This is a genomic window from Galbibacter sp. (assembly GCF_048266365.1).
Classification (GTDB): Bacteria; Bacteroidota; Bacteroidia; order Flavobacteriales; family Flavobacteriaceae; genus Galbibacter.
Map to the genome: position 1 here is coordinate 1 of NZ_JBLWZP010000004.1, position 115,343 is coordinate 115,343.

Genomic DNA, 115,343 nt, shown 5'->3' on the forward strand with positions numbered 1-115,343 from the left:
TCAATTTCATAGTACAAAGTTCATAAAAGTTGCTACATGATTACCAGTCAATAAAAAATAGTTATTAACAAAAAGGGATTACTGCTTTGTTCCCATCCACTAAAGATCAATGGGTTTGCGCAGTAAGTTTATGAACTTTTAAAACCATTAAAATAGAAAAGAAGTCCTGTTTCAGTATTTTTTATATGAATGACTCTATTGGTTTCTTAATCCATATTGCTGCGCATGTAAAACACTTCTTTTCAGAGGACTTCAATCTTCTCACGTTTCCCTCAAAATGCGTGTGACAGGCTTCCTCGCTTCTGAATTCGGCCGTAAAATTAATGATTTTAAAACCTTTTTTTTGTGTCTAAGACACGCTGAATTTAAGATTTGAAGTGGTCGGAGATATGCCATAAGTATCTTTAGATTTTCTTATAGAGAAATATTCCTTTCTTCTATTTCATTAGAAAAAGTTTGTATAAAAACGAAATTTGCAGTATTATTTCACTCAAAATCAAAACCCTACAAAATTTATTTTATGAAATTAGAGCAAGCTGCGTCATCCCTCCTTATCTTTTGTTTTTGTTTTTTTTCTGTAGCCAGACTTCAAGCACAGGATACAAAAACAGATAGCCTCACAACGATTCAACTGCGCGTTGGGGTTGCTGGAAATGAGCCCTTTGTGTTTCCTGAAAACTCATCCACCAAAGGTATTGCTTTAGATGTATGGGAAGACTTAGCGCTTATGAAATCCTTGGACTACACTTATACATATTTCACTACTGTTGAAGATGCTTTATACGCGTTAAACAGAGGCAAATTGGACATCGTCGTTGGCCCTATAAGTATAACCTCACAGCGACTTGAGAATATGCGGTTTTCACAACCGTTTTACAATTCAAGTTTGGCCATCGTCTCACGAGTTGATGACCCTACGCTGTGGCAGAAAGTCAAACCTCTTTTTAGTATGAAATTACTGCTTGCAGTTGGAGTTTTTCTTGTTATTTTGGCTGTTGTTGGTACATTATTATGGTTAGCGGAACGAAAAAAATCACCAGAGCAGTTTTCTTCTAACATTGTTAGTGGGATTGGTACGGGGATGTGGCTAGCCATAGTAACTATGAGTACTACGGGGTATGGAGATAAGGCGCCCATTACCTTAATGGGACGGATAATTGCTGGGAGCTGGATGATTATTTCGATCATCTTTGCGACATCCATGGTGGCAGGTATTGCTAGTACCCTTACTTTATCTTATTTAGAAACTTCTACATTTTCCAATATTGAGCAATTGTCCGGCCGTAAAGTGGCCACTATTTCTGCCTCGCCAGCCGAAGACTTTCTTAATGAGCATCAAGCTAAAATTACGGGGGTGGACAATCTTTTAGATGCCATGACAAAATTGAATAATAAAGAGGTGGATGCTGTAGTCTATGACCGACCCCAACTATTATATTACATGAAAAATCACAAGGACGAAGACTTGTATTTAGCCAAGGCCGAATACTTTAGACAAGGCTACGGTTATGCGTTTCCTGTTAATTCGTCATTTACCTCTGTTGTAAATAGAGGATTATTGGAACTGGCAGAAGAAAGTGAAACCGTAAATATTGTTGAGCATTATTTGGAAAAGGACCAATAAAACCAGCGGTGTCAGGTTAAAAAAAGAAATGTCCGCCACCTAACCAAAATAACATCCAATATTATCATGATTCTCAAGACCGTTGTGCACTTCAATATCTAGTATTTGATTTTCAGAATGCCCTTAATTACTTGAATACTAAAATAATTGGTAATTTACTTGACAACGCCTATCTCGGGGTCGTATATTTGCAGTTCGTAAAAATCTATTTGGTGAGTAAGGTTTTTACAACCAAACAAAAACACAGAATATTTAACGGATTTGAATCTATAATCATTTAGAACGATTGCCGATTTTTCTATCCTCTTTTAGAGAGTGATAGTGTGTCGGTTTTTTTTTTGTGGTGAAGATAGGTTCTTTGAAAAAAACAAATAAATGAAATTATCTAATTTTAGTTTTGAACTTCCTAAAGAATTATTAGCTGAATATCCGTCAGAGGATAGAGATGAGGCTCGTTTGATGGTCCTGAACCGCAAAGAGCAAACAATCGAGCATAAACTCTTTAAGGATGTGATTGATTATTTTGATGAAGGAGATGTTATGGTGTTAAATAACACCAAGGTTTTTCCAGCTAGATTATTTGGTAATAAAGAAAAAACTGGTGCTCGTATTGAGGTGTTCTTACTTCGAGAACTTAACGAAGAGCAACGTCTTTGGGATGTGTTAGTTGATCCGGCAAGAAAAATTAGAATTGGAAATAAATTATATTTTGGAAGCGACGAGAGTCTTGTGGCTGAGGTTATAGATAACACCACTTCAAGAGGGCGTACACTTCGATTCCTGTATGATGGATCTTATGAAGAGTTTAGAGGGAAATTAAATGAGTTAGGAGAAACACCATTGCCAAAATACATCAAAAGAGATGTTGAGCCAGAGGATGAGGAACGCTACCAAACTATATATGCAAAATCCGAAGGTGCTGTAGCGGCTCCTACTGCAGGGCTTCACTTTTCAAGACACTTATTAAAACGCTTGGAGATTAAAGGGATTGATTTTGCAGAGTTAACTCTACACGTTGGTTTGGGTACTTTTAACCCTGTTGAGGTTGAAGACTTATCTAAACACAAGATGGATAGTGAAGAGTTGTTTATTGATGCAAAAGCAGCTTCAATTGTAAACAACGCTAAAAAGGAAAAAAGAAGAATTTGTGCCATTGGTACCACTGCGATGAGGGGGTTGGAGAGCTCAGTATCTTCAAACCATATGCTGAACCCTTATGAAGGTTGGACCAATAAATTTATCTTCCCTCCATATGACTTTAGTATTGCTAACTGTATGATTACAAACTTCCATACACCAAAATCTACTCTGTTGATGATGATTTCTGCTTTTGCAGGTCATGACTTTGTTATGAAGGCTTATAAAGAGGCGATCAAAGAAGAGTATAAGTTCTACTCATACGGAGATGCTATGTTGATAATATAAGGCATCATTGGAAGTTTAAAAATAACATTGAATACAAAGAGTCCCGCTTGATTCAAGTGGGACTTTTTAAAATAAAACAACAGTTTAAGATTCAAGGACATCAAGAGAAACTTGACTTAACCCAAGAATCCTAATTGATACCGTATCTTTGTAGCATGCAAAATTCGAAAAAAGACATACGCGCACTGACCAAGGAACAACTCCGAGAATTCTTTGTATCAAAAGGAGATAAAGCATTTCGTGGGAATCAAGTGTATGAATGGTTGTGGGGGAAGGCCTGTTATTCGTTTGAGGATATGACCAATCTTTCGAAACAAACCAGGCAGCTCTTAGATGAGAATTTTGTCATTAACCACATTCGAGTGGATCAAATGCAACGAAGTTCAGACGGGACCATTAAAAATGCCGTTCAACTTCACGATGGGTTAGTCGTGGAGTCCGTACTTATTCCTACCTCAAGTAGAACTACAGCTTGTGTTTCGAGTCAAGTAGGTTGTAGTTTAGACTGTAAGTTTTGCGCCACTGCAAAGCTTAAAAGAATGCGAAATTTAAACCCAGATGAGATCTATGATCAGGTGGTGGCCATTGATAATGAAAGCCGTTTGTATTTTGATCGTCCACTTTCCAATATTGTTTTTATGGGAATGGGAGAGCCACTAATGAACTTCAACAATGTGTTATTGGCTATTGATAAAATAACAGATCCAGAAGGTTTAGGAATGTCTCCTAAGCGAATTACGGTTTCGACTTCAGGAGTTCCGAAGATGATCAAAAAACTGGCAGACGATCAGGTGAAATTTAAATTAGCAGTCTCATTACACTCTGCTATTGATGAAGTGAGAACCAGTATTATGCCGTTTAACGCTACCTTTCCTTTAAAAGACTTAAGAGAAGCTCTTGAATATTGGTATCAGCAAACCAAGAGTAGAATTACCTACGAATACGTGGTATGGAAAGGAATTAACGATCGACAAAAAGACGTAGATGCACTTGTGCAGTTTTGCAAATTCGCACCTTCTAAAGTCAATTTAATCGAATACAATCCCATTGGGGATGATATGTTTGAACAAGCTGAAGAAAGTGCTATAAAGATGTATCAAGACACTTTGGAACGCAATAATATCACGGTCACAGTGAGAAGATCCAGAGGAAAGGATATCGATGCAGCATGTGGTCAATTAGCTAATAAAATAGCATAAGTAAAGTGCTTAACAAATAATTAGTTTAAAAAGCACCTAAGTTTTTAATCCACTTAATATAATATTACCTTTACACTTTCTATGAAAGTAGTAGAACAAATTAAAGACCCGATCCGCCAAGAGATGGAACTTTTTGAAAAGAAGTTCCACGATGCTATGTCTTCTAAAGTGGCGTTGCTCAATCGCATTACTTATTATATTGTTAACCGAAAAGGGAAGCAAATGCGACCCATGTTCGTTTTTCTGGTTGCCAAAATGATTTCAAAAGGGAGTGTGAATGAACGTACTTACAGAGGAGCTGCGGTTATAGAACTTATTCACACCGCTACATTGGTTCACGATGATGTGGTTGATGATAGTAACCGACGCCGTGGATTTTTCTCAATTAATGCCTTGTGGAAAAATAAAATTGCGGTTTTGGTAGGTGATTATTTATTGTCCAAAGGCTTATTGCTTTCCATCGACAACGGGGATTTCGATCTGTTAAGAATTATCTCAGTAGCTGTTAGAGAGATGAGTGAAGGCGAGCTGTTGCAGATTGAAAAAGCTAGAAGACTTGACATTACCGAAGAGGTGTATTACGAAATCATACGACAGAAAACTGCTACGCTGATTGCGGCTTGCTGTAGTCTAGGAGCTTGTTCCGTCGCTCCAGAATCCGATCAGGTTGAGAAGATGCGGAAATTTGGTGAGTTGATTGGAATGGCCTTTCAGGTCAAGGACGATTTATTCGATTATACCGATGGTCCAATTGGAAAACCTACCGGGATTGATATTAAAGAACAGAAAATGACCCTACCTCTTATTTATGCTTTAAACCAAAGTGATAAAAAGGAGCGGAAATGGCTTATTAACTCTGTTAAAAGATATAATAAGGACAAGAAAAGAGTCCGTGAGGTCATACAGTTTGTAAAGCAAAAGGGTGGTATGGAGTACGCAGAGGGCAAGATGGTGAATTTCCAAAAACAAGCACTCGACATCCTTGAAGAATTTGAAGACTCCTCATACAAAGCCTCGTTAAAACAGATGGTGAATTACGTGATTCAGCGAAAAAAATAGTATTTTTCACTGATGATGATTCATCAACTTACCGTATTTTTAAAGTTTAAAACCATTTTAAATTGATATCCAAAAGCACCATAGATAAAGTTTTTGAAATCTCCCGAGTTGAGGAGGTTATTGGTGATTTTGTACAATTAAAAAAATCAGGATCCAATTACAAAGGGCTCAGTCCATTTACCGATGAGCGTACACCGAGTTTTATGGTGTCTCCTGTAAAGCAGATTTGGAAAGACTTTAGTAGTGGAAAAGGAGGAAACGTAGTGGCTTTTGTGATGGAACACGAACATTACACCTATCCTGAAGCTATTAGATATCTAGCTCGAAAATACAATATCGAAATTGAAGAAACCGAGCAAAGTGAAGAGTCTAAGGAAAAGACCAACGAGCGCGAGAGTATGTATCTTGTTTCTGAATTTGCTCAGGATTACTTTCAAGATATTTTGAAAAACACAGAGCCCGGAAAGGCTATTGGTGGCACCTATTTTATAGAACGTGGATTTACAGAGAAAACCATAGAAACTTTTAAGCTCGGTTATTGTCTGGATCAATGGGACGGTTTTACAAAGGCAGCAATACTGAAGGGCTATAAACTGGAGTTTTTAGAGAAGACAGGACTTACCATTGTTAAAGAAAAGCAGGGCGGCGAACAGAAACGAATGTTTGATCGTTTTAAAGGACGTGTAATGTTCCCGATACACTCTTTGAGTGGTCGTGTATTGGGTTTTGGTGGACGTATTTTAACTTCAGATAAGAGAGCAGCCAAGTATCTGAATTCTCCTGAGAGTGATATCTACCATAAGAGCAAAGTATTATACGGAATTTATCAAGCCAAGCAGACTATTGCTAAAGAGGATAATTGTTATTTGGTTGAAGGGTACACTGATGTGATTCAATTCCATCAAACTGGAGTTGAAAATGTGGTCTCTTCCAGTGGTACAGCCTTGACTTCTGAACAAATTAGGTTGATCAGTAGGTTGACTAAAAATATTACGGTCTTATTCGATGGTGATCAAGCAGGAATACGCGCATCTATACGTGGAATTGACCTGATTTTAGAACAAGGAATGAACGTTAAGATTTGCACCTTCCCAGAGGGTGAAGATCCTGATAGTTTTGCCAAGAGCCACAGCGAATCAGAATTGAAGGAATTTCTTGAAGAAAACGCTACTGATTTTATACAGTTTAAAGCCTCACTTCTAGCCAAGGATTCTCAGAATGATCCCATTAAAAAGGCGGAAACGATTCGTGATATTATCAATAGTATTTTTAAGATTCCAGACCGCATTCAACAAGAAGTTTATATTCAGGAATGTGCCAGAATCATGGATATTTCTGAAGCTGTGCTTTACAGTACCCTAGCCCAAATGGGAAGAAAGGAGGTTGCAGATGCGGATAGAGACTATCGAAAACAGCGGCAGCAAGAGACCATGAATGTGGTGAAGACACCTCAGGATGGGGTCGGTCGAAAAATCAATCTTCTCGATGAATTAGAGAAAAACATAATTGCAATCTTACTTTTTTACGGCTCATTAGAAGAGAAGTTCAGCGATACGGTATTGCAGGAAAATGAAGAAGGAGAAGTTATTGAACAAGATGTCCATATGGACTTAAAGGTATATGAGAAAGTCTTTCTTGAATTACAGGCCGATGAAATTGAATTCACAAATACGGCATTTCATGAGATCTATACCAGTCTTATTGAAATTTATAATAGGGAAGGAGATATCCAAGTTGATAAATTCCAGCAATTACTGACTCAAGAACAGAGTAAGCTTGTGGTGGATATATTGATGAATGAGGAAAAATACAGCCTGTCCAATTGGGAAAGCAAAGACATTCTAGTTAAGACCAAAGAGATGTCAGTAGGATTATTGGTCTTTCAGACTATCGCTATGTTACGCCTTAAATTACTCAATAATCTAGTTGATCAAGTACATACTGAAATTGGGGCAAATAACAATGCTACTGCCCAACAACTAGAGGACATCAAAAATTACTGGGAGCTACGTAAAATGCTCTCGTATAAATTTGGGTTGGTCACCAATACGACATTCTACAGTTAGGTTTCCAATGTTTCAATTGGATGTCTACATTTATCTCAATTTATTTAAGTATTCTCTTTGCGAAAACTTCGTAGTTTCTAGATACATACAAAGCCTTTATACCTTTTAAAGACAGTCTCTCGGAGTTGAAGATTCCTATGCGAATTGGTCCTTAAGAATCAATCATTCTTGGATAGTTCCAGTCAATACTACAGCTTTATTGGTTCAGCCATATAATCCTTAATTCCTTTTTCTAATTCAAATAGAATTAAAATTGTTGGTGCAACTCCAGTGGTGTACAATTGTTCTTTAGAGGTGATTTCTCCTAATGGTTTAACTCCTTTACCAAATGCTATAAACCAAACTTCTCTTGCATTTTCTATATCGCTTCCGTGGCTTTTCCACTCTTCCAAAGGCTCAGTTCCTCTACCATGATCTGTAGTAATTAGAACAGTCGTTTGCCCTTTATAAAAAGGGTTCCCTTCTATGAATTCCCACAAATCTTCTATAAAAAAGTCTGTGGTTTGAGCTGAATTTAAATAAGCAGAATAATCACCGTCATGAGCAAAGTCATCAGTTTCCCCATAGGCGATGTGTATCAAGTTTGGATGATGCTTCTTCATGGTTTCTATAGCGTAATGATGGGTGAATGCATCCAATCGCACACTTGACCATGGGCTTGGTATTTGAGATTGTAACTCGTTAAGGAATTTTTCCTTATCCGTTAGGTTTTCTCCTTTCGCTGTTTCAAAACCAGCATTTACAGGGATTCCACTTCGCTCTTCGTTAATGATGAAAGGGAATACATCCCAACTACCAAACGCAAACACCTTATTTTTAAATTCAGGGATAGTATTGATTATTTCCAAAACAGTGGTGTTAGGATTGTTTTTTTTGGAGTTACTATTAATTCGCTTGTCGTCTGCTTTCCCAGTTAAAATTTCATTGTAGCCTGGGTATGAGAATAACATATTGTTGGTCAAGTCTACCTCACTCCCTAAGGTTCTATTGCCGTGAATTTGTCCTTCTTGTGCTATATGACTCCAAACAAAAGGCATTAGGACTTTACGTCTTTCCTCTGGAGTATTGCGCCAGAATTTCTCTTTTAAAGCTTCACTGCCATGGTAGTCTTTGTTGGTTATTAATTTTTTGTCGGCACCAGTGAAAAGCTCCTGCCAACGCAGTCCATCCAGGGTAATTAATATTACTTTTTGATCTGTGTTTTGAGCCTTTAATAGAGGGCCAAGGCAAACGAGTATTATTAAAAGGATACGCTTCATAACGTTGGTTTTTTACTTAAAAATATTAAATTATAAGTTAATGTTCTATGGTAAAGTCACATTTCTTGATTCTAAATATGGCAAATGCCTTGTTTTTAAAGGATTCGCAAATAATCAACTTATGCTTTCGAAAAATTAAGCTGCATACTCTTGACATAAATTAAAAAATAACCTACATTGGAGAATATTAATTCATAAATAATCTATTGATTGTGAGTGATAAGTGCAGGTTTGAATCGGTTTGTTAATACTTCAGACCAATGAGAACCCAAGAGTCAGCCCCCAATAATTATACTTTAGAAGATGTAAAGCTTTAATAATATGAATAATAAGACCCCCTTCTACAAATCCCTAAGGTGAAATAATCAAGTCCTTGGGAACCAAAAGTCTATTTCTTTCGAAATATTTCAATTTACAGTAACTTAATTTACGGTTAACACCGATTTAATGAGAGTCTATGGAATCAACTGTTATTTTGCAATCTATTATAATAAGGGAATCCTCAATTCCGTCGCGTATGTAATAATCAATTTGTAAACCATAATAAATCAAAACCGCAATTGCTACGAACAATTGCGGATGATAAAATTAAGCATTGTGCAATCAATTACTTAAAATTTATGTATTTTAAAATTAATCAAAAAAAGTCTAAAAATGTAATTTTTGGACTATCTGCACTGTTTCTTTGTCAAACAGGCTTTGCAATGACATCCGAGTCTGTCGGAAATGGAGCTGTAATAGCTTATCGAACTAGTATTCAAGAGACTATTACAGGAACGGTTACCGATGATGCAGGAATTCCACTTCTGGGTGCGTCTGTTGCCATAAAAGGAACAACTACTGGTGTAACTACAGATTTCGATGGTAATTTTACTATTGAGGCTACTCGTGGTGATGTGCTACAAGTTACCTATGTTGGGTTTGAAACCAAGGAGGTCACTATTGAAGATCAAATGACCCTAAACATTCAGATGACTGAGAACACCTCTATACTGGATGAGGTTGTTGTAGTTGGGTATGGTACCCAACGAAAAGGGAATCTTACCGGTGCTGTCGGGAGTATTGATGCTGAGGACATTGCGCTTCGACCTTCACCAGACGTAACAAGCGCACTTCAAGGTTTAATTCCCGGATTAAATATTCAAATGAATTCCGGAGATCCTACAGCGACTCCTGATATAAATATACGTGGATTTAACTCCATCAACGGAGGTTCTCCACTTGTTCTTATCGATGGAATCGAAGGAGATATTACTAACCTTAACCCTCAAGATATTGAGAGTATTTCTGTGCTTAAGGATGCGGCTTCTGCTGCTATTTACGGCGCTAGAGGTGCATTTGGAGTTATTATTATAACCACCAAAACTGGTAAGGAAGGTGATTTGGTAATTAACTATACCAATAATTTCAGTTATACCACTCCTGCAACTCGTAAGGATTTCATTTCTGATCCTTACCTATACGGTAAAACAATAGACGCAGCGATTAACGGATATAATGGAACTTCTTATACGGGTTATAACGATGAGGATTGGAATACCATCAAAGGTGTTGCCAACGGAAGCATAGCGCCACACCATGAATTGCAGGCTGATGGAAGCTATAAGTTTTTCTACAAGACTGATTGGTACGACTATTTGTTTAAAAAATGGCAACCTTCAACTATGCATAGTATTTCAGTTTCAGGTGGAACTGAAAAACTTAAAGCCTATTTATCTGGAAGAATTTATGAGCGTGAAACAATCAATAACATTCAAGATTCAGAAACCACTAGAGACAATTTAAAGTCTACTATTACCTTTCAGGCAAACGATTGGTTGGAATTGTCGAATAACATACTTTTCAGCCACGATATAAATAAGGAATACGGAGGTTACAGAACTGGATACGGTGGTGTATTTAGTACCACTACCTGGTATGATCAAATGGCCTTCTATCCTAATTTCATCGATGGAATTCCAACCGAAGTTGGTCGAGGTGGTACAGGAGGACAAGGTGGCGCTGCGGCGATGGAAGCTGGAGGAAACTGGCGTAACTTCGATACCGAAGAGTTCACCAACACCTTTGGTGCAAAATTAACTCCTGTTGATAATTTGGTTATTAACTTAAATTACAGCAACAGATTCACCAATACCTCTACGACATACCGATTAAATGAATTTGAATACCTGAGTACTGATAAATTAACACCTACTACAGCCGGACTTAACCGATTAACGGAATACCGCTGGAAAGATAAATACAAGGTGTTTAACCTTTACGGAACTTACAACCTAGACATCGCTGATGATCATAACTTCAAATTGATGATAGGTTATAACCAAGAAGAATTTGACAGAGACAGAATAGTCGCTGAACAAGGTGGATTACTCGTTCCTGATCTTGCCAATCTTTCTTTAGGGACAGAAGTTATGGCAGCAGACGGCTCTGCATTATTATGGTCTGTTCAAGGGTACTACGGACGTTTTAACTATGACTACAAGAACAAATATCTTCTAGAGATCAATGCTCGTTATGATGGGTCTTCTCGATTCCCGGATGATAGCCGTTGGGGATTTTTCCCTTCTGTTTCTGCAGGATGGCAAGTGAACAGAGAGAGTTTCTGGGAGCCAATTAAAAACGCCGTTAGTTCATTAAAATTAAGAGCTTCTTACGGTCAGCTTGGGAACCAAAGTGTTGGAGTGAATACCTTCCAGCAAATTATGAACGCAGGTCGTTCTTCTTGGTTGGACAATGGAGAGCGTATCAATTATGTAAGTGCTCCAGGATCGCTTCCAAGAATTGTGAGTTGGGAAACCACCTCTACGCTTGATTTTGGTGCAGATATAGGCTTTTTAAATAATAAACTTACCGCCTCTTTTGACTGGTATGAAAAAAACACTGAGGATATGTACCTTCCAGGAGAACCTTTGCCAGCAGTCTTTGGTGCATCGGAGCCTAGAGAAAACTTAGCTTCTTTAAGAACTAGAGGTTTTGAACTTGGCATTGGATACCAAGATTCTTTTGATGTCGGTGGCCATCCATTAAGAATTAGCGCAAGTGCGAGTGTGACCAATTTTAAAGGTGTAATTACCAAATACAAAAACCCGGAAGGCTTGATGAGCACCTATTGGGAAGGTCAAGAATTGGGTCAGATTTGGGGTTATCACGTAGATGGGCAATTTCAGTCTGACGAAGAAGCATTGGCCTATCAAAACTCTTTTGAAAACCCTAGCAACAGCCTAGGTAACGTCTACAACTTCATCTTGAATATAGCACAAAATAACGAGTGGAATAAATTAAGAGCAGGGGATATCAAATATGTGGACGCCGATGGTGATGGTAGAATCGACAAAGGAAACTATACCTTGGAAGATCACGGCGATTTGCGTCCTATAGGAAATGCGATGCCCAAGTTTCCATTTGGATTTAACATTAGTGCCAATTGGAACCGTCTAGACTTTTCGATCTCAGGGGCAGGTGTGGGTAAACAAAATTGGTATCCTACAGGAGACATCTATTGGGGTACTTACCAAAGACCTTATCTCTCTTTACTTAGAAAAGATTTGGTGAACGATGCATGGACCCCTGAGGGTCGTGGCAAATTCCCACAAATTGACAGGGGATATGCTTCTCTTGGAACTGGTCGTTCCCTATATGAGATGAATGATTATTACCTAGAGAATGTTGGCTTTTTGAGAATCAAAAACATCACTTTTGGATATACCTTACCACAAGAAGTTACCCGTAAATTCCATGTGGAGCGTTTAAGACTTTACTTCAGTGGAGAAAACCTAATTACATGGCGTTTTGGAAATCTATCTAAATACATAGATCCAGAGGCCGCAGGTTCAGCCATTGATTATTCAAATCCAGGTGATGCAGTAGGTAGAGCTGATCTACGCTCATACCCCATAGGAAAAACTTTTTCACTAGGTCTTAATATTACACTTTAAAACGATAAAAAAATCCATATGAATACTAAGATTTTATTCAGTTTTTTAATAGTGTCAAGCTTATTAATCAGCTGTGACGACGACATTCTTGACCTTCCGCCGGAAGATCAATTGGTAGCTGACCAATTCTTTAACACTGCCAAGGACTTAGAGGTAGCTACAAACGATTTTTATACCATGTTTCCTACTACAGGAACCTATACAGATGATTCGTCATCAGACAACATCATGTCCTTAACACCCGCCGCACGAATTAGAGGGGGTAGAATAGTCCCGACCAAACGCGGAAGTGGTGGTTGGAATTGGTCACGTTTAAGAGATATTAACTTTTTCCTAGAGCATTATAAACAAGTGGACAACCCAGATGCGCAAAAACATTATGGGGGAATCGCAAGATTTTTCAGAGCGTACTTTTACTTTGATAAAGTAGCTCAGTTCGGTGATGTTCCATGGTATGGCGAAGTTTTAGAGGCTGGTGATGAAAGACTATACAAAGCTAGAGATCCTAGACAGCTGGTAATGGATTCCATAATGGCTGATATCGATTATGCAATTGCAAATATTCCTGCTGAAGTAGAGTTAAACAGAGTGACCAAATATACTGCATTACTTCTTAAAGCACGAATTGCACTCTTTGAAGGAACCTTTAGAAAGTATCACGGGATTAGTGGTGGTGAAGAGTTTTTAACAAAGGCAGCAAACACTGCCGAAGACTTGATGAGCTCAGGAGCCTACACCTTATATACAGCTGGTGGTCCACAGGAAGCTTATAGAGGATTATTCTCTCGTAATAGTCAGGATGCCGTTGAAACCATTCTTGCCAGAGATTTTGATCAAGAATTGGAAACACACAATTTAGGATACCTAATGACTGCACCCACTATGGGAGGTTGGGGAATGATGAAAGATGCTGTGAACAGTTATTTGATGGCTGATGGTACACGTTTTACAGAAATTCCAGGTTATCATACTATGGGATTCTATGATGAAATGCAAAATAGGGATCCAAGATTAACGCAGACCACAGCAGGTCCTGAATTTACAGTTCTTGGGGAATCTGAACAGGAGCCTGTTTCACTAGAATCTTCTACCACCGGATACAGAATTATAAAAGCATTACCGGACAAAAGTCAATGGAGTTCTTCCTATTTTGATGTCATCATTTTCCGTTATGCTGAAGCCTTGCTTATTTATGCAGAGGCAAAAGCAGAATTAGGAACCCTTACTCAAAGTGATTTAGATATCAGTATAAATTTACTTCGTGATCGCGTTGGTATGCCTCATTTAGATATGGCGCAGGCCAATGCTAATCCTGATCCTTATCAAGCGTCTTTCTATCAAAGTGTAGAGCAAGGTGCCAACAAAGGTGTTGTCTTGGAGATACGGAGAGAGCGAAGAATTGAATTGTTTAATGAAGGCCTAAGATGGCAGGACCTCATGCGATGGAAAGAAGGGAAGAAACTTGAGCAACCAATGCTTGGTATATATTTTCCAAGTCTGGGTGCACACGACTTCAATAATGATGGTAAGGCTGATGTCTATCTTCACCAAGGAGACCCATCTGGAGCTCCACAAAGCATTACTACCTTTATAAATGTGCTTCAACGTCCACTGACCGAGGGTACATCTGGTTATATGAATTCTTTTAGTGAAGGTGGTGTATTTGATGAGCAGAGAGATTATTATTATCCAATTCCTATTGAAGACCTACAGTTAAATGAAAATTTAGTACAGAATCCTAAATGGGAACATTAAGAATTATACACCTACTTTTAGGGGTAGGATTAGGGTGTGTGTTATTCCTGCAAAGTTGCAGGAATAACAACCGCTCTACCACAAAAGAAGATCAAACAGAGGAAGTTCAATCAAATACAGCAGTTTCAGATGATGCGCCTTTAGAGGTGGGCTTCGCACTTAGCCTAGGCCGTGTAAGTCTGGATACCTTAAGTCAGGCAAAAGCTGTGGGCATAGATCACATTGAGGTTTCCGGTTTGAGTATGTTTGTTAGTTCGGATCGAAGCTTTAAAGCGACAGATCAAGAAATAACTGAAAAATTAACCGCTGTCAAAAAAGCGGCTGATAGTGCAGGAATTAATATCTGGTCGATTCACATGCCTTTTGGTGCTCAAATTGACCTTTCTCTTATTGATGAGACCCAGCGTAATGAGGTTGTGGCCATGCATCAAAAGCTACTAGGTTTCCTAAGTATTTTAGAGCCTGAGGTAGTTTTATTTCATCCGAGTTATTATCTAGGTTTACAAGAAAGAGAAGTGCGTAAAACCCAACTTATTAAATCAGCAACCACATTGAATAAGGATGTTCAAAACATTGGAGCCACATTGGTTATTGAAAATATGTTAGGGCCAAAACTATTAGTGGATGAGAATAGGGAGCGACCACTGATGCGTACTGTGGAGGAATCCTTGGAGCTATTTTCTAAATTACCGAAGTCCATAGGACTGGCGGTGGATACCAATCATATACTTCACGCCGAGCAGCTTATTCTAGCTTTAGGAGGCCGTTTAACCACCCTTCACATTGCCGATGGTACCGGTGAGGCAGAAAACCATTGGTTTCCTTGTGACTTTAAAGGTAAAAATGACTGGGATAAAGTACTAGCAGCCTTGGAACAGGTGAAATACAAAGGCCCATTTATGTATGAGAGTTCAGCAAAAGAACTGGAGCAGTATAAGCAATGCTATCAAGAGTTGTATACGAATTATATCAAGCAACTGGACAAGGCAAATTAAAATCAATACGAATTCCAATGAAAGTTATAACCACCAGACGACTACTTTTACTACTGCTGTTCATAAACCTTATATCATACGGGCAGGAAAAAGGAGTAAAGTATTACCCTGCCACTGAATTTGGGATACAAGGCCTTGCGAAAGAAGTAAGTTCCGACAACTATAACCGAATCGATTCACTAAACAGTGTGCACATTTCTAAGCGTCTACAAAAGCTCTCTAGAAACGCTGCTGGTCTGTATGTGGAATTTCAGACGAATTCAAGTTTTATTGATTTAAAATGGGAGTTAGAATCTTATACTATCTTGCGCAATATGACGCCTTTGGCCGTAAATGGATTTGATCTGTACGGATTAAAGGGCTCAACATGGCAATATGTAGATTCAGGTATCGCTAAAGGGGAGCAGAATGAAGTTCGAATTATTAAAAATATGGAAACTTCAATGACCAGCTTTAGATTGTACTTTCCACTCTACAGTACCGTAAAATCCCTAGCTATTGGAGTTGACCCGAAGGCCGCTATGGTAATGACACCTTATAAGGATAAACCTCGGATAGTCATTTATGGCTCTAGCATTACCCAAGGAGCTTCAGCTTCGCGTCCGGGGATGGCGTTTACTTCCATTATGGCAAGAGCGCTCGATGTAGAGGTTATCAATCTCGGTTTTAGTGGATCTGGTAAGATGGAAGCGGAAATGGCTGCCATTATAAAAAAAATAAAAGCTGATGTTTTTATTTTAGACTGTGTTCCCAACCCTTCCCCAGAACAAATCACGGAGCGTACCATTCCTTTTGTAAAGCAGCTTCGCGAGGCTCAACCCAATGTACCGATTGTGATGGTGGAAAGCCTTTTTCGGGAAGCTGGGAATTGGAACCAAGTACTTGGAAAGAACGTGAAAGCGCAAAATGAGGCTTTTTATGCCAGTTACAGGCAGTTACTCAAAAACGGTTATACACAATTACACTACATCTATAGCCAAGAGCTTATAGGAGATGATCATGAAGCCACTACAGATGGGGTTCACTTTTCTGATTTGGGTCACTATCGAATGGCCATTACCCTGGAAAAGAAATTAAGCACACTACTTAACTACAACTAAATAGCAAGTAAAAAATAAAAAATAAAAATGACAACTTTTAATAGTACTCTTAAAACACTACTGTGTTCTCTCCTATGCATAAGTAGTATGCTTGGGCAGGAGGTTAAAGAACGGAATACCAAGATTCAACTTCCCGATATTCCCGGATATATGACCCTAAAAGCCGATTTTCATTTGCATACCGTTTTCTCTGATGGTCATGTATGGCCAAGTTTCAGAGTACGAGAAGCACAACGTGATGGACTTGATGTAATATCCCTAACCGAGCATATCGATTATGAGGGCTTTCCAGGGCTATTGGACTACAATAGAGAAGCAGGATATAAGATTGCACAGGATCGAGCCGAAAAAACTGATGTACTTGTCATAAGAGGCGTAGAGATCTCACCCAGAGTTCCTCCGTACCACAACAATGCGTTATTTCTTCAAAATGTAGATAAGCTACCTTATGATTATATGAAGGATACACAATCCACCTTTGTGATGAAGGATAATATCGAGAGGGAAGAGCTTATGGCACCATTTTTAGAGGTAGAACAACAGGGAGGCTTTGTGTTCTACAATCACCCGTCCTACAATTGGTGGGACAAAAAAGATAAGGAACTTTTTACCGATATTCACCATGAGTTACTTTCTAAAGGGATTTTAGGAGGGGTAGAAGTGGTGAATTCTGGTCGCTATAATCTCATTGCGCATCGTATGGCAGAGAAATACAATCTCACACTTATCGGAAACTCTGATGCTCATTATGAGATTGAAGGTGCTTACAAAACACATCGTCCTATGACACTGGTTTTTGCTAAAGAAAAGACTGAGGCTGCCATTAAAGAAGCATTGCTAGATAGGCGAACTATGGTATATTTCGATGATTATCTAGTAGGAAGAAAAGGTGAAGCAGAACCATTTTTTCAACAGGCTGTTTCGGTTACCGCCAAGAAAATAACTACGGCTAAAGCACCAAAGTTGGAGGTGAGTATTACCAATAATTCTGATATTCCTTTTGATTTAACATGTGTTACTGATTATATTGCTACTAATATGCCATTAGGAAAAATCAAAGTTCCTGAGCAGCAGACAGTATCTTTTGTTCTTTTTCCAGTTTGGGAATATCCACAAAAACTGCAGATCAAAACCACTGTGGAGAATATCTTGATCGCTCCGGATGCGGTGCTGGAAACAGTTCTTGTTGCGGAGATCAAATAATTTTATGCACGCAATTCATTACCTTTAGAACAGGTGAATAAAAGATAAAAGCAGAAAGATTTAAAATAAAGTTTAGATGATTAGATATATTGTATTAGGATTTTTACTAACCGTTGGAAGCTTCACTGCTGTACAAGGACAAACAACCGAATCAGCCTCAGCTAAAATTGCGAATGCACAGTGGGAACGTCAAGCGGTTTCTCCTGAGATTGTTTGGAAACACCACCAATTTGATGATCTATTTGATTCCAAACAAAGCATTACGGTATTTGAAATAGATCTTTCCAAGGGAACTATTGAATTAGCTCTACCACATGTTGAATCCGGATTTGTGACCACCAGTGAATTTGCGGAGCAAACAGATGCTATTGTAGCAATTAACGGTTCTTTTTTTAATACTAAAACAGGTGGATCCACGGTATTTCTAAAACAAGATGGTAAAGTCTATTCTAGAACGGGAGAGAAATTTACCTCATATAGAGAGAATGCTGGTTTTGCAGTCAATAAAAAAGGAGACATATCCATAATTGAGCGTCCGGAAGAAGGATGGAAATCTTTGGTGTCGTATCCGACCTTACTGGCTTCAGGGCCACTTCTGATCAATCAAGAAGAGATCGTGAGCCAAAAAGACCAAAAGTTCAATACCAATCGTCATCCACGAACGGCTATTGGTATTACAAAAGACAACCGTCTCATCGCTGTGGTAGTTGATGGTAGAAATGCCAATGCGCATGGGGCTAGTATACAGGAACTCTCCATAATTATGGAAGCCTTAGGGTGTACTGACGCAATGAATCTCGATGGAGGAGGATCCTCTGCAGCATGGGTAAAAGGTCAAGGTATAGTAAACTATCCGAGTGATAACAAAAAATGGGATCACCTGGGTGAGCGTGCTGTAGCCAATGCACTTTGCTTTAAGCTAATAAAATAGACTTTAACAGGCCTAAGTTTAGTAAAGCCTATGAGTGGTAATACTATAATCACAGAACCAATAATGGTTTTTACAACAAATTATCGCTTCTGTGATTTTTATTAAATCGTTTGAAATTATTCGAATTGCTGGGAAAGCTTGTTGACCCTAATTTGATATTCCCCTATGGCTTCGCGAACCATATCTACATTATCCGAGGCTTTTTGATGGGCCTCTTCCATTACTTTTTCCAATTTAGCATCAGGTTGAGCAAACAAATCTGTAATGACATGATTGATCTTATCAATACTACTTTCCTGGGTGTTTTTAATATCTTCTAGCTTGTTTAAAATTTTTTGCATGTGCGCTAATTTCTCCTCACTCATAATATTAAAGTTTTGATTTGTAACAAAATACGAAAAAATATTCACTTTTGTGGAGACCTACATTAAAGTCAGCTATTTGAAATTTCTTAACTTTGACCGATTTCCCGTAACTTCACGGGAATTTTTATACATAATTTACCCATGCAAACACCTAAGAAAGTAGGGATAACTGGAAGTGGACTCGTTGGTAGTTTATTAGCAATCTATTTAAAACGACAAGGTCACGATGTAGATGTTTATGATAGAAGACCTGATATCCGAAATATGGAATTCTCCGGAAGATCCATCAACTTAGCTGTATCGACAAGAGGGTGGAAGGCCTTAGATCATGTCGGAATCAGGGAAGAGATACAAGCCTTAGCCATACCGATGGATAAACGCGCAATACATGTGCAAAGCAAGCCGGTTTATTATCAGTACTACGGTAAAGAAGGCGAGGCCATATATTCCATTTCAAGGGGAGTACTCAATAAGAAAATGATTGATTTGGCTGAGAAAGAGGGTGCTAATTTTATTTTTGAATCCAAAGTTTGGGATGTCTCACTTTCGGAAGCAATCCTTTATACCGGTGATAGCGAAAAGAAGGACTTAGAGCCACAACCTTATGATTTAATTTTTGGAGCAGACGGAGCTTTCTCTAGGATTCGTCACAAGATGCAACGCAGTAGCATGTTTAATTATAGCCAAAGTTTTTTGAAAACCGGCTATAAGGAATTGTCCATTCCAGCCAATGCCGGCAATACCCATAGAATGGATAAGAATTCACTTCACATTTGGCCGAGAGGGGAGTTTATGTTAATCGCCTTACCCAATTTAGATGGAAGTTTTACTTGTACCTTGTTTATGCCTTATCATGGAGAGAACTCTTTTGAGCAGTTGGATACGGAATCAAAGGTCCAGGCATTTTTTAAAAAGTACTTTGATGATGTTGTCAAGGATATGCCTGATTTGATTACAGAATTTTTTAAAAACCCAACAAGTTCCTTGGTGACTATTAAATGTGAGCCTTGGACAAGCTTTGATAAGGTGGCTTTAATCGGAGATGCAGCTCATGCTATAGTTCCTTTTTACGGACAGGGGATGAACATAGGCTTTGAAGACATCACGGTACTCAATCAGCTTATAGAGCAGCATGGCGATGATTGGAAATCCATCTTCGAAGATTACCAAACCGAGCGCAAGCCAAACGCAGATGCTGTCGCAGAACTCAGTTATAGGAACTTTATGGAAATGAGTTCCAAAACAGCGGATGAAATGTTTTTACTCAGAAAGAAAATTGAAAAGCGTTTTTCCGAAAAACATCCTGATAAATGGATGCCGCTATACAGTAGGGTTACCTTTACAACAGATCCTTACAGCGAAGCCCTAAAACAAGGAGATCTTCAAAAAGCAATCATGGATGATATCATGAAGATGGATTCTATAGAAAAACTATGGGATAGTGAACGGGTAGAACAGAGGATCCTTCAGGAGCTCAACCAGAGCTGACCGGATAATACTTTTAGATAAAATATCGCATTGGTTTTAGGAAATTGAGATTATTTCGTCCTTAATTTGTCTCGACAGTAAATTTATTTTAATAAATATAAGATCTATTTATGTGGCTAAGTAACAGTGCTTTAAGTGTCATATTGGTGGAATATAAAAAAAATATTTGTTTTCCTAAAACGTTTTAGTATATTGCATAGATTATTTCATTAATCTTAATTAAACTAAACTGCTGTTAAAACAAAATGAAACTTATTCTAAAATTTTTTTCATTATCTCATGTTAAACTTAGAAGTTGTGGGGCAAAGCTAAGACTTAAAAATTATGTGTTCTTAGCACTGCTGCTTTTAGGAATTCATACACCAGGTGTATACGGTAATGAGTTACAACAACAACCAATTGTTGTAAAAGGAACGATTACAGACTCTAGCGCAATGCCGCTTCCGGGAGTCGCTATTGTAGAGAAGGGGACTTCTAATGGAGTCCAGACAGACTTTGACGGGAATTATTCCATTGAGGTCTCGTCTAAAGAGGCAACACTTGTATTTTCTTATGTCGGGATGAAGACCATTGAAAAATCTGTCGATGGACAATCTATTGTGGATGTGGTACTCTTAGAAGATTTGCAAACATTAGATGAAGTCGTAGTTGTCGGCTACGGAACTCAGAAAAGAGCTAATGTAGTAACTGCTGTTGACCAGATTAGTGATGAAGCCTTTAAAGGAAGAGCTTCCACTAATACAACTCAGGCCTTACAAGGTAAATCACCGAGTTTAATCATTCAACAACGGAATTCTGAGCCTGGTGCCGTACTTAACATCAACGTTCGTGGGGTGAGTACCCTAGGTAATAATAGCCCATTGGTGGTTATCGATGGTATAGTGGGTGGTGATATTAACTCACTCAATCCTGCTGACATCTCCAGTGTTTCTGTGTTGAAAGATGCAGGTAGTGCTGCTATTTATGGATCTAGGGCTGCCAACGGTGTAGTTCTGATAACCACAAAGTCTGGTCGCAAAAACCAAGCGATGAAAGTTTCTTATAGCGGACTAGTCGGTTTTAATATCCCTTATTACTTTACCAAACCTGTACATGGTTATGAAAATGCTATGCTCAGAAATGAAGCTGCATATAATTCTAATGAAAATACTGCGGTGTTTACTTCCGCTGAAATTGAAGCGTATAAAGCCCAAGGTGACCAAGAGTGGTTTGCAGACGAAATTGTACAAGCGGCACTTCAACAAAATCAAACCATTTCGGTATCCGGAGGGAATGAAAATTCTACTTATATGGTTTCTCTAGGATATTTGAATCAGCGTAGTAATTTAGTTGGTCCATCTAAAGGAATGGAGCGTTACAACTACAGAATCAATTTAACCAATGAGTATGGGAAATTGAAGTTGACGTCAAACCTTGCCTATTCAAAACAAAAGATAACAGATCACTCTTCGAATACAAGCACGCTAATGGTAGATGCTTTCCGTGTTCCGTTATATTATAGTCAAAAAGACGAAGAAGGGCGTTTAGTTACCAATGATGTCTTACAGCAGTTTAATTCCCTAGGAATCCTAGAAGAAGGAGGATTTAGAAAATATGATAACGACGATGTTTTCGGGAATATATCTGCAGAACTTAGCCTTACGGATAATTTTAAATTAAGAGGTGTGTTTGGAGGAAGATTGTATTCCAATTCCATGTTTAGCAGAACTAAAAGAGTAGATTTTTTCCCGCAGGGAGTTTATGGCGCTGATAACAACACTAGAGACGAGCACCGAAAAAGCTTGGATTTAAATACTCAGTTTATGGCGGAATACTCCAAAACATTCGCAGAGGATCACAACGTCAACCTTCTGGTAGGTGTATCTAATGAGAGTCATAGCGATAGAGGAACTGGGATTTTTAAAAAGTATACCGATCCAGACCTAGGGACTCCTATAACAGATACTGAAATTGAGGAGGGCTCCTATAACTCTAACCAAAGTTCATCCAAGAGTAGTTTAAACTCTTTATTTGGGAGAGCCTCTTATGATTATAAAGGAAAATATTTTGCCGAGTTTAGCTTTAGATATGATGGTTCATCAAAATTTAGAGACGACATTCGTTGGGGTTTCTTCCCTTCTTTATCCTTGGGGTATAAAGTAACTGATGAAGACTTCATGCAAGGCTATAAAGAGAATTTCGGAAATATAAAACTAAGAGCCTCCTATGGTATACTTGGAAATCAAAACGTTGGTAATTACCAGTATCAAACAACGTACTTTACTTTCCAGAATGCTTATGGATTCAACAATAGTGGGGTCAGTGGTACTGGATACGACTTTGCGAACCCGGACATTCAATGGGAGAAATCAGCCACCTTTAACGTAGGGGCTGATCTAGACTTCTTAGATGGTGCGTTCACCCTTTCTTTTGATTACTTTGATAAAGTCACCAAAGACATATTAATTCCACCTGCAGTTCCTGGCGTTTACGGAACTGACTTGCCGGATTTCAATGCAGGAGAAGTTGGTAACAGAGGTTGGGAATTGAGTGCAACCTATAGACATTATGGTAAATTATTTAATCACACCTTATCTGTTAATGTAGGAGATTCTAGAAATGAGGTATTGGATTTTCAAGGTGATGAACGACTAAGACAACTAGAAGAATTACAAGTTATACTAAGAGAGGGGCTACCTTTTAACTCCTACGTTGGACTTAAAAGAGATGGTTATTTCCAAAGTATGGAAGAAATTCAAAATGCAGCAGTCCCTGAAGGTTTAACTGTTGTTCCAGGAGATAACCGCTATGTAGATTTAAATAAAGATGGCGTTATCAACGATGACGATAAGTTTGTTTTTGGCAATCCATTCCCTCGCTACACCTTCGGTATAACTTATGCGATGGAAGTTAAAAACTTTGACCTAAGTATCTTCCTTCAAGGTGTTGGTAAAAGAACCATGATGATCAGGGGAGAGCAAGTTGAGCCATTCCATTTCAATTATGGAATGACCATGTACACACATCAACTAGATTATTGGACTCCTCAAAATCCAGATGCGAGATATCCTCGTTTGGCTAATAACGGAACACAATCTAATACAAATAATTTTAGAAGAGGATCAGATATGTATTTGTACGATGGCGCTTATGTACGACTCAAAAATATCCAAATTGGATATTCTTTGCCAGCTGATGTTGCTAAAAAAATCGGATTGGATAGTTATAGATTTTATGTCTCCGGACAGAACTTATTAACCCTGTCAAAGGTTGATTTTGTCGATCCTGAGCTATCAGAATTTAATAGTAGTCTACAATCTTCTGGTGCAAATAGTGGTAGGGCATATCCAACATTGGCTTACTACGGATTGGGAATTGATATTACTTTTTAAACCGAGAAATGATGAAAAAACGAATGATATATAAAATTAAGCTTCTTTCCATATTAGCAATTTCGATTGCGATTTATGGATGTGAAGATCTAGATCAATATCCTGAAAATAAATTTACAGACGAAACCTATTGGACAAGTGTCAGTAAGGCTCAGACCGTACTCAATACAGCTTATTCGCAAATGTTCAGCAGTCAATACTTCTTTTACAACGAGGCCATGTCTGATAATGCGTACAACGGAAGAGGTGATATTGCCGGTTCAGCTTCCATTGCTGCCGGTACCTATGATGCTTCTTTAGGACGTTTCAAGGAAGAATGGAATAATAGATATGCAGGTATAAAATCGTGTAATATTCTACTAGAAAACATTGATAGAGTAGAGGACTTAGATCCAACTGTAAAAGAACAAATGAAAGCTGAGGCTCGTTTCTTGAGGGCTTGGCAGCATTTTCAATTGATGACTTGGTTTGGAGATATTCCTTTAGTGACTGCTGATATTTCTTTAGAGGAAGCAACATCGGTTACGAGAAGCCCAAGGGCAGAAGTTCTAAATTACATCTTAAGCGAGTTAGATGCTGTAGCTGAAATCCTTCCAACAAAAGCTCAGTACAGCGAGGATGAAAGAGGGAAAATTACAGCCGGTGCGGCAGTAGCCTTAAAAGCGAGAGTTCAGTTGTATGAAGGAAATTGGGAAGAAGTAATTCTAGCCTGTGAAAAACTGATGAACGGTTCATCTTATGGATCGTATTCACTTTTCCCTTCCTATGAAGGTTTATTCCTTCCAGAAAACGAGTATAACAGTGAAGATATTTTAAGTCTTCAATTTGTACCGGAATTTAGAATGTGGGGAGAATATTTTGACATGGCGCCACTTTCCGCTGGCGCGAGATTAAATGCCATGGCTCCTACACAGGAACTCGTTGATTCTTATGTGATGTTGAATGGGTCAGCTATAGATGAGACAGGTTCTAGCTACGACGAAGAAAACCCTTATTCCAACAGAGATCCACGTCTTACTAATACCATTGTTTATCACAACTACCAATGGAAAGAACAAGACGGAAGCACACATACCATTTACATCGAGCCAGGTTCTTCACCTGATAGCGCTGCAGATGAATATGTATCTGGTTCTTCAGCCACTTCTACAGGGTACTATTTGAGAAAATATTATGACCCTAGCCATCTTTCTTCATTGAATTCTGGTTTGAATTTGATGTTAATCCGTTATGCGGATGTGCTACTGATGTATGCTGAGGCTAAAAATGAATTGGGACAACTCGATGCAAATGGTTGGAATCAAACTATAGGAGCGCTTCGAAAAAGAGCAGGATTTACCGATGCGGCAGCCTTGAATTTCGATTCTAGCTTATCCGAAGAGAATTTAAGAACGGTAGTTAGAAACGAGCGTAGGGTTGAATTGGCCTTTGAAGGATTGCGAATCTTCGATATTCGAAGATGGAAAACTGCAGAGGATGTATTAAATGGCTGGGCTCATGGCGCTAAATTTAGTGCAACTTCCGAAGACGGAGGGTATTTAAGAGTGAATCAAAGAAATTTTGATCCAGGCAAACATTATTTGTGGCCAATCCCACGTGATGAACGACTCATTAACCCCAATCTATCTCAAAACCCTGGCTGGTAATTTAGTAACCATAAAGTAAACGTAATGAAAAATATATATTTAAAAATCATAGTAATGCTTACCGTAGTTTTTGCGGCGAGCTGTAGTGACGACGATTCTTTGTCTCACACAAATGTTAGTGCAGTCAATACTTTATACGCACCTGTAGACGGTCAATTCTTTAATCTAGGCGCTCAAAGTTCTGCCTTATTTGAATGGGAGGCCTCTAAAGCTGAAGACAATGGAGTAGTCCTCTATGATGTCGCATTTGACACAGAGGAAGGTGATTTTTCAAATCCGGTTTATGTAATACCTTCTGACGGAAAGGGATTCCAAAGAAGATTGAATTTGCCATTTACTGAGTTAAACAGAATTGCCGGAATGGCAGGTATTGCTTCAGAGACCATAGGAAAACTCAAGTGGACCGTCTTTGCTTCAAAAGGAATTAATGTACAAAAAACGGATGTTTTTGGAACCATCGAAGTGGAGCGCCCTGGAGGGTTTCCAATACCTGACGAGGTATTTATTACCGGAACAGCTACCGAAACCGGTGATGATTTGGCAGCTGCTTATGGTATGAAGAAAGTAGGAGCAACTTCCTTTGAAATCTACACCTCCCTTTCCGCAGGTGAGTATCAATTTGCAACTAGAAAAAGTGGTACACCGGAATTGTATCATATCGAGGGTACAAAGCTTGTTGAAGATGGAACTACTACCTATAGTGGAGAAGATGGTGTGCATAGAATCCGATTGGATTTCAGTGATGGTTCAGTGGAGGTTTCCAAAGTCTCTAAAATCGAATTGTGGTTTGCACCAGATGGCGCTTTCCTATTTGAGTTTGACTATGCCGGAAACGGTACTTGGGAAGCTTTAAACAAATTGATCACCTTTAAAGAACAGTCTTGGGGTAAAGATGAACGTTATAAATTCAAATTTACCTTAAACGACGGTAGCCAAGATTTCGAAGAATGGTACGGAAGTACAAATCCTGATAATCAAAGACCTACTACTGACTCACCAGAAGCTTATTGGTTTATGGTACCTGCACCAAACGATGATTGGACCAATACATATAAGTTTGCCACAGAGGTTGACGGAAGTAATGTAGATATTCAGATCATATACAATAGTACTGTTAGCGATTATACGCATAAAATAACAATACTCTAAATTTTATAAACAGTCCTTCCTTTAAAAAGTTTAAAGGAAGGGCTTAATAATATAACTATGAGAAATAAAATTGGTTATACCTATTTAATTTTAGCAACTTTTGGTCTTTCCTTGGTGGTGTCATGTTCCGATGATGATCCCGTGCCATTAAGAGATCCTTCAAAGTCTTCTGTCGAAAATCAAGTAATCAATTGGGATGCTGTTGCCGACTCTATTCAAACTGCTACCTATGATTCTTATATTGGATCTGAAGGTACTTTTAATGCCAGTATTGGTACCGGGGTTTATGGTAACTACTGGCCAAATGCACATGGTTTACATATTTTGGTCGATGCTTATATCCGTACTGGAGATGCAACCTACCTGAGTAAAATGAAGAATCTTTTGGTAGGCATTGAAACGAAAAACGGAGGTACATACTCTAATGTATTTAACGATGATATGTTATGGCTTGGTAACGCATGTGTTCGTGCTTATAATGCCACAGATGATATAAAATACAAAGAGGTTGCAGAATTTCTTTGGAATGATATCTTGTTGAGCTATAGTGAGGTATTAGGCGGAGGAATTACTTGGAAAAAAGACACGCCTAACCTGAAAAATGCGGTATCTAATGGTCCTGCTATTATTTTGGCGATGCGCCTCTATGAGCTCGATGCGAATCCCGAGTATTTAGACTGGGCCAAAAAATTGTATGCCTGGGAAAAAGAACATTTGGTGGATCCACAAACAGAATTGGTGTGGGATAACATAAAACTAGAAGATAATGGCGATATCGTAATTCAAAAGGATTGGATCTTTACCTACAATTTAGGAACCTGGATTGGTGCTGGATTACGACTTTACAATGCCACTGGAGAACAAAATTATCTGGATAATTCACTACGTGCCGGGCGATCTTTACTAAAGAGTCCTGAACTAACGACTAACGGCATTTTAAAAGACGAAGGTCAAGGTGATGGGGGCTTGTTCAAAGGGGTCTTAATACGGTATTTTACAGAGTTAATCATGCAAGACAATATCAGTGAGGCGGATAGAGGAGAATTTTTAAAATTCTTCGAATTCAACGCTGCAACCTTTTATAAACATGGATTAAGTCATCCTGGTATGCTCTCGAGCCCTGATTGGAGAAATGCACCAAAAGGTGCTACCGATCTCACAACACAATTAAGCGGTGTGATGCTGGTTGAAGCCGCTGCAAAACTAGAATTAGAAGGTTACTTCGAAGATTAAATTAGATTTAATTATAGTGTGTTAGCACTAAAATTGGTTTGCTATCCTTCTGGGATGACCCAGAAGGAATGGCGACCAAAACTACTCAAATGGCCATAATTCATTGGCATATAAGCTAATCTTCTTTTAGTTTGGTTGTTATTGTTCCTTAAATTACTTCATTCGAACCGAAGTATACGTAGTACTATTGAAATTCTATATATTGCCATCGCCTAATTTTAATATTTTGGCTACCTTTAATGATAACCAAAAATGATATTGCGATAGATTTATGGAAATTTTAATCATTGGTGCAACAGGACGAACCGGTCGTTTGATTATGAGACTAGCTCTGGAGGATGGGTATCACGTCACAGCATTTGTACGATCTCCAGAGAAACTCAACAGACCCGTAACAGGAGTTCGCATTATCCAAGGTGATGCTGAAGATGCTATGCAGATCCATAATGTGATCTCCCAATATAAATTTGATGCTGTTGTTATAGCCGTAGGTGCTGAAACCTTTAAATGTTCCAAGGTTAGAACTCAGACGACAAGAAATGTAGTGGACGCGCTTGAAAATAAAAGTCCATCAACTCGACTATGGGTGATCAGTTCTGCTGGAAGTAATGAAAGCATGGAGCAATTGGGGTTTTTTAGCAGGACCTTTATAAAAAACATCTTAAAAGGACACATTTCGGATCATTCCAAACAGGAGAATATTACCCAAAACAGCATTCTTCCTTATACGATTGTTCGCCCCACGGGACTCCGAGGCATAGGAGTGGTTGCCGATCATAATTATATCGTTGTCACTAAAGAAATGATTCCTACCGACTCTATAAAAAGGGGAGAATTAGCCCATTTTATAGTGTGTAATATGTTCAATGAAGAGTATGTCGGAAAAGCCGTGGTGGTCACTTCAAAACCTTAATAGCAACGAACGAAATCTACAGATAAATAGCTTAAGAATCTAGCTCTAGCCAATACTGTGGAAGATATTTAGCAAGGAGGTCAGGATAATGACTAAACTCACCACTATCATAAGTACCCTCTTGTTTATTCTTGAAGCGACCAGTGCGCCTAGTGGTGCTGCTAACATACCACCTAGGATGAGCCCAAGAACGACTTGCCAGCTATCCACGCCCACATAGAATAGAAAGATCCCAGTAGCAAAAAAAGTAACAAAAAATTCCGCAGTATTAACGGTGCCTATAGTTAATCTTGGATCTTTTCCTTGGTTGAGAATGTTTGAGGTTACAATGGGTCCCCATCCACCGCCACCGATGGCATCTAATAAACCACCGAACAAGGCTAAAAGCCCCGCTCTTTTGACTCTTTTACGTTTCTTGAAATTATTTCGGATTCCTTTTATAAGAATAAGAACCCCTAGAATCAGTAAGTATGCCGATATATAAGGTTTGATAAATCCGCTATCCAAGACAGCCGATAAAAGGTAAGCTCCGATGACTGCTCCAATAACCCCTGGAACAACCAATCTTATCAATAATTTTTTATCGATGTTCTTAAACTTCAAATGAGATAAGCCGGATACACCAGTGGTAAAAACCTCAGCCATATGAACACTCGCCGAGGCAATTTTCGGAGAAACTCCAAATTGTAATAACAGGGAAGTACTACTGGCTCCATAGGCCATTCCTAGTGCACCGTCTATTAACTGCGCACAAAATCCAATCGCAATAAAGGTATAAAAGGTGCTATCAAATGAAAAAAGGAACTCCTCACTTTGAAAAATGATATAAACGAAATATCCGATCATAACCAGGTTTAAACATAAAATAGACCAACCTATTTGTTTAAAACTTATACTGTCGACGGAATTTCTAAGGAGTTGAATTATACTCATTTGATTTCTGGTTCATTAAAAATTTCGGCTAAGGTATAAAAATAATTAATCCTATCGAATAAGTAGAGTATTAAAAAAACCCAAATAAACAAAGTGTTGTGCGACGCAATGCTCCAACAACAATGTATTTGGGCTTAATTACTAGTAGTAGTTAGTAATAGGTATTGTATTATTCTCCAAAAAGGAAATCGTGTATTTTAATGATATCACCTCTTCCAATTTGAACTAGGTCACTACTGTGTTTTAGAAAAATCCCCAATGATCTTTCGTTGTATAGAAGTTTCATCTCTGGTGAATAATCAGTAACCACATACATATCTCCGGTGAGTTTAAAGAAAGGGATTTCGAGTTTACCTCTAACACGTACGCCATTATTAACGATCTTTCCTTGTTCTAGGATGTCTTCTAAGTTAGATTCATCTTTTATCGTAGAAGAGACCTTGGCGTAAGCCACCATCATATTCATCCACTCCTGTCTGTCGATGAGGTACCATTTCACCTTATTATAGTCAATGCCGTATTGGTTAATCCAGCCGTGACTGGTAAAACCAAAGAGCACTTGTTTTTTGCCATCAAGCTCTGGTTTGTCGTTTGGAACGAATTCTTGAATCTTAAAGGTGATCACTGTGGCCGCAGACATGTCCTTTAATTTCTTACCATCAAAATCAAGGGTTTTTAACGAAAAGTTTTCCAATTCAGGCCTGTTGGTAAGCACCCATTGGGTGGCGGTAAGTTCTGCATTCTCTTTCATTTGTTCAATTGCAGCAACACCAACGCCAATGGCGACGAGTCCACCAATAATACCGGCAGCAGCTGCACCTTCTTGGGCGTTTGCAGTTTTAGGGGATAGATACATCACTAGAATGAACACTAAAAGTAGTTTTTTCATAGGTTTAGTTTTTGGTTTTTTGAATAGGTATAAAATTAAATTTTGTGAATTAAACTATGTTACGGGTTTCCATAAGGCTTAAAAAGATCATGGAATGAAAAGGAACAAATCCTCGATTTCCACTACTATACTGGGATTAACCAATATTTAAACCCCGTTAATATTATGTATTTAATACTGACTAACAGTCCGTGATATCATTTTGGTCATTTTTCACCCCATATTACATTTTGGTCATTTTTGAAAAAATTATGGTTAGCCTATAGGAGTATTACTGCCTTAATTTTGACCCTATTAAAAAACCGTAGAAGAACCATAGAAAATGAAAAAGAAATCAAACACAAGGAAAATTGGCATCATTGCCATCATAGGGGTCTTAGTCACCCTATTGGTCTTGGCCTTCACTCCAGATAGAGTAAGTGCGCAAGAGGAAGGTCAACAAGCAGCAGTTCCCGCTCTTGAAGTAGAAACTTCCCTGCCGTTGTATGAGACCATTACAGAATGGGATCAATACACAGGGAGATTTGAAGCAAGCAATCACGTGGATGTAAGAGCTAGGGTCAGTGGATTTTTAGAAAAAGTAAATTTCATTGACGGTCAACATGTCGAAAAAGGACAGGTATTGTTTGTGATTGATCAACGTCCTTATCGGATAGCACTGGATCAGGCCAAAGCGAATTACGCACAAACCCTAACCACTGTTAATATTGCAGAGGATAATTACAGTAGGGTAGAGTCTTTGAGAGCAACAGGCGCAGTTTCAATAGAGGAATATGATCAAAGAAAACAAGCACTTGCTCACGCGAAAGCCAGCCTACAATTGGCGGCAGCCAAAGTAGATCAAGCTGAACTCGATTTAGAATTCACCAGGGTTAAAGCTCCAATCTCAGGGCTTGTCAGTAGAGATCGTGTGAATGAAGGAAACCTTATCGATGGGGGTAGTGCCAATTCAACATTATTGACCACTATAGTGTCCACCAGTCCTATTCACTTTTACTTTACCGCTAGTGAGTCAAGTTATTTAAAATATGTTCGTTTGGCTAAAGATGGAAAACGAGAAGATCCACGAGAACAAGGGATTCCTGTAGAGATTCAATTGTTGGATGAAGAAAATTTCGTTCATAAAGGCAAACTAGACTTTATAGATAACCAGATCGACAAGTTATCAGGGACCATGGAAAGTCGTGCTGTACTAGAGAATAAGAATCACCTATTGGAACCAGGGATGTTTGGAAAAGCTAGAATCATTGGTAGTGGAGAGCACAAAGCCATCATGATTCCTGACCAGATTATCGGAACCAATCAGTCCTTGAGATTTGTCTATGTACTAAATGATAGTAGTGAAGTAGTGAGCAAGCAAGTTGAGTTAGGACCACTACACTCCAATGGACTGAGAATTGTAAGAGAAGGTTTGAGCAAAGATGATAAGCTCATCACCAACAACCTTCAAAAAATTAGACCGGGAATGCTAGTGCATACCTCACAAACTGATGTCGTATCTGGAGAATCGGAACTTGCTTCTTTGGAATAGTAAAATCTTGAAGGAATTTTATAGACTGTCATAGGAGGAGATAACCTCTTCAAAAAGAAACACATAGTGGTTCATTTTCCTTAGCTTCTCATAGGCTTAAAATTAAGTCTTTAACAGAAGAATACTAGTATGAAACATGCTCCTTTTTAAATGGATAAAAAAGGAGCAAGGGATCGCTAATTTAAAAATCCTAAATAAAAGATATAATGAAATTTAGTCACATATTTATTAATAGACCCATTTTTGCAGCAGTATTGAGCGTGCTCATACTGATTGTCGGTGGATTAGCGTATGTTTCGCTACCGACTTCGCAATTCCCGGATGTGGCACCACCAACCATACAGGTGGTCGCAAACTATCCTGGTGCGGATTCAAAGACACTTTCAGAGACCGTTGCCGGTCCTATTGAAAAAGAAGTCAACGGGGTAGAAAACATGATCTATATGACTTCCCAATCTACAGCCGATGGGAGGGTAACCCTCCAAATTGCATTTGAATTGGGTACTGATTTAGACAAGGCTCAGGTGCAGGTTCAAAATAGGGTTGCTATTGCAGAACCACGTTTACCGGAAACCGTTAGAAGATTAGGAATCACCACCAAAAAGGTATCTCCGGATATTCTAATGGTCGTAAACCTCTTTTCACCCAACCAAACTTATGACCCTACCTTTATTGGAAACTATGCTGTTTTACAAATAAAGGATCAATTGGCCCGTATTAAGGGTATTGGAGATATACAGCTTTTTGGAGCAGCAGAATATGCCATGCGTATTTGGTTGGATCCTGATAAAATATCAAGTTTAGATCTTACGGCAGCAGAAGTTGTAGCCTCTTTAAGGGCGCAAAACGTACAGATCGCCGGTGGTACGCTTAATGCATTACCTTCTGGAAAGCAAACAGCTTTTGAGATTAATATACAGACCCAAGGGAAACTCAATACCATTGAGGAATTTGAAAATGTCATTATTAAGGCAGACGGTAACGGTCGTATTGTTCAATTAAAAGATGTCGGTAGAGCAGAGTTAGGGGCCCAAAATTATGCCACTAGAGGTTATTTGGGTAAAATGCCAGCCATTGCCATGCCAATTTTCCAACAACCAGGTGGTAATGCCTTGGAAACAGCTGCATCTATTCAGGATGCGATGAAGGAAATTTCAAAGAATTTCCCGGAAGATTTTGAGTATAAGATAGCGTATAACCCAACGAAATTTATTCAAAAATCCATCGATGAGGTGTATCGTACGATTTTTGAGGCAGTGATTCTGGTGGTATTGGTGATCTTACTGTTCCTACAATCTTGGAGAGCAGCGATCATTCCTATTTTAGCCATACCAGTATCGCTGATCGGAACTTTTGCAGTGATGCAGGCCATTGGATTCTCCCTAAATACACTTACGCTATTTGGACTGGTGCTTGCCATTGGAATCGTGGTTGATGATGCCATTGTGGTGGTAGAAAACATGGAACGATACCTTAAAAAGGGGTTTTCTCCTAAGGAGGCCGCCATGAAAACCATGGATGAGGTTGGAGGTGCATTAGTTGCCATTGGTCTAGTGCTTATCGCAGTATTCATCCCTACCGCATTTTTGGACGGTATTTCAGGACAGTTTTACAAACAATTTGGGATTACCATTGCAGTGGCGACATCCATCTCTGTTTTCGTGTCCTTAACCTTGAGCCCAGCCATGGCAGGATTACTGATGAGACATGAAGAACCAAAAGAGGTTAAAGACACCTTTATACTTCTTAGACCCTTTGTATTTATAGGAGCAAAATTCAACACCTTTATGAATTTCCTTTCGGATAGTTATGGAAAAGGAGTTCAAAAACTAGTTAGGACTTCCATCATGGTCATGGTGATCTATTTGGGATTAATACTCATTACAGGTTATGAGTTTAATAAGGTGCCTAAAGGATTTATTCCTTCAATGGACCAGCAGTACTTTATCACTGTAATACAATTACCATCAGGATCATCCTTATCTAGAACTGATGAGGTTGTTCAGGATGTTTTAGATCGTTCCTTGGGAATTGACGGTGTAGAAACAGCCATTTCTTTTACAGGTATTGATCCAATATCCTTTACCAATGCCTCAAATGCAGCGGTGGTATTCTTGACCTTAGAAGACTTTGACCTCCGTGTAGATAAAGGATTAGCCTACAATGATCTGTTGGCTAACATAAGGGGGGAATTAGGTGCAGTTGACGATGCCGTAGTGCTTGTTATTCCACCTCCTTCAGTAAGTGGTATTGGTAATGCAGGTGGATTTAAGATGATGGTTCAGGATAGAGCTAATTTGGGTACCGAGGAACTTTTGGAAGCTACAAATGCCCTAGCAATGGCGGCAAATCAAGACCCTATGCTTAGCAACGTTTTTACCTTTTTCAATAACCAAAGTCCACAATTGTACTTGGATATCAATAGGGTAAAAGCTGAGAAGTTAGGCGTAAATGTGCAAAGCGTTTTTGAATCTTTAGAAATCTTTATGGGCTCTGTTTTTGTCAATGAGTTTAATTATTTAGGCAGGACATTTCAGGTAACCGCACAGGCCGATGCGCCTAACCGATTAACACCTGAGGATCTCACCAAAATAAAAGTTCGTAACAGAGAAGGAGCGATGGTTCCTCTTGGTTCTATAGCGACCCAAAGGGATATTTCAGGTGCAGCCAGGATCCCAAGATTTAATATGTATCCTTCCGCTGGAATTAATGGTGACATTGCACCAGGATTTAGCTCAGGTCAGGCTATGGAACGTATGGAACGTTTGGCTGAAGAGGTCTTACCGGAAGGTATTTCATATCAGTGGACAGAGCTGGCCTATCAGGAGAAACAAGCAGGAAATACTGCTGGGATTGCTTTCTTTATGGCTGTAGTGTTTGTTTTCTTACTCTTAGCAGCACAATTTGAGAGTTTGATATTACCACTATCCGTAATTCTTATTGTGCCCATGGTATTGTTGTTTGCGATGATAGGAGTAGACTTAGCAGGATTGGATAACAACATCATGGTGCAAATCGGCCTGGTGGTCCTTGTAGGACTGGCCAGTAAAAATGCCATCCTAATTGTAGAGTTCGCCAAACAATTAGAAGAACAGGGCATGGAACTTAAAGCCGCAATTATAGAGGCTTCGAAACTCCGATTGCGACCAATTTTAATGACCGCTATGGCATTTATATTAGGGGTATTACCGTTAGCTCTGGCAACGGGTGCCGGTGCGGAACTCCGCGTTTCTCTAGGGATAGCAGTATTTAGCGGAATGTTAGGGGTAACCATTTTCGGAGTATTCCTCACCCCTGTGTTTTATTACTTGGGAAGAAAATGGAGTAGATCGTCAGTTAAAGAGACATCAAAAAATGAATTAAACATATTAAAAACCACAACATAATGAACGTTATAATTAGAGTACTTGTGTTATTGCTACTATGGTTAGTTGTTTCCTGTGGTGTGCAAAAAAGGGATTACGAAGTAGTCCTTCCACTTACTGTAAATGATGATTTGTTGAAATCAGAAGTTTCTGATTCTCTATTCAATCAAGCAGACATTGCCATCAGTTGGTGGTCCGCTTTTCAGGATCCTGTTTTGGATAGTCTTATAAAAAAAGCGCAGCGCCACAATTTGGATATCAACACTGCAGTTGCTAACTATCAAGCCGCAAAAGCTTTGGTCAAAGAGCGTAAATTTGACCGTTGGCCAACGATAACAGCCAATGGAGAATATGCCAGAACCCGTACGGGAGAAAGTGTATTTACTCCAGGGAGCAATCCCACCTATAGCACCTATAGCGCAAGCTTGGATGCAAGTTGGGAAGCCGATCTTTTTGGAAGAGTCACCAATAAAATCAAAGGGGCCTATGCCACTAAACAACAGGCCATAGCAGACATGCACGGTGTATACCTCAGTATTTATGCTGAGGTAGCTACCAACTATTTAGCCTTGAGAGGTACGCAATACTTACTTGATATCGCTAAAAGGAACCTTGAAGGGCAACAAGAAACCTATGATTTGACTAAGCAACTAGCCGAGGCAGGTACTAGCAACCAGTTGGATGTATCCAGAGCGCTTGCACAATTGGAGTCCACAAGAGCCAGCATCCCTCAATTAAATGCGCAATTGGAGACCCTTAAAAACAGTTTGAGTGTACTAGTTGGAGAAGTGCCAGGGAGTTTAGATGCTGAGGTTGTATCTCCACAACCCCTACCAAGTTTACCCAAAACGGTATCCTTGGGTAATATTGAAGAATTACTACGAAGGAGACCCGATGTAAGAAGGGCGGAGGCAGCCTTGCAAATAAGAATATCCGAGTATAATATTTCCGTAGCTGATTTATACCCTAAAATTAGCTTCAACGGATCCATTGGATTTTCTGCGGTAGATTTTTCTAATTTCGGTAGTAACTCTTCCTTTACCTGGAGTGTGCTACCAAGAATAAGCTGGGCTGCCTTTAACCTTGGTAGGGTTAAACAACAAATCAATCAAAACGATGCCAAAACACTTGCTGCGCTGAGTCAATATGAGAAAGCCGTCTTAGAAGGATTAGAGGATATTAAGACCGCAATGAGTGATTATGGTTATGAGTTAAAGCGCAGAGAAATTTTAAGAACCTCTTCTCAGGCTAGTGCAGAAGCTGCACAGATTGCAGAGCAACGTTACAATGCCGGGCTGGATAATTTTATTGACTACCTAAGTGCAGAGAACACTTTGTTAGTCTCGGAAAATGCCTTGGCGCTTAGTGAAATTACCTCGGCTACTTCTCTTGTTTCTATCTACAGAGCACTCGGCGGCGGATGGGAATTACTGAGCCCAGAGGATCTGGATGGCAAATTTAAGACTATGAAAATTACTGAAAATGAATTGAATGACAATTAATAATGTAAGTGTTGGAATATAAATAAGACCAAGAAAGAAGATTATTTGAATGTAAGTGTGCAAGTCACAGGAATAAATAGGGAACTAATAATAAGATGTAAGCATTTTTAATGATTCAGACCAAAATTCCAATTTTTGAAACCTTTAATGATTTTTACCAAGGTATTGGCTTAGAACATCAAAGCCAAATACCGGACTTCGATATTGTAACTATCGAAAGTTTAGAACCTTCTGCAAGGAGGTGTATGCCTCCTTACAGACAAGGGTTCTACCAAATAGCGCTCATGAGTAATTATGGGAATACTGAGTTTAATCTCAATACAGATTTACTTAACTTAGAAGGTTTTCCTATGGTGTTTGTCGTACCCGGACAGGTGTTTTCCTGGGTGCGTGACAAACGTTTGACTGGGTACTTTATGATGTTTAAGAAAGAATTTCTAGGAAATTCTTTCTCGGATTTGATCAGTGATTTTCCATTTTTGAAAATCTCAGAGAAAAACATGCTCCTGCTCACAGAAGAGGAACACAAATCGTTGATATTTGATATGGAACGGATGTATTCTGTTTCCAAGAACCCACACCCTTACCAAGGGAAGATGTTGGAAGGAATGCTAGCTTCTTTATTGTATTATTGCAAGGCAATTTTTGAACGAAGTAAAAGCGAGGAATATCAAATGTCCAGATCACAGATCATAGCTAATAAGTTTGAGGTACTGGTAGATAAGATGTATGTAGACACCAAGAATGTCAGTACTTATGCTGAGGCATTGAATATCACGCCAAATTACTTGACAACCACGGTGAAGAACCTGACAGGTAAGAGCGCGAAGGATATCATAAATGAGCGCTTATTTACAGAAAGTAAAAGTTTGTTGAAGTACTCGGATCTAGATATCGCAGAGATATCACACCGATTAAATTTTGATGAACCTACGCACTTTGCGAGGTTCTTTAAAAAACAATCGGGTTCAACACCTAATCAATTTAGAAAATCATAACTTGTAATACAGTACACTATGAGCAAAAAAGGAACCATTAAACAAACCAACCATTAAGACTAAGAATGTATATCGTTATGGACAAGCATTTGATAAATTTGTAAATTAAAACATGGGGAGTGTTATGGAAGAAAAGAGAATAGCTCTGGTGACAGAGGCGGGAAATGGTCTCGGTAAAATGATTGCCGACATTCTGCTCAATCATAACTATAAGGTTATTCTTGCAGCAGCGGGAAAGAGTTATGAGTTACTTACAGAACTGTATATGGGTGGAGAGGATTGTAAAGTTGTAGAGGTGGATTTCACCTCTGATAAAAGTTTATGTCAATTAAAACACCTATTATATTCCTATTACGGAAAGTTAGATTTGTTGATCAACAACGCTGAGGTCGTGAATGGTTTTGGACAGAAAATTAATCAAATCGAACTGGAGGATGTAAAATACCTCTATGAGGTTAACTTTTTCGCGGTGCTACGGTTAATTCAACTTACAAAACCCTTGTTGGAGAAAAGTGAAAATCCAAAAATTATTAATGTCACAAGCGCCTTAGGTGATGTCAACAAAATGAAAGACAAGAGCTTTTGCTACTCAGATTACAGCCTTACCGCTTATGCGACTTCCAAAGCGGCCTTAAACATGTATACCCTATTACAAGCCAAAGAATTTAAACCTTCTAAAATCGCCATTCATGCATTTGATCCTGTTGTCCGCAAATACTGCACTTATAATTCTGTAGTGATAGGAGAGGATGTACGAAATGAGTTTATCGACTTGATTTCCTAATCCAAATGCCATCGAATACCAATAAATCCTCGAATTCCTTGATTTGGGCCATATACGTAGGAGGGGTCAAAGGTTAATCCATATGGATTTTCAGCAGTTGGAAGCGCATTTCCATTGGAATCAAACACCACATTTTTATCGAATGGATCATGCGCTCTGGCAATGATAAAGGGATTGCCTTTAACTGGCGTCCAGTTCAATAAATTTTTCACCCCACCGTATATTTCCACGCCATCTCCTAAACCTTTGGTGAGTTGAATGTTTTGGATACTCCACCAGGGTGATTGGGATTTTCGAGGATCTGTTGCACTCAAGAGTGGTAATCGCATGGGGCCGTAAAGATTTCCAGTGTAATCAACTTTTAGATTCAAGTTATCTAAAGAATAACTAGCGTTCCACACTGCTGTAAATTGTTCTGTAAACAATTGACGACTGCGCTTTGATTGTTCTACACTGTGTACATCCATGAGCGTTGCCCCTGCTAAGATTTTTAGTCCATTGGCCAATACCAAATTTGTATTTACGGATATTCCCTGTGATACGGCGTAACCATCCAGATTATCGTATATTATTTTATTGGGATCACTATCGTAATCTGCGATAATCTTGTTGTCAAAATAGGTGTAAAATAATGTGGCGTCCAATTGCATAAACGTTCCTTGATCCATGTAGAATTTTTTTACAAAATTAATATTGGTATTCCAGGATTTTTCAGGCTGTAAATCACTTAAAAACACTACAGATCGTGCTCCGGTTAAGGCAGCATGATCTTCAGTAAATACATTGGCCACGCGATATCCATTACCAATACCTATTCTGAGAATGTTATTCTTGTTTTCAGAGTTCCACTTGTAGTTTAATCTTGGCGTTAAGATACTACCGTGAATAGAATTGTAATCATACCGCAACCCTATTAGTAGTTTGTGATTCGGGTGCATGGTGATTTCATCTTGTACAAACAATCCTGGTAGATGGGTATGGTTGGGATTATTAATCTCCAGATCACCTGCGGAAGCTGTTGCCGGTGTGTTGTCATCATAATAGGTATATCGATAGGTTAATCCAGTTAGTACATCATGCCTACCCATGCTCTTATTCCATGTTAACTGGGCAAATCCAATTTTTTGATCTGCTAGGTATGGAACATCTCCATAGACGCTATTTTGGTTGTGCCCGTTAAAGCTAAATTGAACGAGTAAATTTTCACGAAAGGGGAGCTGATAATTTCCAAAAAGCTCCCAGCGACTAGTGTATATACTTTCGCCATAAATTTGATCGCCACCTCTATAGGCTTTGGACCAGTTCATCTCACCTCCCCATCTATCCTCATACACATAACGAGCAGCAAAAGAAAATTGACGATTATCTTTTCTGTAAATATGCCATTTATTGAATACCGAAATACGGTCTTGTAAGGTGACATCGGTAAAGTTGTCGCCGTTTTTGTCTTCGGGATTTTGATACCTAAAGTAATTGACCCCTAGCAGCGATGCAACCTTGCTGTTTAATTTAATCTTGGAAGCAATATCTAAATTGAACTCGCCCCAACTGCTTCCGAAACTGTCGACCGTTAATAGCGGGGTGCCGGAGGGTCTCTTGGTGATAATATTGATAAGTCCGCCCACCGCTTCACTGCCGTAAAGTGTAGAAGCCGGACCTTTTACAATTTCTACTCTGTCAATTAATGCTTGTGGAATACCACTTAGACCGTAAACTGTTGCCAATCCACTGACAACTGGCATACCATCTATAAGAACCATGGTATAAGGACCTTCTAGACCATTGATGTGAATATCTCCGGTATTACACACATTACAATTAATTTGTGGACGCACACCGTTTACATTCTGTAAAGCATCAAAAATAGAAGCCGACGGATTGCTCTTAAAAAATTTTGCAGCATATACTTCCACTGGGACGGGACTTTCTAATTTAGATACCTCTTTCATAGTAGCCGTAATAACGACTTCATTCAATGCTGCATCTTCTTCTTCTAATTGTACTACTAAGGGGAGGTGCTCATTCACGCTGAGTTTAACCGTTCGAGCATTGGTTTTATAGCCAATCGAGGATATAATAATCCTATATTCCCCTGGAGGAATGTTCGCTATGGTAAATGAACCCGCACCATCAGTCGCACTCCCGAATCCCGTGCCTTTAACACTGATATTTGCGAACTCTAAGGGAGTTTTCTGGGAGCTTACCGTTCCAGATACCGTTGCCATTTGAGCAGATAGTGTATGGGAAAAGCACATACTCATGAACAAATAGGCTAGTTTCTTAGTGAAATAAATTTTCATACAAGTTTATATTAGATGTACAAAAGTAATAAGTTAGATCAATCTAACAAATAAATTTGATGCTTTTAATTATTAGTAACAATTCATCTTGTCACAATTCTTATATTTGTTATATGAATTCATTAGTTGAAGAGAACTATCTCAAAGCCTTATTCTTATTATCCAATGCTGACGGAGAGGTTAGTGTAAATGAACTGTCTAAACATTTGGATATTAAAATGCCAACAGTCAGTAGCATGATGAAGAAGCTTTCCGATAAAGCACTCGTTGATTACGAAAAATACAAACCTGTTAAGTTAACAATCCAGGGCAGGGTCGAAGCAGCTCAAATTATCAGAAAGCATCGCTTAACAGAAATGTTTTTAGTTGAGGTTATGGGCTTTGGATGGGAAGAAGTGCACGAAATAGCCGAACAAATCGAACATGTTAATTCGCCACTTTTTTTTTCAAAAATGGATGAGATCCTTGAACATCCAACATACGATCCTCATGGTTCTCCTATCCCTGATTCGGAAGGTAATATTCCTGGAAAAGAATATCGCCAACTCAGTCTATACAATGCTGGCGATACTGTAAGATTTATGGCGGTTGCAAAATCGTCGGACGACTTTTTAAAGTATCTTAACACCAAGGAACTAACCTTAGATACGAAGCTTACAATAGTAGAGGTTGAACCTTTTGATGGTTCAATGAGCGTATCCTATAAGGACAGGTCCGCAGAGATCCTCAGTAAAGTGGTTTGTGATAAACTTCTGGTTTTCCGGACAGATTAGCTGACTGGTAGATTAAATTGTTTTAGAATCAACATACAGTGTGTGCGGTTTTAAGCAATTGACCTAAAACTACCTCATATATTCAATATTACGCTCAGAAAAGCATTTTCCAGAAGCATGTGAGAGTTCAAGTTAGTGTGTTGATTAAATTCTTGAATTCAAACAACTTATCTTCGATTCTAATTAGTTAATCTTTTGGTTCGCCACGCAGTTATCTCAAATGTGACAGACACTGTCTGTCGTTTTAGAAAGCTGTTGTAATAACATTCACATATTCCGCTATGTCTAAGCCTGTTAAAGGCGTAATTTATCGGATTTAATGGAGTTCCACAGATCGCAATGGTAGGACCATTTTCTCGGTGATATCTATAGTGTAACCCATATCAATTTTTCTGTCGTTAAAGCATGAACTACTTGTCACGATTCTATAAATCTTACGGTATCATCAGCTAAAGCTAATAGAAAGCCGAGGATACCGTAAGATGAATTATAGTTGTTAATCCTTAAAAACTTAAAGAAATGGTTTGGATATAAACTATGTTATTTAGAGGTAGATTAATTGATTTGTAAATTTATACCAGTCATTTTTTCAGATAGATTCCACAATTGTTTCGCTTTGTCCCGCTCAAGAGAATAGGCCCTTACCCCAGTAGTGAAACCTTGTTCAGTTGCTAATTCTGCAATATCATTATCTTCGAGATAGACACCTCCCGTGTTTGTCAATAAGGGACTTGTTGCCGCCCATATCGTAGTAGCGGCTCCTTGAGGGATAGTTTTTAATGAATCTATTACCTCGCTAATGGGTTCACCGTCTTTATCATAAAATCCGATTTGCTGTAATGTTTCAACGGATGCCTCTCGAGCAAGTTCTGTCCCCCATATATTACCGGGGTGTATTACAAACGCCCTTACTCCAAAGTCTTTAGAACGGTTATCCAATTCGACTGTGAGTAAATTCAGAGCAGTTTTTGATTGCCCATAAGCGGAAAGTGATTCGTATTCTCTTGTTTCAAAATTTGGATCCTCAAAATCGAATGGAGCAAATTGGTGACCTTGAGATGAAATATTAAGCACTCTCGCATGATCTGCAGCCTTTAAGGCATCCCATAAGTTTGCCGTCAACTGAAACACTGCTAAGTAATTTGTAGCCAATTGAGATTCTATACCTCGATCATTTCTACGCAGTGGGACGAACATAATCCCTGCATTATTGATGAGTAAATCCAATGGACGATTGGTCGCTAAAAATCGTTTTGTAAAGCTATTGATGGAATCGGAGTTCATTAAATCTAATTCTTCTAACTCTACATTGGGGACGTACTGAAGATTATGTTTAGCTTTTTCGATATCTCGAGCAGGTACAATTACGGTTGCCCCAGCATTAGCTAATGTTTTTACCGTTTCCAATCCTATGCCAGTGCTTCCTCCAGTTACTATAGCCACCTTTCCCTTTAAGTCAATTCCGCTAATCACCTCAGTTGCAGTTGAGGTGGCGTTAAAGCCAGAACCAAGAGGCTTCTGTAATTTCCCGTTATAATTGTTTTGTATCATTTTATTGTTTTTTAAATGCATGGTTATTTTTAAATATTATTTCATCAGACTAATATTGGTCATGCCTCCGTCAGCAAGTAACTCAGTTCCGACTATAAATTTTGAATCTTCAGAAGCTAAAAAAACTGCGGCGTTACCTATATCAGATGGATGACCCGGTCTTCCAACAGGTATGAGATCTACCCAGGTTTGAAGGACTTCATCCAAAGATTCTGCTGGGATCATTTTATCAAATGCCGGCGTTTTAATGGTACCAGGAGATAGAACATTTACCCTTATGTTTCTATAAAGTAAATCAAGAGAAAGACCTTTCGCCATGGAAATCACTGCCGCTTTAGCTGCCCCGTACACCGTCATTCCGGGAGCAGCTCGGTGTGCAGCACTAGAACCGATAAGGATTATGGAAGCACCATCTTTTAGATACGGTAGTGATTCTTTGACCGTAAAATATGCACTTTTCAGATTTAAGTCCATATAGCGGTCAAAGTGGTCTTCGGTAATATCGGTAATGGATTCCATTGGAACTCCATCTACCACACCGCCAGCATTAACTACCAGTATATCGATTTCTCCGAATTTATCAGAAGTTGTTTTGAAAATATGTTCTAATTCTTCACCTCTATTAATATCGCCTGACAAAGCTAAAAAACCCGAATTCAATGACTTCAAAGCCTTATTTAATGTGTCCTTGTTTCTACCTGTGATAGCACCTATTGCACCTTCTTTACTGAAAGCTTCTGCAATACCGTACCCAATACCGCTATTGCCTCCTGTGATGACGGCTACTTTATTCCTAAGTTTGTTCATGTTTTGCTGTTTAATGTTATTAACTCTAATTTGTTTATGGTACAAAAGTATACCCTATAAGTTATTTTTAGTAACTTAGTGCCTATTAATAACCGTAACATCGGTGTAACCTAGTAACATTATGGAGTGCGAAAGAGATGATTTCGAGAAGGAATATAAACGAGAAATGATGGCTGTTCAAGATTCTATGGACGTTTTAAACGGTAAGTGGAAAATCTCCATTATTTCATCGATTTGCTTTTACAATAAGAGGAGATTCTCTGATATCTCCAAAGACGTTGTAGGGATTTCTAATAGGATGTTGAGTAAAGAATTAAAGGAATTGGAGTTTAATCAACTGATAAATCGGACTGTCCTTGATACCCAACCCGTAACGGTACAATATGAACTCACTGAGCACGGCAGATCATTACAGACGATTATAAATAACCTTACCGCCTGGGGAATTGAGCACCGTAAGAAAATTATTGGTAATTGATATAAGGTTCATGGAACATCTCAGAAAACACATCGAAGAAATTCTTCCACTAAGTGAAGAAGATTTTTCTTTTATTGCGTCTCATTTTACTGCCCAACCTTTTAAAAAAAGCGATTATTTAATCCGCGCTGGAGAAGTGGTTCCACAAATATTTTTTGTAGTCTCTGGACTGTTGAAACTCTATTATACGGATGAGTTTGGCAAGGATCACATCCTATCCTTTCCGAGAGAAGATTGGTGGGAAACAGATTATCTCGCATTTAATACTAGTACTAGGGCAAAAATCAATTTACAATGTCTCGAGGATTCTGTTATTCTCGGTATAACTTTAAAAAACTATCAGAAGCTTTGTGCACAACTTCCTAAAATAGAGCATTTCTTTCTTGAAAAAGCAACCTCAGGCCATATCGCTTCACAACAGCGTATTTTATCCCTTCTAAGCTCCACTGCGGAAGCAAGATATGAACAACTACTAAAGCGATATCCATCATTGTTACAGCGGGTTTCAAAAACTTTACTAGCGTCTTACCTTGGAGTTTCCCGAGAAACATTAAGTAGACTATCCTCTTGAACCTCCTTGCCCTGTGATTTTGTGATCTACATCACAGGTTCCAGCATTCTCTTTTCCGGAAATTTGTGATTCAAAATAAATTAAAAAAACAAATGGAAAAGAGAATAATAAACCCATGGAAGTGGCAGGATGAGCGTAGTTATAATCAAGCTGTAGAAGTTAAAAATGCAGAAGGCACTTTATACGTATCGGGACAAACAGCCATAGATGACAATGGACAATCCAGCGATGCGGACATGAAAACACAATTGGAGCTGGCCATTAACAACTTAGAAAAAGTAATCGAAAGTGCAGGTTATGATTGTAAAAACATCGTACGATTGAATATCTACACCACGGCTACAACTGAACTGTGGCCACACTTTAACATTCTTCAGGATTGGATTCAAGGACATCAAATCAAACAAGCCCTTACACTTTTAGAAGTCGTAAGCCTTTTTGAAACTTTAAAAGTAGAGTTGGAGGCAACGGTAGTTAAATAATAAGCGGAGTAAGGGAATTTTTTAATAGACAGGGGGTTACCAACGCGGCCCCTTTTTTAGAGCTTAGAGTAGCTAAATCGTATTTGAGAATGTCTTTACCGATCGTTTGGTAAATAATAAAATATTTTATATATTTGCCTTATGAGACCACAAAAAGCATTAGATAAGGAAGTTATTTCGGGGTTAACTAAAGTGTTTTCGTCTAAGGGATATGAAGGGGCAAGTCTTCAGGATCTTGCAAATGCTTCGGGCCTTAAAAAGGCAAGTTTATATCATCGCTTTCCTGAAGGAAAAAGGGAAATGGCTGATGCTGTTTTAGGTCATCTTCATACGTGGGTTCAAGAGAACGTCTTCGATATTTTAAATGATACCCAAACAAAGCCTGAGCTGCGTTTACGAACTGCCATCGAAAATATCGGTGTTTTATATGATGGCGGAAGTCGAACTTGCATTTTTAGAGCACTTTCAATGGAAGCGGGAATTGAGTTATTTGGTGAGCAAATAGAAAGTGGTATGAAAGCTTGGGTTACAGGATTCGAAAAAATAGGACTGGAATTAAAACGCTCTCCGGAACAGGCCAAGGAATACGCATTGCAGACCCTAATTGATATTCAAGGAAGTCTTATTTTAGTTAGAGGATTGGGTAATACCGGGATTTTTGAAAAAACCCTCATGAACATATTGAATAGATATTTAAAGTAAAAAAATTTGCACAATAATATTACCGAACGTTCGGTAATTCTTAATATTTTAAAATTTTAATTCATGAAAAACACTAAGTTTAAACAAGAAAATGTAGATGGCGTAACCATCGCTTATCGTGAAGCTGGAAACGTAGAAAATCCAACAATTGTACTTTTCCATGGGTATCCTTCTTCTTCTCATCAGTATAGGAAAGTATTAGATCAATTATCCGACAAGTATCATTTAATCGCACCGGATTATCCTGGCTTTGGTCTAAGCGATTTCCCTGATCCAAAAAGTTATGATTATACTTTTGATAATATAGCAAAGACAATGGATGCATTTTTGGAAACTAGGGGTATAAGTTCCTATGCTATTATGATGCAAGATTATGGTGCTCCCGTTGGGTTTAGAATTGCAACTGCCCATCCCGATCGTGTCACTGGAATTATCACCCAAAACGGAAACGCATATCTCGAAGGAATTGGAGAAATTTGGAAAGGTATAAAAGCTATGTGGGCTGATCGTAATGAGAAAACAGAAGGCGCCTTATTATCGGCCTTTACACTGGATGGATTAAAATGGGACTATACTCATGGGACTAAAGATCATGAGAAAATCAATCCTGACTCCTGGCATCTAGATTTTCTAAGAATGCAGCGACCCAATGCCCATAATGTAAATTTGGACTTATGGTATGATTACCAAAACAATTTGAAATTGTATCCAAAATGGCAACAGTTTCTAAGAGACTACCAACCTGCAGTACTGGTTGTATGGGGTAAAAATGATGAGTACTTCCCTGAAAGTGGTGCGGAAGCATTTAAGAAAGACGTTAAAAATCTTGATTACAATGTTTATGATACCGGACACTTTGCCTTAGAGGATTATGGAGATGAAATTATTGAAAAAATCAGAGTATTTATGGGTAGACTTATTACGTAATCTATGAATTTTGTTCATATACCAACTGAAATTTCTTTTGAATTAAAGCAAGTCTAAATCCATCGTTTTTGGATCCATTTATTGATCCCGGTTCTTGTATACAATATGTTAACCAAATTCGTATAGAATTATTGACAGGACCATGTTTGTTTATGGATCCATATCAAAATTATCACAACGATCTCAATTCGCAGATATTGTTAAATTCATTATTCAAAATGTGAAGTCCATCAAATTATGTGTCCAGATGAAATGAGGATGTTCTATTTTTGACCCATGAGCAGTCCAAAACAATTTAGTTTAAAATACCTACTAATTTTTTTCTTCTCGACCCTGACCTATGCCGTGTGTCAAATGCTATTCAGTAATATCTTGTTGAAGGAAAATCTGTGGAATAATTTTCACATCCAATTACTGGCACATTATGTTGTGGTCATAACGATGTGTCTTGCGGATTATAGACTGGTTTTGTTGCTGAACAAACATTTGCCATATGCCAAAAATATATTCTTACGTGTATTGGCAGAGCTCTTAGGTCTTGTTGTAATTTGTATTGGGCTTTTATGGATTTTTAATTTTATGATATACGAAGTACTTCATATTTCTGAAGCGGGTTTACCATCATTTCTTATAAAATTTGCACTTGTTATGACCACTAACATTCCAATACTACTAGTGTTTGAATTGATTTACTATTTTCAGTCAGAACAAAAAGCAATTGCAGATTCAGAAAAAGCCAAACGTGAAGTTTTGTCTTTTCAGCATGAGACCCTTAGAGCACAGATGAATCCGCATTTTTTATTTAATTCTTTAAATGTACTTTCATCTTTGATTTACATGAATCCAGAAAACGCTAACAAATTTACCAAAGCACTTTCCAAAACATATCGCTATGTGTTGTCTCTTAATCGACAACCACTGGTAACTGTGGAGGAGGAGCTGGATGCCTTGGACTCCTATATCTTTATGATGAAAATGCGATTTGAAAACTCATTTTCCTTGGATATACATAAAACCCCGGGATCGGAGCAAAATAAGATTATACCACTGACCATACAACTGCTCATTGAAAATGTTTTCAAACACAATAGCGCAACGCAAGAGCAACCTATTCTTATTAGCATCCATTGTTGTGAAGACCACCTTATTGTTGAAAACAATATTCAACTATCCACCAGCGTTGAAAAAGGGGGAATAGGCTTAAAATACCTGAGCAAGCAATACGAGTTGTATTCCAAAATAATTAGGGTAGAGCAAACAGCTGAATCCTTCACAGTACGAATCGCATATATTTAGAATATGGAATATTTAATAGTGGAAGATGAACGGTTTGCCTATGCGGAGCTCAATCGAATGATGACAAATTTGCGACCTGAATATGTGTTGGTTAAGCGAACCATAACCGTTACAGAAACGATAGAATTCTTAAAATCAAATACTATTGATTTCATACTTATGGATATTCGCCTGGCCGACGGCAGTTGTTTTGATATATTCAACCATGTTGAGGTTTTAACTCCCGTTATATTTACCACGGCCTATGATGAACACGCCATCAAAGCCTTTAAACTCAATAGCGTGGATTACCTCTTAAAACCATTTGATGAAAAAGAACTCGAGGGAGCGTTAATTAAATTCGAAAACCTCTATCAAAACTCCCGTAAAGCTACTTTGGATCCCAAACTGCTGGAACAGTTAGTTTCCAATAAAACCAAAAACCGATTTTTAATCTCCAAGGGTGACTATTACCATTATGTTGAAACCAACGCTATTGCTCATTTCTATAGCGAACAAGGCGTGGTGTTTTTACATACCTTCCAAAACAAACGCTACATAGTCAATTATACCCTGGACCAACTCGAACCACAATTAGATCCACAACTATTTTTAAGGGTATCCCGTAATTGTATAGCACAGTTAAAAGCCATTGAAAACGTGGCCAAACATTTCAACAGCAGATTAAAGCTAAGCTTTTCCCCTGAATGTCCGCACGAAGTACTAGTGAGTCGCGTACGAGTTCCTGTTTTTTTAAAATGGATGGACGGTGTTGTTGACTAAATACAGTACAGGGGTAATGGACAGGTTTCTAAGTCAGTAAACATCCATGGCTCAAGAATTTCATTGGCCCATGTCTAAAATCCATCTAGAGAATTCTCAACTCCATGGTTAATCACTTTTCATTGCCTTGCATTGGTTGTTTTTTTGTTTTTTGAATTCGTATCACACACAAAACAAATTACAAAGCAATGAGGATTATAGCAATAATTATAGTGACACTTTTTACTTTAATATTAAGCGAAAATACAGAAGCACAAGAGCTCTCTGTTCGCACTGAATACATCGGAAATTCTGGGTACTATTATCTGCCACCGGGAGAGAAACCAAAAGAGAAAATTGGAGATGCAGAAGGATCTGCCATGATTTATCGCGGATCAGTGAAAATCCCACTATCGGTGAGACAAGACGCGTATAATCGTCCACAGCTCTGGGGAATGGGAATCAGTGGTGCCTATGCGAAATTCAATAATGATCATTTCACCCAAGAGATGGTTTCAGAGATTATGAATCTGGAACTAGGCTTTTATCACGCTCGATCACTTAGTGAGGAATGGTCACTTAAAGCCAGTTTGGGAATGGGAGTTTTTATGCCTTCCACCGACCTTTCAGGACTCAATTTCAGAAATGTGCTCTTTAGCGGTGGCGTTGTTTTTATCAGGCACTTAAATCCCAATTTGGATATTGGGGGTGGCGTTGCCATAAACAGCTCTTTAGGATACCCGATGATTTTTCCTGCCATCTTTGTCCGGTGGGAACTTCAAGGAAAATACGATGTGAACATTGAATTGGTTGAAGGTTTAGACGCTTCTATTAGTTATGATTTTAATGAGAAGTTCACTTTGGCCTACGCCGTTGAAATGAATGGACAGGTTGCTTTATTAAAGCGCAACTGTGAAGATATGATATTTTCACACCAGTATATCGTAACCGGATTCCGTCCTGAATTTAAAATTGGAGATTCTGGTTTTTCTGTAATGGGTATGGCGGGACTAAACCTATATCGACCTGCATCTTTTAGTGAGCGGAGCCTAAAGGGAGTATTCTCCTCCGATAATGATTATTACTTCTCAATCTCACCTTATGTTTCTATTGGCTTAAAAATGAAATTTTAAAACACTTATAATGAATTAGATAAAATAAATATGGAAAACAAATTTATTAAAATGTCACACTTTTGAGAAATTATTTTACCTTTGTCTTCTGTTATGAAAGACACAAAAGCAAGAATATTGGACTCAGCCATCGAGATCTTCGGTGAGGATTTGTCTGCCCCTTTGCAAAAAGTAGCGGATAATGCCGAGGTCACCAGAAGAACATTACACCGCTATTTTTCGGATCGTAATGAGCTTGTTGCAGTATGTAGACAGGAGATAGAATCTAGCTGTAAAAAAGCAATGCTGACAGCCATTCAAAGTAGTAATGATCCTCTTGTTCAATTGGAATCGATGCTTTATGCCGGAATTCATTGTGGAGCAAAATATGCGTTGTTCAAAAGGCTTCATCAATCAGAGGATCATCAGCATACCCCCGAGAACAGAAATTGCGCGGACTATGATTCAATTTTCAAGGCATTTCACAACATCATTACCAAGTTACAGCAACAAGGTAAGATCAACCCTGAAATGTCTTCACAGTGGATTCAAGTGCTCCACTTAGGTATTGTGGAGAGCTCGGTCAATGCAAAAGCGCATACAGCAAAAAGTGAAGAAGAAATAAAGAAGCTTGCCTGGATGTCTTATTTAAAAGCGATAAGCCCATAAAAAAATTTACATTAACATGTCTCATATTTGAGACAAAACAACAAAAAGCAATGAAATTAAGTTATGAAGTAATTATTGTTGGCGGAAGTTACGCTGGCCTTTCGGCGGCCATGGCTTTAGGCCGATCTTTAAGAGAAGTATTAATTATCGATAGTGGCTCAGCCTGTAATCGGCAAACCCCGCATTCTCATAATTTTATTACCCAAGATGGTGTTGCTCCGGCTGAGATTACTGCTTTGGCTAAAGAACAAGTGCTTCAGTACAAAACGGTGGATTTTGTCAACGACCTCGCTATAGCCTCCAAGGAATCGGATGATGGTTTTATTGTAACCACCCAGTCCAATATCAAGTTTTCAGCCAAGAAACTCATTTTTGCAACAGGACTCAAGGACCTTATCCCTGATACAAAAGGTTTCCAGGATTGCTGGGGAATTTCAATAATTCATTGTCCATATTGCCATGGTTATGAGTTCCGAAACAATAAAACAGGGATCATGGCTAATGGTGATCGTGCCTTTCATTTGGCATCTCTAGTAAATAACCTTACAGATCAGTTGTATATCCTTACCACCGGTAAATCAGATTTCACCCCAGAGCAACGTCAAAAATTGAATAAAAACAGCATCTCAATTATAGAGTCCGAAATATCAGAAGTAATACATCATAAAGGCTACATTCAAAAGGTGGTTTTTGGCAACGGAGAATTGATGGGCTTTGATGCTCTTTACGCTGGATTTCCTTTTAAACAGCATTCCGGTTTACCTGCTTCTCTTGGTTGTGAACTAACCCAGCATGGGTATATCAAGGTTGATGAATTTCAGAAAACAACCAAAGAAGGAATATTCGCCTGTGGCGATAATTCAATTATGATGCGCTCGGTGGCTAATTCAGTGGCTAGTGGAAACCTTGCCGGGGCAATGGCCAACGCAGAATTAACCAAAGAACAATTTTAACTAAAAATCGCGAAATTCTCCCTCTATAATATATGATTTAGGGGGAGTAATTCACACAATTATGATGATAGAAGTATTCACTACCGATATTCCGAATATCACATTGGGAAATCGAATGGTTAAAAGACTTAAACACTGTAATAGCCATTTGGAAATTGACTTTGATATTGAACGTTCTATTGTGGATTATCCTAAGGATCATAGTATTTTACGAGTGGAGGGAGAACTGTTTGATACCTATCATATTATTTCCATCGTAAAGGAAAATGGTTATAAATGCCACATCCTAAAAGATGAATTAATTTCTTAACCGTAGGCATCATGGAGGAATTTTGGGAACAAAACTTTAAAGACAAGCAACGGATGTGGGGAGAAGAGCCTGCAGAGGTGACTTTTGGGGTTAATTCTCTTTTCCAAGAGCACAACTTCAAAAATGTACTTGTCCCAGGTTTTGGATATGGAAGAAATGCCAAAATATTTATGGAAAATGGTATTGATGTTACGGGCATAGAGCTATCAGAAACAGCCATTTCAATTGCAAAACAAAGCATCGAGCGCAGTTATAAGATACATCACGGATCTGTAGTCAATATGCCTTTTGATACTGAAATGTATCAAGGGATTTACTGCTATGCATTACTGAATTTACTCAATGCATCTGAACGAAAGAAATTTATTCAAGATTGTTACAATCAACTTGTAGTTGATGGGATCATGGTCTTTGTGACCCTTTCCATTAAAGATCACAGATATGGGAAAGGGAAGGAAATGGGTAAAAATAATTTTCACACCAAACACGGTATAAGCTTGTTCTTTTATGACTTAGATTCCATAGCCGAAGAATTTGAACCTTTTGGCACATATAATGCTGTGGAAATCAATGAGCCATCTATAAACACTGGAGCTAAACCGTCTGAAAAATTCTGGAAAATTAGCTGCAGGAAACCAAAAGAACTTTGACCAGTCTGAGCTTGGATACATTACCCTCTAATGATATAATGTTCTAAATTCTAATGGGGGGACTGGTTGGTTTCTAATCTACTGTACTGACGACGGTATAAGCAAATTATAAACAATACCTAATAAAGTGATATAAGCGTGTACCTTTAGTAGGTGCCCATTAAATAGATTCCAATATTTATAGCAATATGGAATATGATGCTAAGTCGTAGGGATGAGGTTCTAAAAAACAAATACCCAACAAACAAACTGAATATAAAGGCTAGTACCATTTGATCCATTGGCCCAAAATGTATCAACATGAATAGTAAAGAAGTTATTAGAACACTTGCGTTCCATTGGTACTTATTAGTTAAACGAGCCTGAAACACTCCTCTAAAAACCAGCTCTTCTAAAACAGGGATAATCAAGAAGCTTTGTAACATTCTATATCCCCCTCTTTCTTCTACCGGATTGGAGTTGTCCTTAATGAAATAATGCAAGCATAAATTAATTCCTATGAAGGCTAAAATGATATAAATATGATTTGGTTTAATTTTAGCTTTCTCTGTATAAAACTGCCAGAGCAGGGGTGTAGATTTGGTTAGCGCCAATATCATTAGCAGACTTGTAGAAAGTGCAATGAGCTGAATTAAGTCCTTATGTATGCTGAACAGAGAGAAGCCTAAGAAGTAATAAAATGCTAAAGTAATTACAGCGCCCGTGGTTATAAGTACGAGAGTCAGTAGAAGAAATTTGACTATTAAGTTTTTCATGCAATCAGATCATATAGAGTAGACTGCTTGTCCACTTACCATAGTGCTAGAATTGAACCCTTATTATACCTAATCCCTTATAAGTTTGAAAGGCTCTCACGTACTGGTCGGGTAATCCTGCTGTGTAAAACTTTATCATACAACAGCTTTCCACGCAATGGCGTGATGATCTGCTTTATCTTTTCGGACAACTCTTCAAACTCGTCTAGAACTAGAGTAAAGCCCTTATCTCGATGTTTTAAAAACTCTTCGTTTTCAGTAAGTAGGTGAATATGTCTTAGTACCGTTGCAGTATCTTGATCTTTTTCGACTCCTGTATAAATGGCATACTCACTAAAGGCATCACAAGTGACAAAGGCGTTTCCTATACCTTCCATCGTAGGAATTCTAAGGATAAACATTGCGAGATATTCTCCAGGCCTTGTTGCGTTAACTATTGGTTTATGCGTCATAAGGTTAAAATTAAAAGTATTTTTTTAAAGGAGTAGCTAATCCATCTAAAACTTTTAGAATTTCTAAAAATCACCACAATATATTGCTATTAAAAACACTTGGGTAACCGCTAATATGATCTGAGATATGATTTTATAAAAAGTACCAACCAAATTCTGTGGTACTCCATAGAAGTAAAACCTGTTTAAGCATTTTGGGCAGATATCCTAAGGTTCGTTTAAAAGCCTTAGTGAAGTGTTGCGGATTGTTATAACCTACCTCATATGCTGCTTCTGCAATTGTAAAGCCTTCATGTCTTACCAATGCAATGGCTTTTTCCATACGAAGCTTTGTGATATACTTAAATATCGTACTACCATATACCTCTTTAAAGTCCCTTTTTAATTTTGACTCATTAAATCCTGCAATAACAGAAAGGTCCGCTATTGTTAAGGCTTTGTTCAGGTTTGATTTTATATGCCGTTCCACCTGATGTAAACTATCCACATCAGATTTGACCAGTACCAACTTAGAAGTAGAGTTTGGTTTTTCATTCGCTTCAATCAGTAAATCCACCATCAGGGAAGTAACCTTAGATTGTAAATAAGTTTTTTTCAAATGCCCGCATAATGGGCAGGCAATTATATCTTCTAGAGTCTTTTCTAAATCCGGAGGTATGGGTCTGGACTGTTTCCAAAAAACATAAGGTTCTCCATTTTTAACCGCGCTATCCACCTTTTTCAAGACCTCGGTGTAATCATCTCCTGCTATTTTTTTAATGCGATCTAGAGTAAAATGAATTTCAAGCGAACGATGGGGATTACCCTTACATTTTAGGATACCATTCGAATTCGGCAGGTATACCATATTGTATTGGAAATCGGAAATCTCTACTAGGGATTTCTTTTCATTAATTGAAGTATAGCTGTAGTCACCACTAAATTCAAAATGTAATATAAAGACAGGGAAGTAGTTGATGATCTCAAAACAATGCCCATAAGGAGCGTTGATATTGGTGTTGGAAAGGAATACGCCATCCAATTGAAGCCCCTTGATAAAACCTGATACATACTCGGTATCTATGTGGATATCATTTTCGATGATCTGATCAGTCAAAAAGTCCTTGGAGTATTTTTTCTGGTAAATACTATTTTCGAACAACTCGCTTTTAATTATTAACCTCATGTTTCCTTTTGCGTATCTAAAACTTCCTTTTGCGGCAGTATAACTTACAAGACTATATTAGATTTGCAAATCTAAATTAATTTATATTAAATCTAAATAAAAATTGAATTTGAATCTCAATATAAGCAAATTTCTTCTAATTGCGCTGCTTTTGAATACTCTGTTTTTGAGTGCTCAAAACACTGAAGGCAGCGCTGTGCATGGTGTAGTAACCACTTCTATAGGGGAGCCATTAGCATTTGCCACAGTTGTGGCCAAGAACACGAAATTCGCCACTCTTACAAACGAAAATGGCGAATATGATATGGAACTTCCTTATGGAGCACATGTATTCACCGTTTCCTATATAGGATTTAGCAGTACTTCTCATAGTGTTGAAACCTCCCCGGATCATAAAAGTGTAAAGTTAGATTTTATTCTTAAGGAAGACACAGAAAATTTAGAAGAAGTAACGGTAAGCGGAAAAAGTAAAGCAACTGCAATTGAAACCGAAGGTTTTGCCGTAAATGTCATAGAAACCAAAGAAGCTAGTCAACGAAATATTCAAACCAATGAGTTGCTAAACACTACAGTAGGAGTAAAGATCCGTCAAAATGGAGGTTTAGGTTCTCAGGTTCAATATAGTTTAAACGGCTTAACAGGAAACGCAGTACGAATCTTTATAGATGGAATCCCAATTTCTGTTTACGGTTCCTCATTCAGTTTAAATAGCCTTCCTCCTTCAATGATTAAACGAATAGAAGTTTACAAAGGTGTCGTTCCCGGTTATTTGGCTGATGATGCACTAGGTGGAGCTATAAATATTGTCCTTCAAGAATCTGCAAGAAATTACCTGAATGCTTCTGTATCTTATGGGTCATTTAACACTTTCCAAGCTAGTGCTAACGGATTATACCGTTTCAAGGAATCTGGGTTTACGGTAAAAGGATCCTTATTCCATAACTATTCCGATAATGACTATGAGGTTTCAGGGAGAAGTGTTGTAGTAGCAGGATTAGGAGGCAAACAAACACCGATTACCGCCAGAAGATTTAACGATGCCTATAGATCTACAGGAGGAACCGCACAGATTGGTTTTACTGATGTGGATTGGGCAGATCAGTTCTTAGTAGGTGTAACTGCCTCTGATGATTATAAAGAGATTCAGCATGGTACCTTTATGACCATGACTCCTTATAAAGGGAGGTTTATGGAATCAGATGCTTTACTAGGGAATTTAACCTACCAGAAAACAGACTTCTTAATTGACGGTTTGGATCTTAATGTTCACGGATTGTACGGAAAACGTAACCGAGCGGTTAATGATACCGTTGCTTGGGCCTATAGTTGGAACGGTGAAAGAGCCATCGATTATAAAGGAGATGAATATAAATACTCTTGGGGTTCACAACAGGATGGGGGACCTACCCTGGCTAAGATCAAAAGAAATGTTTCTTCCATTAGAACAGGTTTGTCCTATACGATCAATGACCATCATAAGGTATTATTTAATCATGCTTATAGTGGTATCGACAGGGAAGACAGTGATGCCCTAAAATCAGTTAAAGAAAACACCTTTAAAGGAACCAGAGATTTACACAAAAACATACTTTCAGCTACCTATGAACTCAACACATTACAAGGAAAGCTTCGTGCTAGTTTATTTGGTAAATACTATCAACAGAAAACAGTAAACACCGATCCTTTTATCAATCCGGAAACGAATCAGGTGGAAGATGAGGTGACTACTGCAAAGGTGAATGAACAAGGATATGGATTCGCTGCTTCCTACGAAATTGTTCCGAATGTTACCTTAATGACTTCTGCTGAAAAAGCAGTTCGTCTACCTAATGAAACTGAAGTTTTTGGTAATGATGGAGATAACGTGGTAGCCAATCCAAGTATAAGAGCCGAACAGAGTAACAATTATAACCTCGGTTTTAGATTTGGAAACTTTAATATTCAAAAACACGACTTTGCCATTTCTACCAACTTCTTTGCCAGAAATATTAAGGATAGAATTGGTTTGCCCATTGAAACATCCCTTAATGTCAATGATGAGACCATCCTTTATGAAAATCAAGGAGATGGAACCTCTAAAGGTATAGAGGCTCAATTGCATTATACCTATAATAAGAACCTAGGAATTAATTTTAATATCACTCGTTTTGATCTTACTATTAAAAACCAAGGCGTTGAAATCGACGTTCCTAACACTCCGTTCTTCACCATGAACGCGGGGGCACATTACACCATTGCCAATTTATTCCAAAAGAGCTCACTTTTAAATCTTTTTTACAGTGTTTACTATACTGACGAGTTTTCATACTTAGTACCTCAAGGAAGTAACACCGTAGGAGATGAGTTCTTTAAAGTTCCTGATCAAGTCGTACAAGACTTCGGATTGAGTTATACGTTCCCCAACAACAATTTTGTTCTGAGCTTTGATGTCAAAAACATATTTGACAAACCTGTATTTGATAATCTATCTGTACAAAAGCCGGGACGAGCATTTTACCTGAAATTAAATTATATCATTAACAATTTTTAATCCAAATAAATACATTCAAAAATGAAACGAAATGTTTTGAGTAATAAAATAATAGTCGCTACAATACTAACACTAGGTCTGATGAGCTCTTGTAGTAGTGACGATAGTGTTACCGAGGTAGAACCGGACCCAACGGATCCGGTAGAAGATTCCAGATGGATCACAGTTGCTGCAGCTAGAATGGGCGAAAACCCTGGAGATGGAAACGGAGGAACCTTAATTTATTCCATTAGCAGTGAAGATGCTAAGGATCCAACAGTTTCTATTGCACCATTCGATAATGGGTTTATAGTGCCTTCAAACAGAACGGCACGATTACAAGCTTCTGAAGATGGAGCTACCATTTTCAATATTAGTTATGCAGGAGATACCGGAGGAAACTATACCAAATACACTGTAGAGGGTGGCCAGAAGTTCAAGCCAACAGGTTCCCAAGTTAGTATTGCACCATATGTAGGGTCTGCACCACGTTGGATCAAATTATTTGATGGTGACAAAACAGGAGCAGCTGTTTATGTTTCTACGGAACACCAATTTGATGATAATGGAACTGAAACTGATGTTACAGACGATACATATGTTCGTACTGAAGCTACCATGAGTATTGTTACCTTGGATTTACAAAATTCAACCATCAATAATGTTCAAGATCATAGTATCCACCTAAGTGCAGAAGAAGAAGCTAATGGATATTATATTTCTAGAATTGATATGCCGACTTTAAATGCTGCCGGAGATAAGATATATGTCGGAGCGCGTTTGAGCAAAGTTGATCCGGCGACAGGAGAAACTGTGAGCGATTTTGAAATGTTGGGATCTAAAACCATAGTATTAGACTACCCATCATTAGAAAATCCAACGGTTATAACCTCTTCAGTCGGACACGGAAATACCAATGGATATCGTAGTATCAACGCTTTTGAGATAGGTGGTGAAGTATATCAGGCGAATCAAAGTGATCCTGAAGGTTCTTACATCTTAAGAATTGGAGCAGATAACAACTACGATGACTCTTATATCTTTAATTTGGACGAGGCTTTAGGCGTTGAAGATGCATATATCTTAGCTTGGAGACCTACTGCAAACGGAAAAGCGGTATTGGCTTATCGTCATGCAGGTTCTGCAGAAGGTGTATCTGGTGCCCAAGGATTCTTTGCGCTTATAGATTTAAATGCAAGAACAGCCGAACAAATCACTGAGATCCCTTATGATCCAAACTTCTACCTTTTTCAATACCAAGGCTATGCTGTTGATGGAAATGAGGTATACTTAACTCAGGCACCAGTTGGTGAAAACGGAAATATTTACGTCGTTAACACTGAAACAGGAGAAGTGACCAAAGGTGCGGAACTCGTAAATGTTACGGGAAGTCACTTTATTGGGGCATTCTAAGAACAATAAACAATAGATGATTACAATTCCGGGGGGATACCTCCGGAATTCTTTGAATACTAAACATACGTTTTAAAAAAACCTTTTTCCATGAGATTACAAACTATTAAAACCTTCCTTTTGAGCGGCGTTGCACTCTTGGCAACAGCAACAAGCTTTACTCAAGATAAGGCAGATGAAAATCCCTTTATGGACAGAGCCTACTGGGCCACTAAACCTAGTCTAGCGGATATCGATGCTAAAATTGCACAGGGGCATTCAATTACCCAGGCCAATAGCGGTGGATTTGATCCAACGACCTTTGCTATTTTTAGTGATAACCCTACAACCACTATAGCGCACCTATTAGCGCAAGGGAATGATGTGAATAAACGTACACACGATTCTAGAACCTATCTTTTTTGGGCAGCCTCTAGAGGATATTTAGATATTGTAGAACTCCTTCTTGAAAGCGGGGCTAAAACCGATTTAAGAGGTTCTCATGGCTATACTGTAGCACAATTTACTGCATCTTCCGGTCAAGATAACACAGCGGTTTATGAACTCCTTATCAAAAACGGAGCGGACCTGGTCAATGGAAAGGACCACGATGGTCGCAGTATTCTTTTAATAGCAGCGCCAAGAGTAAAGAACCTAGATTTGATCGATTACTTTATTAGTAAGGGGCTTGATATTAATACAACTGACGCTAACGGAAATGGAGTATTTTCTTATGCCGCTCAAGGTGGTAATATCGAAGTGTTAAAAGCCTTGGTTGATCGCGGAGTATCTACCAAAGAAAATTCAAAGACTAATGAAAATGCAATCCTTTTTGCAAGTCGCGGTGGAAGAGGAAGCAGCAATAGTTTGGCAGTATTCAAATACCTGGAAGGATTAGGGATTAATCCTAATGTGACTTCTACTCAAGGCACTACACCTTTGATAAATCTGGCACGTTCTTCAGATGATTTTGCGATCTATGATTACTTTATTGGAAAAGGAGTAAATCCTAATGCGGCTGACAAACAAGGAGCTACCGCATTAATCAATGCAGCGACTAGGAATAAATTAGCAGTGGTAACTTACTTTGCTGAAAAGTCAGACAGCATGAACCACTTAGACCAAGAGGGACGTTCGGCGCTTACCCACGCTGTTCAAAGTAATAGTGCTGAGGTCGTTTCTTACCTACTATCTAAAGGTGCCGATACTGAAGTTTTGGATATCAACGGAAACAGCTTAGTGTTTTATCTTTTAGATACTCGTGGTCTTCCTAAAGATTTTGAAGCTAAAGTAGCAGCTTTAAAAGCAAAAGGTTTGAATTTCACAAAAGCTCAAGAAGAGGATAAAAATATCTGGCATTTAGCGGTTCAAAAAAATGACTTAGGGCTTTTGCAAACTGTAAAAGAATTGGGAGTTGATATCAATGCTAAGGATAGTCAAGGGAATACACCTTTACATTATGCTGCCTTACAGACTGATAATGTTGCGCTTTTGAAATTCCTTTTATCCAATGGTGCTGATGCGGATCTCACCACAGAATTTGGTGAAACTCCTTTTGACTTAGCTAGTGAAAACGAGCTATTGGTTAAAGCCAATGCAGATTTGACATTTCTAAAATAAGAATAGAACAACGAACAACATAGCAATGAAACTTTTAGGTAAAATAGTACTCTTATTAGGAATCGGCTTTATGACCCAAGCCTACTCTCCTATAACAACCACTAACACCACTACGCCACCTGTAACTTATAAATGTCTTATCCAAATGATGAACTATACTGGTGAACGAGCCTATGTGGTGGTATCACTTATAGATCCTAATGGGGATTATGTAAAAACACTATACGTGCAAGGTGATGACAAAGAATGGTTTCCGGACCTTAAAGATTGGTGGAAATTCAGCAATGGCAGTAGTGAAGACGTAGATGCAATTACAGGTGCTACCATTGGTAACGGACAGCGTAATATCATTTCATTAGCGCTGGATGCGTCACAGGTAGATAAAGGCTATACCATTCGATTTGAATCGGCTGTAGAAAATCAAGAATACTTTGCAATTGACGCTGAAGTTCCAGTAGAAACAGCAACTATTAGAAATAAAGTTGACGGAAAAGGTTACATTCGTCATATACGTATGATGCCAAATTAAGCACCGAGTTATGACGCTTTCTATATGGCGATACAGCCACCTCATATTAGCTTTAGTCTCCTCACTGTTCCTATTAGTATTATCGGTAACAGGGGTGATCTTGGCTGCTGAACCCATATCGAATAAACTGCATCCCTATAGTGTAAAGGATGCGGGTGAATTGACACTGGCCGAGACCTTGACCAACCTGAATTCGACTTACGATGAAATAATTTCTATTTCACAGGATCGTAATGAGTTTGTCAGTATCTCGGCTATTATTGATGGGCAAAATGAGCAGTTTTACATTGACCCCTTCACTGGTGAGAAATTAGGGACAATGATTGAAAAAGCACCGATTTTTCAATTCAGCACCAATTTGCACCGTTCCCTATTTTTAAAGACAACAGGCCGGTTTATCATTGGACTGGTATCCTTTCTGCTGCTGCTCATTGGAGCTTCTGGTATTGTATTAATTGCAAAACGCCAGGGAGGATTTCGGTATTTCTTTTCTCCGGTAGTACGTGAGAACTATTCACAATTCAACCATGTGGTGTACTCCCGTATTACTTTAATACCTATTTTAATTTTAGCTCTTTCGGGCATTTACTTATCCCTGCTGCGCTTTGATATTATAACTGAAGAGCCCATTGTTCACGACATCGATTATGATTCCTTAAGTGAAACCCCACAAATTCCTTATCAGGATTTTGAACTTTTTAAAAACACCTCACTAAACCAACTTAAAGAATTAGAATACCCTTTTTCAGAATTTGTAGAAGACTACTATATCATTCGTCTTAAGGACAGGGAAGTGCTACTAAATCAATACACTGGCGGGGTGATTACTCAAAAGGGCCAACCGGTAGTTCATACGGCTTCGAATTGGGCTACGATATTGCATACTGGAGATGGAAGTATCGTATGGAGTGTGATCCTCGGACTTGCTACGCTCAGCATACCATTTTTAATGGTCACTGGTTTTATTATTTATTTTAAGCGCCCGAGAAATCGTATCAAAAATAAATACGCTAAAAACGAAGCTGAGTACGTCATATTAGTGGGTACGGAAGGAGGTACAACCTTGCAGTATGCTCAGGAATTTCATGAGAAATTATCAGAAGCCGGTAGACGAAGTTATCTGGCTCAGATGAACGATTACACTACTTTTGAAAAGATGAAGCAGCTTATAATCATCACTGCAACCTATGGGCAGGGTGAGGCTCCGATTAGTGCTAATCATTTTACAAAATTGCTCACCGAATGTCCACAGGCCAATTCTTTTACTTTTGCTGTAGTGGGCTTTGGATCGACCTCCTATCCTAAATTTTGTGAATTTGCCTATGAGGTTCACCAAGGGCTTAAAGCGCTCGAAAATGCTAAGGCAAAACAAGAAGTCTTTACTGTAAATGACAAATCATTTGAAGCTTTTTCAAATTGGACCAGTGCGTGGGCTAAGGAGGAAGGACTTAGCTTGCATCTGACCAAAAACAAAATTAAACTTCCTAAAAAACAAAGTACTGACTTCGTAGTGGTCAACCGCTTGACTAAGGAGGATACTTTTCTGCTGACTTTAAAAAACACTAATGGGGTTAAAACGGCCTCAGGTGACCTATTGGCTATCACGCCAAAGGAGGATGGAAGAGAGCGTCTATATTCCATAGGTGATCTTGGACAGGGGACCGTAGCTATTAGCGTTAAAAAGCAACCCAACGGACTGTGCTCAAATTATTTGGGACAGCTCCAAGAAGGGGAGGTGCTCACTGGTGGTGTTGTAAAGAACCCTCATTTTCACCTGCCAAACAAAGCTAAGGAAACCGTGCTAATTGCCACTGGAACCGGTATCGGTCCATTTTTAGGAATGATCAACTCCAATACTTCCAATGGCAAGCCAAAACGTAAGCTACGTCTTTATTGGGGTGCTAGAACTCCTGAAGCTCTAGAGCTTTATGACTCCTTAATTAATCAGGCATTGTTTGAAAATAAACTGGATCGTTTTATACCGGCTTACTCACAGCTTCAATCGGAAAAGGTATATGTACAACACCTAATTAGGGAAGATGGGCAAGAGATAGCGAAAACCCTTAAATCTGGTGGTTGTGTTATGATCTGTGGATCCATTGCTATGCAGCGTGAGGTCATGAAAGAACTTCAAAACATCTGCAATTGTTACCTCACCAAGGATCTAAGCCATTTCCAAAACAGGAAACAGATAAAAATGGATTGTTATTAGTATACTTATTTTAATATAGAAAGGCAAAATCCCTAGGCTTAAAATAATCCAATTAAGTTGAAGATTAAGCTAAACGACACTATTGAAGTGGCTTATCAATTTTTAGGATCTCCAATTGTTTCAGTTTCTTTGTCCAATTGGCATCGTCTGTTAAGATCTCTTCATTTTTATCCAGAATTAAATAACGTTCATATTTGGCCGGATATAGGGTATATAATTTTTGTTGTACATCCATGATATCTCCTAGTTTCATGCTCCTGGTTCCATAGATGCGATACACTAAATTCTCATTCTCCATGATAGAGTGATTATTAAGTATTCCGCTGACATGTTTTTTAATATAGTCAGGAAGGATGTTGACATGGTTATTAATACTTACCGTTTTGTTTGGTGAAACCAAGATGTCAATATACAAGGGTTGATCATTACCGCTTACATTATTTTGATTGTAGGCACTAAATGATAGGATCAGACTAAAGACTACGAAGATTGTTTTTTTGGTCATTTTGATTGGTCTAATGAATTCGTATGGTGTTGTTCTTATCGAAGTTACAACATCTCAATTACGACAAAAATTAAACCAGATACCCAAAAGGCTAATTTTAAACAACTATTTTATCTCCTTTAATTTAATAGTAACCAAACCAAATGCTCCACCGTAAGATCCATAAATTGCTTTGATCATCGGTGAATTCTCATACTTAAATGCTTCTACTTCATTGATCGGAATATTCTTTAGGTTTTTAGTTTGGATACGTTTAAGTTCTTGAGTGTCATTCTGAATTACGATCACATAATATTCTCCTTTCTCTATATTAGGTAAGGCTTTATTGTATAGTTTACTGGAATTTATATAGACGGATTCTACGAAGCTTTGCAAATCGTAGTTTTCCTTTTTCACCACGTCGGTAGTGCTATGGTCTACCGGAACTTTAGAGTAAGACGGTTTTATTTGGCAATATGCCGATCCACAAGAAAGGAGTAGGGCGGAAACTAGTAGTACTGTTTTAATTGTTTGCATTAAATGGTTGTTTCTAGGTTGGTATTCGGTTTAATTTGTTAATTTCTTTTTGCAAGTCCAGATTGAGCGTAATATAAAGAGGGTAGGTGTAGGACTAGATCTTACAATTCTTGTTTTTTTTATCAAATTAATTTAATTATTACAATTGGAATATTATGGTAAATATTAAGAATTCACATGAAATTTAGTTCAAATACTATATTGTTGTTTTTAGTTAATTTCAATAATTACTTTTTGCTTTCATTCAACCTAGCCTGCAATCCAATAAGCTGTTCAATTTCAATTTTTGGAATAACTTGATTAAACTTGATTTGAATGGTCTTTTTACCAGTTTTATACCCTTTTTTTTCTAAGGTTTCTCTGATTTCTGCGGTTAATGAATCTATACCAAAACTCACATGCTTCTTAGCTAGAGAAAAACCAGCCAAAACTCCATGATATTTATAAATAGGAACATTCCAACTTATACCGCCTTCAGCTTTAGGCTCAGTCGATTCAATGAGATCGCTTAAGCTTATCATAATTTCTCTCGATTCTTCAGGAGCATCCATGATAAACTCCTCAATAGTATTTGGTTTTGAATAAGTCATGCTTGCTGTTTTTTTAAAGTTCGACTTATTGGCCTAAAATACCAGGATACAATGATTAGAAGTAGGAGTAAGGTAGGGCCAAAAAGAGTTATAGGGTCATCTCCAATGGCTAAGTGCGAAATAATAGCACCTGTCATTGCGAAGAAAAAACCAGCATAAGCCCATTCCTTTAATACAGCATTTTTCGGAATTAACACAGCAATTACCCCTAATAGTTTCCAGATGCCGAGTATGCTTAGCAAGTAGATAGGATATCCCAGTTTTTCCATACTAGCTACCTCCTTTTCCATTTGGAATATCTGTACAATCCCAGTGGATAGCATTCCTAATGAAAGCCATGCAGTGGCAACCCAATAGATTACTTTATTTGTTTTAGTTGTGGTCATAATGATTTAGATTAAGTTGGTTATAATATCTTCTAATTTCTGGTGAGCCATATTTATCCCGTACTCAAATGGAAGTTTTAATTGTTCAGCACGATGTTTCTCAGACTGGTAAATAATGTGCATTGTTAGTTTACTTGTGCCGTCAGTAAGGCTCTCAAACTTCATAAATTCCAGCTGTACACCAATGGGTGTGTTCTCCATTTCAAAAGTTCTCACAATTTCTTGGTTTATTAGCACCTTGTGGATTGTTCCATTAGCTTTAAACATAACCTGGCCATTATGAGAGGTCTCAAACTCGTAATAGCCATGATTTCTATTCTCAAACTTGATAACCTTGGTTCCCATCCATTGCTCTACGAGCTCGGGCTCTGAATAAGCTTTGTAAAGCAATTCAACGGGTAAGTTAAATTCCCGTATAATTTGAAGATCTTGCTTGCCTTCTTGTGCATTAATTTTAGTTTTTTGTTCCATAATTATTTAGTTTTTGATTGGTGGTTTTTCATAATGGATTCCAATTTATTGAAACGATCATCCCATAGTTTTCTGAAAGGCTCTATAAAATCTGCAATATCCTTCATGCCTTCAGGGTTTAATTGATAGTAAATTTCTCTTCCATTTTGCTCCTGGTTTAGGAGCTCGCATTCCGTTAGGATCTGAATGTGCTTCGATATGGTTTGCCTAGAATAGTCAAAGTTTGCAGCAATGGCTGTAGGTGTCAATGCTTGTAATGCCACCAAAGATATGATGGCTCGTCTAGTAGGGTCGGCGATGGCCTGGAAAACGTCTCTTCTTAATTTCATTATGCATCTATTTGACTGCAAATATAAACGCAGTCATTTGATTGCGCAAATTTTTTGTAATTTTTTTTTAAACACCAGAAATAAATTAGGAAGCTAACAGCAAGAATCGGGTTTAATGTAGTTAAGCCTAAAGCTATTTTTGAACCTTAGTATTAAACAAATAAAAATAGAACCCATGCATCAGACTTGTAACCCCGCCATCCTTTATTTTGGAACACCAGTAGTTCTAATAAGCTCAACCAACGAAGATGGTACTATTAATATAGCACCGATGTCTTCCATCTTTTGGCTTGGGTGGCGATGTATCATAGGGATGAGTAGATCATCAAAAACTGTTGAAAATTTAATTAGAGAAAAAGAATGTGTTCTTAACCTTCCTTCAGTAAATGAAGTAAACGCCGTTGATAAATTAGCTTTAACAACGGGAACTAAAAATGTTCCCTTAGGAAAACAAGAAAAAGGCTATAACTATGTGCCTAATAAATTTGAAATTGCCGGATTAACACCTATGGATTCAGAAGTGGTTTCACCACCTGGTATTTTGGAATGTCCAGTATTCCTAGAAGCAATTGTGAAAGAGATACATCCAATTGGGAAGGACAATGAAAAAATGAGGGGTAGGATAGTCAATATTGAATTAGAAATTGTAAACGTGAGAGTTGATACCGAAATCCTTAAAGAAGGACAATCCAATCAAATTGATCCCGACAAGTGGAAGCCACTTATTATGAGCTTCCAACACTTTTATGGGTTAGGAGATCAGGTCCATCCCTCGAGGTTGGCAGACATTCCGGAAAGACTTTATAAAATGAGCTGATTGTAAAACTATCCTCTAGTGAAAACCATGTTTAGGATTAATTTAATTCTCCATATAAATATAGACTTAAAGAGATAGCTTCTGAGAACTATAAAGCATAATAGTCCCACCAGTTTACGGGATACTCCCCTATTATGCTTTTGGAGCGTATGATCAATCATTAGAGGCTTAAAATTTACTTCAGGGCGTTAAATACCACGATAACTACACTTATTTAAAAGAACTTCCTGAAGAACAAAAGGCACTTGTTAATACCCCTAGACATAAAGATTTTAAAGCCATAAATTTTTCGGGCACACACAATCCTGAATTCATATTTTACACCAAGTAAAACTAATGCTACAATCAGTTTCTTGAATTCCTACGAGTACAAAAGGATAGAAACTTCCATTTACAAAAAATATATAGTTTTCTTCTTATTTAAAAAACAGGGCTGATTGTTCTAATAAAAGATCGAACCAGCCCATTTTTTATTAAAGATATTCCCGTCGAATAATAACATGGAATACAGTCAAATTTGACTGGACACATTTTTAGAAATTAACTAATTTAGTGATTCATTTAAATCACCTATTTGTTAAACTATGATTAGGTACTACACATACGCCCTAAGCTCTTGGATATTCGTGATTTTGAATATGGATCAATTAATATGATAACAATAGACAAAATAGAAACGATTTCAGATTTTACGCCAAAGCGTATAAAGAGATATCTGTTTCTATGGTGTAGCCAAGGATCTATTTCTATCATGGTTGATGATAAATTATTAACTCTAACCAAAAACCAAGTATTAACAATCACCTCTGGTCAATACCATTATTTTCAATCTACGCTAGAAGGCAAAGGTTATGCACTTAGCTTTACCCTGGACTATATCTGTAAAACTGATAAGGATATTGAATTGATTTTTCAGAACAGTCTCTTTTGCCATTTTGATTACAATGAAATCATTGACATTAATAATCCTAAAGAAATCAGTTCACTCCTCCACAAAATAGAGCAAGAGTACCAGGAAAAACCATTCCAGTATTTAGAGTCCATCCACTCTCGGATTGAACTATTACTATTTGAAGTGAACCGTTCGAAGATTGAAAATGGGGGAGAGGTGTGGAAGCCAGATTCCTTATTTCTACAATTTCTGGAGTTTGTTCGTAATAACTTTGAAAGTAACCTACCATTAAAAGAAATTGCACACCGGTTAAATACCACAGAATTAAAGCTAACGGAATTAGCCAAACTTCATGCTGGTAAAACAGCCCAGAATGTGATTTACGGTTTAATCATATCAGAAGCAAAACGCAAGCTGCAGTACGAAGAAAAGAGTATTAAGGAAATCTCTTTTGATCTTGGTTTTAAGGATCCATACTACTTCTCAAAATTTTTTAAAAATCACACCGAGGCTTCCCCTTCGGAATACCTAAAAGGACTTCGATTCTAAATCTTCCATCATATTCTCAGGATTCTCCATTTTTTGATCTCTTGATATTTCTGAATTTTGTTTCATCAAATCATAACAGATGAAATTAATAGTAATCGCGGCTTATTGTTTAGCCATTTTGGTCAGCCAAAACATAACGCCTAAAAATCAAATTAAAATGGAGAATCAAGAGATCAATGGGCTACCTAAAATCGGTATCCTCGTATTTGAAGGCTTTTTAGCCAATGAAGTTGATGCACCTTTAGATGTGTTTACGAAAGCTAACAAGGAAGGGAAACCTTTGTTTAATGTCTTTCTGGTTGCAGAAGAAATAACTCCGTACATAAGTGAAGAAGGTTTGATAGTGGTTCCAGATGTTAACATTGTAGAATGTCTGGATTTAGATCTACTTGTAGTACCAAGCTCAATGACCCCTGACAAAGAGACTCAGAATTCTGCATTAATTCGTTTTATTCAAAAGCAGCATAATAAAACGGATTATACAACCGGCCATTGTGCAGGAGCATTTCTATTAGGAGAAGCTGGTATAGCCGATGGAAAACAAATTGTAACCTATTGTGGAGGAAGTCAAAGTTTACAATTAGATTATCCTTCTTTGTTAGCACAAGATGATAGTGTAAACTCCGTAGTGATGGATGGTAAAATTATGTCATCCAATGGGAATCTTGTAAGCTATTTAGGTTCTCTGGATTTATTGGAGAAAATGGCGGGTAAAGAACAACGAACATTAGTTGAAGAGGAATTACTAATACATAAATTGAAGTAAAAATGGACATCAAAAATTATATTACTAGAAGTGAACAACAAAACTGGGAACCTCTTATAGAGAATGGGTTTAATTACCAGGGAATCTTTGTAAAATCCTTGCAATTTGATAAAGCCACAAATCGTTCTAAAGCTATTTTATTAAAATTTGAAAAGGGAGCTTCTTATCCATACCATATCCATCCAGAAGGGGAGGAGATCCTTGTATTAGAAGGAAGTTGTGAGATTCACACGGAGACCTTAGAAAAAGGAGACTATCTCTTTACACCACCTTCTGGAAAACACAGTGTAACATCAACAACTGGTTGTGTGTTATTTCTGTCCATACCGGCAGAGGTGGTATTGATACCAGAAGGAGAGTAGTGTGAAAAATTAATGCTTTCTTATTTGTTTTTTAGCACAATTCTTAGCTACAGTGATAGTAACAACTTTTAAATTGGGGTTGAGTTTTCAATCCCAATTAGTTTAGGTGTTTAATTTTAGGAAGATCATCGTAATTATTTATAAGGTAATTACAATCGCAGTTATAATCTGAATTAACATTATTCTTCCATCAACCTTTTAAAAAAATCCATTTCGAAATAAGTGCTGAAATGATCATGCATGAGCCCTTGAAATTCACTAAGAGTACCATTCTCTAAACATTCAACGAGTTCCGTATGATTAACTTTTTTAGCTGGGATTTCATTTTTGTCTATCTTGGCCTCGGCCTCCAGAACGTAATCAAATACAATCTTTAAGTACTTCTGAAATCCATACAAGGTCTCATTATGAGATATCTTATAGAGATAAGAGTGAAAGCTAATTTCGTAGTCAATCTTGGTTCCCTCGCCTGAGGTTTCATAGGTGGAAATGATATCCCTAAGGGTTGCGATATCTTCAGGAGTGACATTTCTAAATAGTGCATTTGCCATTCCAATCTCCAACATAATACGAAGTTCGAATAGTTCGTGCAGGGTATCCGCATCTAATACTGCTGGATCTAAGACCCGTTCCAATGCAGAGAACAAGTTAAACTTCTTTAACTGTATACCTTTTCTTTTATTTGAAGAGATTAGGCCTAACATTCTAAATCTACTGAGGGCTTCACGAATAACATTCCGACTCACACCCATATTTTCAGCAAGATCCATTTCCGTGGGTAAGGTATCCCCGGGTTTAAATCCGTGCTCTTTAAAATAGATTCTAAGGTTCTTCTCGACTTGATCGACCATGCTCTGTTTCTGCACAGGTTTGATCATTGGTTTATTTTCCGTCCCCATGGTTTTCGTTGTCATTTAATGTGGTGGTGCCAATTTTGGTCTGGACAAATGTAAGGAAGTTTTTTAGTTAATTTTTGTAAAAACAAATAAAATACTATATTAGCACAATAATATTGTCCTACAATATACTTTTAAATTATGAAATTACTAATCAAACTAATCAAAAGTCTGCGGAACTTTCACCTGTTGCCGCTAATGCTATGTACTGTTGCTACAGTGTATGGCCAAAATGAAACCACAATTACGGGTACTGTTTACGGTGAGACAGGAACCATGCCCTTACCTGGTGTTAACATTACAGTAGAAGGTAGATCTATTGGAACAACCTCCGATTTTGACGGAAAGTATTCCATTAATGTAACCTCTACTGATGTATTGATCTTTTCCTATATAGGATTTAAAGAGGTCAGAAAAACAGTAGGTGGGAACACTGTAATTGATGTCACCATGCTTCTTGATGCTGAAGAGCTAGAGGATGTCGTGTTAATTGGGTATGGTAAACAATCCCGAAGTACTGTTACTAATGCGCTCTCCAATGTGGATCAGGCGGAACTGCAAAATGCACCTGGAGCCAATCCGCTTTTACAATTACAAGGAAAAGTGGCAGGGCTGTCACTACAAATACAAGATGGTCAACCAGGGTCTAATCCACAAATCTTTATTAGAGGTGGGTCTTCTACTTCGCCAGAAGGAGATTCCCCCTTGTTTATTGTTGATGGGATTGTCGGGAATATGCGTAATATAAGTGACCTTAATCCAGATGATATCAAATCTGTTCAGGTTTTAAAAGATGCAGCTTCTACCGCAATATATGGAGCTAGAGCTGCAAACGGTATTATTATCATCGAAACTAAATCTGGTACTGCCGGAAAAACCCAAGTCAATCTGCGATTGACCACAGGTTTCGATGCGATGCAGAAGAAATTACCATTGTTAGATGCAAGAGATTATGTATATCTCTCCAGAAAAAACACAGCTCAATTTAATACCACAAACCCAGATTTCTTCCTAACAGGAGGTCGGTTTGGAATGTCTACCGGAAATCCTCGAGACTCCAAGAATACTTTAGAGTTTCTGGATGTATACCTTCAGGATTACGGTCAAGATTATGTGGCTGATCTGATTAACAACCAAGGATGGGAAACTATGGTTGATCCCGTTACAGGAAAGAAGTTACTATTCCAGGATAATAATTATCAGGATGCTACTTTCCAGTTGGGTCAACGTACAGAGGTTGATTTTGATATCAGTGGAGGAAGCGATAAAATAAACTATTACTTTGGACTTGGGTATTTAAATCAAGATGGTATTGTAAGAGGAACGAATTATAAAAACTACAGTCTCTTATACAAAGGAAACTTTAAGTTGAGTGATTCCTGGACTTTAAATGCAAAAGCAAGTCTATCCATCAGAAATTCTAATGCTCCAAATAATTATGAGTGGGTACTGGCCAGGAGTGTACTTTTACCTCCAACTTATAGAAAGTATTATGAAAACGGCCTTCCGGCACCGGGAGAAGGAATTTCGTCTTTTAGAAATCGTCTCCACGAGATGTACTATAAAACAAAGTATAACGATCTTAATGTCTACCGTACCACTTTCCAACTTGGAGGAGTCTGGGATATTTTACCAGGTCTGACCTTTTCACCTTCAGCCTATTATTTTAGTACAGAAGGTGTTGAAAATTATTTTGAAGCCTATAATGAAACTGTGACCAACCGTCCAGCTTCTGCTCGTCATAATCTTGATCGCCACTTACAGTTTGACGGTCTTTTAAATTATGACCTATCTTTTAACAACAAACACTTTTTCAGTACAGTTTTAGGAACGAGTTACAACCACGATTACAGTTATAGAATGAGTGGAAGTGGAAGAGAGGCCCTTACCGATCACATTCCAACGCTTAATGCGACTTCCGAAGAAACCCAAAGGGTGTCTACGACCATAAATTACGATGCGGTGCTAAGTTTTTTCGGTCGTGTAAACTACCATTACGACCATCGTTATATGTTCTCCATCAGTGCACGTTATGACGGGTCTTCCCGTTTTGCGAAAAACAACAAATGGGGATTCTTCCCAGGGGTTTCCGCTGGATGGAACATTCATAAAGAAAATTTCTTTGAACCACTATCCGATGTGGTATCCAATTTAAAATTAAGAGCAAGTTGGGGTAAAACCGGAAACAACTCACTTAGCATCTTTGATTCTAGAGGAAGATATTCCACTGGATATATGTATGATGGCAATGTAGGGATTCTGAATACGACACTGATTAATGATGACCTCGTTTGGGAAGAAACTGCTTCCTATGATGTAGGGATGGATTTTGGTTTGTTTGACAATAGAGTCAACCTACTGGTTGATTATTACCACAAAGAAACCTCTGAGAGATTATTCAACAAACCACTTTGGTCTTCTACTGGTTTTAGTTCCATCAAAAGTAACTACGGAACCATCAGTAATAGAGGGATAGAAGTAGAGCTTAATGCTACTGTATTACAAGGGCAGGATTTCAGCTGGGATCTAGGAGTCACCTTTGCTTATAATAAGGGGATAGTGGATGAACTCCCTGAAAACGGAGAGGACAAGAACCGTATTGGTGGAAACTTTATCTATGATCCATCCACCGGCGGAGAGATTAAAGTAGGGGGACTCGCAGAAGGAGAAAAGTTTGGAGGCCGTTGGGCATTTAATTACCTAGGCGTTTATCAAACTGATGCCGAGGCTGCTAATGCACCAAATGATATTAACGCATCAGGTAGAACAAAATATGCCGGAGATGCCATTTTTGAAGATCGTAACGGTGACGGGATGCTTGATAACCGCGATATGGTTTTTATGGGTTATATAAGACCTAATAAAACTGGTGGTATCGTCAATCAATTTAAATATAAAGGACTGTCTTTACGAGTTGTTACCGATTGGGCTGTAGGTCATGTGATTGATAATGGCTTTAAGTCCAGAACTATGGGTAGTGCCCGTAACAATAATAACGCCTTTGAGGAGTCTTTGACCGATACTTGGCAATATGAGGGAGACGATGCAGTCTATCCAAAGTATACCGTACAAAGTGATTATGACTATAATTTCAGAAACCACAATAGATGGGATTATCAAATTGGTAATGCCAGTGGTGGAGGTAATAATAGCCTGTATTATAGTAAAGGAGATTTCCTTGCCTTTAGAGAGGTGTCGCTGAGTTATCAGTTTCCAAATCGTGTTATGGATGAGCTGAACCTTTCTGGACTTGAACTTTATGTGGGAGTGTATAATATCGGATACCTCACTCGCTATGATGGTCTGATGCCCGAATTGTATTCCGGTCATGACTATGGAACCTATCCAAGACCAAGACAGATTAATGTCGGAGCTAAAGTTTCTTTCTAACGCTAAATAAACTGATTATGCAACGTATAAAAACAATATTACTGATTTTAGGAGTCTTCACCTTTGGGAGTTGTGATCTCACCGAGGTTGATACGGTCTCTGATATAACAAACGAACAATACTGGAGCACACAGGGTGATGTAGAAAGTTATTTGTTCGGGATCTACAACAAGATGCGAAATGAACAAAACACCACCTATCGCTTTGAAGATAGAGGTGACACTTTTGTTCCCGGATTAGAGTCTGGACTGACTACCGCATGGAACCAAAACCTAACGCCTCAAGGTGCACCTGACTGGCTTGGTTATTATAACCTAATACACCATTGTAATTTATTACTTAAATATGGTTCGGATATGGAATTTCAGGTGGAACAAGAGAAAAATCAAATTCTTGCAGAAACCTATTTTATCCGCGCATTTACCTATTTCAATCTTATTAGAACTTGGGGAGACGTACCCATCGAATTTGAACCTACGGAGAGTGCTTCCAAAGAGCAACTCGCCAGATCTCCTAAGTCTGAAGTAATGACGCAGATACTGGCGGATATCGATAAAGCTTTGGAGCTATTTCCTGGAGATGGACTGGTTACCAAAAGCAGAGCATCTAAAGCAGCAACCTATGCACTTAAGGCGGACGCTCTACTTTGGAAAGCTAAAGTTCTCGGTGGAGGAGAGGCAGATTTACAAGCGGTAATCACTAATGCTGATGCGGCTAGTGCCGGGCTCACTTTGGAATCTGACTTTTCTCAAATTTATAGTTCAGAGAATAAAAGCGGTTCTGAAGTTATTTTCACCCTTCATTTTGAAGTGGATGAAAAAGATGACCATTATTCAAATGGCCTTAAACCAAGAGATATTTTTGTACAAGATGCAGTAAACTTTGCAGCACTACCATATGCTAGAAGTGGGGCACGTAGTAATTATATGCCTTCACCTAAAATAGTTGCAGCCTTTGAGGAACATGCTGATGATATCCGTAGAGATGCCTCCATTATTAAAGCCATTGCTAAGGATGGATCAGTGATCGGAATCTTCGACAATAAAATGAGAGGAGCTGTGGTATCTGAAAATAGAGAGTTTGATTCCGATATAATAGTGTACAGACTCGCTGAAATGATACTCTTTAAGGCAGAAGCTCTTGCGGCTTTAAACAAACCAATGGAGGCCATAGTGGAATTGAACAAAATTCGCAACCGAGCTAAAATTGGGGATTATACAGGATCAACAGATAAGAATTCTGTTGAAATGGAAATTCTAGAAGAACGTTACAGAGAATTTTATTTGGAGCTAAAACGTTGGCCTGATTTACTTAGGTTCCATTTTGCAGGAACTATAAATGTGTACAATGAGGTGCCTAATCTCGTAGGAACTAATGTTCCATTGTACTTCCCAATATCCGTTGTTCAAATTGACAGAAATCCTAATCTAGAACAAACCGAAGGTTATGAGTAAAACATTAAAACTAGTAAAGATGAAATCAAAATCAATTTTATATACGATCTGTTGTTTGTTTATTCTGGGCAGCTGCCTGGCATGTGATAGAGACCCTATGGGACTCAGCCAAGATCCTTTGGGACCACAAGCTGGACAAGACCCTGGTGAGGATCCAGAAGATCCTTCCGAGGAAGATGGTAAAACCACGGTGTACCAGGAAGGAACAAATGGCTATGAGGTCTATAGGATTCCGGCCATCGTGAAAACAGAAGCGGGAACCTTACTGGCTTTTGCTGAAGCCAGAAAGCTAAAAAGTAACGGAGATTCTGGGGATATCGATATGGTGGTAAAATCCTCCGATGATGATGGGAAAACCTGGAGTGAGATGCGTGTCATTTGGGATGAAGGACAGAACACTTGTGGCAATCCTGTTCCAATAGTTGATAAAGTAACTGGAAAGATCCATTTGCTTATGACCTGGAATCATGCCGATGATACCTGGGGTAGTCTAAGTTCAGATACTGGTGTAGACACCAGAAGGGTATATTACACCTCTTCAGATGACAATGGGGAAACTTGGACGACACCTACGGAGATCACAGCTTCTGTTAAAGATGAAAGCTGGGGCTGGTTCGGAACTGGTCCAGTTCACGGAATTCAACTTCAAAAAGGGGAATATCAAGGAAGGTTAGTTTCTCCTAATTATTATACCGTAAAGGAAGGTGGAAGTGTAAAGACATATTCTAATGTGAGTTATTCGGATGACAATGGAGTGACCTGGCAATCTGGAGAAGCAGTTCCCGATGCTGGAGCTGGGGAATGTACGGTAGCCGAATTGGAAGATGGGACGCTGTTATTAAATATCAGAAATGGTAATGAATTGGCTCGAAAAGTAAGTCGAAGTGAAGACGGCGGAGTGACTTGGTCGGCTCCTGAAATCTCTTATGTTCTTACGGATCCTCATTGTCAGGGAAGTATGGTTACCTCCGACACCAGTCCATATCGTGTGTTCTTTGCCAATGCGGCCAGTACAGAGCGCATCAATATGACCATCAAAATGAGTGAAGATGCCGGGGCATCTTGGGGAGGTCAAAAGTTAATTCACTCAGGACCATCAGCCTATTCAGATTTGGTGATGATTTCGGATGATGCCATCGGTATCCTATATGAAGGAGGTGAAGGAAGACCTTATGAGAACATCATTTTTGAAAACGTTGAGGTTTCAGATTTTAAATAACATGGTAAAATACACTTTTTGAGCCTTGATGCCTTAAAAAGATTTATAGGCATTCTATACTTTGATAGATTAGCATCAAAGGGTTGACTTTATCGCCCAGGGCAGTAACCAAGAGGCTTTAAAGACTAAAAGATAATATACCTGAAAAGGAAAAAAATACTAATACTAAAACTCATGAAAACAAGACTAACCTTACTGATATTAATACTCGCTGCGCCACTATTGTTTTTGGCCTGCGAAGATGAGCAGGATCCGCTTCTATTAAAGGCAAATTTTGTCTCGGATAAAAAAACGGTAGCTGCAGGAGAAAGTGTCGTATTTAGTGATAAATCATCTGGAAGTCCTGCAACTTGGGACTGGAAGTTCGAAGGTGGGGAACCCGCGACCTCTGTTTTATCAAGTCCAACCATTGTATACAATATCCCAGGCACCTACGCTGTTAGTTTAAAACTGACCAATAGCAGTGGTAGCGATGAGCTTTCTCAGGCGGATTATATAAAGGTGACTTACGGAGGACTTGCTCCTGAATTCACTTCAGATAAATTGGTGGTCCTTGCCGGGCAAGAGGTCGCATTTACAGATCAAACCGAAGGAATACCGGAGAGCTGGGAATGGGAGTTTACAAGTGATATGGGTGTTGTAGTAACAGCTACGGAACAGAACCCTATGGTGAAGTTTACCGGAATTGGGATCTATGACGCCAAACTCACCGTAGCTAACCCTGAAGGAACAGAAGTTATCACTAAGGAAGATTATATAAACGTTCTGGATCCAGCAAGTATTCAAGCGGATTTTGTCGCAGAGCAAGTTGCGACCTACTCTGGTGGACAAATTGCTTTTCAAGATAATTCTACGGGTCTTGCCACCTCATGGTCCTGGACTTTTGAAGGAGGACAACCTGCAACCTCTACAGAGCAAAATCCTACGGTTACCTACGCCCAAGCCGGTAAATACAAGGTAACACTAGCAGCATCCAACGACCAAAAGACCTCTACCTTAGTTCAGGAAGAGTATATCATTATCATACCAGGAGATGGGCTTGCTGCCTATTATCCGTATGATGGCGATGGTGCTGATATGGGGCCAAATAAGCTTGTAACCAATACAGTGGGTGCTGTAAGTTATGATGCCGCAGATCGTAAATCCGGTAAGGCTGCTGTCTTCGGCGGATCTGATGCTTTGGTTATTCCAGATACTGATGAATTGAACTTTGATAAGGGTGACTTTACAGTGGCAGTTTGGGTCAATACCGCAGAGCAGAAAAAAATGATGGTTTGGCAGGAAAGTGGTGCCGGGGGATCCCGTGACAACCAAGGATGGATGAGAGTAGGGAATAACCTAGATTCTCAACTCATTCAGTTTGCCATTGAGGATGACACAGGCGGCGCTTTTCAAAGTGTAGGAACCACTGAGTTATCCGGAGGTACCTTATTGGATGGCACTTGGCACCATATTGTTTGTGTGCGAGAAGGCCTTGCATCTAGAGTATATGTTGATGGGATCCTAGTAAAACAAGGGAATGCCTCTTCCATAAAAGATGTATCCAATGCGGCTGACTTCAAAATAGGAACTCAGGAAGGCCCTATTGGGAATTACAAAACATTCTTTACAGGAATGTTGGATGAGTTGATCATCTATAATAAGGCGCTCTCTGCAGAAGAAGTAAAATTCTTGCATGAGCTATAAGGGCCCAGAATTTTAAGTATTGAATCTGTTGTGGTATAACTTGAACTAAAAAGGGACGGAGTTTAAAGACTCCACTGCATTTGGCTCTAAAAGGAACAAACACATCAACAAGTTTTAATAATACAATTGTTTTTCAGTTTAGTTAGTTTACCCCGGGCTAGTAATTGGCACCCTAGTCCGGGTTATTCTCTAAGCAGTATTTAGTGTATCTTAAATGTCAAAATTAAGATTGTGAGGTGTGTACGCTCCAAAGCGCTTTAACCTCATTATAAAGTCATCAAAATAGTATTCACCATATTTTGCTGTATGTGATGATATAGGGAACACTTTAATTTCCCGTCCATTCAGTCAAAACGATAAATTAGATCATATGAAATTAAATTTTAACGGATTGATAGCTGCAGGGTTTAGCCCTTTTAAAGTCGATGGGACACCTGATTTAGATAAGATCCCTCCATTGGTGGATAAGCTTATTAAAGAAGGGATAAATGGCTTTTATCTCATGGGAAGCACAGGTGAAGGAGTTTCCGTAAAATTGGAACAGCGTCTCGCGATAACCGAAGCCTATTTTAAGGCGGTTAATAAGCGGGTTCCTATTATTGTAAACGTAACACATTCAAGTTATGGAGCCAGTGCTGATTTAAGTAGACATGCGGTACAAATGGGAGCGGATGCCCTATCGGCAACAGCACCTTCCTATTATGGGATCTCTGGAATAGATCAGTTGATTTATGCTGTGGAGAAAATCACAGATTGCCAGGATCAAATCCCCTTTATTTATTACCATATCCCAGGTAAAACGGGACTAAATTTTAAGATGCATACTTTTTTGGAGCAGCTGGATAAAAGGATACCACAACTCGGTGGGATAAAATATACAGCCTCATCCATGGATGATTTTATGTTGTGTAAAGAAAATTATGGAGATCGTTATAAGATGTTCTTTGGTGTGGATGAGCTTTTTCTTCCTGCTTTAGCCATGGAAGCCGATACCTTTATTGGAAGTACCTATAATTTTATGCTTCCGTATTACAAGAATATCCTGAAGTATTATGGAACAGATAACCATAAGGTGGCTTTGGAAAACTATCGCAATGTGGTAGAAATTATAAATGCCTTTTTAAGATATGATGGACTGGCGTCTCAAAAAGCCATTTTGAAAATGAATGGTTTTGATTTTGGGCAACCCATCTCACCCATCCTACCACTTACGGATAATGAGTACAATTACTTAAAACAAAATTTAGAATCGCTACATTATTTCGACCATGTCAAATAACCCCCAGGCATTGTTTAATTGCCGTAGTGGATTTTTAGCTAAGTACAAACTAAATCTGCTATGGTTATTAGTGTCATTCTTTATGCTTAATGGTATGGCTCAAGAACTTAATGTTCAGCAATTAGCCTCGCTGCCTGGAATAGAAAAAGAAGGTAATTCTTTGGGGTACGCAGGGATGTATGGCGGCAAAGTAGGTGATCTCATACTAGCTATGGGAGGAGCAAATTTCCCGAATGCATTGCCCTGGGAAGGTGGAACTAAAGTATGGAGTGATCATATTCTAATACTTAAAGATCAAACATGGACCTTATCAAAAAACACCCTTCCATCAGCACTGGGATACGGCGCCTCTGTGTCCTTGGATAATGGCATTCTCTGTATTGGTGGAAATAACAGTGATGGTGTTTCTGCGCAGGTGTTTTTAGTGCAGCTAGATCCAAATGATCTACAGATTGAAATAAAACAGTATCCGCCTTTACCCATACCGCTTGCCAACCTTTCGGCTGTTAGGGACGGGGAGTTTATTTACGTAGTCGGCGGTGACGATAGCAAGAACAGCTCTTCTTCATTATATAGGCTTCATCTAAAGGAATTATCAACTTGGGAAAAGCTGGACGATATGCCGGGGCCGGCAAGAAGTTATCACGCTGCAGCGGTACAGGAAACAGGCTTTTCTAGGAAATTGTACGTTTTTTCAGGACGGAGTGTAGGTGCGATAAAACCAACACCTTTATTAGATACATATGTGGCTTATGATTTGAAAAGTCATGCTTGGGATAATCCCGTGACCATGGTTATTAAAGGAGAGCCAAAGGTGCTCATGGCTGCCAGCGCTTCAGCTGTCGGATCGATGAGCGTTTTGCTATACGGAGGGGATACAGGAGAAATGTTTACTAGACTCGAAAAGCTAAGCTTAGAACTTGAACAAACAAAAGATAGTGCTCGGCATATAAAACTTCAAAAAGAAAAGGAACATCTCTTGACAAGCCATCAAGGTTTTTCAAATAACGTATATGCCTTTAATACCGTAACAGCACGCTGGAGTGTTTATGATACCATAGAAGATCTCCCAGTGACCGCGCTCTCATTTAAAGATGCAAATTCCATGTATTTAGTATCTGGAGAAATTCGTCCTGGAGTTCGAACTCCGGCGACTTATAAGATCCAGAGCAGGAAGGATGTTGAAGCCTTCGGTTTATTGAACTATACGGCTATGGGTATTTACCTGTTAGTGCTCGTTATTATTGGTCTCTATTTTTCCAAAAAACAAAAATCAACAGAAGATTATTTTAGAGGAGGAGGAAGAATTCCATGGTGGGCATCTGGGTTGAGTGTGTTCGGAACCTTGCTGAGTGCCTTGACCTTTATGGCCATACCTGCAAAAGCCTTTTTAACGGATTGGTCGTACTTCTTTTTAAATATTGCGGCCATTCTTATCACCCCTGTAATAGCCATTTATTTTATACCTTATTTCAATAGGCTTAAGATCAGTACAGCTTATGAGTTTTTGGAAATTAGATTCAATTATACGGCTAGAGCATTAGGAAGCCTATCTTTTATGTTATTTCAAATCGGTCGAATCGGTATTATATTACTGCTACCTTCATTAGCCATTACCATAGTTACCGGAATTCCAGTAGAGGCCAGCATTCTTTTTATGGGAGTGTTATGTGTTTTGTATACTACCTTTGGTGGTATTGAGGCCGTAATATGGACTGATGTTTTACAGGTTGTTGTTTTAATGGGTGGAAGTATACTGGCCATATTTTGGATATTTTTCCAAGGAGATGTTTCAGTGGCTCAAGCCTACGATCTCGCTGTAGAAAACCAAAAATTCAATATTATAAATTGGGACTTTGATTTTACAAGCTCCACCATTTGGGTAGTGCTCCTAGGAGGATTAGCGTCCTCCCTAATTACTCAAGGAACGGATCAGACCATTGTCCAACGCTATCTTACCAGTAGCAGTGTTAAAGACGCTAGAAAAACATTATATACCAATGCTGTCATGACACTTCCAGCGACCATTATCTTTTTTGGAATTGGAACTTTGTTATTTGTTTTTTATAGTCAAACGCCTGAGAAGTTACCGCCTCAGATTAACAATAACGATTCCATTTTTCCTTGGTATATCGTCCACGAATTGCCAGCAGGCGTTTCCGGTTTTTTAATCGCTGGATTATTCTCAGCTGCTATGTCCAGTATCAGTAGTAGTTTGAATTCAATCTCTACGGCTTTTTGTAATGATTTTTATCAAAAAATCTATCCTAAGACCTCCGATCTAAAGTTACTTCGCATAGCCAGGATAACCACCCTTGTTATTGGCATAGCAGGAATACTGTTTGCCTTCTGGATGGCGAATTCCAATATTAAATCACTGTGGGATCAATTTTATGTGGTATTAGGACTAATCACAGGTGGGCTTGGTGGCATGTTCTTATTAGGCATCCTTACCAAAAGAGCAAACGCATACGGTGCCTTAATTGGGGTGCTGGTTAGCGTCTTGGTCACTTGGTATGTAAGCCAATACACTAATGTCAATTTCTTATTTTTATCAGTAGTTGGAATCGTCAGTTGTTATGTACCAGGGTATTTGTTTAGTTTTATTTTCCCTCAAGGCAAAGACAAGAAATTGATACGGTAGTGGAATGAGAAATAGAGCGCTATATTACAGTGCCCGAGACGCTTTTTTGAAGATATAAAAAAGTATAAATAATAGATTAATAGTATTGCTAATCATATAAATTGAAAACAATGGAACCTAGAAGAATACAGATGCTGTCGGTCATTCTTATTATTATGAGTTTTGCGTTTATCTCTTGTGAAAAGGAGATAAGTAATGTACAAGTTACCCAAACGCAGTTTGAATACCCTGTTTTAAAAACCAAACCTTATAATCATGTATTGTTATTGGAGATAAGGACCAAGGATTCACTAAAGCCCGTGGCACTGACTGAAGTTAATTTGGACTTTGGAAAAGCTACGAATTTAGACGATATTCAGAGTGTGGCGCTCTACTATGTTGGGGCAAAAGAAGGTCCCATTAAAAAAGATAGTAAGCTGTTTGCTTCTTCAAAAGAGATCAAACCTAAGACGAAGTTAGAAGGAGATCTTGAACTTAGTGGTGCAAGTCATTTTTTCTGGGTTTCTGTACAACTAAACGATATGGCTGATATTACACATAGGCTAAGTGTTTCCTGTGAATCTATAGTAGCTGGCGCAGGGACTGTAGCGTTGACTCCACTTGAAAATCCTAGGAGCCTTCGAATGGGAGTGGCGGTCCGTAAGCATATGGATGATGGATTACATACCTTCAGAATACCTGGACTTGTACAATCTAATAAGGGTACTCTGATCGCTTGTTATGACGTTAGAAGAGACACAGGTCGTGATCTTCAAGGGGACATAGATTTAGGCATCAGTAGAAGCTTCGATGGCGGAAATACTTGGGAGCCGATGCAAATTGCAATGGACATGAAAGAATATGGTGGGCTACCAGAAAAATTCAATGGCGTCAGTGATGCTTGTTTACTGGTAGATCGTAATACAGGGGATATCTACTTAGCCGGACTGTGGATGCACGGGGTTATCAATAAAGAGGGCCAATGGGTTGAAGGATTAACAGAAGATAGTGACAACTGGAATCACCAATGGAGAAATAAAGGATCGCAACCAGGGTTTGGATTAAAACAAACCAGCCAATTTCTGATCAGCAAAAGTACAGATGATGGCAAAACCTGGAGTGAGCCTGTGAATATCACCAAGATGTGTAAAAAAGAGAAGTGGTGGCTCTTTGCCCCAGCTCCTGGTAACGGTATTACCATGCAGGATGGTACCTTAGTTTTCCCAACCCAGGGTAGGGATGAAAATGGGGAACCTTTTTCAAACATTACCTATAGTAAAGATGGGGGCAAAACCTGGATTACAAGTAATCCATCCTATACGAACACTACGGAATGTGCTGTAGTGGAGCTGGATCCTGGAGTACTTATGCTTAATATGAGAGATAATAGAAACAGGAAAGATAAAAGTGATACAAACGGAAGAGCGGTTTATGTGACTTCTGATTTAGGTAAGACCTGGCTTGAGCATTCATCTTCTCATAAGTTACTTCCAGAGCCCGTGTGTATGGCATCCTTATTTGAATTTAAAACGGAAGACTCTTCTTTGTTACTCTTTTCCAATCCTAACACCAAAGAAGGTCGTTATAATATCACCATCAAGGCGAGTTTTGATAAAGGTTCTAGCTGGAATACCAATAATCAGCTGCTTCTGGACCAAGGAAGGGGTAGAGGCTATTCTAGCATCACCCAAGTAGATGAATTTCACCTAGGAATTTTATATGAAAGCAGTCAGGCTGATATGACTTTTCAGAAAATACCTTTGTCAGATATTGTTAAACAGTAGTACGACCTTATAACCAATACAGCATGTTGGACTCCCTAGAGGCTGACATGCTGTATTCTTTATGTCAACATTGTTTTAGCTCTTATTTTAATTTCCTTGATTAGTTAAACTAAATAACTGTATCAAAGATTTTGTAGCCAAATTTGCTATGGCTATTTTTGGATTGCAGCCAAAGTTTTAGAAATAGGAAAGGGCCTATTTTAAGGCGCGCTAATGATCCTTTTTGTCCACGACTATGCATCTACCAAATCATCCTGAAATTTCGATTTCAAAATTGTCTTCTGTGTTTAAAAACACCAGTGCTACTTATAAGTTTTATTGGTTCTGGAGTATCTTAGAAGCGATTGAGGATGGTCAAAGTACCATCGACAAAAAAGAGATTTTTTCTAGAATGTTGGCTTTAGCCTGGTACCCCGTAAACTACTTTCATCTTTCTTTTGGCAAGCAGGATTCAATACAAGATGCTATTCTAAAGGTTAGGGACATAGAAGGGTTTACTATTGATGATAAGCGAAGCTTTATCTTAGAAAGGCTCGTTAACTCAACCAATCCTGAAACGATACAATTGTTAACTCACTTTGATAAAAATGTTCCACATAAGTTTTTGAGTCCATGGCTTGGTAGTAAATCTAAGTCTAAAATTTATGAACACTCTTTAGAGATTAAGAATAATGCGCCTTATTCTTTGTTTAAAGATCATATCGTGATCTCAGATAAATGGCTGCATTATTTTTACACGAACACCGCTGTTCTAAAAGCTTTCTGTTACTGGAACTTGGCTTTGTTTCTTCAGTTCCGAAATCCAAATGTTCCAGATATCCCAAACAAGATACACAGACCAATAGTAAGGGGCAGCTTAAATAACCATAAATCCAAATTCTGGGATCGTGTGATCGATGAAATTGGCAATGTCCATTGCATTTATACGGGGAACAAAATAATTAAGGGGAACTATGCGATTGAACATTTTATTCCTCATCAATTTGTAGCGCATGATCTCATGTGGAACCTCATTCCAGCGGATATGACTTTTAACTCCATAAAAAGTGATAAGCTACCGCGTTTCGAGATTTACTTTGACTCCTTCTATAATTTTCAGAAAACTGGAATTGAAATCATCAAGCAAATAGCTCCTAAGAATCATTATTTGCAGGATTACTTACCTATTTTTCCTGATTTAGAGATTGACAAATACAAATTTGAAGAGCATATTAAACCCATGCTCACCATAGCACACAATAACGGATTTCAATACTTAAATAAAGACTAAAATGAAAGACTTTTTAGAGATACCAGAATCTAGAATACTTTTTAGGTATGACTACTTTTTTATCGTTGTTGATTCCTATGCAGTTTAACCAGGACATCTTTTAATTATTTCTAATGAACTACGTAAAGATTACTTTGAACTCTCTGATATTGAGAAAGCCACTCTAGTATCTACAATCGATAAAGCCAAGTCGATTATCGAAAAGGAACATAAGCCAAATGGGTATAATATTGGAATGAACTGTGGAGAGACGGCAGGACAGACCATTTTCCATTTCCACTGTCATGTTATACCTAGGTACAAAGGGGATATGGAAAATCCAAGAGGGGGCGTAAGAGGAGTGATTCCAAGTAAAATGCGCTATTAAATCTACGGGGCTTTATAGCGCTGGTCGAATGCATTGTGCACTTTGTTCTAATATTACGAAAATATTAACTTACAACCATATTATAATATTCTAAGAGTGATATTTTAAATTTCTTTTAACAGTGTGAAGTTTCATTATTACCTAACTTCGAATGTATCTGATCCAAAAGGAACAGGCACTGAAATAGCCTACAACTAAAAATTCACGAGGATTATACACCTAAACCAATACGTTACACGACTCAACTTATATCCCAAGAACCTCCCACGCTGGGGTGTTTTTATGGCTATTCTTTCAACAACACTTGGCTACTGCCAAGAAGCTTCTGTGATTTCCGGGAGGATATATAGCCATGAAAAGGAATTGAAGGATATCAAGATTATCAATCTTAACAGAAATACATATTCCTATTCCGATGCGAATGGTCTATTTACAATAGGAGCCTAACTTAAGGATAGCATTAAGTTTACTTCTATTTTTTATGGAGTAAAAGTTATAGTCGTTAAAAGGGAACATTTAAAATCTGCACTGGAGATAAGCTTAGTAGAAAAGGTAAATGAACTAGAAGAAGTTGTGCTTTCCAAAGAGTACATCGCCCCTGATTTTGATAAAAAGGCCTATACTTTAGACCTTCAAAAGCAAATCAATACAGATCGGAAAAAGAATCCTTTTAAATATGGGACATTACCGACGGGCGGCGGAAACATTGCAAACCTCATAAGGCTTGTCGCTTGGCTTTTAAAAGACAAGGATAAGAATAAGGATGAAGAGCAGGTGAGGACGGTGGTTTTTGATGAATTAACCCATTTGTTTAAGAATGATACATTTTTTACTGAAGAGTTACTAATTCGTGACTTAAAAGTGCCTAAAGATCAAATAGAACTTTTCTTTATGTATTGCGAAGCACAAAGTATAAATTCTGAACTATTAGGGTCAGATCGCAAATTTGAACTGTTGGATCAACTCGTAATCCATAGTGGAAGTTTTATGTCCAGGCTTAACGGCTCTAGTGAGGATTAATAGCTGCTGATAATTACGGAAGTCTTGGTGTTTCTAAAGTGACCATTAAAGGCAACTAAAACTGGTTAAAAAACAAAGGACACATCCTGGGGCGCTGGTCTGACGGGTAGCGTGGTGTGTCCTTATGTCGTGAAATGATTGTTTCACATTTCACCCCCAATAAATTGTCATAATTTTTTTTAGTTGTTTAACTATATTTTAATTTTAGATCCTGTTTGCTTAATGATAGTGTATTATCTCATCCTTTGTTTGGTTGCTTAAGGACTTGTTCCAAATCCAAATTCTTATTATAATCAACAATTTCATCCAGGCTCATTTTCTTCTCGTGTAACAAATAAGCAGGTGCTACTTTGTATTTGATATAACTAACATCATCAATTTTAAAATGGTTGGAAAATAAAAAGCTGGGATATTTGAGGCATGCGATCCGTGATAGTGGTATAATCAGTTCTCCCAATAACCCTAAAGCAATTTTATAATTTATATGCATGTTCAATTAGGTTAAATCCTTTTGGGTTATATTGTTTTGACTCTTTGCTTGAAAGTTCATATATCCAATAAGTAGTAGGAGTGCAATAACACAAAAAATCGAACCTTCAAAGCCAAAATCCCCTCCATTAATAAGGTTGTTCTCTGTCCTTCCGATGTTTACTAGTGAAAATGAGCTTTTACCACTTACACTGAACCCAAAGAGAGCTTGAAAGAAATTCCAACTAAAGTGCAAGGCAATTGAAAACCACAAGTTCTTTGTGAGTATATAAGGTAGGCCTAAAACAATACCCGAAAGAAAGAGATTGATATAGGATATCCAGCCCATATGAGGATTGAAGGCATGCATTAAGGCAAATATCACCGAAGATATAATTAATGCGATTTCACCACGGTGTATTTTTAATAGATTTCTCAAGATATAGCCCCTACAAACAATTTCTTCTAATACGGCTACAATCATAAATAGAATAATAGACAAGGCTAATTTTTCTGCATTAAATGCTATGTTCTCAAATGTAATCTGATTTAGTAGTAGGAGCGCCAGGAATCCAATTCCCATAATTACTAATCCTGCTGCTATACCTAATCCGATATCTTTCATACGGTTTTCAAGGGATAAACCCAAGTGAGATAATGCCTCATTGTCAACAAACCTCATGAACATAAATACAATAGAAAGCCCAGCTAAAAGGCCAAAAAAGTAAATGATGACTTCTTGCTTAATCGTTGTTACGATAGTAATATCTAGAGGATTCGCTCCAGCTACATAGTACCCAAATAGCTCAAACAGGCCTACAAAAATCACGAAGGCCACTGTGAATACAATGATTTTTAGCCAGATTTCAGATTTTGAGTGATTGCTTTCCATAACAGGGTAATTTTATTATTTAAGCTGTTGTTAGTAGGTTGATTACTTATTTTAAAATTGTATCATTTGCTCCAAAAGGAGGATTATTATGTCTAGCAAAACTCTAATTAGCATTTGGTTGGTTAATGGGTTATATATTGGTATTTCTTTAAGACGTTTATTAGCTTAAAATTGGTTTTTCTACAGCTATTCTCGATAACTCAACTTTAGCTATTTTCGTTGCTATGTCAAAAGTGTAACAAATCATCGGAATAGACAATTACTCTATACGACGGTTTATAAATTGGCCCGATGATTTATAAATTACCGGTAGTTTTGTCCAAATTCTAGGTAAAAATCCAATGATGGTTTAGTAGATTATGTGACCTGCATTAAAAAAGTGAAAACTTGTTAAGAATTAAGGTGGTTTAAAAATTACAAAAGTAAATGATACCTCTACAGGTGGTGATTCCAAATACTACACGTAGAAATTATCTGCTCTTTTTTTATTTTTTTGGAGTAGTTTAATTAAAAAAATTGAATCTTTGCTACTAGAATTACTGCCGTGAATCAAATTATGACTTTTAAGACCATAATGAATTGTCTAAATTTTAAAGAGCCATTAAAACTAATTGGATTGTTATTCCTGGTAATTCCTGCTTTACTGTTTTCTCAAAATTCCCCAACCTATGAAGAGTTGCAAAGCATGCAATATGCAGCCGTGCACAAAGGCGATATAGTTCAACTGCGAAAGATTAGTAAAATTCAATTCGAGAAAGCCTGCCTAGAGAAAGACAGTCTTCAAATGGCAAAAGCACTATATCAAAGAGCCTTAGAGGAAGATTATGAAAAGGGACTTGAATTGGCTGATTCCATAATATTACTTACTGAAAAAGGAAACTACAAATGGTATCCTGCGGAGGGCTATATTATCAAAGCTTATAGGCATTATATGGCCGGAGATTATCTAGAATCTCTCAATAGCTATATTGAGGGACACGAGATTGCACTAAGTAAAGGAAACATGGATCAAGTCAATTCTACTCTCACAAGTATCGCCGCAATTAAATCTAATAATGGCCATCATGCCGAAGCACTCGACTTGTACAGAGAATCCCTAGGGAGATTCAATGATAGCGAAGAATTAAGTGCTATAAATTATGATGACTACTTAATGTTACATTACAATATATCGCTATCTTATTTAAAATTGTATAATTTGGATTCTGCGAGGTATGTAATAAATAAAGGGATTCCAATTGCTTTAAAATTTGGAGACACTATGTACTACCGCGACCTGATTACTGCAAACGCACAAATAGATTATTATGATGGCAACTACTTGAAGTCAAGGGATTCTCTATATAAATATATAGGGTATTACGATGGAATAGACCAGGCAGAAAAGGAGTATTACCTAGGTAAGATTGCTGGAAAAATGCGGGACTCTGTCACAATGTTTAACTATTTCATGTCGATAGATTCAATAGTCACTGAAATAGATATTCCGGTTGACAACATGGAAGATGTGTATCAGCTATTATTAATTAAATCTTCTAAAGAGAATAATAAAGAGCAACAGCTCGAGTATATTAATAAGCTTATTTATTTTGATAGCATTAATAGCACCTTGCGAAGTGGGCTCAATCAATTAGCGACTGTAGGTTTTAACGTTCCAATGCTTCAAAGAGAGAAAAAACAGCTGCTAAGTGAAATAAATGGAAGGGATAGAGTAATTTTATATTTATATGCAGCGGCTGGATTTAGTTTATGTTTCACAGTGTTCGTCTTTTACAAGAATTACAAGATTAAAAGGAAGCTGAATTTGTTGATGAATACAAAGGTAGAGCCTATTCATTCGAATCGTAATGAGAAGATAGAACTTCAGCTCTCTTCCGATATTCTTGCAAAAATAAAGAACGGTCTGGATCTTTTCGAAAGGGAAAAGGGATTTTTAGACCCGGGTATCACTCAAGAGTCTTTGGCAAAAAACTTAGGAACAAATTCGTCGTATTTGTCAATGGTAATCAATAGTGAAAAAGGAATTAATTTTTCAAGATATTTAAAGGATTTAAGGGTGACTTACGCAATAAATTTTTTAAAGGCTAATCCTGAAATATCAACTAAGTATACAATGAAGGGTATGTCCGAGTTGTTTGGCTTTAAATCTGCAGATTCATTTTCTAGAGCCTTGTCTTCTAAAATAGACGTAAGTGCTTCTGACTATTTAAAGAGAATTAAGAAAGAATCTTAATATTTTATTTCTCAAAACTTTACCCAGCTTTTGGTTAGGATGATATCCGAATTTTTTTAAGCTTTTTTAATGCCTAGGAAAAAAACCAAATTAAAGGGGAATTTTCCTGTTGATTCAAGTTGATTTTATAGTTAAATTTTAACATTCAATTATTTAATACAATTGGTTAGTGCTTTTTGGTATCAAAAATTAGCGATTTCAGATGTTTAATAGAAAAGATTCACTTTTAGCAGAAATTCCTGATATTATAGCCTTCTTTGGTCACTTGGATGCTACTATGGTGACAGTATACCATACGAAAGAAGACAAAATAATTTATTGTAATAGTTGTTTTAAGGATAACCACAGCATCAATGTTAAGGATGTTTTTAACCAAGGCTGGTCCAATTGGATCCTAATGATTCCTTTGAGTCATAGACCAATAGTGAAGAGTCGACTTTTTAATTTTTTTGGGAATCTTGACCTAATACATGTTATTACCCTTAGATATCCAATTGTTGATTGTGAAGGAAATGAGCTTAGTTTACGACATAAATGTTTGTCCATTCAACTTAAGAAACAGCATGTCGTTATTAGTTATATTACCGATGTTACTGAAGAAAAAAGTATTGAACGATACCTTAGTTCAAAAAAGATGCATCAAGATACGCTTAAGAAAAATTCAGAAAAGTTTATCTCATCAAGAGAAAAGCAAGTATTACGGTTAATAGCCGATGGGCTTTCTTCGAAACAGATTGCTAATTTGCTTTTTATCAGCAATCACACCGCCATATCTCACCGTAAACATCTCATCAAAAAGTTTCAGGTTAAAAATACCGCTCAGTTGATCAAAGCGGCTTCTAAAGTTATTGAGTTATAAGCAACTTATTTTCTAAATTATTAATTTATAGTCACATATAGGTAAAATCGCCATTTTTGGGGATTGATTGTTATTTGTATTCACTGTAGCTTTAAAGGAAGAATATTTTAATTTTTAAGACCTTAATCATGGATTACGCATTTGCTCCAGGAAGAACAGGACAGGACAATAGAGTTCGTAATATGTTTAACAGAATGGACAATACTACTCTAATTAACCGTCACAGCGTAACAACAGTCCGTCAATTCATTCAGCACCTTTCTTCAAACGGAAGTGTTACTCGACCGATAGAAGATGCGCTGAATGGGGCGCATGCCAATGCGCAAGGATTCCTTTTTATTTCTATGTATCCTGGACAGCAGGGTCCAACAAGTTTTGAGACCTTAGAAGACACCATGAGTAATTCAAATCGCTCCATTGAGATTCCTGACGCTACCATTGGTCATGCGGTCGGTGATCCAATTACTCATAGTTTCCACTTCAAAGGGTGTAATATAGGTAAGGCAGTTCCTTTTCTTGAAAAATTAAAAGAGGCTTTGGGTGGAAATGTTCAGGTCTCTGCACCCAAGCATTTTCATTTTTTATCTGACCAACGAAATTTCGGAACCATAGAGGGATTAAGTTATCAATTTATCATGAGTCAACCGACTCCATTGGCCAATAGAGCAGCATTATTGACTGCATTTCAGAATTCAGGAAATTTTGAGTTTTATGATAGTTCCAATGTTCCCGATGCTAAATGGGAGGAGTGGCTTCCCTCACGAATTAGGCCCAGGGATTTAAAGCGGAGGTATAGAAAAGACAAGTACGTAAATTTAAACCTAGGTCAAACCATTGGAACACGTACAACTGTACGGTATGATATTGAGTTTCGAACTGATAAAGAACAATTTAATTATACGATAAATTTTCCCAGTACTTCTGATGTTCCAAATGGGGCAACGGCCAGAAAACAGGCACTTGAGGATTCTTTAAACAATGATCCTCAATTTGATGCCAGCCATGATTTTCCTATATATGAGCGCTGGGGGTATCACAGTTTGAATGATTTTATACAAGGTTATACTTGGGATTTTGATAAAAATGGAAGGATGTTGGTTTGCTTGGGTACACGATTTAGTTATACACTACTTCCTCCAATAGTAGAGATCAGCACGGGGGACTTTTTGTTTAATTATTACCCTGCTTCTAGCTCATCAAATGCTGCTATAACCAATGGTCTTGTAGTAACCGATAACCGATTTTTTACAGTTGTTTAAATCATGGCAGAAAACCGAGATACATTAGAACTAATTGCGGAACAACTATTGCTTGCCATAGAACCTTTGGTTAATGGCTTCTCTCACCCAGATGCGGCCAAGACACTATTGGAAGAAATGGGATGGGATTTTTCTTCAGTTCCTGCGGCATTGGATTCTTTACAAGCACCTGTTCAACAAGCCTATGATTTAGTCAATACTGATAGTTTACCCGCACAGGATACGGTTCAACAAATCATCCAATCTGTAAAAGAAGCTTTTATAACTATTGAAAACATTAAATCACAAGGAGGCCTTCCAAGTGATTTCAAAAATGAATTTCCAACGCAACTTGTTCAATACTTACTTGTAGAATACCTAGTGAATTACCAGCCGAGTACTGGATACCTGCTTTCAACTATCGGCATTATAAAAATGACCGAAGTCGCTGCTTCAGGTAGTCGATTGGCTTATACTAAAAAGGAATTCGCTTTTTCTGCCTTTGGAGATTTCTTTGATGACCCCTTAGTATTCTTTAAAGATGCATATAACTGGGGAGCATCTGAATTCAAAGATAATGAGTTGCTGCACAATATATATGGTTTGATGAATGCATGGGGCCTTGGGAGTTATGAAGAAGCCTTGGGTTTAGATACCGTGAATCAATTAATCCATGGCGCTTTACACCCTGAAAATGCTTTTGGTACAGCCTTGAAAGTTGTGTTTTTTGAAAGCAGTGTCAGCCCTATTGATTTTAATGCGGGATTTAGACTGTTTATACTTCCCGAAACTGCTTCAGATAAACCTGGCTTTGCCGTATTACCATTTGCCACTGGAGCTATTGAAGAATCCTTTGAAATAACAGATCATTTAGAATTAGGAATTGAAGGAGGGCTAGATCTAACTGGAGGATTAGGGATTATAATCAGGCCTAGTAGAGGCATTGAACTATTAACTGGTTTTGGATCTGGAACGCCTTCTTCGCTTTCTGGTCATATGCTTTTTTCCCTGGCGTTATCCAATCCCGAGGAGCCTTTTCTACTTATTGGAAAACGCGATGCTAGTCGTATGGAATTAGCTGGTGTTTCCACCAAGTTGGGAAGCAGACTTAGTGCTACGGAGAATTTTGAAATCATGACAGAGTTTGCATTGAAAGATGGTAAAATCGTTGTCAAACCCGACCCGGAAGAAACAGATGGATTCCTTTCAAAAATTTTGCCCGCAGATGGCATCACCTTAAATTTTGATTTAGGTGTAGGATTTTCATCAGAACAAGGTTTTTATTTTTCCGGTAGTACAGGATTAGAAATTGTACTTCCTGTACATATTGATTTGGGGATTTTAAAAATCGAAGGTGCTTTAATTTCACTGAGTCCCAAAATAGGAAGTGGCTCGGAGCCTTTTCGTATAGATCTTGATATGGCAACCACCTTCAAAACTGATTTTGGAGCTTTAAAGGCGGTTGTAGAAAATATTGGATTGCGGACTAAATTTATATTCCCGGATGATAATTCTGGTAATTTGGGACCTGTAGATCTATCCTTAGAACTTCGACCACCTAACGGTGTCGGATTAGCTATTAATGCCGGAGTGATAAAAGGAGGGGGGTACCTTTACTTAGATTTTGATCGGGGAGAATATGCAGGCGCATTAGAATTAGTATTTAGTGAGTGGATTGCCTTAAAGGCAATTGGGCTTATCAATACTAAAATGCCGGACGGTTCCAATGGATTTTCAATGGTCATTATCGTTACAGCTGAATTTGGATCAGGGATTCAACTCGGATACGGATTTACCTTGTTGGGTGTAGGCGGTATCTTAGGATTACATCGCATGGTAAACGTTGAACCCTTAAGAGTAGGCGTTCGTACAGGTGCAGTGGAAAGTGTTATGTTTCCTCAGGATGTTATCGCTAATGCCCCGCGAATCATCAGTGATTTACGTGCATTTTTCCCAATTAAACAAGATGCTTTCCTTGTTGGGCCTATGGCTAAAATTGGCTATGGAACTCCAACCTTGGTAAGTATTTCCATAGGTGTCATCATAGAATTCCCTGATGTGGCCATTACTATTTTAGGGGTTTTGAAGGTAGTGCTTCCGGATGAGAATGCTGAGGTGCTAAAATTACAAGTCAACTTTATAGGTCGAATTGAGCCTGCTAATAGTCAATTGTGGTTCTATGCAGAACTCTTTGATTCTAAAATCTTGTGGATCACCCTTGAGGGTGGAATGGGATTATTGGTGAATTGGGGTGACAATGCCAACTTTGTATTTAGTATTGGCGGCTTCCATCCTAAATTCAATCCACCACCACTACCTTTTGATGAACCTCCGAGATTAGCTGTGAATATCTTAGATGAATCCATGGCTAAAATTCGTGTTGAATGTTATTTTGCAGTAACCTCTAACACGGTTCAGTTCGGGGCAAGGGTAGAGCTTTTCTTTGGATTTAGCGCCCTAAGTTTGGAAGGTCATTTGGGATTTGATGCCTTGTTTCAGTTTGATCCCTTCTATTTCAGCTTTGAATTTTCAGCTGGATTATCAGTCAAAGTATTCGGCTTTGGACTCTTCAGTATTTCGATTTCGGGAATGCTTGAGGGACCTACCAAATGGCACATTAAAGGTAAGGCCAAATGGAAAATCACCTTCCTTGGACCGACCATCAAAATCGATGTTGATCATACCTGGGGAGAAGATAAACAAACGGAGTTGCCTCCAATTGAGATTTTCCCATTGATCGAAAAAGAATTTGATGCTATAACCAATTGGGTTGCAGTGCTCCCTAAAGGAAAGAGTATAACGGTTTCCTTGCGTAAGCTTGATGAGGCCGATACGAGCTCCTCTGAGCAAACGGATACCAGTACCTTGGTATTACACCCGGTGGGCAAACTTCGTATAAGTCAGCGCAAGATGCCGTTGAAACTTAAACTCGATAAGCTCGGCAATCAAAAACCATCTGATGTCAATAAACTAGCGGTTTCAGCCCAAGTAGGTGCGGGTGATACCATGACAATAATAGATGTAAAAGAAAAATTTGCTGAAGGAGAGTTTAAACAGCTCGATGAATCACAAAAATTAGGAAGTCCTGGTTTTGAGGATTATGATGGAGGGATAGAGCTTACCTCTCAAGGAGAGGAAACCAAAACTAGCATGGCGGTCAAACGTGTGATACGTTATGAAACTGTTATAATAGACTCAAATTACAAAAGACATGTATACCGCTTCTTTGATACTATCCTTCAAAGATTTAGTGTATTGAATAGACGTTTGTTCTCCCATTTTTTAAGAGGCAATAGCGTAACCCATTCCAAACTATCGGCATCCTATAGAAACCGAATTCAACCTAATAAGCTGCACATAGAAATTCAGCCTAATTTATATACCGTGGCCTATAAAAAAGACAACAGGTCAGTAGGGGTAGAGACAACCTCTTTTAGTAGCAAGGCAAGTGCAATGGATTATTTAGAGACACAAAGAAAACAGAATCCGGGAGCAGCAAATCAAATGCATGTGATCCCGAATATTGAAGTTAATATAGCGGCATGAGTGAGTTAGCAACATATACGTTCTTACCTTGGCTTAGACAAGGAATAGCCAATCAAATAAGTGGAACCACTGGTAATCGTGCGACCATTCCTATTGATTTATCCATAACTGGGGACACTGTTGAAGGAGAGGGCCAGCAAAGCAGTGTCATTTCAAAGGATATTCAGATTTATGGTCCAGGCGATATTACAGGCATCGATAGCAAAGCAATTGTAAAAGTAGAACCTCGTAATGGGATTACGAATTTTGAAACCAATTACTTACCCTATATAGAATTCTACGATGAAGATTTTCCATGGCGGTATTCGCCACTTGCTAATCCAACTACAGGATCTCACCGTTTAAAACCATGGCTTGCTCTAATTGTTTTAAAAGAATCAGAATTCACCAATGGAAAGAATATAAAAGACAAACCCCTGCCTTATATACAACTTGAAGCAGGCGCTCAGTTGCAAAGCCTAGATGAGGCATGGGCATGGGGACACGTTCATGTAAACCGCAGTTTGGTAAAGCAGGAAGATCAAATGATCGAAAATGATCAAGAATATGTGGTTAAAGAATTAGAAAAATTATTAAATAAAAACCCTGATCTAGCCTATTCTAGAATTGTTTGTCCTAGGCGATTGGAGGAAAAAGAAAGTTATTATGCCTTTTTGGTTCCGACCTTTGAGAGTGGTCGCAAAGCAGGACTAGGAGAAGATCCTTCGACGGCTTCATTTGATGAACCTGCATGGGATGTCTCTACTATTAATGGCCGTCATTTGCCTTATTACCATCGTTGGTATTTTAAAACGGGAACCGTTGGAGATTTTGAGTATTTGGTACGCCTCCTAGAACCAAAGCCAGTGGATAGTCGCGTTGGGGTCAGGGATGTGGATGTGCAAAATCCAGGTGCAAATTTAACAGGAATACAGGATGCGGATTTGAAAGGAATCTTGCGATTGGGTGGCGCCCTGAGAGTACCGGAGTCCAGCCAAAAGGATCTTGCTACGGCCAAGAAGTATGAATATTGGGCTTTTAGGGGAGACTTGTCCGATGCTGATATTTTAAATTTAGAGATTGCTACCCAGCCTTTAAACCTAACAAGCCTTCATCCATTTCAGAAAAGCATTGCGTCATTTATCAATCTTGCCGATGATTATCAAGATCAAAACGCAGCAACGGTTAATCAATTAGCAGCTATTGATCAGCAAACGGATGCGGATCCTAACAATCCGAAGGAGTACGATATAAAAAACAACCCTGATCCTATAATTACAGCTCCACTCTACGGAAGGTGGCATGCCTTAACGCAACGTTTGGTCGAACAGGGTAATGGAGATCCAATTTCCAATAATTACAATTGGGTGCATGAACTTAATCTAGACCCTAGGTGGCGGGTTTCTGCTGGAATAGGAACCAAGATTGTTCAGGAAAACCAGGAGGATTATATGAAAGCGGCATGGGAACAAATCGGAGATGTATTAACTGCTAATAAAAAAATTAGAGAAGCCCAACTTGCAAAGGTGGTATCTGAAATCTGGTATGAGAAACATTTAAAACCTATTCGAGAAAAAAGACCTGACAAATGGTTAAACCTTACCTCTCCACTACACAATAGAATCGTATCTAAGGGAGTCCATGTTTTTTATCAAGGCAGTACCAACCATTTAAAAGAGCCAACGGAGTATGTGCATACTACCATTGCTTACCAAAAAAGTGAAAGCAAGCTTACTTCGGCGGTTACCTCGGTTAATATGCGTAAACTCATGCGCCCAAGAGGTAAATTTATAAAGAGATTACCCTTTAGTGAGACTATTGGACCAGAAAACCTTCTTGAGAGAATCAATACAGGTCAGGTCAGTGCTGCACCACCAAGGGAGGTGCCAGAAGGAATTCAAAAGGTCAATGACCTCGTAGAAGCGTCTAGGGACGCAGGCATTCCGGATTTTTTAGTTGAACTTTTGGATAAGCACCCTTGGATAAAATGGGTGATACTCATCTTAGCAATTATTTTACTGTTAGCAGGTTTTGTTTTCTCACTCTCAGCAGGGGCATCGGCTACCCTTGTCGTAGTTGCAGTAGGTTTATTCTACCTCTATAGAAAGATTGATAAATGGACTAAGAATCAAGGAGCGGTCGATCAAATGATGGAAGAGAATCAAACTCCAGAGGTTATTGATCAGCTTCCTAAAAGTCCTGATTTTAGAGTATCAACACCAGAAGAGAAGTTCAAACCAACCTTTAAAGGTAGTATAGATAGCCAAGAGGGCATCCGGTTTAAAACTGCACTTAAGGAAGCCAATACCATGTATGAAGAAACAGCAAAGGCAGGAATTGTAATGGAACGACCTTCGCTGGAACTTGAAAAAATCAGTGCAACTATATATGAAAATATAGCTCCCAAACTAACCATACCACGTTGGGTATATGCGGGTGTTCTACTGCCGCGTTTTATCATCGATCAGATGAAAGAAACCTTCGTGGAGGTTATGACATATCCAAAATTTGATCTTCCCATGTATAAGCCGCTAGCTGATTATTCAGCAGAGTTATTCTTACCGAATATCAATTTTATTGATCAGAACAGCATCTCTCTTTTGGAAACCAATCAAAAGTTTATTGAATCTTATATGGTTGGACTTAATCACGAGTTTTCTCGGGAGTTGTTATGGAGAGAATACCTAACTGATCAACGCGGAAGCTATTTCAGACAATTCTGGGAAGTTAATGGTTTACTAGATCGGATCCCTTTGTCAGTGGCTACATTAAAAAGCCGGTATAAAAAAGTGATTGACGATCGATATATAGCGGATCTTCAAGAAATCTATGAACTATTGAATGATACTAGTGTAACTCATGATGAAGATTTCTTGCAAAAAGCCCATGACAAGATTTTTAAAGAAGAATTAAAGGATATCAAACCACTTCATTATTGGAGCAAATCGTCAAGACTAGGGGAGCATGATAACCGAGAATTACCTGGGGAGACCGAAGAAGAATTAGTCTTGGTTATCCGCGGTGAATTATTGAAAAAATACCCAACTGCTGTGATTTATGCTCATCGGGCGCAGTGGCAAACAAAAGAAGTAAATGGTGAAACCGTGATCGATAATACCCAAGAAAGAACTTTGGTTGAACTCAACCTTAACGATGGGGATACACTACCGCCAGATAAGATTAAGTCTCCATTATATGAGGCAAAGGTAGATCCCGACATATATTTCTTTGGTTTTGATCTAACTACTGTAGATGCCAAGGGCGGAGATGGTAGCAGTCCTGAGGATGATCCTGGTTGGTTCTTTGTTATCAAAGAACGTCCTGGGGAACCACGATTTGGTTTGGACATCAAAGAGACAACAAGCCTGGAAAACGACAAAATCGAATTGTGGAATGATTTGAGTTGGAGTGATTTGAAACCTGAGGTACCAAAAGGAGGATTCATCCGTATTGACTCCAGCCCAATGATTACAGCCAATCAAACCTTGGAGACAGATGATCAAGAAAAAGAAGTGCAACAAGATGATGACCAGCAGGTGAATTGGAGTAGTGATATGAATGCTGCAGAGCTGGCCTATATACTTTATCAGGTCCCAGTTTTAGTAGCTGTACACGCCTCTGAGATGTTAGTTGATTAACTTAATAATGGAATTGGAAAATGGGTCAATTTAAAGAAATACAGCAGCAGTTAAACCAAGCGAAAAAAGAAAAGCGAAGTGCCCAAAATGAGGTGTTCCTATTTCAGGAAAAACTTAAGCAGTTGGAATCAAAAAAACAGCGCCTTTCCAGAGCCACTAGGGATCAAAGCAGTGCAATGGCAGAAATTACTGCGGCCCAGGAGGCGATTCAAAGGCAAATTGTCCAAGGCGAGAGAGCTGTCAATAAGCTTGATATAGATGAGGCTAATTTTACAGACAGATTCCTGCCCTATACTGACCCTAGAGAACATATTGATAAATTAACTGATCAGCAGCCTGTTTTATTAGCTCCAGTTCGATTAGAGACTCGTTTTAAAAAAGTTACAGTGGATAATGCATTGTCCCACCAACTTTGGGTGCGTGTTTTCCCCGATGAATGTTCCATAGATACCTTTGAAGACGTTCCTTCAGAATCAGAAATTAAAAAAACAAAAGCGTATTGGGCATCAGTTTGGTCAGCAGGAACCTCTGATGATGAACTGCTTAAAAGTCAAATTAGGGCTCGACAGCGAGCTGCATGGAAAACCTTAGGCGGAAGTGTTCAGTCTGGAAGAGCATATTGGTTAATTGCGTATTACAAACCACTCAATATTTCGCAGTTACCTGTGCGGAATAATCAAAGCAGTGTGATTTTGAGCATCTTGACAGAAGGTGAAGCTGTTAGTAAGGAAGCCGTCGCCGATTACTGGAAGTCGTATTGGATGGCTCAAGATAATCAGCAACAGATCATAGGTGCCTTTGAAGATTTGGCTTTAGCAGTTGGTGGGGATGATAAGGCCAGGGAGCTCCTTGGCCAATATGAGCCTTCTAACTTAAAATCTGCTTTACCACCAACTGTTAAAGTTTGGTATGTCAAAGAGGAAAATGAAGGATCTATTCGGTCAGCTGGTACTAATGAAGTTATCCTAAAGATTCTATTAAGGGGTAAATCAGTACCCCAAGAGAAAGCCGCATTGTCTCAGTATTGGATTTCGTTCTGGAACGCCAATGGAGACCCTCAAGAACAGACAAAGGCACGGGCTACATTAATCGATAAAGTGGGTAGTGAAACTAGGGCAATTAACCTAATCTCGGACTATGCTCCCTCAAACTTAAACGAATTTCCTTTTCCTGAAATTACGGTTAGCTTTTTACAAATGCCTAAAATGGAAGAGATTGATACCACACAATCTACATGGTCTCATCCAGCTAGAGTCAATAGTTTCCCAGAGCGTTTTGTTCTTATAGGTTATAAAGGAGAGGATAATGCCGGGAGGCCTTTAGAGGTCCTCAATGAAATAGGTTCTTCAATTCCTGATCCACTTATCATAGGTCCAAATCCTTCTATAGATTCAGCTGTACTTCTAAAAGAATTATTGGTCTCAGATTTTCTTGCCCTAACCACAACTGCCGAAAAGGAAAACACCTTAGAAGAATTCTATGAGAACTCCAGTGATGAGGTTAAACGCAGTGGAACTAAAACAGATTTTATCAATAATTTCCTTTCCCAAGGCGATACGGAGATACAAAATCGACTCGAAGTTATTTTTGATCAGCTTCGAGATGATGTAAAGGCTGCAATGTATGTGGAATACTTATGTCAGCGTTCAGAGACTAAATGGCTATTTGATTTTAACAGCGCCCTTGAGGTGGGTATGGCATTTAAAATAAACATCTCAAAAGAGGTTTACGAAAATGGTTTTGACCGTTTGTTTGTTTTAGGGGTTAAATTGGGAGCAGATGCGGTTGAAGGGCAGAGGATATTGGAAGACTTGTTTACGCATCATCATTATGGTAATAGTGGTTTCTCTATTGTCTCCCAAGGAACTCCTACAAATAATACCGAGGAAGAGAAATCTGGTTTTTCTGAAGAGGAAGACATAGATGAAACTTTTGAAAGGTATTTTCCGAATACAACGAAAGAGGACCCTCTTGAAAATTTAACTAAAAGAGATGGAAGGTGGCTCACTGAAATGCTGGGAATAGACCCAGACAAGTCTTCTTTAAGGCTGGCTAAGAACTATTACAACACGGATCAGTGCGAGGCAAGGGCCATCAATACGGCCTTGTTCAATACCACCTTGGGTTATTTTATGGAGAGTATGATCACTCCGGTGGTTGCAAATGAAGATATAAAGTTGGTTAAATCATTTTTTACGGAGTATGTAAGTGGTCGGGGTGGACTTCCAGCGATCAGAATAGGGGACCAGCCTTATGGAATCTTACCGATTAGTTCAATAAAAGCTAAAAATTGGATATACCGCCGTGAAAATAATCCCGTACTAAATAGTAAGTACGAAGACCTTATAAGTACTCTTCAAGACTTTTACCAACTTTTATTAAAAGTAAGACAGGATTTTGATCAATTGACAGATTCGGTTGCCTATGTAGGTAAACAAGGAGATGCACACAAAATCTTATTAAAGGTTTTGGGACTACACGCCACTTCAGTGGAATACGATAGTCGTACGGCCCAAAGCTTTCTACATATATTTAACCGCGCAAAACTTTCTGGCGCATTAGCTGAGTTTATTGCGATACTAATTGAAGGTTTTTACAAACAGCGTGGGCAGGATTTATTGGCCGAGTTAGGTTATTCTCCTGAGCAAGAGGCGGTATTGGTGCCTATACTTGAAAAGTTCTTTTTTACCAAAGCAAACCGCTTGGATAAAGAGCTTATCGATGATCAGCCCCTATCGGAAACTAAACCAATTCGGGGATATACTGCTCTAGAGAATCCAGGGGATACTAGTGAGAATTATATCCAATGGCTTATTGAAAACGCAAGGAATAATTTTGACAATATTAAACAACAAAAAGGCTTTGAAGATAATAAGAAACCAAATACACTACTGTATCAATTGCTTCGGCAGGCCATTATTCTAGGCTATTCGGAAACGGGATTTGAGCTTTATAAGAATGCACAACTTTTAACTCCGACTCAAATTCAGGCCGCTAAAATTGACAAAGATTTTATTGGAATTAAAATGGAAGCTGATGGGTTTGAAAATAGATGGAATTATTTGGATATCAAAGTGGATCAAATCACCAATGAAGACCTTTCAGTAGGTAATTATATTACAAAGTTACTTCTAGATCATACAAATTTAAACCAGACGGTTCACCTTAGAGAAATACTTCATGCACTGGAGCATTTAAAAGATGTACCTACGGCCAGATTAGAGCGATTATTTACGGAGCATTTGGATTGTTGCAGTTACCGACTCGACGCCTGGTTGTTAGGCACTATTCGAATGCAACTTGATTTAATGCGTCATAATACGACTTCAAATAATAACTTGGGTTACAATACTGGAATTTATATGGGGGCCTATGGATGTGTTGAAAACCTACGGCCAGATGATGAGGTTTTAAGTCCAGTTGATTTGCCCCATGACTTAAAGTCAATTTTTGATCCAGATAATAATCTTGAAATTCTAAAGGATAACAATAACGGTGGCTATATTCATGCTCCATCAATTAATCAATCTATTACAGCCTCTGTGTTGAGAAATGCATATATATCTAATGCTTCTAAAGACAATCCAGAGACCTATAAAATCAATTTATCATCTGAGCGTGTCCGTATGGCGCTTTCGATAATTGAAGGCATGCAACATGGACAGAGTCTTGGAGCTTTGCTAGGATATCAGTTAGAAAGAACATTACATGAGACTTCCGATCAAGAATTGGATGTTTATATCTATGAATTAAGAAAGGTCTTTCCACTAATTGCTAATCAAAATAAGGAGACTGATCTAGCGAATGGTGAAGAATTTGAACAGGATAAAGCGGTGACAAAAATGGAAGCTCGGAATGTGGTTAATGGACTTGCGCTAGTGAATCACATTCTAGAAACAAAAGAGCATAATTATCCATTTGGATTCCCAATTGGGCAAGGCTTAAAAAAACTAAAACAAGCAGATCCCCAGCAACGGGAAGCCATAGATAAGGCTGTAGATTACATACTGAATATAAATGATGCGCTTGCTGATTTGGCAACAGCAGAAGGAGTACATCAAGTCGTCCAATCTAATTATGATCGTGCTTCCGGTACCTTGGATACCTATAGCAAAGGTAGTTTTCCACAGGTTCCAGAGGTGACACGAACACCTAGGAGTGGGGTTGCCTTATCACATAGAGTTGGCATTCATTTAAAATCAGGTGTGGTTCCTAATAGCAATAGTAATCCTAGGGTTCTAGCTGAACCAGCTATTGATGATTTCATCGGTCACATAATGCCGAACTTGCTTGATGTCGCTTGTAGAGTGGTACTTACCACACCATCATATGGCCAAGACGGTGTTAGTCCTATTGTAGAGCAGCGCGTCTTAAGTCTTCAGGATCTTGAACTTTCACCGATCGATATACTTTATATGGTCGATTTGGATCAATCCAAAAGTCTGACTTCTCTTGATGATTGCATTTTGAAACACATTCATGCTCAAATTCCAAATTTAAGGCCAGACACGGCTTTTGAAATTCAGTACACTGGTACTATTTCAGGTAAAAAGAGCATTTTTGAAATCAGTTCATTAGTAAAGAGTTTACAGCATTTAATACAAGAGAGTCGTCCTTTAAAATGTTCTGACCTGCAGTTGGCTAATGAGACAGTACCTGATAGCAATACTAACCTTGCCATAGATAAGAGTAGGGTGGAAACCACTTTTGATAAATTTTTAGATGCCTTTGTAGATAAAACAGACCTTGATAGTGGTCTGAGTTTGAATACCAACCCCATTATGGCCAACTTTGATAATGAATTCATTTTCGATGAAACGGTGCCTTTTGACACCTTGGTTGGGCAATTGGATAGCTTCAATGTTGCATTCGTAGATCAGTTAGCTGAGCTCAATAAATTTGGAATTCTCGAAGCTGGATTTGGTTTTGTTTACGATAGAAAAGCGAACATCTATGGAGCTATTTATCAAAAGGTGTTGGATTACACGAATCGATGGGCGAAAAGTCTTGAAGAATTTGATGCACTGATTACCGAGTCACAGACCCCGACCTTAAACGATCAGGATAAAACAGCGATACTTCTCAAGGCTGAACGAAAAATTTCAACTTTGTATACCGTTCAACTTCCGACAGCTCCGGACCCTATGGATCCTATAGGGAATTTTGAAAAACTTTTAGAAAAGAAAAGGGCGCTGTTTCATGTGAAATCAGAGCAGATTAGAACGGTGTTTCTCAATAATAGTCATCCGACTTATCAGGATGTTATCAATGCCTTGATAACTGTAAAAGAGGGTAAGATCACAGATCCAGATACCGCTCTAGATGTAGATGGAGCTTTAGGGGTGTTTGATCTGGTAGAGTTGGATACTATAGCAGAGGAAAGAGAAATTGTTATATTGGCTGAGGATATGGTTCGACAACTTGTTAAACTTAATTCGCTTTTGATTACAAAAGCCAAAGCAGTACAAAAATTAGTAGCAGATCACGATGTTGAAGCCAGTCCATCCAAGAGGGTAGATATACTTACTGAGGCTTTACAGCTATTATTCGGAGCGAACTTTAAGGTTATTCCTGAGTTTGAACATAAGGAGGCTTACAAAACCGAAATTCAAAAATCCTTTGATGATAAAGATCAACTCCTCAGTTTTCAACTAAGTAAAGATCATGTAGACTTCCCAGTTGATGATTGGCTTTATGGAGTGTCAAGGGTGAGAGAGAGAATGAATAATTGGGAAAGTGTAGTACTATTGGCTGAGAGTATCAATGGTGTTGAATTAGAGCTGTCTCCTTTGCAATTCCCTTATCAAGAAAATGATAGTTGGCTAGCCCTAGATTATCCTACAGCGCATGAAATTGAGTCGGATAAATTATTATATACCGCTTATTTTAGAACATTTGACATCAATCAAAAGCAATGTGGTTTGATCATCGATGAATGGTCTGAAGTGATCCCCACCAAAGAGGAAACTACAGGGTTGAGTTTTCAGTATGATCAGCCAAATACAGAGCCACCACAGGCTATGCTTTTGGTAACTCCGAGTGTCTTTAATGGGCAATGGGATTGGAATGACCTCGTAGGATCTTTACATGAGACTTTGGATATGGCAAAATTGAGAGCTTTGGAACCTGAGCACATCGAAAAATCAGCTTATGCTCAGTTCTTACCAGCTACCATTTCTGCAGTTACACGACATCAGCTGATGACTTTTTCTGTGAATTTAGTGCAGAACACAAATTTGATAATTCAGTCTAATAACAATTGATATGCCAGAGATAGCACCATTTATAAGACAGGCGATTAAAGTAAATAAGATACAGTATTTACCGACCATTACTTCATGGAATCGTATCGAAGGGAGGCCACGTAAAGAAAATTTTGAGAGGGCGTTAAAAGCTGAAGTTAGGGATGCGCTTTGGATGATTTCCAAACAGTGGCAAACTGGGGAGTTTCAGGGAGAAGATGCTGCCTCTGCAATTATGGCCAAAGTGCATATTACAACTACAGCACTTAATAAATTTCAGGCTGAAAATGGATTGGTGGATGTCTTTGATGATGGTCAAATACCCTTGGAGGCAAAAGTAGAGCATCAGTCGATTCCATTTCAATCAGGCTCTCAAGAAATGTCTTTGGACTTACGAGTAATGATTGGAAGGCATTGGTTAAAGTTACTTCGTAGGCATAGTTTAAGCGCTCTGCAAAATCTTAAAAACAAATATCTTATAGCATATGGATTTGAAAACCCAAATCCTACTTTGGAGGAGGATAGTCAACTATGTGCACATATTGAGGTCTGGCAACAATTTGCAGCTGCAGCGAATGGAGATTCAATGGATGGGTATAAACTTTATCAGGATATAAAATCAACTGGAGATACGATAAGTGAAGCTTCTTTAAGTGCTACGGATTTAGATGAGTTAAACACCTTAAGAAATCGATTTGTTGTGTGGTTTGAATTATTATTTTATCAACCCATAGAACAAAAGAATAAAGCATGGAAGCCGTCAAGTTTAGAATATCAATTTGCGTGTTCAGCTCCCAAAAATGGAGGGGAAAAAGTTTTTATTGCTGATGAGTATTACCACGGTCATTTAGATTGGTATAATCTAGATATACATAACAGCAAAAAGCAATTATCGTTTACCGAGGAAGAACCTTTAGAGAAATCGGTTGAGAAGTCCTTTACGCTTTCTTTTTTACCAACTCCAGTTCACTTACCAGGTATGCCGAATAATCGCTGGTGGACCTTCGAGGATTGGAAGACAGATCTGGGTAAAATCAATCCCAATACTACTGATATTAATCAATTAATGCTTTTGGATTTTGGTTTGAATTATGCTGAAGATTGGCTGCTATTCCCATTTACACTTCCAGTAGGAAGTATTGCGAAAGTTGGCGGTTTGATGGTCACCAATAGTTTTGGCGAAAAAATCTGGGTGGAATCAGCCGGTAGAGGTTCTGATGAGCAATGGAACCGATGGAGTATGTTTAAACACAATATCAGAGGAGATCAGAATGTACCTGCGGATCTAAGTTTATTACTAGTGCCATCTGCACCAAAAATACTGGAAGGAAAACCCTTAGAGGAAGCTTATATGTTAAGGGATGAAATCGCCAATATGGTTTGGGGAGTAGAATCTTTGGTGCCACTCGCCTCAGGAAAAAGTAAGAGAGGAAAAGAAGCGGCATCAGAACTTAGATCAAAATACGAACAATTTATAACCTTATTAGCTGAGGCTCCCTCTATAGACAACGAGGCTAAAATACGTTATCAAATCATGAATAGTGTTCCTGAAAATTGGATTCCATTTATCCCTATACATAAAGATGCCTCCCAAAGAGAAATTCAGCTTCAACGTGCTGCCATGCCGCGTATTTTTGAAGGTACGGATCCCAATATTCCGCCTACAAAAGTTGAACCTAGAACATCTATTCTAAGAGAAGGACTAGATAATCCAACTCCAGAGGCATATTATATCCATGAAGAAGAAATTCCAAGAGCTGGAATTCGAGTACATAAATCCTTTCAACGTACGCGTTGGTATAATGGAAGAGTAGTGACCTGGGTTGGCTTTAGAAAACAAGTCGGAAGGGGAGAAGGACATAGTGGTTTATCCTTTGACCAAGCAGTAAGTAAAAAATGAATCCTTGTGAAAACGCTGTTCCGAAAAGGAGGCGATAATTAATACTGTAGTTGTTTTTTAACTAAAAATCGCGAAATTATCCCTCTATAATCTATGATTTAGAGCGTAGATGAAAGTAATCACTTATTTTAAATTACCAAGCGAATTTTATGAAAAAAGAAGCTGATGCAGCTTTGGATAAAGTTGTTGATTTTTAGTTCTCTTTATTCTTTTTCAGGAGGTAAAAATCAAACTATATTGGGATTGAATATCTTCAATTTCTCTTTTAGTAAGCATTGAGAATTCTTTCGCTTTTGCCCGTTTAGAGAATTTACCATTGTTTTGCTCCAAAAAGCGTACTAATAATGACACCATATCATCAGGCATTTCATATATGTTGTCAATATAATATTTAAACTCTTCGTATTTGGTCAAATAATCAACTTCTTGAGGAATGATATTTTCAATGGTGTCCTTGACACAACCATATAAAAACTCTGCGTGTGCACCTGACTTCGACACTTTTTTTGACCCCATTTTGTAATTACTGAAAAATCAGCATGTTGCGTATTTTGCGTCACCAATTAGGGTGACGCGGCGGTAAAAATCGCTATTTTTACGCATGTTTTTGCGTAGAAAGAAAAATCGATCCGGTACCACTAGTGTAGTGATAGTTGAGAAGAGTCTCGGGAAATTCAAGCATGTTAAAACTATTGGGGTTAGCAGTGATGAAAAGGAGCTTGAAAAACTCCATGCCAAGGGACAAGAATGGATCTTAAAACACTCTGGTAAGGTAGATAGTTTTAAAAAATACCAGCGAGAGGAGGAGGAAAAGCTGGTGTCTGAGCAGCTATTATCGAATATTGAGAACATCCTTCTGAATGGCTCACAATTGGTATTGAATCGCATAACGTCTGGTTAGTTGCTTTTTATTTTGCAGGAATTCGTATCTCTGATATAGTACAATTAAAATGGAAAAATTTCAAAGATGGTCGTTTGTTTTACGTTATGAATAAAAATGAAAAACCTATTAGTCTTAAAATTCCGGATAAGGCAGAAACCATTTTAAAATGGTACAAAAAAGAAAAGAGATTCAATAATGGGTATGTATTTCCTTTTTTAAAGGATGCCGACCCTAAAGATGCAGAAGATCTTTTTGTAAAAACACGCAATGCAACAGCGCTATTCAATAAATACCTTAAGAGAATAGCTGAACAATGTAAGGTGGAAAAAAAACTTTCCAACCATATTGCCCGACATAGTTTTGGTAATATAGCTGGTGATAAGATACACCCCTTAATGCTTCAAAAACTGTATCGCCATAGTGATCTTAAAACCACATTGAATTATCAGGCTAATTTCATCCACAAAGAAGCTGATGAGGCTTTAGATAGTGTTATCAATTTTTAATTTTGTAAGGTTCGAAACAAATATTTGAAAGAAATAGTATCCCTATGTCTTACATTTTTTCAAGACTTTGATAAAAGCATATAGGCTTTAAACCAATAAAAGAATGATTCCGGATTTGACCTCTTTAGTTTATTTAATCGGGTTTCGAAAGGTTGTTCTATAATCCAATCGGTTAATTCTCTTGGATCTGTAAATCGTTCTATTTCTTTTGCTCCTGTTTGAAGCAAGGCTGATATATAAGTAGCCTTTGCTGCCGGTATCATGGCACGCTCTATATGAAAGTTTTCAGAAAAGATATAATTTTTGATGTTTTGAATACCTTTATGTAGCTCGGAAAAATTTCCATTACCACTTTTGCCCCTGGTAGCAATAACCATTGTTGTTTCGAATATGTCTTTTAAAACATCTTCCGGGGCTAGATTCTTCATACCACGATACGACAGCTCTGTCTTAGCAAATTGATTAAACACAGTAGAAACAATCTCCACGTCATCAACCATATCAAATAAATGACCAACATCAAACAGTTGTTTGATAATCTCCACTTCCTTCTCTCTGTTATAAGGAACGCCTGTTGTGTTGGGAGCGAACGCCGTTAGTTTGTCCCCCAGAATGGCTTCAGGTATAGGAACTGTAACCGTTAAATTTTCCCCTTCTGATTTTGTAAATATGGAAGCAATTTCAATTTCAGCAGTATAATCCTCATAATGGCTTTCCTCGTACAGAATATCCAACAAAATATATTCTTTCTCTGCTTTCGTGTTAGTAACCGGTTTGTAATAGAATTTATAATGCGCCTTCTTTATATCCGATTCTATTTCACGTTCGTTTTCCGCAAATTCAAGGAAATCTGAATTTTGAATAACACCACTAAAAATTTCCTCGATTTTCTGTGGTCTATTGGAAACAATAACATCCACATCTATTGACAATCTTTTGGGAGAAGGAAGTAACAGCATGAGTGCGGTACCTCCCTTAAATATATAATCAAGCCTACTATTTTGAAGGTGTTCCAACAAGTATAGTGCCCGTACTACCTTTTCGACTAGTATAGGATCGGATTTATGTTTTCTTGCAACATCATCTATCCATTTTATTGTTAACGAATCTGGGTGTATCATAGAGCTAAGATTCGGCAGTAAATATAGTTTACTGCCGTTGTTTTGATTTGTTTATTAGTTCTTGTATTTCTGTCTTTTTAGTTCTTCTCGAGGCATAACGCAACATTCTCGGCTCGTTGATATGGTATTTATCAAAAGCAGTTTGATATATCCTTTGTAGTTCTGCACCCTGAAAGGTTGCATACAAATCCGGATCGCAATAGATGTCAACCAACATTTTTTCAAGGGTTGTTGTACTTACTTGATTAACCTCTTGTATAGGAGCCTCTGTGGTCAAGTGCGTTATTATAACAGGCTCTTTTGCATTGGCCACATATTGATTCAGGATCTCCGTTGAAGGATCAAGAAACACATCTTTTCCCTGGTCTTTCAATGCGTAAAACACGGATTCCATAACATCCCTATCCACCTCCAGTATGGTGTAAAACCGACCAGGCTGGTGAAGCATAAATTCATTGAGCCATTTGGTTGACCATACACAAGTATTAACAAACGGAAACTGGTCGTTAATTTTCTTGGCTAGTCCTTTCAAAGCTTTGTCGATTTCGGGGACATACTCTTGAATTTCACTCTCTGAAAGCGCATAGACGCCCCTGGATAACCTATGTAGGATTCCTTTTTGGGTCAATTTATAGATTCTCCAATCTATAGTGGATCGTTTTATCCGTTCATTAAATTGCTCATAGAAATCAACAATATCATGAATGGTTATTTTTTGACCGGGAATAAACCCTTTCTTTAACTTATCGATATGTAAAGATGTATATGCCAAAACAATTCGTTTTTACAAAGGTAATAAAAAAACTAAGATTCGGCAGTAAATTATTTTTACTGCCGAATCTTGGTCTTTTATAGCTGTTCACAGGATTAAAAAGGGATCATAATTTTTTTATGGATCAATCCTTAAAAATGCTGGGTTTGCCAATCAAAATCAATATTCAACAAAAAATATGAAAAAAGGAAAATGTTTTACCCATTCTGTACCCATTGCAAAAAAGAAAGGCTCCACATTTCTGTGAAGCCTTTCTTTTCTAGTAGCGGGAACTGGACTCGAACCAGTGACCTTCGGGTTATGAGCCCGACGAGCTACCTACTGCTCTATCCCGCGATGTTTCGGGTGCAAATATACAACGTTTTTATAGTTGTACAAAGAATTATGTGATTTTATTTTTTGTTGGGTTCTTTTATGATTTTTTCTTTTTTCAAAGGGATGTTTTAATTACTTTAGTTTTCATGGATACAATCAATTCGGTTCTCAGTTCCCTGATTCCTTATGCAGAATGGGTTATGCTTTTTTTTGTGATAGGAGGCGGGTTGTTTTTACTTTTCTACTCAAGATTTAGACCATATTTGCTATTTCGACATGCAATAAGCATTGTAAGAGGAAAGCATGATAATCCAAATGATCCAGGGCAAATCAGCCATTTGCAAGCACTTTCTTCTGCCGTTGCTGCAACGGTAGGATTAGGGAATATCTCTGGAGTTGCAATTGCAATTTACCAGGGAGGGCCGGGTGTAGTATTCTGGATGTGGATGACTGCATTAGTTGGAATGATCATTAAATTTTACGGTTGTAGTTTAGCCGTGATGTACAGAACGGTACATAGTGACGGAAGACTAGAATCGGGACCTATGCATTATATGACCAAGGGTATTGGTTTTATGGGTAAACCTTTAGCGGTATTCTTTTCAGTTGCAGGTTTGGTTGGTTTTCTAGGCGTATTTACGGTCAATCAATTTACGCAAACTTTTATGAGTGTTGTCAATCCTGATGTAAACATTGCCGCACTTGGTGATTTTAATTGGAAATTAATAATTGGTATATCCTTATCTATACTAACATCTCTTGTTATTTTCGGAGGTTTACAAAAGATCGCTAAAGTTGCTACGACCATCGTTCCTTTTATGGTTGCACTGTATTTTGGAGCTGTAATGGTTATCCTTTTTACAAATACTGATGATATTTTGCCTTCATTCGGATTAATTTTTGAAGAAGCTTTTAATTTTGATACGGCTGTTAAAGGAGGGTTCTGGGGCTTGGTTATATTAGGGGTTCGTAGAGCTGTATTCTCCAATGAAGCTGGTTTGGGTAGTGCTCCTATGTATCATGGAGAATCCAAAACCAACGAACCGGTTCAAGAGGGCTTGGTGGCTATGTTAGGGCCATTTATTGACACAATTATAGTCTGTTCCTTAACGGCCATCACTATAATTATTACTGGTGCCTACCTAGAGGTTGAAACCAATGGGATTGCTATGACGCTCTTTGCTTTTGAAAAAGCGCTTTTTGGCTATGGTGATATATTGCTGTTGCTAATTGTGGCAGCCTTTGCTATGTCTACCTTATTTACTTATTCCTATTACGGAACTAAGTGTCTTTCGTATTTGACAAACCCTAAAATTGCAAAATGGTTTAACGTTTATTACATCGCAACCATTACCTTTGCAGCAATAACTTCAGTAGGACTCGTAATTAACCTTATCGATTTAGCATACGCACTGATGTGTATTCCTAATATGATAGCCCTTATTTGGCTAGCGCCAAAGGTGAATGCTTCTATGAAGTTATATTTAAACAAGATGAAAAATGAAGGGACATAAAGCAGGCTTTGTAAATATTGTAGGAAACCCTAATGTTGGGAAATCCACTCTTATGAATGCTTTGATTGGAGAGAAACTCTCTATTATCACATCAAAAGCACAAACCACTAGGCACCGTATTTTTGGGATTGTAAATGGTGACGATTTTCAGGTGATATTCTCCGATACTCCAGGTATAATTAAACCTGCCTATGAACTTCAGGAATCCATGATGGATTTTGTTAAATCCGCCTTTGAGGATGCAGATGTGTTGGTTTATATGGTAGAGATCGGGGAGAAAGACTTGAAGGACGAGGCTTTCTTTCAGAAGATTACCAATTCCAAGGTTCCTGTACTACTCCTTTTAAACAAAATTGATATTTCTTCTCAAGAAGTACTTGAAGAACAGGTACAATTTTGGAAAGAAAAGGTGCCAAATGCTGAAATTTATCCGATCTCAGCCCTTAAGAATTTTAATATTGAAACAGTATTTAATCGCATCTTAGAATTACTACCCGAATCACCTCCGTTTTATCCTAAGGATCAGATTACAGATAAACCTGAACGCTTTTTTGTTAATGAGACGATCCGTGAAAAAATCCTAATCAACTACAATAAAGAAATTCCTTATGCTGTTGAGGTAGAAACTGAAGAGTTTCTAGAAGACGAAAAGATCATTCGTATACGCTCAGTTATTATGGTAGAGCGCGATACTCAAAAAGGGATTATTATTGGTCATAAAGGGTCTGCCCTTAAAAGGGTAGGGATTCAGGCACGTAAGGATCTTGAAAAATTCTTTGGCAAGCAAGTCCATATAGAGATTTTTGTTAAAGTCAATAAAAACTGGCGTTCAGATCAACGACAGCTTAAACGTTTTGGGTATAATCAAAAATAACTTTTAGTTTACCTCAAAGTAATTAAGTAACAAAATCATCTATTTAAGCTAACAGTAGCATAAAGTGCATTCGTTTTCTTTGGTAAAATTTAAAAACCACCAAATGAAAATTAAAAATGCATTTCTTTTTGCTGCCATAAGTGTTGGCTTTATGTCTTGTGAATCGGACGATAATGATTGTTGCGTAGAAGTTGTTGATCAACAAATTCGTTTTGAACATCTAACAACCATTGCGGCTGGAGGAACTACTGAAATCTCTGCTTTCGATCCTAGTACTAAAAAATTATTTACAGTAAATCCGGATATGGATGCGGTAATGGTCTATGATCTGACTGATCCTACCAAACCTGTTGTGGGAGGAGTAATCGATGTGAGTACCATAGGCACACCAAACAGTGTTTCTGTACTTGATAAACAATTGGCCATAGCTGTTGAAGCTTCCAACAAACAAGCCAACGGAAGCGTGCTTTTGTTTGATGCGGAAAATCATGCTCTACTACAAAATTATACCGTAGGCGCTTTACCTGATATGGTAATCTTCTCGCCAGATGGTAGATACATCTTAACTGCTAATGAAGGAGAGCCAAGTTCAGATTACCTTACTGATCCCGATGGAAGTATCAGTATTATCGAAGTAAGTTCAGGGGTTGTTTCTACACTTGGTTTTGAGGCATTAGAAAATCAATTGGGTGCATTGAAAGAAAAAGGTTTTAGGGTTTTTGGACCAGGGGCTACTTTAGCTCAGGACATAGAGCCTGAATATGTAGCAATATCAGATGATTCTAAAACGGCTTGGGTTACCTTACAGGAGAATAATGGAATGGCTAAGGTGAATTTGGAAACCAAACAAATAGAAGCTATTTATCCTTTTGGCTTTAAAGATCATATGTTAAACCAAAACATGTTGGATGCTAGTAACAAGGATGGAGTTACTGAACTTAAAAACTGGCCTGTCAAGGGTATCTACCTTCCAGATGCTATAAAATATACAAATATCAATGGAGTTGGCTATTTAATTACGGCAAACGAAGGGGATTCTAGAGATTACGATGGGTTTTCAGAAGAGGCAAGGGTAAAGGACTTGGTTTTAGACGCTACCTTGTTTCCAGATGCGGCAAGTCTACAGGCAGAAGAAAATTTAGGTAGACTTAAAACAACCACCACCATGGGTGATATCGATGGTGATGGAGACTACGAAGAAATATACGCTTATGGTGCTCGATCTTTTAGTGTTTGGTCTACAACTGGAGAACTTGTCTATGATAGTGGAAGCACAATTGCTCAAATAGTTCTTGATCAAACACCTGCTAGCTTTAATGCTGATGAAGGTGAAGTCGATGGGAGAAGCGATGATAAAGGCGCAGAACCAGAAGCCATTGAGGTGTTAAAAATAGGAGACAAGACAATATTGTTTGTTGGCTTGGAAAGAAACAGTCAGGTGATGGTCTTTGATTTTAGCAACCCTACTTCCCCGGAATTTCTACAAATTCTTGAAAGGGCAGGAGATAATGCTCCTGA

At 38.3% G+C, this 115,343-nt stretch carries 86 protein-coding genes, 1 tRNA gene and 2 pseudogenes (1 of these 89 running past the window's edge); 66 read left to right on the plus strand and 23 right to left on the minus strand.

Features of this window, described 5'->3' with window-relative positions; all coding sequences use genetic code 11:
- The first annotated feature begins 520 nt into the window (after positions 1–520).
- The 5 genes from ACN0TV_RS07245 (at position 521) to dnaG (ending at position 7,373) form a co-directional block, all read left to right on the plus strand.
- Complete coding sequence (locus tag ACN0TV_RS07245) at positions 521–1,624, plus strand: transporter substrate-binding domain-containing protein (RefSeq protein WP_417361573.1); 1,104 nt, start codon at positions 521–523, stop codon at positions 1,622–1,624.
- Positions 1,625–1,999: 375 nt separating this feature from the next.
- Positions 2,000–3,049: a tRNA preQ1(34) S-adenosylmethionine ribosyltransferase-isomerase QueA gene (gene queA, locus ACN0TV_RS07250; protein WP_417361575.1), complete on the plus strand. Its 1,050-nt coding sequence runs from the start codon at positions 2,000–2,002 to the stop codon at positions 3,047–3,049.
- A gap of 155 nt (positions 3,050–3,204) precedes the next feature.
- Positions 3,205–4,248 carry a 23S rRNA (adenine(2503)-C(2))-methyltransferase RlmN gene (gene rlmN, locus ACN0TV_RS07255; RefSeq protein WP_417361577.1) on the plus strand — a complete coding sequence of 348 codons (1,044 nt, stop codon included), beginning with the start codon at positions 3,205–3,207 and terminating at the stop codon, positions 4,246–4,248.
- Positions 4,249–4,329: 81 nt separating this feature from the next.
- On the plus strand, positions 4,330–5,307 hold the full coding sequence (locus ACN0TV_RS07260; RefSeq protein ID WP_417361579.1) for a polyprenyl synthetase family protein: 978 nt from the start codon (positions 4,330–4,332) through the stop codon (positions 5,305–5,307).
- Between the two features lie 62 nt (positions 5,308–5,369).
- The gene (dnaG, locus tag ACN0TV_RS07265) at positions 5,370–7,373 is read left to right on the plus strand and encodes a DNA primase (protein ID WP_417361581.1); all 2,004 of its coding nucleotides are present in this window, start codon (positions 5,370–5,372) and stop codon (positions 7,371–7,373) included.
- A gap of 188 nt (positions 7,374–7,561) precedes the next feature.
- Here the strand turns inward: dnaG and ACN0TV_RS07270 are convergent, their stop codons facing one another.
- Positions 7,562–8,632, minus strand: coding sequence for a phosphoglyceromutase (locus ACN0TV_RS07270; RefSeq protein ID WP_417361583.1), 1,071 nt, complete (start codon positions 8,630–8,632; stop codon positions 7,562–7,564).
- Between the two features lie 620 nt (positions 8,633–9,252).
- Here ACN0TV_RS07270 and ACN0TV_RS07275 point away from each other — a divergent pair.
- The 6 genes from ACN0TV_RS07275 (at position 9,253) to ACN0TV_RS07300 (ending at position 18,551) form a co-directional block, all read left to right on the plus strand.
- Positions 9,253–12,567 (plus strand): SusC/RagA family TonB-linked outer membrane protein, encoded by a 3,315-nt coding sequence (locus tag ACN0TV_RS07275; RefSeq protein ID WP_417361585.1) that lies wholly within the window; start codon positions 9,253–9,255, stop codon positions 12,565–12,567.
- Between the two features lie 18 nt (positions 12,568–12,585).
- A complete protein-coding gene (locus tag ACN0TV_RS07280) occupies positions 12,586–14,322 on the plus strand; it encodes a RagB/SusD family nutrient uptake outer membrane protein (RefSeq protein ID WP_417361587.1) in 1,737 nt (578 codons plus the stop codon).
- Entirely contained in the window at positions 14,310–15,317 is a 1,008-nt protein-coding gene (locus ACN0TV_RS07285) for a sugar phosphate isomerase/epimerase family protein (protein WP_417361589.1), read from the plus strand. The genes ACN0TV_RS07280 and ACN0TV_RS07285 overlap by 13 nt, the downstream gene beginning before the upstream one ends.
- Before the next feature lie 17 nt (positions 15,318–15,334).
- On the plus strand, positions 15,335–16,417 hold the full coding sequence (locus ACN0TV_RS07290; RefSeq protein WP_417361591.1) for an SGNH/GDSL hydrolase family protein: 1,083 nt from the start codon (positions 15,335–15,337) through the stop codon (positions 16,415–16,417).
- A gap of 27 nt (positions 16,418–16,444) precedes the next feature.
- Positions 16,445–17,620, plus strand: a complete 1,176-nt coding sequence (locus tag ACN0TV_RS07295; protein WP_417361592.1) for an Sb-PDE family phosphodiesterase — start codon at positions 16,445–16,447, stop codon at positions 17,618–17,620.
- A gap of 76 nt (positions 17,621–17,696) precedes the next feature.
- The gene (locus ACN0TV_RS07300) at positions 17,697–18,551 is read left to right on the plus strand and encodes a phosphodiester glycosidase family protein (RefSeq protein WP_417361594.1); all 855 of its coding nucleotides are present in this window, start codon (positions 17,697–17,699) and stop codon (positions 18,549–18,551) included.
- Between the two features lie 116 nt (positions 18,552–18,667).
- On the opposite strand, the gene ACN0TV_RS07305 is transcribed toward ACN0TV_RS07300, so the two are convergent.
- Positions 18,668–18,916, minus strand: a complete 249-nt coding sequence (locus ACN0TV_RS07305) for a hypothetical protein (RefSeq protein WP_417361595.1) — start codon at positions 18,914–18,916, stop codon at positions 18,668–18,670.
- Between the two features lie 141 nt (positions 18,917–19,057).
- Here ACN0TV_RS07305 and ACN0TV_RS07310 point away from each other — a divergent pair, with 141 nt between their 5' ends.
- The 6 genes from ACN0TV_RS07310 to ACN0TV_RS07335 all read left to right on the plus strand — a co-directional run bounded on the left by ACN0TV_RS07310 (position 19,058) and on the right by ACN0TV_RS07335 (position 28,716).
- Entirely contained in the window at positions 19,058–20,404 is a 1,347-nt protein-coding gene (locus ACN0TV_RS07310) for an FAD-dependent oxidoreductase (protein WP_417361596.1), read from the plus strand.
- Between the two features lie 245 nt (positions 20,405–20,649).
- Complete coding sequence (locus ACN0TV_RS07315) at positions 20,650–23,775, plus strand: SusC/RagA family TonB-linked outer membrane protein (protein ID WP_417361598.1); 3,126 nt, start codon at positions 20,650–20,652, stop codon at positions 23,773–23,775.
- A gap of 8 nt (positions 23,776–23,783) precedes the next feature.
- Complete coding sequence (locus ACN0TV_RS07320) at positions 23,784–25,421, plus strand: RagB/SusD family nutrient uptake outer membrane protein (protein WP_417361600.1); 1,638 nt, start codon at positions 23,784–23,786, stop codon at positions 25,419–25,421.
- A 24-nt stretch (positions 25,422–25,445) separates the two neighbouring features.
- A complete protein-coding gene (locus ACN0TV_RS07325; RefSeq protein ID WP_417361602.1) occupies positions 25,446–26,570 on the plus strand; it encodes a SusE domain-containing protein in 1,125 nt (374 codons plus the stop codon).
- Positions 26,571–26,627: 57 nt separating this feature from the next.
- The gene (locus ACN0TV_RS07330; protein ID WP_417361604.1) at positions 26,628–27,803 is read left to right on the plus strand and encodes a glycoside hydrolase family 76 protein; all 1,176 of its coding nucleotides are present in this window, start codon (positions 26,628–26,630) and stop codon (positions 27,801–27,803) included.
- 271 nt (positions 27,804–28,074) lie between these two features.
- Complete coding sequence (locus tag ACN0TV_RS07335; protein WP_417361606.1) at positions 28,075–28,716, plus strand: NAD(P)-dependent oxidoreductase; 642 nt, start codon at positions 28,075–28,077, stop codon at positions 28,714–28,716.
- A 45-nt stretch (positions 28,717–28,761) separates the two neighbouring features.
- Here the strand turns inward: ACN0TV_RS07335 and ACN0TV_RS07340 are convergent, their stop codons facing one another.
- Both ACN0TV_RS07340 and ACN0TV_RS07345 read right to left on the minus strand, forming a co-directional pair.
- A complete protein-coding gene (locus tag ACN0TV_RS07340; RefSeq protein ID WP_417361608.1) occupies positions 28,762–29,649 on the minus strand; it encodes a sulfite exporter TauE/SafE family protein in 888 nt (295 codons plus the stop codon).
- Positions 29,650–29,818: 169 nt separating this feature from the next.
- Positions 29,819–30,538 (minus strand): hypothetical protein, encoded by a 720-nt coding sequence (locus tag ACN0TV_RS07345; RefSeq protein WP_417361610.1) that lies wholly within the window; start codon positions 30,536–30,538, stop codon positions 29,819–29,821.
- 322 nt (positions 30,539–30,860) lie between these two features.
- Here ACN0TV_RS07345 and ACN0TV_RS07350 point away from each other — a divergent pair, with 322 nt between their 5' ends.
- The 5 genes from ACN0TV_RS07350 to ACN0TV_RS07370 all read left to right on the plus strand — a co-directional run bounded on the left by ACN0TV_RS07350 (position 30,861) and on the right by ACN0TV_RS07370 (position 38,718).
- Positions 30,861–32,069, plus strand: coding sequence for an efflux RND transporter periplasmic adaptor subunit (locus ACN0TV_RS07350; RefSeq protein ID WP_417361612.1), 1,209 nt, complete (start codon positions 30,861–30,863; stop codon positions 32,067–32,069).
- A gap of 206 nt (positions 32,070–32,275) precedes the next feature.
- A complete protein-coding gene (locus ACN0TV_RS07355; protein ID WP_417361613.1) occupies positions 32,276–35,455 on the plus strand; it encodes an efflux RND transporter permease subunit in 3,180 nt (1,059 codons plus the stop codon).
- Positions 35,455–36,936 (plus strand): efflux transporter outer membrane subunit, encoded by a 1,482-nt coding sequence (locus ACN0TV_RS07360; protein ID WP_417361615.1) that lies wholly within the window; start codon positions 35,455–35,457, stop codon positions 36,934–36,936. Before ACN0TV_RS07355 ends, ACN0TV_RS07360 begins: the two co-directional genes overlap by 1 nt.
- Positions 36,937–37,046: 110 nt before the next feature.
- On the plus strand, positions 37,047–37,934 hold the full coding sequence (locus ACN0TV_RS07365) for a helix-turn-helix domain-containing protein (protein ID WP_417361617.1): 888 nt from the start codon (positions 37,047–37,049) through the stop codon (positions 37,932–37,934).
- Between the two features lie 124 nt (positions 37,935–38,058).
- Positions 38,059–38,718, plus strand: coding sequence for an SDR family NAD(P)-dependent oxidoreductase (locus tag ACN0TV_RS07370; RefSeq protein WP_417361619.1), 660 nt, complete (start codon positions 38,059–38,061; stop codon positions 38,716–38,718).
- Here the strand turns inward: ACN0TV_RS07370 and ACN0TV_RS07375 are convergent.
- Positions 38,715–41,018: a TonB-dependent receptor gene (locus ACN0TV_RS07375; RefSeq protein ID WP_417361621.1), complete on the minus strand. Its 2,304-nt coding sequence runs from the start codon at positions 41,016–41,018 to the stop codon at positions 38,715–38,717. The genes ACN0TV_RS07370 and ACN0TV_RS07375 overlap by 4 nt on opposite strands.
- A gap of 113 nt (positions 41,019–41,131) precedes the next feature.
- Between ACN0TV_RS07375 and ACN0TV_RS07380 the strand changes: the two genes are divergently transcribed.
- Entirely contained in the window at positions 41,132–41,791 is a 660-nt protein-coding gene (locus ACN0TV_RS07380; protein WP_417361623.1) for an iron dependent repressor, metal binding and dimerization domain protein, read from the plus strand.
- 555 nt (positions 41,792–42,346) lie between these two features.
- Here ACN0TV_RS07380 and ACN0TV_RS07385 read toward each other — a convergent pair.
- Positions 42,347–43,342 (minus strand): SDR family NAD(P)-dependent oxidoreductase, encoded by a 996-nt coding sequence (locus ACN0TV_RS07385; protein ID WP_417361624.1) that lies wholly within the window; start codon positions 43,340–43,342, stop codon positions 42,347–42,349.
- Between the two features lie 36 nt (positions 43,343–43,378).
- The gene (locus ACN0TV_RS07390; RefSeq protein WP_417361626.1) at positions 43,379–44,149 is read right to left on the minus strand and encodes an SDR family oxidoreductase; all 771 of its coding nucleotides are present in this window, start codon (positions 44,147–44,149) and stop codon (positions 43,379–43,381) included.
- Between the two features lie 121 nt (positions 44,150–44,270).
- On the opposite strand from ACN0TV_RS07390, the gene ACN0TV_RS07395 reads away from it, so the two are divergent.
- From ACN0TV_RS07395 to ACN0TV_RS07450, 12 genes are all read left to right on the plus strand, one after another.
- Positions 44,271–44,627: a winged helix-turn-helix transcriptional regulator gene (locus ACN0TV_RS07395; RefSeq protein WP_417361628.1), complete on the plus strand. Its 357-nt coding sequence runs from the start codon at positions 44,271–44,273 to the stop codon at positions 44,625–44,627.
- A 10-nt stretch (positions 44,628–44,637) separates the two neighbouring features.
- Positions 44,638–45,198 (plus strand): Crp/Fnr family transcriptional regulator, encoded by a 561-nt coding sequence (locus tag ACN0TV_RS07400; protein ID WP_417361630.1) that lies wholly within the window; start codon positions 44,638–44,640, stop codon positions 45,196–45,198.
- Positions 45,199–45,290: 92 nt separating this feature from the next.
- Positions 45,291–45,680, plus strand: a complete 390-nt coding sequence (locus ACN0TV_RS07405) for a RidA family protein (protein WP_417361632.1) — start codon at positions 45,291–45,293, stop codon at positions 45,678–45,680.
- A 141-nt stretch (positions 45,681–45,821) separates the two neighbouring features.
- On the plus strand, positions 45,822–46,382 hold the full coding sequence (locus ACN0TV_RS07410; protein WP_417361634.1) for a TetR/AcrR family transcriptional regulator: 561 nt from the start codon (positions 45,822–45,824) through the stop codon (positions 46,380–46,382).
- Positions 46,383–46,445: 63 nt separating this feature from the next.
- A complete protein-coding gene (locus ACN0TV_RS07415; RefSeq protein ID WP_417361635.1) occupies positions 46,446–47,309 on the plus strand; it encodes an alpha/beta fold hydrolase in 864 nt (287 codons plus the stop codon).
- 648 nt (positions 47,310–47,957) lie between these two features.
- Entirely contained in the window at positions 47,958–48,605 is a 648-nt protein-coding gene (locus ACN0TV_RS07420; RefSeq protein ID WP_417361637.1) for a sensor histidine kinase, read from the plus strand.
- A 3-nt stretch (positions 48,606–48,608) separates the two neighbouring features.
- On the plus strand, positions 48,609–49,367 hold the full coding sequence (locus ACN0TV_RS07425; RefSeq protein WP_417361639.1) for a LytR/AlgR family response regulator transcription factor: 759 nt from the start codon (positions 48,609–48,611) through the stop codon (positions 49,365–49,367).
- Between the two features lie 188 nt (positions 49,368–49,555).
- A complete protein-coding gene (locus ACN0TV_RS07430) occupies positions 49,556–50,479 on the plus strand; it encodes a DUF6268 family outer membrane beta-barrel protein (RefSeq protein ID WP_417361641.1) in 924 nt (307 codons plus the stop codon).
- A 93-nt stretch (positions 50,480–50,572) separates the two neighbouring features.
- Positions 50,573–51,127 (plus strand): TetR/AcrR family transcriptional regulator, encoded by a 555-nt coding sequence (locus ACN0TV_RS07435; RefSeq protein ID WP_417361643.1) that lies wholly within the window; start codon positions 50,573–50,575, stop codon positions 51,125–51,127.
- Between the two features lie 50 nt (positions 51,128–51,177).
- Positions 51,178–52,080: an NAD(P)/FAD-dependent oxidoreductase gene (locus tag ACN0TV_RS07440; protein WP_417361644.1), complete on the plus strand. Its 903-nt coding sequence runs from the start codon at positions 51,178–51,180 to the stop codon at positions 52,078–52,080.
- Positions 52,081–52,141: 61 nt separating this feature from the next.
- Positions 52,142–52,390 carry a hypothetical protein gene (locus ACN0TV_RS07445; RefSeq protein WP_417361646.1) on the plus strand — a complete coding sequence of 83 codons (249 nt, stop codon included), beginning with the start codon at positions 52,142–52,144 and terminating at the stop codon, positions 52,388–52,390.
- A gap of 11 nt (positions 52,391–52,401) precedes the next feature.
- Positions 52,402–53,040: a class I SAM-dependent methyltransferase gene (locus ACN0TV_RS07450; RefSeq protein WP_417361648.1), complete on the plus strand. Its 639-nt coding sequence runs from the start codon at positions 52,402–52,404 to the stop codon at positions 53,038–53,040.
- 146 nt (positions 53,041–53,186) lie between these two features.
- Here ACN0TV_RS07450 and ACN0TV_RS07455 read toward each other — a convergent pair whose 3' ends face one another.
- The 3 genes from ACN0TV_RS07455 to ACN0TV_RS07465 form a co-directional block, all read right to left on the minus strand.
- Positions 53,187–53,795 (minus strand): CPBP family intramembrane glutamic endopeptidase, encoded by a 609-nt coding sequence (locus ACN0TV_RS07455; RefSeq protein WP_417361650.1) that lies wholly within the window; start codon positions 53,793–53,795, stop codon positions 53,187–53,189.
- Positions 53,796–53,872: 77 nt separating this feature from the next.
- Positions 53,873–54,247: a hypothetical protein gene (locus ACN0TV_RS07460; protein ID WP_417361652.1), complete on the minus strand. Its 375-nt coding sequence runs from the start codon at positions 54,245–54,247 to the stop codon at positions 53,873–53,875.
- A gap of 133 nt (positions 54,248–54,380) precedes the next feature.
- Positions 54,381–55,412 (minus strand): helix-turn-helix domain-containing protein, encoded by a 1,032-nt coding sequence (locus ACN0TV_RS07465; protein WP_417361654.1) that lies wholly within the window; start codon positions 55,410–55,412, stop codon positions 54,381–54,383.
- A 151-nt stretch (positions 55,413–55,563) separates the two neighbouring features.
- Here ACN0TV_RS07465 and ACN0TV_RS07470 point away from each other — a divergent pair, with 151 nt between their 5' ends.
- The 5 genes from ACN0TV_RS07470 (at position 55,564) to ACN0TV_RS07490 (ending at position 63,674) form a co-directional block, all read left to right on the plus strand.
- Entirely contained in the window at positions 55,564–57,942 is a 2,379-nt protein-coding gene (locus ACN0TV_RS07470; RefSeq protein WP_417361656.1) for a TonB-dependent receptor, read from the plus strand.
- 21 nt (positions 57,943–57,963) lie between these two features.
- Positions 57,964–59,334 (plus strand): hypothetical protein, encoded by a 1,371-nt coding sequence (locus ACN0TV_RS07475; protein WP_417361658.1) that lies wholly within the window; start codon positions 57,964–57,966, stop codon positions 59,332–59,334.
- 90 nt (positions 59,335–59,424) lie between these two features.
- Positions 59,425–60,933: an ankyrin repeat domain-containing protein gene (locus tag ACN0TV_RS07480; protein ID WP_417361660.1), complete on the plus strand. Its 1,509-nt coding sequence runs from the start codon at positions 59,425–59,427 to the stop codon at positions 60,931–60,933.
- 25 nt (positions 60,934–60,958) lie between these two features.
- Positions 60,959–61,462 (plus strand): DUF2271 domain-containing protein, encoded by a 504-nt coding sequence (locus tag ACN0TV_RS07485; protein WP_417361661.1) that lies wholly within the window; start codon positions 60,959–60,961, stop codon positions 61,460–61,462.
- 10 nt (positions 61,463–61,472) lie between these two features.
- Positions 61,473–63,674, plus strand: coding sequence for a PepSY domain-containing protein (locus ACN0TV_RS07490; protein WP_417361663.1), 2,202 nt, complete (start codon positions 61,473–61,475; stop codon positions 63,672–63,674).
- A 79-nt stretch (positions 63,675–63,753) separates the two neighbouring features.
- Here the strand turns inward: ACN0TV_RS07490 and ACN0TV_RS07495 are convergent, their stop codons facing one another.
- The 6 genes from ACN0TV_RS07495 to ACN0TV_RS07520 all read right to left on the minus strand — a co-directional run bounded on the left by ACN0TV_RS07495 (position 63,754) and on the right by ACN0TV_RS07520 (position 66,471).
- Positions 63,754–64,179, minus strand: coding sequence for a hypothetical protein (locus tag ACN0TV_RS07495; protein ID WP_417361665.1), 426 nt, complete (start codon positions 64,177–64,179; stop codon positions 63,754–63,756).
- A gap of 105 nt (positions 64,180–64,284) precedes the next feature.
- Positions 64,285–64,695 carry a hypothetical protein gene (locus tag ACN0TV_RS07500; protein WP_417361667.1) on the minus strand — a complete coding sequence of 137 codons (411 nt, stop codon included), beginning with the start codon at positions 64,693–64,695 and terminating at the stop codon, positions 64,285–64,287.
- A 227-nt stretch (positions 64,696–64,922) separates the two neighbouring features.
- A complete protein-coding gene (locus tag ACN0TV_RS07505; RefSeq protein WP_417361669.1) occupies positions 64,923–65,285 on the minus strand; it encodes an iron chaperone in 363 nt (120 codons plus the stop codon).
- A complete protein-coding gene (locus tag ACN0TV_RS07510) occupies positions 65,282–65,671 on the minus strand; it encodes a DoxX family protein (protein WP_417361671.1) in 390 nt (129 codons plus the stop codon). Before ACN0TV_RS07510 ends, ACN0TV_RS07505 begins: the two co-directional genes overlap by 4 nt.
- A 6-nt stretch (positions 65,672–65,677) precedes the next feature.
- Positions 65,678–66,142 carry an SRPBCC domain-containing protein gene (locus ACN0TV_RS07515; protein WP_417361673.1) on the minus strand — a complete coding sequence of 155 codons (465 nt, stop codon included), beginning with the start codon at positions 66,140–66,142 and terminating at the stop codon, positions 65,678–65,680.
- Positions 66,143–66,144: 2 nt separating this feature from the next.
- Entirely contained in the window at positions 66,145–66,471 is a 327-nt protein-coding gene (locus ACN0TV_RS07520) for an ArsR/SmtB family transcription factor (protein WP_417361675.1), read from the minus strand.
- 175 nt (positions 66,472–66,646) lie between these two features.
- On the opposite strand from ACN0TV_RS07520, the gene ACN0TV_RS07525 reads away from it, so the two are divergent.
- From ACN0TV_RS07525 to ACN0TV_RS07540, 4 genes are all read left to right on the plus strand, one after another.
- Positions 66,647–67,288 (plus strand): flavin reductase family protein, encoded by a 642-nt coding sequence (locus tag ACN0TV_RS07525; protein WP_417361677.1) that lies wholly within the window; start codon positions 66,647–66,649, stop codon positions 67,286–67,288.
- Between the two features lie 652 nt (positions 67,289–67,940).
- The gene (locus tag ACN0TV_RS07530; RefSeq protein ID WP_417361679.1) at positions 67,941–68,729 is read left to right on the plus strand and encodes a helix-turn-helix domain-containing protein; all 789 of its coding nucleotides are present in this window, start codon (positions 67,941–67,943) and stop codon (positions 68,727–68,729) included.
- Positions 68,730–68,808: 79 nt separating this feature from the next.
- Positions 68,809–69,495 (plus strand): DJ-1/PfpI family protein, encoded by a 687-nt coding sequence (locus ACN0TV_RS07535; RefSeq protein WP_417361681.1) that lies wholly within the window; start codon positions 68,809–68,811, stop codon positions 69,493–69,495.
- A gap of 2 nt (positions 69,496–69,497) precedes the next feature.
- Positions 69,498–69,857, plus strand: a complete 360-nt coding sequence (locus ACN0TV_RS07540; RefSeq protein WP_417361683.1) for a cupin domain-containing protein — start codon at positions 69,498–69,500, stop codon at positions 69,855–69,857.
- A 179-nt stretch (positions 69,858–70,036) separates the two neighbouring features.
- Here the strand turns inward: ACN0TV_RS07540 and ACN0TV_RS07545 are convergent, their stop codons facing one another.
- Positions 70,037–70,771: a FadR/GntR family transcriptional regulator gene (locus tag ACN0TV_RS07545; protein ID WP_417361684.1), complete on the minus strand. Its 735-nt coding sequence runs from the start codon at positions 70,769–70,771 to the stop codon at positions 70,037–70,039.
- A 123-nt stretch (positions 70,772–70,894) separates the two neighbouring features.
- On the opposite strand from ACN0TV_RS07545, the gene ACN0TV_RS07550 reads away from it, so the two are divergent.
- From ACN0TV_RS07550 to ACN0TV_RS07595, 10 genes and pseudogenes are all read left to right on the plus strand, one after another.
- The gene (locus tag ACN0TV_RS07550; RefSeq protein ID WP_417361686.1) at positions 70,895–74,143 is read left to right on the plus strand and encodes a SusC/RagA family TonB-linked outer membrane protein; all 3,249 of its coding nucleotides are present in this window, start codon (positions 70,895–70,897) and stop codon (positions 74,141–74,143) included.
- 17 nt (positions 74,144–74,160) lie between these two features.
- Complete coding sequence (locus ACN0TV_RS07555; RefSeq protein WP_417361688.1) at positions 74,161–75,597, plus strand: RagB/SusD family nutrient uptake outer membrane protein; 1,437 nt, start codon at positions 74,161–74,163, stop codon at positions 75,595–75,597.
- A 19-nt stretch (positions 75,598–75,616) separates the two neighbouring features.
- On the plus strand, positions 75,617–76,816 hold the full coding sequence (locus ACN0TV_RS07560) for a sialidase family protein (protein ID WP_417361690.1): 1,200 nt from the start codon (positions 75,617–75,619) through the stop codon (positions 76,814–76,816).
- 174 nt (positions 76,817–76,990) lie between these two features.
- A complete protein-coding gene (locus ACN0TV_RS07565; RefSeq protein ID WP_417361692.1) occupies positions 76,991–78,502 on the plus strand; it encodes a PKD domain-containing protein in 1,512 nt (503 codons plus the stop codon).
- Positions 78,503–78,872: 370 nt separating this feature from the next.
- On the plus strand, positions 78,873–79,781 hold the full coding sequence (locus tag ACN0TV_RS07570) for a dihydrodipicolinate synthase family protein (RefSeq protein WP_417361694.1): 909 nt from the start codon (positions 78,873–78,875) through the stop codon (positions 79,779–79,781).
- Positions 79,771–82,425 (plus strand): sodium:solute symporter family transporter, encoded by a 2,655-nt coding sequence (locus ACN0TV_RS07575; RefSeq protein WP_417361696.1) that lies wholly within the window; start codon positions 79,771–79,773, stop codon positions 82,423–82,425. The genes ACN0TV_RS07570 and ACN0TV_RS07575 overlap by 11 nt, the downstream gene beginning before the upstream one ends.
- Positions 82,426–82,535: 110 nt before the next feature.
- On the plus strand, positions 82,536–84,188 hold the full coding sequence (locus ACN0TV_RS07580; protein ID WP_417361698.1) for an exo-alpha-sialidase: 1,653 nt from the start codon (positions 82,536–82,538) through the stop codon (positions 84,186–84,188).
- Between the two features lie 235 nt (positions 84,189–84,423).
- Positions 84,424–85,458, plus strand: a complete 1,035-nt coding sequence (locus ACN0TV_RS07585) for an HNH endonuclease domain-containing protein (protein WP_417361700.1) — start codon at positions 84,424–84,426, stop codon at positions 85,456–85,458.
- A gap of 100 nt (positions 85,459–85,558) precedes the next feature.
- A pseudogene (locus ACN0TV_RS07590) lies at positions 85,559–85,825 on the plus strand (HIT family protein); the annotation flags it as partial.
- 573 nt (positions 85,826–86,398) lie between these two features.
- Positions 86,399–86,845, plus strand: coding sequence for a hypothetical protein (locus ACN0TV_RS07595; protein ID WP_417361702.1), 447 nt, complete (start codon positions 86,399–86,401; stop codon positions 86,843–86,845).
- A 238-nt stretch (positions 86,846–87,083) separates the two neighbouring features.
- Here the strand turns inward: ACN0TV_RS07595 and ACN0TV_RS07600 are convergent, their stop codons facing one another.
- Together ACN0TV_RS07600 and ACN0TV_RS07605 are read right to left on the minus strand one after the other, a co-directional pair.
- Positions 87,084–87,335, minus strand: coding sequence for a hypothetical protein (locus ACN0TV_RS07600; protein WP_417361703.1), 252 nt, complete (start codon positions 87,333–87,335; stop codon positions 87,084–87,086).
- Between the two features lie 6 nt (positions 87,336–87,341).
- Complete coding sequence (locus tag ACN0TV_RS07605) at positions 87,342–88,205, minus strand: CPBP family intramembrane glutamic endopeptidase (RefSeq protein ID WP_417361705.1); 864 nt, start codon at positions 88,203–88,205, stop codon at positions 87,342–87,344.
- Positions 88,206–88,779: 574 nt separating this feature from the next.
- Here ACN0TV_RS07605 and ACN0TV_RS07610 point away from each other — a divergent pair.
- The 7 genes from ACN0TV_RS07610 to ACN0TV_RS07640 all read left to right on the plus strand — a co-directional run bounded on the left by ACN0TV_RS07610 (position 88,780) and on the right by ACN0TV_RS07640 (position 107,840).
- Positions 88,780–90,438 carry a hypothetical protein gene (locus tag ACN0TV_RS07610; protein ID WP_417361707.1) on the plus strand — a complete coding sequence of 553 codons (1,659 nt, stop codon included), beginning with the start codon at positions 88,780–88,782 and terminating at the stop codon, positions 90,436–90,438.
- Between the two features lie 202 nt (positions 90,439–90,640).
- Positions 90,641–91,297 (plus strand): response regulator transcription factor, encoded by a 657-nt coding sequence (locus ACN0TV_RS07615; RefSeq protein WP_417361709.1) that lies wholly within the window; start codon positions 90,641–90,643, stop codon positions 91,295–91,297.
- Between the two features lie 128 nt (positions 91,298–91,425).
- Complete coding sequence (locus ACN0TV_RS07620) at positions 91,426–92,556, plus strand: hypothetical protein (protein WP_417361710.1); 1,131 nt, start codon at positions 91,426–91,428, stop codon at positions 92,554–92,556.
- A gap of 3 nt (positions 92,557–92,559) precedes the next feature.
- Positions 92,560–96,081, plus strand: a complete 3,522-nt coding sequence (locus ACN0TV_RS07625; protein WP_417361712.1) for a DUF6603 domain-containing protein — start codon at positions 92,560–92,562, stop codon at positions 96,079–96,081.
- Complete coding sequence (locus tag ACN0TV_RS07630) at positions 96,078–99,698, plus strand: hypothetical protein (RefSeq protein ID WP_417361714.1); 3,621 nt, start codon at positions 96,078–96,080, stop codon at positions 99,696–99,698. Before ACN0TV_RS07625 ends, ACN0TV_RS07630 begins: the two co-directional genes overlap by 4 nt.
- Positions 99,699–99,718: 20 nt before the next feature.
- The gene (locus tag ACN0TV_RS07635; protein ID WP_417361716.1) at positions 99,719–105,961 is read left to right on the plus strand and encodes a coiled-coil domain-containing protein; all 6,243 of its coding nucleotides are present in this window, start codon (positions 99,719–99,721) and stop codon (positions 105,959–105,961) included.
- Between the two features lies 1 nt (position 105,962).
- A complete protein-coding gene (locus tag ACN0TV_RS07640; RefSeq protein ID WP_417361717.1) occupies positions 105,963–107,840 on the plus strand; it encodes a hypothetical protein in 1,878 nt (625 codons plus the stop codon).
- Between the two features lie 213 nt (positions 107,841–108,053).
- On the opposite strand, the gene ACN0TV_RS07645 is transcribed toward ACN0TV_RS07640, so the two are convergent.
- On the minus strand, positions 108,054–108,356 hold the full coding sequence (locus ACN0TV_RS07645; RefSeq protein WP_417361719.1) for a hypothetical protein: 303 nt from the start codon (positions 108,354–108,356) through the stop codon (positions 108,054–108,056).
- 85 nt (positions 108,357–108,441) lie between these two features.
- On the opposite strand from ACN0TV_RS07645, the gene ACN0TV_RS07650 reads away from it, so the two are divergent.
- Both ACN0TV_RS07650 and ACN0TV_RS07655 read left to right on the plus strand, forming a co-directional pair.
- Positions 108,442–108,741, plus strand: coding sequence for a hypothetical protein (locus ACN0TV_RS07650; RefSeq protein WP_417361721.1), 300 nt, complete (start codon positions 108,442–108,444; stop codon positions 108,739–108,741).
- Positions 108,723–109,229, plus strand: a pseudogene (locus ACN0TV_RS07655) (tyrosine-type recombinase/integrase); the annotation flags it as partial. The gene ACN0TV_RS07650 and the pseudogene ACN0TV_RS07655, both read left to right, overlap by 19 nt.
- Before the next feature lie 59 nt (positions 109,230–109,288).
- On the opposite strand, the gene ACN0TV_RS07660 reads toward ACN0TV_RS07655, so the two are convergent.
- The 3 genes from ACN0TV_RS07660 to ACN0TV_RS07670 all read right to left on the minus strand — a co-directional run bounded on the left by ACN0TV_RS07660 (position 109,289) and on the right by ACN0TV_RS07670 (position 111,458).
- Positions 109,289–110,350, minus strand: a complete 1,062-nt coding sequence (locus tag ACN0TV_RS07660; protein WP_417361723.1) for a nucleotidyl transferase AbiEii/AbiGii toxin family protein — start codon at positions 110,348–110,350, stop codon at positions 109,289–109,291.
- A 28-nt stretch (positions 110,351–110,378) separates the two neighbouring features.
- The gene (locus tag ACN0TV_RS07665) at positions 110,379–111,122 is read right to left on the minus strand and encodes a DUF6577 family protein (protein WP_417361725.1); all 744 of its coding nucleotides are present in this window, start codon (positions 111,120–111,122) and stop codon (positions 110,379–110,381) included.
- A 263-nt stretch (positions 111,123–111,385) separates the two neighbouring features.
- Positions 111,386–111,458, minus strand: a tRNA-Met gene (locus ACN0TV_RS07670).
- 125 nt (positions 111,459–111,583) lie between these two features.
- On the opposite strand from ACN0TV_RS07670, the gene ACN0TV_RS07675 reads away from it, so the two are divergent.
- The 3 genes from ACN0TV_RS07675 to ACN0TV_RS07685 all read left to right on the plus strand — a co-directional run.
- A complete protein-coding gene (locus ACN0TV_RS07675) occupies positions 111,584–112,951 on the plus strand; it encodes an alanine/glycine:cation symporter family protein (RefSeq protein WP_417361727.1) in 1,368 nt (455 codons plus the stop codon).
- On the plus strand, positions 112,938–113,825 hold the full coding sequence (gene era / locus ACN0TV_RS07680; protein ID WP_417361729.1) for a GTPase Era: 888 nt from the start codon (positions 112,938–112,940) through the stop codon (positions 113,823–113,825). The genes ACN0TV_RS07675 and era overlap by 14 nt, the downstream gene beginning before the upstream one ends.
- Positions 113,826–113,928: 103 nt before the next feature.
- Positions 113,929–115,343 carry the 5' portion of a choice-of-anchor I family protein gene (locus ACN0TV_RS07685; protein WP_417361731.1) on the plus strand. Its footprint extends 100 nt past the window's final position, so only the first 1,415 of its 1,515 coding nucleotides appear in the window; its start codon is at positions 113,929–113,931; the stop codon falls past the right edge of the window.

What these genes read in the sequence shown, in the direction of transcription:
- ACN0TV_RS07290 (WP_417361591.1), top strand. Translation starts at nt 15,335, where the DNA reads ATGAAAGTTATAACCACCAGACGACTACTTTTACTACTGCTGTTCATA.
- queA (WP_417361575.1), top strand. Translation starts at nt 2,000, where the DNA reads ATGAAATTATCTAATTTTAGTTTTGAACTTCCTAAAGAATTATTAGCT.
- ACN0TV_RS07245 (WP_417361573.1), top strand. Translation starts at nt 521, where the DNA reads ATGAAATTAGAGCAAGCTGCGTCATCCCTCCTTATCTTTTGTTTTTGT.
- ACN0TV_RS07495 (WP_417361665.1), bottom strand. Translation starts at nt 64,179, where the DNA reads ATGACCAAAAAAACAATCTTCGTAGTCTTTAGTCTGATCCTATCATTT.
- ACN0TV_RS07600 (WP_417361703.1), bottom strand. Translation starts at nt 87,335, where the DNA reads ATGCATATAAATTATAAAATTGCTTTAGGGTTATTGGGAGAACTGATT.
- ACN0TV_RS07620 (WP_417361710.1), top strand. Translation starts at nt 91,426, where the DNA reads ATGGATTACGCATTTGCTCCAGGAAGAACAGGACAGGACAATAGAGTT.
- ACN0TV_RS07610 (WP_417361707.1), top strand. Translation starts at nt 88,780, where the DNA reads ATGAATTGTCTAAATTTTAAAGAGCCATTAAAACTAATTGGATTGTTA.
- ACN0TV_RS07510 (WP_417361671.1), bottom strand. Translation starts at nt 65,671, where the DNA reads ATGACCACAACTAAAACAAATAAAGTAATCTATTGGGTTGCCACTGCA.
- ACN0TV_RS07560 (WP_417361690.1), top strand. Translation starts at nt 75,617, where the DNA reads ATGAAATCAAAATCAATTTTATATACGATCTGTTGTTTGTTTATTCTG.
- ACN0TV_RS07315 (WP_417361598.1), top strand. Translation starts at nt 20,650, where the DNA reads ATGAAACTTATTCTAAAATTTTTTTCATTATCTCATGTTAAACTTAGA.
- ACN0TV_RS07260 (WP_417361579.1), top strand. Translation starts at nt 4,330, where the DNA reads ATGAAAGTAGTAGAACAAATTAAAGACCCGATCCGCCAAGAGATGGAA.
- ACN0TV_RS07485 (WP_417361661.1), top strand. Translation starts at nt 60,959, where the DNA reads ATGAAACTTTTAGGTAAAATAGTACTCTTATTAGGAATCGGCTTTATG.
- ACN0TV_RS07460 (WP_417361652.1), bottom strand. Translation starts at nt 54,247, where the DNA reads ATGACGCATAAACCAATAGTTAACGCAACAAGGCCTGGAGAATATCTC.
- ACN0TV_RS07530 (WP_417361679.1), top strand. Translation starts at nt 67,941, where the DNA reads ATGATAACAATAGACAAAATAGAAACGATTTCAGATTTTACGCCAAAG.
- ACN0TV_RS07335 (WP_417361606.1), top strand. Translation starts at nt 28,075, where the DNA reads ATGGAAATTTTAATCATTGGTGCAACAGGACGAACCGGTCGTTTGATT.
- ACN0TV_RS07450 (WP_417361648.1), top strand. Translation starts at nt 52,402, where the DNA reads ATGGAGGAATTTTGGGAACAAAACTTTAAAGACAAGCAACGGATGTGG.
- ACN0TV_RS07625 (WP_417361712.1), top strand. Translation starts at nt 92,560, where the DNA reads ATGGCAGAAAACCGAGATACATTAGAACTAATTGCGGAACAACTATTG.
- ACN0TV_RS07605 (WP_417361705.1), bottom strand. Translation starts at nt 88,205, where the DNA reads ATGGAAAGCAATCACTCAAAATCTGAAATCTGGCTAAAAATCATTGTA.
- ACN0TV_RS07370 (WP_417361619.1), top strand. Translation starts at nt 38,059, where the DNA reads ATGGAAGAAAAGAGAATAGCTCTGGTGACAGAGGCGGGAAATGGTCTC.
- ACN0TV_RS07410 (WP_417361634.1), top strand. Translation starts at nt 45,822, where the DNA reads ATGAGACCACAAAAAGCATTAGATAAGGAAGTTATTTCGGGGTTAACT.
- ACN0TV_RS07405 (WP_417361632.1), top strand. Translation starts at nt 45,291, where the DNA reads ATGGAAAAGAGAATAATAAACCCATGGAAGTGGCAGGATGAGCGTAGT.
- ACN0TV_RS07515 (WP_417361673.1), bottom strand. Translation starts at nt 66,142, where the DNA reads ATGGAACAAAAAACTAAAATTAATGCACAAGAAGGCAAGCAAGATCTT.
- ACN0TV_RS07630 (WP_417361714.1), top strand. Translation starts at nt 96,078, where the DNA reads ATGAGTGAGTTAGCAACATATACGTTCTTACCTTGGCTTAGACAAGGA.
- ACN0TV_RS07540 (WP_417361683.1), top strand. Translation starts at nt 69,498, where the DNA reads ATGGACATCAAAAATTATATTACTAGAAGTGAACAACAAAACTGGGAA.
- ACN0TV_RS07555 (WP_417361688.1), top strand. Translation starts at nt 74,161, where the DNA reads ATGCAACGTATAAAAACAATATTACTGATTTTAGGAGTCTTCACCTTT.
- ACN0TV_RS07345 (WP_417361610.1), bottom strand. Translation starts at nt 30,538, where the DNA reads ATGAAAAAACTACTTTTAGTGTTCATTCTAGTGATGTATCTATCCCCT.
- ACN0TV_RS07455 (WP_417361650.1), bottom strand. Translation starts at nt 53,795, where the DNA reads ATGAAAAACTTAATAGTCAAATTTCTTCTACTGACTCTCGTACTTATA.
- ACN0TV_RS07445 (WP_417361646.1), top strand. Translation starts at nt 52,142, where the DNA reads ATGATGATAGAAGTATTCACTACCGATATTCCGAATATCACATTGGGA.
- ACN0TV_RS07550 (WP_417361686.1), top strand. Translation starts at nt 70,895, where the DNA reads ATGAAATTACTAATCAAACTAATCAAAAGTCTGCGGAACTTTCACCTG.
- ACN0TV_RS07375 (WP_417361621.1), bottom strand. Translation starts at nt 41,018, where the DNA reads ATGAAAATTTATTTCACTAAGAAACTAGCCTATTTGTTCATGAGTATG.
- ACN0TV_RS07295 (WP_417361592.1), top strand. Translation starts at nt 16,445, where the DNA reads ATGACAACTTTTAATAGTACTCTTAAAACACTACTGTGTTCTCTCCTA.
- ACN0TV_RS07285 (WP_417361589.1), top strand. Translation starts at nt 14,310, where the DNA reads ATGGGAACATTAAGAATTATACACCTACTTTTAGGGGTAGGATTAGGG.
- ACN0TV_RS07520 (WP_417361675.1), bottom strand. Translation starts at nt 66,471, where the DNA reads ATGAAATTAAGAAGAGACGTTTTCCAGGCCATCGCCGACCCTACTAGA.
- ACN0TV_RS07385 (WP_417361624.1), bottom strand. Translation starts at nt 43,342, where the DNA reads ATGATACAAAACAATTATAACGGGAAATTACAGAAGCCTCTTGGTTCT.
- ACN0TV_RS07570 (WP_417361694.1), top strand. Translation starts at nt 78,873, where the DNA reads ATGAAATTAAATTTTAACGGATTGATAGCTGCAGGGTTTAGCCCTTTT.
- ACN0TV_RS07535 (WP_417361681.1), top strand. Translation starts at nt 68,809, where the DNA reads ATGAAATTAATAGTAATCGCGGCTTATTGTTTAGCCATTTTGGTCAGC.
- ACN0TV_RS07280 (WP_417361587.1), top strand. Translation starts at nt 12,586, where the DNA reads ATGAATACTAAGATTTTATTCAGTTTTTTAATAGTGTCAAGCTTATTA.
- ACN0TV_RS07305 (WP_417361595.1), bottom strand. Translation starts at nt 18,916, where the DNA reads ATGAGTGAGGAGAAATTAGCGCACATGCAAAAAATTTTAAACAAGCTA.
- ACN0TV_RS07465 (WP_417361654.1), bottom strand. Translation starts at nt 55,412, where the DNA reads ATGAGGTTAATAATTAAAAGCGAGTTGTTCGAAAATAGTATTTACCAG.
- ACN0TV_RS07660 (WP_417361723.1), bottom strand. Translation starts at nt 110,350, where the DNA reads ATGATACACCCAGATTCGTTAACAATAAAATGGATAGATGATGTTGCA.
- ACN0TV_RS07615 (WP_417361709.1), top strand. Translation starts at nt 90,641, where the DNA reads ATGTTTAATAGAAAAGATTCACTTTTAGCAGAAATTCCTGATATTATA.
- ACN0TV_RS07275 (WP_417361585.1), top strand. Translation starts at nt 9,253, where the DNA reads ATGTATTTTAAAATTAATCAAAAAAAGTCTAAAAATGTAATTTTTGGA.
- ACN0TV_RS07325 (WP_417361602.1), top strand. Translation starts at nt 25,446, where the DNA reads ATGAAAAATATATATTTAAAAATCATAGTAATGCTTACCGTAGTTTTT.
- ACN0TV_RS07390 (WP_417361626.1), bottom strand. Translation starts at nt 44,149, where the DNA reads ATGAACAAACTTAGGAATAAAGTAGCCGTCATCACAGGAGGCAATAGC.
- ACN0TV_RS07575 (WP_417361696.1), top strand. Translation starts at nt 79,771, where the DNA reads ATGTCAAATAACCCCCAGGCATTGTTTAATTGCCGTAGTGGATTTTTA.
- rlmN (WP_417361577.1), top strand. Translation starts at nt 3,205, where the DNA reads ATGCAAAATTCGAAAAAAGACATACGCGCACTGACCAAGGAACAACTC.
- ACN0TV_RS07440 (WP_417361644.1), top strand. Translation starts at nt 51,178, where the DNA reads ATGAAATTAAGTTATGAAGTAATTATTGTTGGCGGAAGTTACGCTGGC.
- ACN0TV_RS07675 (WP_417361727.1), top strand. Translation starts at nt 111,584, where the DNA reads ATGGATACAATCAATTCGGTTCTCAGTTCCCTGATTCCTTATGCAGAA.
- ACN0TV_RS07395 (WP_417361628.1), top strand. Translation starts at nt 44,271, where the DNA reads ATGGAGTGCGAAAGAGATGATTTCGAGAAGGAATATAAACGAGAAATG.
- ACN0TV_RS07480 (WP_417361660.1), top strand. Translation starts at nt 59,425, where the DNA reads ATGAGATTACAAACTATTAAAACCTTCCTTTTGAGCGGCGTTGCACTC.
- ACN0TV_RS07310 (WP_417361596.1), top strand. Translation starts at nt 19,058, where the DNA reads ATGCAAACACCTAAGAAAGTAGGGATAACTGGAAGTGGACTCGTTGGT.
- ACN0TV_RS07425 (WP_417361639.1), top strand. Translation starts at nt 48,609, where the DNA reads ATGGAATATTTAATAGTGGAAGATGAACGGTTTGCCTATGCGGAGCTC.
- ACN0TV_RS07300 (WP_417361594.1), top strand. Translation starts at nt 17,697, where the DNA reads ATGATTAGATATATTGTATTAGGATTTTTACTAACCGTTGGAAGCTTC.
- ACN0TV_RS07380 (WP_417361623.1), top strand. Translation starts at nt 41,132, where the DNA reads ATGAATTCATTAGTTGAAGAGAACTATCTCAAAGCCTTATTCTTATTA.
- ACN0TV_RS07355 (WP_417361613.1), top strand. Translation starts at nt 32,276, where the DNA reads ATGAAATTTAGTCACATATTTATTAATAGACCCATTTTTGCAGCAGTA.
- ACN0TV_RS07580 (WP_417361698.1), top strand. Translation starts at nt 82,536, where the DNA reads ATGGAACCTAGAAGAATACAGATGCTGTCGGTCATTCTTATTATTATG.
- ACN0TV_RS07565 (WP_417361692.1), top strand. Translation starts at nt 76,991, where the DNA reads ATGAAAACAAGACTAACCTTACTGATATTAATACTCGCTGCGCCACTA.
- ACN0TV_RS07545 (WP_417361684.1), bottom strand. Translation starts at nt 70,771, where the DNA reads ATGACAACGAAAACCATGGGGACGGAAAATAAACCAATGATCAAACCT.
- ACN0TV_RS07320 (WP_417361600.1), top strand. Translation starts at nt 23,784, where the DNA reads ATGATGAAAAAACGAATGATATATAAAATTAAGCTTCTTTCCATATTA.
- ACN0TV_RS07650 (WP_417361721.1), top strand. Translation starts at nt 108,442, where the DNA reads ATGTTTTTGCGTAGAAAGAAAAATCGATCCGGTACCACTAGTGTAGTG.
- era (WP_417361729.1), top strand. Translation starts at nt 112,938, where the DNA reads ATGAAGGGACATAAAGCAGGCTTTGTAAATATTGTAGGAAACCCTAAT.
- ACN0TV_RS07350 (WP_417361612.1), top strand. Translation starts at nt 30,861, where the DNA reads ATGAAAAAGAAATCAAACACAAGGAAAATTGGCATCATTGCCATCATA.
- ACN0TV_RS07525 (WP_417361677.1), top strand. Translation starts at nt 66,647, where the DNA reads ATGCATCAGACTTGTAACCCCGCCATCCTTTATTTTGGAACACCAGTA.
- ACN0TV_RS07645 (WP_417361719.1), bottom strand. Translation starts at nt 108,356, where the DNA reads ATGGGGTCAAAAAAAGTGTCGAAGTCAGGTGCACACGCAGAGTTTTTA.
- ACN0TV_RS07270 (WP_417361583.1), bottom strand. Translation starts at nt 8,632, where the DNA reads ATGAAGCGTATCCTTTTAATAATACTCGTTTGCCTTGGCCCTCTATTA.
- ACN0TV_RS07640 (WP_417361717.1), top strand. Translation starts at nt 105,963, where the DNA reads ATGCCAGAGATAGCACCATTTATAAGACAGGCGATTAAAGTAAATAAG.
- ACN0TV_RS07340 (WP_417361608.1), bottom strand. Translation starts at nt 29,649, where the DNA reads ATGAGTATAATTCAACTCCTTAGAAATTCCGTCGACAGTATAAGTTTT.
- ACN0TV_RS07635 (WP_417361716.1), top strand. Translation starts at nt 99,719, where the DNA reads ATGGGTCAATTTAAAGAAATACAGCAGCAGTTAAACCAAGCGAAAAAA.
- ACN0TV_RS07400 (WP_417361630.1), top strand. Translation starts at nt 44,638, where the DNA reads ATGGAACATCTCAGAAAACACATCGAAGAAATTCTTCCACTAAGTGAA.
- ACN0TV_RS07420 (WP_417361637.1), top strand. Translation starts at nt 47,958, where the DNA reads ATGACCACTAACATTCCAATACTACTAGTGTTTGAATTGATTTACTAT.
- ACN0TV_RS07365 (WP_417361617.1), top strand. Translation starts at nt 37,047, where the DNA reads ATGATTCAGACCAAAATTCCAATTTTTGAAACCTTTAATGATTTTTAC.
- ACN0TV_RS07505 (WP_417361669.1), bottom strand. Translation starts at nt 65,285, where the DNA reads ATGACTTATTCAAAACCAAATACTATTGAGGAGTTTATCATGGATGCT.
- ACN0TV_RS07415 (WP_417361635.1), top strand. Translation starts at nt 46,446, where the DNA reads ATGAAAAACACTAAGTTTAAACAAGAAAATGTAGATGGCGTAACCATC.
- ACN0TV_RS07585 (WP_417361700.1), top strand. Translation starts at nt 84,424, where the DNA reads ATGCATCTACCAAATCATCCTGAAATTTCGATTTCAAAATTGTCTTCT.
- ACN0TV_RS07475 (WP_417361658.1), top strand. Translation starts at nt 57,964, where the DNA reads ATGAAACGAAATGTTTTGAGTAATAAAATAATAGTCGCTACAATACTA.
- ACN0TV_RS07330 (WP_417361604.1), top strand. Translation starts at nt 26,628, where the DNA reads ATGAGAAATAAAATTGGTTATACCTATTTAATTTTAGCAACTTTTGGT.
- ACN0TV_RS07435 (WP_417361643.1), top strand. Translation starts at nt 50,573, where the DNA reads ATGAAAGACACAAAAGCAAGAATATTGGACTCAGCCATCGAGATCTTC.
- ACN0TV_RS07500 (WP_417361667.1), bottom strand. Translation starts at nt 64,695, where the DNA reads ATGCAAACAATTAAAACAGTACTACTAGTTTCCGCCCTACTCCTTTCT.
- ACN0TV_RS07490 (WP_417361663.1), top strand. Translation starts at nt 61,473, where the DNA reads ATGACGCTTTCTATATGGCGATACAGCCACCTCATATTAGCTTTAGTC.
- ACN0TV_RS07360 (WP_417361615.1), top strand. Translation starts at nt 35,455, where the DNA reads ATGAACGTTATAATTAGAGTACTTGTGTTATTGCTACTATGGTTAGTT.
- ACN0TV_RS07430 (WP_417361641.1), top strand. Translation starts at nt 49,556, where the DNA reads ATGAGGATTATAGCAATAATTATAGTGACACTTTTTACTTTAATATTA.